The 111,529-nt window shown below is 63.9% G+C and carries 108 protein-coding genes, 4 tRNA genes and 1 pseudogene (2 of these 113 cut by a window edge); 61 read left to right on the plus strand and 52 right to left on the minus strand.

From position 1 onward, the window contains the following. Positions 1–551, minus strand: the beginning of a protein-coding gene (gene mutL, locus NSO95_RS08165) for a DNA mismatch repair endonuclease MutL (RefSeq protein ID WP_257595698.1). The gene continues 1,243 nt to the left of window position 1, outside the view; only the first 551 of its 1,794 coding nucleotides appear in the window; the start codon lies at positions 549–551; its stop codon lies beyond the left edge, outside the window. 191 nt (positions 552–742) lie between these two features. Here mutL and NSO95_RS08170 point away from each other — a divergent pair, with 191 nt between their 5' ends. From NSO95_RS08170 to rodA, 5 genes are read left to right on the plus strand one after another with little or no spacing between them, the layout of a single operon-like run. Then, positions 743–1,786, plus strand: coding sequence for a rod shape-determining protein (locus NSO95_RS08170; RefSeq protein ID WP_257595699.1), 1,044 nt, complete (start codon positions 743–745; stop codon positions 1,784–1,786). 19 nt (positions 1,787–1,805) lie between these two features. Next, entirely contained in the window at positions 1,806–2,702 is an 897-nt protein-coding gene (mreC, locus tag NSO95_RS08175) for a rod shape-determining protein MreC (protein ID WP_257595700.1), read from the plus strand. Beyond that, complete coding sequence (mreD, locus tag NSO95_RS08180) at positions 2,702–3,256, plus strand: rod shape-determining protein MreD (RefSeq protein ID WP_257595701.1); 555 nt, start codon at positions 2,702–2,704, stop codon at positions 3,254–3,256. The genes mreC and mreD overlap by 1 nt, the downstream gene beginning before the upstream one ends. Then, the gene (mrdA, locus tag NSO95_RS08185; protein WP_257595702.1) at positions 3,256–5,310 is read left to right on the plus strand and encodes a penicillin-binding protein 2; all 2,055 of its coding nucleotides are present in this window, start codon (positions 3,256–3,258) and stop codon (positions 5,308–5,310) included. The genes mreD and mrdA overlap by 1 nt, the downstream gene beginning before the upstream one ends. Beyond that, positions 5,307–6,419: a rod shape-determining protein RodA gene (gene rodA, locus NSO95_RS08190; RefSeq protein ID WP_257595703.1), complete on the plus strand. Its 1,113-nt coding sequence runs from the start codon at positions 5,307–5,309 to the stop codon at positions 6,417–6,419. Before mrdA ends, rodA begins: the two co-directional genes overlap by 4 nt. A 2-nt stretch (positions 6,420–6,421) precedes the next feature. Here rodA and NSO95_RS08195 read toward each other — a convergent pair whose 3' ends face one another. Together NSO95_RS08195 and NSO95_RS08200 are read right to left on the minus strand one after the other, a co-directional pair. Further along, positions 6,422–7,141, minus strand: a complete 720-nt coding sequence (locus tag NSO95_RS08195; protein WP_257595704.1) for a helix-turn-helix transcriptional regulator — start codon at positions 7,139–7,141, stop codon at positions 6,422–6,424. A gap of 228 nt (positions 7,142–7,369) precedes the next feature. Beyond that, positions 7,370–7,606 carry a hypothetical protein gene (locus tag NSO95_RS08200; protein ID WP_257595705.1) on the minus strand — a complete coding sequence of 79 codons (237 nt, stop codon included), beginning with the start codon at positions 7,604–7,606 and terminating at the stop codon, positions 7,370–7,372. 133 nt (positions 7,607–7,739) lie between these two features. Here NSO95_RS08200 and NSO95_RS08205 point away from each other — a divergent pair. The 3 genes from NSO95_RS08205 (at position 7,740) to NSO95_RS08215 (ending at position 9,235) form a co-directional block, all read left to right on the plus strand. Continuing rightward, a tRNA-Lys gene (locus NSO95_RS08205) sits at positions 7,740–7,815 on the plus strand. Positions 7,816–7,892: 77 nt separating this feature from the next. Next, entirely contained in the window at positions 7,893–8,312 is a 420-nt protein-coding gene (ribH, locus tag NSO95_RS08210) for a 6,7-dimethyl-8-ribityllumazine synthase (protein WP_257595706.1), read from the plus strand. Beyond that, on the plus strand, positions 8,309–9,235 hold the full coding sequence (locus tag NSO95_RS08215; protein WP_257595707.1) for an aldo/keto reductase: 927 nt from the start codon (positions 8,309–8,311) through the stop codon (positions 9,233–9,235). The genes ribH and NSO95_RS08215 overlap by 4 nt, the downstream gene beginning before the upstream one ends. 154 nt (positions 9,236–9,389) lie before the next feature. On the opposite strand, the gene NSO95_RS08220 is transcribed toward NSO95_RS08215, so the two are convergent. Both NSO95_RS08220 and NSO95_RS08225 read right to left on the minus strand, forming a co-directional pair. Further along, positions 9,390–10,463 (minus strand): Rv3169 family protein, encoded by a 1,074-nt coding sequence (locus NSO95_RS08220; protein WP_257595708.1) that lies wholly within the window; start codon positions 10,461–10,463, stop codon positions 9,390–9,392. Positions 10,464–10,515: 52 nt separating this feature from the next. Continuing rightward, positions 10,516–11,577: an ecdysteroid 22-kinase family protein gene (locus NSO95_RS08225; protein ID WP_257595709.1), complete on the minus strand. Its 1,062-nt coding sequence runs from the start codon at positions 11,575–11,577 to the stop codon at positions 10,516–10,518. 50 nt (positions 11,578–11,627) lie between these two features. On the opposite strand from NSO95_RS08225, the gene NSO95_RS08230 reads away from it, so the two are divergent. Both NSO95_RS08230 and NSO95_RS08235 read left to right on the plus strand, forming a co-directional pair. Beyond that, complete coding sequence (locus tag NSO95_RS08230) at positions 11,628–11,891, plus strand: hypothetical protein (RefSeq protein ID WP_257595710.1); 264 nt, start codon at positions 11,628–11,630, stop codon at positions 11,889–11,891. A gap of 682 nt (positions 11,892–12,573) precedes the next feature. Next, the gene (locus NSO95_RS08235) at positions 12,574–12,711 is read left to right on the plus strand and encodes a winged helix DNA-binding protein (RefSeq protein ID WP_257595711.1); all 138 of its coding nucleotides are present in this window, start codon (positions 12,574–12,576) and stop codon (positions 12,709–12,711) included. 23 nt (positions 12,712–12,734) lie between these two features. On the opposite strand, the gene eno is transcribed toward NSO95_RS08235, so the two are convergent. Beyond that, the gene (eno, locus tag NSO95_RS08240; protein WP_257595712.1) at positions 12,735–14,012 is read right to left on the minus strand and encodes a phosphopyruvate hydratase; all 1,278 of its coding nucleotides are present in this window, start codon (positions 14,010–14,012) and stop codon (positions 12,735–12,737) included. Positions 14,013–14,187: 175 nt separating this feature from the next. Between eno and NSO95_RS08245 the strand changes: the two genes are divergently transcribed. From NSO95_RS08245 to NSO95_RS08265, 5 genes are all read left to right on the plus strand, one after another. Next, positions 14,188–14,718 carry a hypothetical protein gene (locus NSO95_RS08245; protein ID WP_257595713.1) on the plus strand — a complete coding sequence of 177 codons (531 nt, stop codon included), beginning with the start codon at positions 14,188–14,190 and terminating at the stop codon, positions 14,716–14,718. A 19-nt stretch (positions 14,719–14,737) separates the two neighbouring features. Then, complete coding sequence (locus tag NSO95_RS08250; RefSeq protein WP_257595714.1) at positions 14,738–15,139, plus strand: phage holin family protein; 402 nt, start codon at positions 14,738–14,740, stop codon at positions 15,137–15,139. After that, on the plus strand, positions 15,136–15,474 hold the full coding sequence (locus tag NSO95_RS08255) for a hypothetical protein (RefSeq protein WP_257595715.1): 339 nt from the start codon (positions 15,136–15,138) through the stop codon (positions 15,472–15,474). The genes NSO95_RS08250 and NSO95_RS08255 overlap by 4 nt, the downstream gene beginning before the upstream one ends. Further along, complete coding sequence (locus tag NSO95_RS08260; RefSeq protein WP_257595716.1) at positions 15,471–15,962, plus strand: hypothetical protein; 492 nt, start codon at positions 15,471–15,473, stop codon at positions 15,960–15,962. Before NSO95_RS08255 ends, NSO95_RS08260 begins: the two co-directional genes overlap by 4 nt. A gap of 107 nt (positions 15,963–16,069) precedes the next feature. Then, the gene (locus NSO95_RS08265; protein ID WP_257595718.1) at positions 16,070–16,300 is read left to right on the plus strand and encodes a DUF4170 domain-containing protein; all 231 of its coding nucleotides are present in this window, start codon (positions 16,070–16,072) and stop codon (positions 16,298–16,300) included. Between the two features lie 75 nt (positions 16,301–16,375). Here NSO95_RS08265 and greA read toward each other — a convergent pair whose 3' ends face one another. After that, the gene (gene greA / locus NSO95_RS08270) at positions 16,376–16,843 is read right to left on the minus strand and encodes a transcription elongation factor GreA (protein ID WP_257595719.1); all 468 of its coding nucleotides are present in this window, start codon (positions 16,841–16,843) and stop codon (positions 16,376–16,378) included. 99 nt (positions 16,844–16,942) lie between these two features. Beyond that, complete coding sequence (gene carB / locus NSO95_RS08275; protein ID WP_257595720.1) at positions 16,943–20,272, minus strand: carbamoyl-phosphate synthase large subunit; 3,330 nt, start codon at positions 20,270–20,272, stop codon at positions 16,943–16,945. A gap of 58 nt (positions 20,273–20,330) precedes the next feature. Between carB and NSO95_RS08280 the strand changes: the two genes are divergently transcribed. Beyond that, complete coding sequence (locus NSO95_RS08280) at positions 20,331–20,594, plus strand: FitA-like ribbon-helix-helix domain-containing protein (RefSeq protein ID WP_257595721.1); 264 nt, start codon at positions 20,331–20,333, stop codon at positions 20,592–20,594. Further along, positions 20,591–21,004 (plus strand): PIN domain-containing protein, encoded by a 414-nt coding sequence (locus NSO95_RS08285; RefSeq protein WP_257595722.1) that lies wholly within the window; start codon positions 20,591–20,593, stop codon positions 21,002–21,004. Before NSO95_RS08280 ends, NSO95_RS08285 begins: the two co-directional genes overlap by 4 nt. Here NSO95_RS08285 and NSO95_RS15395 read toward each other — a convergent pair. Then, positions 21,000–21,104, minus strand: a pseudogene (locus tag NSO95_RS15395) (carbamoyl phosphate synthase preATP-grasp domain-containing protein); the annotation flags it as partial. The gene NSO95_RS08285 and the pseudogene NSO95_RS15395 sit on opposite strands and share 5 nt — an antisense overlap. Positions 21,105–21,517: 413 nt before the next feature. Here NSO95_RS15395 and NSO95_RS08290 point away from each other — a divergent pair. After that, entirely contained in the window at positions 21,518–21,883 is a 366-nt protein-coding gene (locus NSO95_RS08290) for an endonuclease domain-containing protein (RefSeq protein WP_257595723.1), read from the plus strand. 133 nt (positions 21,884–22,016) lie between these two features. On the opposite strand, the gene NSO95_RS08295 is transcribed toward NSO95_RS08290, so the two are convergent. Together NSO95_RS08295 and carA are read right to left on the minus strand one after the other, a co-directional pair. Then, positions 22,017–22,478, minus strand: coding sequence for a hypothetical protein (locus NSO95_RS08295; RefSeq protein WP_257595724.1), 462 nt, complete (start codon positions 22,476–22,478; stop codon positions 22,017–22,019). Next, positions 22,475–23,656: a glutamine-hydrolyzing carbamoyl-phosphate synthase small subunit gene (gene carA, locus NSO95_RS08300; RefSeq protein WP_257595725.1), complete on the minus strand. Its 1,182-nt coding sequence runs from the start codon at positions 23,654–23,656 to the stop codon at positions 22,475–22,477. Before carA ends, NSO95_RS08295 begins: the two co-directional genes overlap by 4 nt. Before the next feature lie 147 nt (positions 23,657–23,803). On the opposite strand from carA, the gene NSO95_RS08305 reads away from it, so the two are divergent. The 4 genes from NSO95_RS08305 to rpoD are packed head-to-tail and all read left to right on the plus strand — an operon-like array spanning position 23,804 to position 28,663. Next, complete coding sequence (locus NSO95_RS08305; RefSeq protein WP_257595726.1) at positions 23,804–24,256, plus strand: GatB/YqeY domain-containing protein; 453 nt, start codon at positions 23,804–23,806, stop codon at positions 24,254–24,256. A gap of 46 nt (positions 24,257–24,302) precedes the next feature. Continuing rightward, the gene (locus NSO95_RS08310) at positions 24,303–24,758 is read left to right on the plus strand and encodes an endonuclease domain-containing protein (protein ID WP_366519000.1); all 456 of its coding nucleotides are present in this window, start codon (positions 24,303–24,305) and stop codon (positions 24,756–24,758) included. Beyond that, complete coding sequence (gene dnaG, locus NSO95_RS08315; RefSeq protein ID WP_257595727.1) at positions 24,752–26,635, plus strand: DNA primase; 1,884 nt, start codon at positions 24,752–24,754, stop codon at positions 26,633–26,635. The genes NSO95_RS08310 and dnaG overlap by 7 nt, the downstream gene beginning before the upstream one ends. A gap of 9 nt (positions 26,636–26,644) precedes the next feature. After that, complete coding sequence (rpoD, locus tag NSO95_RS08320) at positions 26,645–28,663, plus strand: RNA polymerase sigma factor RpoD (RefSeq protein ID WP_257595729.1); 2,019 nt, start codon at positions 26,645–26,647, stop codon at positions 28,661–28,663. A gap of 540 nt (positions 28,664–29,203) precedes the next feature. On the opposite strand, the gene NSO95_RS08325 is transcribed toward rpoD, so the two are convergent. After that, on the minus strand, positions 29,204–30,886 hold the full coding sequence (locus NSO95_RS08325) for a M20/M25/M40 family metallo-hydrolase (RefSeq protein ID WP_257595730.1): 1,683 nt from the start codon (positions 30,884–30,886) through the stop codon (positions 29,204–29,206). A gap of 155 nt (positions 30,887–31,041) precedes the next feature. Here NSO95_RS08325 and rpiB point away from each other — a divergent pair, with 155 nt between their 5' ends. The 5 genes from rpiB to NSO95_RS08350 all read left to right on the plus strand — a co-directional run bounded on the left by rpiB (position 31,042) and on the right by NSO95_RS08350 (position 34,881). After that, positions 31,042–31,479, plus strand: coding sequence for a ribose 5-phosphate isomerase B (gene rpiB, locus NSO95_RS08330; RefSeq protein ID WP_257595731.1), 438 nt, complete (start codon positions 31,042–31,044; stop codon positions 31,477–31,479). Positions 31,480–31,487: 8 nt separating this feature from the next. Continuing rightward, on the plus strand, positions 31,488–32,798 hold the full coding sequence (gene glyA / locus NSO95_RS08335) for a serine hydroxymethyltransferase (protein ID WP_257595732.1): 1,311 nt from the start codon (positions 31,488–31,490) through the stop codon (positions 32,796–32,798). Between the two features lie 9 nt (positions 32,799–32,807). Beyond that, entirely contained in the window at positions 32,808–33,272 is a 465-nt protein-coding gene (gene nrdR, locus NSO95_RS08340; RefSeq protein ID WP_257595733.1) for a transcriptional regulator NrdR, read from the plus strand. Then, positions 33,272–34,561, plus strand: a complete 1,290-nt coding sequence (locus NSO95_RS08345; protein ID WP_257595734.1) for a TrmJ/YjtD family RNA methyltransferase — start codon at positions 33,272–33,274, stop codon at positions 34,559–34,561. The genes nrdR and NSO95_RS08345 overlap by 1 nt, the downstream gene beginning before the upstream one ends. A 71-nt stretch (positions 34,562–34,632) precedes the next feature. After that, positions 34,633–34,881 (plus strand): hypothetical protein, encoded by a 249-nt coding sequence (locus tag NSO95_RS08350; protein ID WP_257595735.1) that lies wholly within the window; start codon positions 34,633–34,635, stop codon positions 34,879–34,881. A 9-nt stretch (positions 34,882–34,890) separates the two neighbouring features. Here the strand turns inward: NSO95_RS08350 and NSO95_RS08355 are convergent, their stop codons facing one another. Further along, on the minus strand, positions 34,891–35,202 hold the full coding sequence (locus tag NSO95_RS08355; protein ID WP_257595736.1) for a chorismate mutase: 312 nt from the start codon (positions 35,200–35,202) through the stop codon (positions 34,891–34,893). A gap of 223 nt (positions 35,203–35,425) precedes the next feature. Between NSO95_RS08355 and rpsD the strand changes: the two genes are divergently transcribed. After that, positions 35,426–36,040 carry a 30S ribosomal protein S4 gene (gene rpsD / locus NSO95_RS08360; RefSeq protein WP_257595737.1) on the plus strand — a complete coding sequence of 205 codons (615 nt, stop codon included), beginning with the start codon at positions 35,426–35,428 and terminating at the stop codon, positions 36,038–36,040. A 274-nt stretch (positions 36,041–36,314) separates the two neighbouring features. Here rpsD and tgt read toward each other — a convergent pair whose 3' ends face one another. From tgt to NSO95_RS08400, 8 genes are all read right to left on the minus strand, one after another. After that, positions 36,315–37,442 (minus strand): tRNA guanosine(34) transglycosylase Tgt, encoded by a 1,128-nt coding sequence (tgt, locus tag NSO95_RS08365; RefSeq protein ID WP_257595738.1) that lies wholly within the window; start codon positions 37,440–37,442, stop codon positions 36,315–36,317. A 150-nt stretch (positions 37,443–37,592) separates the two neighbouring features. Beyond that, positions 37,593–38,360, minus strand: coding sequence for an ABC transporter permease (locus NSO95_RS08370; protein ID WP_257595739.1), 768 nt, complete (start codon positions 38,358–38,360; stop codon positions 37,593–37,595). Further along, positions 38,357–39,304, minus strand: coding sequence for an ABC transporter ATP-binding protein (locus tag NSO95_RS08375; protein ID WP_257595740.1), 948 nt, complete (start codon positions 39,302–39,304; stop codon positions 38,357–38,359). Before NSO95_RS08375 ends, NSO95_RS08370 begins: the two co-directional genes overlap by 4 nt. A 60-nt stretch (positions 39,305–39,364) precedes the next feature. Beyond that, positions 39,365–40,402 (minus strand): tRNA preQ1(34) S-adenosylmethionine ribosyltransferase-isomerase QueA, encoded by a 1,038-nt coding sequence (queA, locus tag NSO95_RS08380; RefSeq protein ID WP_257595741.1) that lies wholly within the window; start codon positions 40,400–40,402, stop codon positions 39,365–39,367. Between the two features lie 179 nt (positions 40,403–40,581). Then, positions 40,582–41,265, minus strand: coding sequence for a peptidylprolyl isomerase (locus NSO95_RS08385; RefSeq protein WP_257595742.1), 684 nt, complete (start codon positions 41,263–41,265; stop codon positions 40,582–40,584). A gap of 101 nt (positions 41,266–41,366) precedes the next feature. Continuing rightward, complete coding sequence (gene coaD, locus NSO95_RS08390; RefSeq protein ID WP_257595743.1) at positions 41,367–41,879, minus strand: pantetheine-phosphate adenylyltransferase; 513 nt, start codon at positions 41,877–41,879, stop codon at positions 41,367–41,369. Beyond that, the gene (locus NSO95_RS08395; protein ID WP_257595744.1) at positions 41,879–42,787 is read right to left on the minus strand and encodes a polyprenyl synthetase family protein; all 909 of its coding nucleotides are present in this window, start codon (positions 42,785–42,787) and stop codon (positions 41,879–41,881) included. Before NSO95_RS08395 ends, coaD begins: the two co-directional genes overlap by 1 nt. A gap of 2 nt (positions 42,788–42,789) precedes the next feature. Next, complete coding sequence (locus NSO95_RS08400) at positions 42,790–43,041, minus strand: exodeoxyribonuclease VII small subunit (protein ID WP_257595745.1); 252 nt, start codon at positions 43,039–43,041, stop codon at positions 42,790–42,792. 62 nt (positions 43,042–43,103) lie between these two features. Here NSO95_RS08400 and NSO95_RS08405 point away from each other — a divergent pair, with 62 nt between their 5' ends. From NSO95_RS08405 to NSO95_RS08420, 4 genes are all read left to right on the plus strand, one after another. Continuing rightward, positions 43,104–43,505 carry a DUF2177 family protein gene (locus NSO95_RS08405; RefSeq protein WP_257595746.1) on the plus strand — a complete coding sequence of 134 codons (402 nt, stop codon included), beginning with the start codon at positions 43,104–43,106 and terminating at the stop codon, positions 43,503–43,505. Positions 43,506–43,530: 25 nt separating this feature from the next. Further along, a complete protein-coding gene (locus tag NSO95_RS08410) occupies positions 43,531–44,211 on the plus strand; it encodes a metal-dependent hydrolase (protein ID WP_257595747.1) in 681 nt (226 codons plus the stop codon). 10 nt (positions 44,212–44,221) lie between these two features. Beyond that, positions 44,222–46,411: a phosphoribosylformylglycinamidine synthase subunit PurL gene (purL, locus tag NSO95_RS08415; protein WP_257595748.1), complete on the plus strand. Its 2,190-nt coding sequence runs from the start codon at positions 44,222–44,224 to the stop codon at positions 46,409–46,411. Positions 46,412–46,606: 195 nt separating this feature from the next. Further along, the gene (locus NSO95_RS08420) at positions 46,607–47,014 is read left to right on the plus strand and encodes a DUF3052 domain-containing protein (protein ID WP_257595912.1); all 408 of its coding nucleotides are present in this window, start codon (positions 46,607–46,609) and stop codon (positions 47,012–47,014) included. Positions 47,015–47,017: 3 nt separating this feature from the next. Here the strand turns inward: NSO95_RS08420 and NSO95_RS08425 are convergent, their stop codons facing one another. Beyond that, positions 47,018–47,809, minus strand: a complete 792-nt coding sequence (locus NSO95_RS08425; protein WP_257595749.1) for a Coq4 family protein — start codon at positions 47,807–47,809, stop codon at positions 47,018–47,020. A gap of 116 nt (positions 47,810–47,925) precedes the next feature. Here NSO95_RS08425 and NSO95_RS08430 point away from each other — a divergent pair, with 116 nt between their 5' ends. Beyond that, a complete protein-coding gene (locus tag NSO95_RS08430) occupies positions 47,926–48,612 on the plus strand; it encodes a nitroreductase family protein (protein ID WP_257595750.1) in 687 nt (228 codons plus the stop codon). A gap of 115 nt (positions 48,613–48,727) precedes the next feature. Here the strand turns inward: NSO95_RS08430 and serB are convergent, their stop codons facing one another. Beyond that, entirely contained in the window at positions 48,728–49,600 is an 873-nt protein-coding gene (gene serB, locus NSO95_RS08435; RefSeq protein WP_257595751.1) for a phosphoserine phosphatase SerB, read from the minus strand. Here serB and miaA point away from each other — a divergent pair. From miaA to NSO95_RS08465, 6 genes are all read left to right on the plus strand, one after another. After that, the gene (miaA, locus tag NSO95_RS08440) at positions 49,593–50,561 is read left to right on the plus strand and encodes a tRNA (adenosine(37)-N6)-dimethylallyltransferase MiaA (RefSeq protein ID WP_257595752.1); all 969 of its coding nucleotides are present in this window, start codon (positions 49,593–49,595) and stop codon (positions 50,559–50,561) included. The genes serB and miaA overlap by 8 nt on opposite strands. A gap of 91 nt (positions 50,562–50,652) precedes the next feature. Next, positions 50,653–52,410 (plus strand): biosynthetic-type acetolactate synthase large subunit, encoded by a 1,758-nt coding sequence (ilvB, locus tag NSO95_RS08445; RefSeq protein ID WP_257595753.1) that lies wholly within the window; start codon positions 50,653–50,655, stop codon positions 52,408–52,410. Between the two features lie 112 nt (positions 52,411–52,522). Beyond that, the gene (gene ilvN / locus NSO95_RS08450) at positions 52,523–53,038 is read left to right on the plus strand and encodes an acetolactate synthase small subunit (protein ID WP_257595754.1); all 516 of its coding nucleotides are present in this window, start codon (positions 52,523–52,525) and stop codon (positions 53,036–53,038) included. 131 nt (positions 53,039–53,169) lie between these two features. Further along, the gene (ilvC, locus tag NSO95_RS08455) at positions 53,170–54,189 is read left to right on the plus strand and encodes a ketol-acid reductoisomerase (protein WP_257595755.1); all 1,020 of its coding nucleotides are present in this window, start codon (positions 53,170–53,172) and stop codon (positions 54,187–54,189) included. Between the two features lie 28 nt (positions 54,190–54,217). After that, positions 54,218–54,859, plus strand: a complete 642-nt coding sequence (locus tag NSO95_RS08460; protein WP_257595756.1) for a YceI family protein — start codon at positions 54,218–54,220, stop codon at positions 54,857–54,859. Positions 54,860–54,902: 43 nt separating this feature from the next. After that, positions 54,903–56,051: an alpha-hydroxy acid oxidase gene (locus NSO95_RS08465; RefSeq protein WP_257595757.1), complete on the plus strand. Its 1,149-nt coding sequence runs from the start codon at positions 54,903–54,905 to the stop codon at positions 56,049–56,051. A 101-nt stretch (positions 56,052–56,152) separates the two neighbouring features. On the opposite strand, the gene NSO95_RS08470 is transcribed toward NSO95_RS08465, so the two are convergent. Both NSO95_RS08470 and NSO95_RS08475 read right to left on the minus strand, forming a co-directional pair. Then, positions 56,153–57,301, minus strand: coding sequence for an epoxide hydrolase family protein (locus NSO95_RS08470; RefSeq protein WP_257595758.1), 1,149 nt, complete (start codon positions 57,299–57,301; stop codon positions 56,153–56,155). After that, the gene (locus tag NSO95_RS08475) at positions 57,298–57,729 is read right to left on the minus strand and encodes a PaaI family thioesterase (RefSeq protein ID WP_257595759.1); all 432 of its coding nucleotides are present in this window, start codon (positions 57,727–57,729) and stop codon (positions 57,298–57,300) included. Before NSO95_RS08475 ends, NSO95_RS08470 begins: the two co-directional genes overlap by 4 nt. Positions 57,730–57,896: 167 nt before the next feature. Here NSO95_RS08475 and NSO95_RS08480 point away from each other — a divergent pair, with 167 nt between their 5' ends. The 4 genes from NSO95_RS08480 (at position 57,897) to NSO95_RS08495 (ending at position 62,502) form a co-directional block, all read left to right on the plus strand. After that, on the plus strand, positions 57,897–58,313 hold the full coding sequence (locus NSO95_RS08480; RefSeq protein ID WP_257595760.1) for an I78 family peptidase inhibitor: 417 nt from the start codon (positions 57,897–57,899) through the stop codon (positions 58,311–58,313). A gap of 192 nt (positions 58,314–58,505) precedes the next feature. Further along, positions 58,506–60,185: a 2-isopropylmalate synthase gene (leuA, locus tag NSO95_RS08485; protein ID WP_257595761.1), complete on the plus strand. Its 1,680-nt coding sequence runs from the start codon at positions 58,506–58,508 to the stop codon at positions 60,183–60,185. Between the two features lie 219 nt (positions 60,186–60,404). Continuing rightward, positions 60,405–61,454: an amidohydrolase family protein gene (locus NSO95_RS08490; protein ID WP_257595762.1), complete on the plus strand. Its 1,050-nt coding sequence runs from the start codon at positions 60,405–60,407 to the stop codon at positions 61,452–61,454. Between the two features lie 76 nt (positions 61,455–61,530). After that, positions 61,531–62,502, plus strand: a complete 972-nt coding sequence (locus NSO95_RS08495; RefSeq protein WP_257595763.1) for an NAD(P)H-dependent flavin oxidoreductase — start codon at positions 61,531–61,533, stop codon at positions 62,500–62,502. 4 nt (positions 62,503–62,506) lie between these two features. On the opposite strand, the gene NSO95_RS08500 is transcribed toward NSO95_RS08495, so the two are convergent. Beyond that, positions 62,507–63,112 carry a hypothetical protein gene (locus tag NSO95_RS08500; RefSeq protein WP_257595764.1) on the minus strand — a complete coding sequence of 202 codons (606 nt, stop codon included), beginning with the start codon at positions 63,110–63,112 and terminating at the stop codon, positions 62,507–62,509. 263 nt (positions 63,113–63,375) lie between these two features. Next, positions 63,376–63,867, minus strand: a complete 492-nt coding sequence (locus tag NSO95_RS08505; RefSeq protein WP_257595765.1) for a flavodoxin family protein — start codon at positions 63,865–63,867, stop codon at positions 63,376–63,378. Positions 63,868–63,948: 81 nt separating this feature from the next. On the opposite strand from NSO95_RS08505, the gene recJ reads away from it, so the two are divergent. From recJ to phoB, 9 genes are all read left to right on the plus strand, one after another. Next, positions 63,949–65,736 carry a single-stranded-DNA-specific exonuclease RecJ gene (recJ, locus tag NSO95_RS08510; RefSeq protein WP_257595766.1) on the plus strand — a complete coding sequence of 596 codons (1,788 nt, stop codon included), beginning with the start codon at positions 63,949–63,951 and terminating at the stop codon, positions 65,734–65,736. An 81-nt stretch (positions 65,737–65,817) separates the two neighbouring features. Continuing rightward, positions 65,818–65,892, plus strand: a tRNA-Glu gene (locus NSO95_RS08515). 44 nt (positions 65,893–65,936) lie between these two features. Continuing rightward, a tRNA-Glu gene (locus NSO95_RS08520) sits at positions 65,937–66,011 on the plus strand. 70 nt (positions 66,012–66,081) lie between these two features. Then, complete coding sequence (locus NSO95_RS08525) at positions 66,082–67,275, plus strand: sensor histidine kinase (protein WP_257595767.1); 1,194 nt, start codon at positions 66,082–66,084, stop codon at positions 67,273–67,275. Positions 67,276–67,442: 167 nt separating this feature from the next. Further along, positions 67,443–68,828 carry a phosphate ABC transporter permease subunit PstC gene (gene pstC / locus NSO95_RS08530; RefSeq protein ID WP_257595768.1) on the plus strand — a complete coding sequence of 462 codons (1,386 nt, stop codon included), beginning with the start codon at positions 67,443–67,445 and terminating at the stop codon, positions 68,826–68,828. After that, positions 68,821–70,071 (plus strand): phosphate ABC transporter permease PstA, encoded by a 1,251-nt coding sequence (pstA, locus tag NSO95_RS08535; protein ID WP_257595769.1) that lies wholly within the window; start codon positions 68,821–68,823, stop codon positions 70,069–70,071. Before pstC ends, pstA begins: the two co-directional genes overlap by 8 nt. Before the next feature lie 38 nt (positions 70,072–70,109). Then, positions 70,110–70,856, plus strand: coding sequence for a phosphate ABC transporter ATP-binding protein PstB (gene pstB, locus NSO95_RS08540; protein WP_257595913.1), 747 nt, complete (start codon positions 70,110–70,112; stop codon positions 70,854–70,856). Continuing rightward, positions 70,856–71,527, plus strand: a complete 672-nt coding sequence (phoU, locus tag NSO95_RS08545) for a phosphate signaling complex protein PhoU (protein WP_257595770.1) — start codon at positions 70,856–70,858, stop codon at positions 71,525–71,527. Before pstB ends, phoU begins: the two co-directional genes overlap by 1 nt. A gap of 70 nt (positions 71,528–71,597) precedes the next feature. Next, the gene (gene phoB, locus NSO95_RS08550) at positions 71,598–72,287 is read left to right on the plus strand and encodes a phosphate regulon transcriptional regulator PhoB (protein WP_257595772.1); all 690 of its coding nucleotides are present in this window, start codon (positions 71,598–71,600) and stop codon (positions 72,285–72,287) included. Between the two features lie 3 nt (positions 72,288–72,290). Here the strand turns inward: phoB and NSO95_RS08555 are convergent, their stop codons facing one another. The 4 genes from NSO95_RS08555 to NSO95_RS08570 form a co-directional block, all read right to left on the minus strand. Continuing rightward, entirely contained in the window at positions 72,291–72,947 is a 657-nt protein-coding gene (locus tag NSO95_RS08555) for an extensin-like domain-containing protein (protein WP_257595773.1), read from the minus strand. Positions 72,948–73,024: 77 nt separating this feature from the next. Beyond that, positions 73,025–76,954, minus strand: a complete 3,930-nt coding sequence (locus tag NSO95_RS08560) for an error-prone DNA polymerase (RefSeq protein ID WP_257595774.1) — start codon at positions 76,952–76,954, stop codon at positions 73,025–73,027. Position 76,955: 1 nt separating this feature from the next. Next, positions 76,956–78,422 (minus strand): UdgX family uracil-DNA binding protein, encoded by a 1,467-nt coding sequence (locus NSO95_RS08565; protein ID WP_257595775.1) that lies wholly within the window; start codon positions 78,420–78,422, stop codon positions 76,956–76,958. A 238-nt stretch (positions 78,423–78,660) separates the two neighbouring features. After that, on the minus strand, positions 78,661–79,917 hold the full coding sequence (locus tag NSO95_RS08570) for a putative DNA modification/repair radical SAM protein (RefSeq protein ID WP_257595776.1): 1,257 nt from the start codon (positions 79,915–79,917) through the stop codon (positions 78,661–78,663). 139 nt (positions 79,918–80,056) lie between these two features. Between NSO95_RS08570 and NSO95_RS08575 the strand changes: the two genes are divergently transcribed. Next, the gene (locus tag NSO95_RS08575) at positions 80,057–80,884 is read left to right on the plus strand and encodes an alpha/beta fold hydrolase (protein ID WP_257595777.1); all 828 of its coding nucleotides are present in this window, start codon (positions 80,057–80,059) and stop codon (positions 80,882–80,884) included. Positions 80,885–80,930: 46 nt separating this feature from the next. Here NSO95_RS08575 and NSO95_RS08580 read toward each other — a convergent pair whose 3' ends face one another. Together NSO95_RS08580 and NSO95_RS08585 are read right to left on the minus strand one after the other, a co-directional pair. Continuing rightward, the gene (locus NSO95_RS08580) at positions 80,931–82,526 is read right to left on the minus strand and encodes a DNA polymerase Y family protein (protein WP_257595915.1); all 1,596 of its coding nucleotides are present in this window, start codon (positions 82,524–82,526) and stop codon (positions 80,931–80,933) included. Continuing rightward, positions 82,420–83,226, minus strand: a complete 807-nt coding sequence (locus NSO95_RS08585; RefSeq protein WP_257595778.1) for an ImuA family protein — start codon at positions 83,224–83,226, stop codon at positions 82,420–82,422. Before NSO95_RS08585 ends, NSO95_RS08580 begins: the two co-directional genes overlap by 107 nt. A 125-nt stretch (positions 83,227–83,351) precedes the next feature. Here NSO95_RS08585 and NSO95_RS08590 point away from each other — a divergent pair, with 125 nt between their 5' ends. Further along, complete coding sequence (locus NSO95_RS08590) at positions 83,352–83,834, plus strand: pyridoxamine 5'-phosphate oxidase family protein (RefSeq protein WP_257595780.1); 483 nt, start codon at positions 83,352–83,354, stop codon at positions 83,832–83,834. An 83-nt stretch (positions 83,835–83,917) separates the two neighbouring features. Here the strand turns inward: NSO95_RS08590 and NSO95_RS08595 are convergent, their stop codons facing one another. Then, the gene (locus NSO95_RS08595; protein WP_257595781.1) at positions 83,918–85,495 is read right to left on the minus strand and encodes an amino acid permease; all 1,578 of its coding nucleotides are present in this window, start codon (positions 85,493–85,495) and stop codon (positions 83,918–83,920) included. A gap of 135 nt (positions 85,496–85,630) precedes the next feature. Between NSO95_RS08595 and panB the strand changes: the two genes are divergently transcribed. Both panB and NSO95_RS08605 read left to right on the plus strand, forming a co-directional pair. After that, the gene (gene panB, locus NSO95_RS08600; protein WP_257595782.1) at positions 85,631–86,500 is read left to right on the plus strand and encodes a 3-methyl-2-oxobutanoate hydroxymethyltransferase; all 870 of its coding nucleotides are present in this window, start codon (positions 85,631–85,633) and stop codon (positions 86,498–86,500) included. A 68-nt stretch (positions 86,501–86,568) separates the two neighbouring features. Then, positions 86,569–87,612 carry a DUF475 domain-containing protein gene (locus NSO95_RS08605; protein ID WP_257595783.1) on the plus strand — a complete coding sequence of 348 codons (1,044 nt, stop codon included), beginning with the start codon at positions 86,569–86,571 and terminating at the stop codon, positions 87,610–87,612. Here NSO95_RS08605 and NSO95_RS08610 read toward each other — a convergent pair. The 7 genes from NSO95_RS08610 to NSO95_RS08640 all read right to left on the minus strand — a co-directional run bounded on the left by NSO95_RS08610 (position 87,609) and on the right by NSO95_RS08640 (position 97,138). Next, positions 87,609–88,571, minus strand: a complete 963-nt coding sequence (locus NSO95_RS08610; protein ID WP_257595784.1) for a bile acid:sodium symporter — start codon at positions 88,569–88,571, stop codon at positions 87,609–87,611. The genes NSO95_RS08605 and NSO95_RS08610 overlap by 4 nt on opposite strands. Positions 88,572–88,629: 58 nt before the next feature. Beyond that, entirely contained in the window at positions 88,630–90,411 is a 1,782-nt protein-coding gene (locus NSO95_RS08615; protein ID WP_436278027.1) for a tetratricopeptide repeat protein, read from the minus strand. Then, entirely contained in the window at positions 90,395–91,759 is a 1,365-nt protein-coding gene (prsR, locus tag NSO95_RS08620) for a PEP-CTERM-box response regulator transcription factor (protein ID WP_257595786.1), read from the minus strand. Before prsR ends, NSO95_RS08615 begins: the two co-directional genes overlap by 17 nt. Beyond that, complete coding sequence (gene prsK, locus NSO95_RS08625) at positions 91,759–93,876, minus strand: XrtA/PEP-CTERM system histidine kinase PrsK (protein ID WP_257595787.1); 2,118 nt, start codon at positions 93,874–93,876, stop codon at positions 91,759–91,761. The genes prsR and prsK overlap by 1 nt, the downstream gene beginning before the upstream one ends. Further along, the gene (locus tag NSO95_RS08630) at positions 93,876–95,261 is read right to left on the minus strand and encodes a TIGR03013 family XrtA/PEP-CTERM system glycosyltransferase (protein ID WP_257595788.1); all 1,386 of its coding nucleotides are present in this window, start codon (positions 95,259–95,261) and stop codon (positions 93,876–93,878) included. The genes prsK and NSO95_RS08630 overlap by 1 nt, the downstream gene beginning before the upstream one ends. A gap of 141 nt (positions 95,262–95,402) precedes the next feature. Then, positions 95,403–95,690 carry a hypothetical protein gene (locus NSO95_RS08635; RefSeq protein ID WP_257595789.1) on the minus strand — a complete coding sequence of 96 codons (288 nt, stop codon included), beginning with the start codon at positions 95,688–95,690 and terminating at the stop codon, positions 95,403–95,405. 68 nt (positions 95,691–95,758) lie between these two features. After that, positions 95,759–97,138 (minus strand): helix-turn-helix domain-containing protein, encoded by a 1,380-nt coding sequence (locus NSO95_RS08640; protein ID WP_257595790.1) that lies wholly within the window; start codon positions 97,136–97,138, stop codon positions 95,759–95,761. 149 nt (positions 97,139–97,287) lie between these two features. Here NSO95_RS08640 and NSO95_RS08645 point away from each other — a divergent pair, with 149 nt between their 5' ends. From NSO95_RS08645 to NSO95_RS08655, 3 genes are all read left to right on the plus strand, one after another. Further along, positions 97,288–98,886, plus strand: coding sequence for an isocitrate lyase (locus NSO95_RS08645; protein WP_257595792.1), 1,599 nt, complete (start codon positions 97,288–97,290; stop codon positions 98,884–98,886). Positions 98,887–98,924: 38 nt separating this feature from the next. Then, positions 98,925–99,095, plus strand: a complete 171-nt coding sequence (locus tag NSO95_RS08650; protein WP_257595793.1) for a hypothetical protein — start codon at positions 98,925–98,927, stop codon at positions 99,093–99,095. A 133-nt stretch (positions 99,096–99,228) separates the two neighbouring features. Continuing rightward, positions 99,229–99,720, plus strand: a complete 492-nt coding sequence (locus tag NSO95_RS08655) for a hypothetical protein (protein ID WP_257595794.1) — start codon at positions 99,229–99,231, stop codon at positions 99,718–99,720. 18 nt (positions 99,721–99,738) lie between these two features. On the opposite strand, the gene NSO95_RS08660 is transcribed toward NSO95_RS08655, so the two are convergent. The 5 genes from NSO95_RS08660 to efp all read right to left on the minus strand — a co-directional run bounded on the left by NSO95_RS08660 (position 99,739) and on the right by efp (position 104,471). Beyond that, positions 99,739–101,049 (minus strand): amidohydrolase, encoded by a 1,311-nt coding sequence (locus NSO95_RS08660; protein ID WP_257595795.1) that lies wholly within the window; start codon positions 101,047–101,049, stop codon positions 99,739–99,741. A gap of 29 nt (positions 101,050–101,078) precedes the next feature. Further along, positions 101,079–102,842, minus strand: a complete 1,764-nt coding sequence (locus tag NSO95_RS08665) for an SLC13 family permease (RefSeq protein ID WP_366519001.1) — start codon at positions 102,840–102,842, stop codon at positions 101,079–101,081. A 110-nt stretch (positions 102,843–102,952) separates the two neighbouring features. Then, positions 102,953–103,037: transfer RNA gene (locus tag NSO95_RS08670), tRNA-Leu, on the minus strand. 43 nt (positions 103,038–103,080) lie between these two features. Then, positions 103,081–103,902 (minus strand): inositol monophosphatase family protein, encoded by an 822-nt coding sequence (locus NSO95_RS08675; RefSeq protein ID WP_257595797.1) that lies wholly within the window; start codon positions 103,900–103,902, stop codon positions 103,081–103,083. Positions 103,903–103,907: 5 nt separating this feature from the next. Further along, positions 103,908–104,471: an elongation factor P gene (gene efp, locus NSO95_RS08680; protein WP_257595798.1), complete on the minus strand. Its 564-nt coding sequence runs from the start codon at positions 104,469–104,471 to the stop codon at positions 103,908–103,910. A 141-nt stretch (positions 104,472–104,612) separates the two neighbouring features. Between efp and NSO95_RS08685 the strand changes: the two genes are divergently transcribed. Next, positions 104,613–104,960: a hypothetical protein gene (locus NSO95_RS08685; protein ID WP_257595799.1), complete on the plus strand. Its 348-nt coding sequence runs from the start codon at positions 104,613–104,615 to the stop codon at positions 104,958–104,960. Here NSO95_RS08685 and thiE read toward each other — a convergent pair. Further along, positions 104,946–105,614 (minus strand): thiamine phosphate synthase, encoded by a 669-nt coding sequence (thiE, locus tag NSO95_RS08690; protein ID WP_257595800.1) that lies wholly within the window; start codon positions 105,612–105,614, stop codon positions 104,946–104,948. The genes NSO95_RS08685 and thiE overlap by 15 nt on opposite strands. Before the next feature lie 39 nt (positions 105,615–105,653). Here thiE and NSO95_RS08695 point away from each other — a divergent pair, with 39 nt between their 5' ends. After that, entirely contained in the window at positions 105,654–106,055 is a 402-nt protein-coding gene (locus NSO95_RS08695) for a hypothetical protein (protein WP_257595801.1), read from the plus strand. A 7-nt stretch (positions 106,056–106,062) separates the two neighbouring features. On the opposite strand, the gene NSO95_RS08700 is transcribed toward NSO95_RS08695, so the two are convergent. From NSO95_RS08700 to tkt, 5 genes are all read right to left on the minus strand, one after another. After that, positions 106,063–106,950, minus strand: coding sequence for a fructose bisphosphate aldolase (locus NSO95_RS08700; protein ID WP_257595802.1), 888 nt, complete (start codon positions 106,948–106,950; stop codon positions 106,063–106,065). A 133-nt stretch (positions 106,951–107,083) separates the two neighbouring features. Continuing rightward, positions 107,084–107,542, minus strand: coding sequence for a PaaI family thioesterase (locus NSO95_RS08705; RefSeq protein WP_257595803.1), 459 nt, complete (start codon positions 107,540–107,542; stop codon positions 107,084–107,086). Continuing rightward, entirely contained in the window at positions 107,539–108,738 is a 1,200-nt protein-coding gene (locus NSO95_RS08710) for a phosphoglycerate kinase (protein WP_257595804.1), read from the minus strand. The genes NSO95_RS08705 and NSO95_RS08710 overlap by 4 nt, the downstream gene beginning before the upstream one ends. A gap of 154 nt (positions 108,739–108,892) precedes the next feature. Further along, positions 108,893–109,900, minus strand: coding sequence for a type I glyceraldehyde-3-phosphate dehydrogenase (gap, locus tag NSO95_RS08715; RefSeq protein ID WP_257595805.1), 1,008 nt, complete (start codon positions 109,898–109,900; stop codon positions 108,893–108,895). A 15-nt stretch (positions 109,901–109,915) separates the two neighbouring features. Continuing rightward, positions 109,916–111,529: the 3' portion of a transketolase gene (tkt, locus tag NSO95_RS08720; protein ID WP_257595806.1), read on the minus strand. Its footprint extends 387 nt past the window's final position; 1,614 of the gene's 2,001 nt are visible here — the last part of the coding sequence; its start codon lies off the right edge, out of view — the gene reads right to left on this strand; it ends in the stop codon at positions 109,916–109,918.

A 111,529-nucleotide genomic window follows, 5' to 3' on the forward strand; every position in this document is an offset into this window, starting at 1 on the left:
ATATCGGGCCGCGCCATGGCCAGGCGGCGTACGACGTCGAGCGACGCGGCATACTCGCTGCGCGCAGTACGCAGAAACTTTCGCCGGGCGGGCACCTTGGCGAAGACCTCCTCCACCCTCACCCGCGTGCCAGGCGGAAGCGCGGCGGGCTCATCGGCCACCAGGGCACCGTGATCGACCACCTTGCGCCAGCCTTGCTCGGACCCGCGCACCCGGCTTTCGAGCGTGAAGCGCGAAACGCTGGCGATCGAAGGCAAGGCTTCGCCGCGAAAGCCGAGGGTCGATACCTGCTCTATCGCATCATCGGGGAGTTTCGATGTCGCATGGCGTTCCAGCGCGAGCGCCATGTCCTCCGCAGTCATCCCGCACCCGTCATCGGTCACTTCGAGCCGGGTCAGCCCGCCGTCCACCAGCGACACGTCTATGCGCGTCGCCCCGGCATCGATCGCGTTCTCGACCAGTTCCTTGAGCGCCGCTGCAGGGCGCTCGACTACCTCGCCCGCAGCGATGCGGTTGACGAGATTTTCGGGCAGGCGGCGGATGAGCGGCATGGCCGGAAAGCCTAGCGATGAAGCGCGAGGGATTCGAGGCCGGTGGAGAAAATTTTCCGCGAATCGGGTGATAAATTTTTGGCGTTTTTGCACGCTCGCGAGTAAGGGAGCGGCACCCCTGACAAATACGGGTCACATCTGTCGCAGCAACCTGCGGCAAAGCCCGAGAAATTAAACGGAATCAGTGACGAATGTCCTTCTTCTCGAACCTGTTCAAATTCGGCTCCAAAAATCTCGCAATTGACCTCGGGACGGCCAACACTCTGGTCTATGTTCCGGGTGAAGGCATCGTCCTCAACGAACCGTCGGTTGTGGCGATGGAAACGATCGAAGGCTTCAAGAAGGTCAAGGCTGTCGGTGACGAGGCCAAGATGATGATGGGCAAGACGCCCGACAGCATCGAAGCCATCCGCCCGCTGCGCGACGGGGTGATTGCCGACATCGAGATTGCCGAAAAGATGATCGAGTATTTCATCCGCAAGGTGAACGGCCGGAACACGATGTTCAGCTTCCCCGAGATCACCATCTGCGTCCCTTCGGGCTCGACTTCGGTTGAGCGCCGCGCGATCCGCGACGCGGCGAGCAACGCGGGTGCGAAGGCGGTGTACCTCATTCTCGAGCCGATGGCGGCTGCGATCGGGGCGGACATGCCGGTGACCGAACCTGTCGGCAGCATGGTGGTCGACATCGGCGGCGGCACGACCGAAGTCGCGGTGCTTTCGCTGCGCGGCCTCGCCTACACCACTTCGGTGCGCACCGGCGGCGACAAGATGGACGAAGCCATCGTGTCCTACGTCCGCCGACACCATAACCTGCTGATCGGCGAAGCCACTGCGGAGCGGATCAAGAAGGACTACGGTGTCGCAACCGCCCCCGAGGACGGGATCGGCGAAACGATCACGCTCAAGGGCCGCGACCTGGTCAATGGCGTGCCCAAGGAAATCACCATCAACCAGGGGCATCTGGCAGAAGCCCTCGCCGAACCGATCGGGGCGATCGTCGAAGGCGTTCGCATCGCGCTCGAGAACACCGCTCCCGAGCTCGCGGCGGACATCGTCGACCAGGGTATCGTGCTGACCGGTGGCGGGGCGCTGATCAAGGGCCTCGATGTGCACCTGCGTGAGGAAACCGGCCTGCCGGTGACCGTTGCGGAAGACCCGCTGACCTGTGTCGCTGTCGGCACCGGCCGTGCGATGGAGGATCCGATCTATCGCGGCGTGCTGATGACGGCCTGAACGGGAAAGGGGGCGGATCATGGCGCCGAATTCCGCCCGGCGCTCGAGCAGCTCTCGCCGGGCCCAATATTCCGTTTTTACCGGCTATGTACTCGCCACCATCGGCGCGGTGGTTGGCGCAGGTTTACTCGGCCTGTCGCTTATCTCCCCGGAGGCATTCAGCGGACCCCGCGAGATTGCCAATGATGTTGCAAGCCCTGCCGGGGAGGTTTCCGCCCGGGCGCGCACCAATGGCAAAGGCCTGCTCGACAGCATAAGCGGGTATTTCCGCGCCGGAAGCCAGAACGCGCAGCTCAAGAAGGAAGTCGAACTGGCCCGCATCCGCCTCGCCGAAGCGAAGGCGACCGAGGCCGAGAACGCGCGGCTGAAGGCCTTGCTGGGCCTTACCGAGGCCGAGGTGAAGCCGGTTGTGGTGACGCGGCTGATCGCCTCGACCTCCACCAGCGCGCGGCGCTTCGGCTATATCGGAGCCGGCCGGGCCGAGGGCGTGCAGGTCGGCATGCCGGTGCGCAGCGAACGCGGCGTCATTGGCCGGGTGCTTGAAGTCGGAAGTGCGACCTCGCGCGTCCTGCTGCTGACCGACAGCCAGAGCGTGCTGCCGGTCCGGCTTGCCTCCACCAAGCGGCGCGCGAGCGCCTTTGCCGAAGGGCGCGGCGACGGGCGGATCCAGATCCGGCTGATCAATCTCGGGATCAATCCCTTACGCAAGGGCGACGTACTGGTGACGAGCGGCGCCGGTGGCTACTACCGGCCCGGCACTGCGGTTGCCATCGTCAGCGAAGTCACCAGCGATGGTGCCATTGCCCGCCCGATCAGCGACCCGGCGGCGACCAACTTCGTCTCGGTCGAACCGATCTGGCAGCCCGAGGCTATCTCCGCAGCCGCGACACCGGTCGACGAAAGCATCGCCGAGTGATGGAACGCGTCAATCCGCAATCGCGCCGCGACGCCTATGGCAGCCGGATCAACCGGGCACCATCGCCGGTGCTGGTGTTTGCAGTTCCCATCGTCTCGATCCTGCTCTGCACGCTGCTACCGCTGTTTTTCATCACCAGCGCGGTGCCCTATGTGCCGCCGCTGGCATTCATGATGCTGATGGCATGGCGGATCATCCGGCCGGGCATCTTCCCTGTATGGATCGGGTTCCCGCTGGGTCTGTTCGACGACCTGTTCAGTGGGCAGCCATTCGGTAGCGCTATGCTGTTGTGGTCCCTCGCCATGATTGCCATCGATATCATCGAAGCCAGGTTTCCGTGGCGCAGCTTCGTCCAGGACTGGCTGACCGTTGCCGGTTTCACTACGCTCTATATCGTAGCGGCCGCGATCGTTTCCGGCGGCGAGCTAGGCGCACCTATGGTCATCGCGCTCTTGCCTCAGATCGTGCTCGCGATTGTGCTCTTTCCGGTGATTGCAAGATTGGTGGCCAGGCTCGACCGTCTTCGCCTGACGCGGTTCAGGGAAGTTCGCTGATGGCCCGCCGTCCCAAACGGCCCGCTCCGCCGATCAGCCAATCGATCCTCGAAGGCCGATACGAGCGCCGCAGCGTGGTGATCGGCGGCTTGGGAGCGGGCATCGGGGTGCTGCTCGCCGCGCGGATGGGCTACATCGCGATCGCCGAGAACGAGAAGTACGAAACCGAATCCGAAAGCAACCGGGTCAACCTCTCGCTGATTCCGCCGCGCAGGGGCTGGATCCTCGACCGCAACGGTGCGCCGCTCGCCTCCAACCGTGCGGATTTCCGGGTCGACATCATCCCCGAGAGGATGCCCGACGCGGACAAGACGCTCGAGCAGCTCGGCACGCTCCTGTCGCTTGATCGAGCCAAGATCCAGGATCTGAAGGACAAGGTCGCCACATCGCGCGGGTTCCAGCCGCTCGAAGTCGCGACCGGGCTCAATTACGAACAATTCGCGGCGATCAGCGTGCGGGTGCCGGAAATGCCGGGCGTCATCCCGCAGCGCGGCTTTTCGCGATTCTATCCCACCGGGCCCAGCGTTGGCCATCTGATCGGCTATGTCGGCCCGGCTTCTGCCGAGGAGTACGAGAAGGATCGCAACCCGCTGCTCGTGACCCCGGGCTACAAGATCGGCAAGGACGGTCTGGAGAAGCAGTTCGAACAGGAACTGCGCGGCACACCAGGAGCGCGGCGGGTAGAGGTCACAGCTTCGGGACGCATCGTGCGCGACCTCGACACGCGCGAGGATGTGCAAGGTCAGGCGGTCAAGCTGACGATCGATGGGCCGCTGCAGGACTATGCCGCGCGCCGCATCGGGCTCGAGTCGGGTTCGGTGGTGGTAATGGACTGCGAGACCGGCGACCTGCTGTGCATGGCATCGATGCCGAGCTTCGACCCGAACAGTTTTTCGGACGGGATCGGGCGGGTGGAATATGCCATGCTGCGCGACGACGACCGGGTGCCTTTGCGCAACAAGGTGCTCAAAGGGCTCTACCCGCCCGGCTCGACGGTCAAGCCGATGGTGTCGATGGCGCTGCTCGAAGCGGGCATAGATCCTGAGCAGACCGTCAGCTGCGGCGGCGGACTGCGGGTCGGCAACCGCGTGTTCGGCTGCTGGAACCGCGGGGGGCATGGCTCGGTCAATATGGCCAAGGCGATCTACCAGAGCTGCGACGTCTATTTCTATGCCATGGCGCAGCGGGTCGGGATGGACCCGATCGCAGCGATGGCGCGCCGCTGCGGCATGGGGCAGGAATTTCCTTTGCCGGTGGTCAGCCAGTTTTACGGCACGGTGCCCGACCCGGCGTGGAAAATGCGCAAGTACAACCAGCCATGGGCCGTGTTCGACACGGTGAACGCCACGATCGGCCAAGGCTACATGCTGTCCAACCCGTTGCAGCTGGCGGTCATGGCGGCCCGCATCGCGACCGGTCAGCAGGTCATGCCGCGACTGCTCGGCAGCGCGAAGAAGCCGATCTTCGATGCCTTTGGCTTCCCGGCAGAGCAAAAGCAGTTCATCCGCCAGGCGATGAGCGATGTGGTCAACGGCCCAGGCACCGCCGGGCGTGGCCGCCTGCCGTTCGATGACATCAAGATCGCAGGCAAGACGGGCACGGCACAGGTGGTGTCGCTCAGCATCTCGGACGGCAGGTCCGGACCATGGAAATATCGCGACCACGGCCTGTTCATTTTCTTCGCCCCGTTCGACAAACCCAAATATGCCGGCGCGGTGGTGATCGAGCATGGCGGGGGATCAGGGGCAGCCTATCCGATAGCGCGCGACGTGACGACCTTCCTGTTCGATCCGGCCAAGGGCCTCGAAGCGCTCTATGCGCTCGAAAGTCAGTGGGGTGGCACGGCGCAACAACGGCTCGCACGCAAGTACGCGCAATATGCCGCCGATGCGGGCGAACTTGCCGAAGCGGCCCCCATCCGTGAAACCGAGATCTTCGACCGTGTCGATGCGGAAGCACGGATCGAGGCGGCGAGGCCGGCTGTCCAGGCTTCCGACGCGGCGGTGAACCGATCGCGGAATGTCGACTCCGTCATCACCGGGGCAACCGAATGAACAGCCGCATCCCCGCCCCTATCGCCCGCCAGCCGTGGGAAATGCTCATTCCCCTGTTCCTGCTGGTGGTTTTCGGGGCGGTCGTGCTGTATTCGGCGGCAGGCGGGCATTTCCAGCCTTTTGCCTCTTCCCATCTGCTTCGCTTCGCCGTCTTCTTTGTCATGGCGCTGGTGATTGCCAGCCTTCCGCGCAGCACCATCGAGTGGGGTGCCTATCCGGCTTACGGAGGTGTCCTGCTCCTGCTGCTGGCCGTCGAGATTGTCGGCGCGGTCAAAGGGGGCAGCCAGCGCTGGCTCGAAGCCGGGCCGATCCGCATCCAGCCGTCTGAGCTCATGAAGCCGATGCTGGTCCTTGCGCTCGCGAAATTCTTCGCCGGTTTGCCATCAGGCATGGTGGGAAGCTGGCGATCGCTGGTCCCTCCGGGCGTGCTCATCATGCTCCCGATCATTCTCGTCCTCATGCAACCCGATCTCGGCACCTCGATGGCAATCGTGTTTGGCGGGGCGGTGGTGATGTTCCTCGCCGGCTTGCCGCTGTGGTGGTTCCTGACCGCCGGTGGAGTAGGCATCGCGGCGGCACCGCTGGTCTATTTCTTTGCCTTGCACGATTACCAGCGTGCCCGGGTCCTGACCTTTCTCGACCCCGAAAACGATCCGCTGGGTACCGGATACCATATCACCCAGTCCAAGATCGCAATCGGTTCGGGGGGCCTGTTCGGCAAGGGCTTCAACGAAGGCACGCAGAGCCACCTCAATTACCTGCCCGAAGCGCACACCGATTTCATTTTCTCGACCATGGCCGAGGAATGGGGGTTGATCGGCGGGATCTTCGTCCTCGTGATGTACGGCCTTATTCTTGGATGGGGCATGAAGGTTGCACGCAGTGCGCAGGATCGCTTCAGCTCGCTTCTTGCGGCAGGGGCGACTGCGACGATCTTCTTCTACATTGCAGTCAACCTCCTGATGGTGATGGGCATGATGCCGGCCAAGGGAATGCCCTTGCCCTGGATGAGCCATGGCGGTTCATCGATGATGACCAACATGATCTGCATCGGGATGCTGATGATGATCAATCGCTGGAACCGCCATCGGCGGGGGATCGCCAGCTAGGGTCAGGCCTCGACCAGTCCCAGCTTGATCGCTTTGACCACTGCCCCGATCCGGTCCGACGCCTTGAGTTTGAGATAGATCCGCTGGCTGTAGGTTCGCACGGTTTCCGGCGAAATCCCGAGAATCGTTCCGATATCGGTGGTCGACTTCCCGCGCGCCATCCATTGCAGCACTTCCAGTTCGCGCTCCGACAGCTGCGGCCGTTCGCGCGAGGTCTCGATCAGGACGCATATCCGCTGGTGGGCGAATTGCGACAGGCTGCGGATCTGCACGATGGCGGCATCATCTTCCTCAGTCGCCGGTCGTCCGAAATCGAAGCTGGCATAGGCATCGCGGCTGCGCGGGCCGAACAGCGGTATGCCGAAGCCATGCTCCAGTCCGAACGCTGCGAAGGCCTCGGCGAATTGGGCAACGCCCGGCCGGTCGGCGCAGTCGCGCATCGCATCGGCCCAATAGGTGATCCGCCCCAGTTCGAAGGTGCGCTGCGGAATTGGATCGAGCTTGCGCAACTCCAGATTGCCGTAAAGCCTTTCCGCCTCGGGCGGGAAGCCGTGGGTATAGACGACGGTTCGGGCCGAGATGGGCGCGTCGAACTTGGGCGACATGTGATAACTCATGCGCACGAAGCCGAGCTCGATGGCCTGATCGCGCACAAAGTCGAACACCTCGGGCAATGTGCCAAAGGTCTCGATCCTGCTTTCCAAGACGTCCAGTGCTTCCACCAAAGCTTTCCTGTCCCCCGCTTGCGGGACTTGAGGCGTCCGGGAACCGCTCTATCAGAAAAGCCAATTCGAGAACAGCGCCGCAACCGGCGCTGATTTTTTCGGTTGCCTGGAGTCCGCCCGATCCGGCGGCAAACGCGGCAAACCGCCTCGAAATCCGCAGGGGAAGACTACCACCACCGGGGCTTTGGCTTTCCGGCACATTGGAGACCGGCCATGTTGGCGCGCCTACTCAAGGGCACGCGTTCGCGACTGCGCGGCGCACCTCGAAGCTCCGGAAAGGACACCGGAGCGCAGGATATATCTAGCGAAATCATCGCCTTGCTCACAGCGTGCGAGCAGGCGGGTACGACGCTCGCCCTGCGTGACCTTCATCACCGGATCGATGCACCGCAGCCCGTGATACTGCGTGCCGTCGACGAGCTCAGGATCGAAGGACGGGTCCAATTGGAGCAGGTGCAGCATGATCCCTTGGCCTCGAAAGTAACCCTGACGGACCGGTCGAACTCATCAAGATAGGCCTTTTCATCGCGAGCGGGATCGCTATATGCAGCGCCTCCCGCCGCCTCGCGATTCGGGATTTGCCAAATTGGCAAATGGACGCTTAGCTCAGTTGGTAGAGCAGCTGACTCTTAATCAGCGGGTCGTAGGTTCGAACCCTACAGCGTCCACCACCCCCCAGGCTTCTGGCCCTCTTCCCCAAACTGCGATGATCCGCTAACCGCGCCGCAACTGTTTTGCGGAGTGTTGCATGGCGCGTTTCCTGATCGTCGAAGCCCGGTTCTACGACCACCTCAACGATATGCTGATTTCCGGTGCGCGCGGCGCGCTGGAGGCGGCGGGGCACGAGGTCGATATCCTCACGGTGCCCGGCGCGCTCGAAATTCCCGGAGCCATCGCGACCGTCGCTGAAAGCGGCCAGTACGACGGCTTCGTCGCCATCGGCGTGGTGATCCGCGGTGAGACCTACCACTTCGAGATCGTCGCCGGCGAGAGCGCGCGCGGCGTCATGGCGCTGACGATGGACGGCGTCGCGATCGGCAACGGCATCCTCACGGTGGAGAACGAGCAGCAGGCCATCGTCCGCGCCGATCCGGCGCAGGGCGACAAGGGCGGCGAAGCGGCGAAGGCGGCGCTGGCGTTGCTGGACCTGCGGGCAAAATACGCGTGAGCGAGCACAGCTATATCGCCGGAATCCCCCTCGTGCTCGGCGGGAATGTCTTCGGCTGGACAGCCAAGGGCGATGGTGCCTTCGCCGTGCTGGACGCGTTTTACGAAGCCGGTGGACGGATGATCGATACCGCCGATGTCTATTCCGCCTGGGTTCCGGGCCACGAGGGCGGCGAGTCCGAAGCCGTCATCGGCGAATGGATGGAGAGCCGCAGCGTGCGCAATGACATGCGCATCCACACCAAGACCGGGATGCTGGGCGGGGCGGAACTTTACGAACCGGCACGCGTGCTCCACTCCCTCGACGCATCGCTCGAGCGCCTGCGCAGCGACACGATCGATCTATATTATGCACACAAGGATTATCCCGAGCTGGAGATCGGTCAAATCGTCGAGGCGTTCGACGGCGCGGTGCAAAGCGGCAAGGTCATTGCGCTCGGAGCGTCGAACTTCGACGCGGCACGGCTAGGTGCAGCACTCGATGCCGCCAATGCGACCGGAGCAACACCCTTCACCGCGCTGCAGAACGAATACAACCTGGTCAATCGCGAAGCCTATGGGCCGGACCTGCAAGCGTTGGCGCAGTCGCGCGGCATCGCCATGCTGCCCTTTTTCGGTCTCGCCTCGGGCTACCTGACCGGCAAGTACCGGACCGAAGAGGATTTCGCGAAGTCCATGCGCGGCGGTCGCGCTCAGCAACTCGCTGGTGGAAAGGGGCCACAAGTGCTGGAAGTGATGGACGCAGTGGCTACCGAAACTGGTGCCAGCCTGTCCGCCATCGCGCTTGCCTGGCTGGTGCGACAGCCCGGTATCCCGGCGCCCATCGCCAGCGCGCGGACGGTCGATCAGCTTAATGAGTTGCTCGAATTCACACAGGTCGAACTGAGCGACGATCAACTCGCCCGGCTTACCGCCGCAGCTTAGGGTCAGGACCTATAAGTCGCGCAGGGATTTGACCAATTGGCCCCGTTGCAGCGTCGCAGAAGCTTGAAAATGCGCCGCATTTTCTGCGCTCCCGCTCCTCGCTACAGGGCCAATTGCTTCAAACCACGCTCTGCGCGACTAATAGGTCCTGACCCTAGGCCGGGTTCGACAGTCCTTTCAGGCCCAGCGGCGCATAGTCGCCGATGGCGAGCTGCTCGAACACGCCCATCCCTTGCTCGCCGCTGTCGCTGGTGACGCGGCACAGCATCTGTACGTGGAGATGGTCGGGGCGGACCGGATCGACGCTGGCAAGGTCGATCTCCTCGCGTTCTACCTCCAGCGTACCGTGGTCGAGCCCGTGGTTCCATTTGGGCGAGGTATATCCCAGCCCGCGCATCTGGAACCGGCCTACCGGTTCGAAGGCGAAGCTCTCGCCGCCCATCTTGAGGGTCCCACCGGCGGGCCAGCGAGTGCCGGGATCCAGTGGTGTCTCCATCTCGGGTTCGTGGAAGTCGGTGAAGGCTTCCGGCCCGTTCCCATCGGGTGCAACCACCCCGCGCGTGTTCCAGGGTGTGCCGTCGGCATGGGCGTTGAGGTGATAGAACAGGCTCCGGCTCGGCAGGTTGACCGGGGTCCATTGCCAGAAGAACTGCGGTACGGCCGAGCCGTTATTGAACTGTGGATCGCTCGCACCCACCGGCCGCACGCCCCAGCTGCGGTCCCGCGTCCCGGCGGTCCCGGCGACCAGCGCCTTGCGCTTGCCGTCGACTTCGATCCAGCCCTCGTAGTGGCCGTTCTGGGTTAGCCTTGTGTAGTCCATCACCGTGCGCGGGCCGATCCGCCAGACGAAGCGCGGTTCCTCGATCGGGAAGGCGCGGCCGGTGAAGGTGATGTCGGCAGCCAGCCCTTCCCCTTCCACGATCACACGCAGCTTGTGGAGCGGCTCGACGATCTCGATCCGCACCGGGCCGCAAGTCAAATCCATTCGCTCCATCCCCAGCTTGCGGCTGGCATGGAGACAGTGCTGGATACCGTCGCGCACGACACAGAAGTGAGCATCGGCGACGTCGAGATGGGGGTAGACCCCAAAGGCCACGGCAAAGAAATCCTCGCCATCGGGACCGTAGCCGTTGAAGAAATAGCGGTCGTAGAAATTGCGGTCGGTGCCCGAATAGGCGACCGGTTCGGGCGTCTGGTGGATAGGAAAATCATCGCCTTTTGTAAGCATCTTTACCTCCGATTGTCCTGAGCCTGTCGAAGGGCGCCCCTGGTCAGCACCATCAACTCTCTCCTTTGAGTGCGCCGAGGCTGTCGTGTGCGAGGGCCAGTGCGCAGGCACCGCGCGCCATCGACAGGAAATTGGCATCGCCGCGCCCGTTTCGTTCGACGAAGGCAGCGCTGAATACGGCCGTGGTAACCCCATGCAGCGCGCCAAGGCGGTAATCGTCCCAGATTTCGCCACGGCTGAGCTTCACGCCGCGCGCGGCCATTTCGGACAACCACAGGTCGATCAGCCGGTCCTCGTGCGCGCGGCGCAGTTCATCGCCGATCCCGCAACCGAGGAAATAGCCGACATCGGTCATCGGATTGCCGATGGTGACGGTCTGCCAGTCGAGCACGGCGATGGGCTCCGCCCCGCCCTTGATATCGAACAGCATGTTGTCGAGCCGGAAGTCGCCGTGGACGAGGCTGATCGGTGCCGGCGGATCACGTGTAAAAACCGTCGCGCTGTGCTCTGCCACCGCCTCGCACAACTGCATGAACTCGGGCTCGAGCGTGTCGGCATAGCGCTCGCGCCACACCGCCTGTGCCTGCGGATAGAGCGCGCGGATCTGGGCCGAGACTTCGGGCTTGGTCGCCAGCCATTCGGTGTCGAGAATCGCCCGGTTGTGCCAGCTCGGCGCATGAATTCCCGCTGCTTGCCGGATCGCCGCCTCGGCATCGGCAAGGTCGCAACCGGCGATCTGGTTCCCGCCGCGGCACGGACCAAGGTCCTCGAACAGCAGGATGAACTCACCGCCATCCTCGGCAAGGCCGGAATAAAGGACCTGAGGCACCCGCGCATCGAGCAGCGGGGCGATGTCACGGTAGAACGTCACCTCTTTGGCGTAGAGTCCGAAAATCGCGGCAGTAGAGCGGCTCGTATCGTTGGCGGCGGGAAACTTGCCCGCAAGGGTCGGCGCACCCAGGGCGTCTGCATAGTCGACATGAAACCGGACGCTGTCACCGACCTGACCGGTGCCGATCGGCTCCCACCGGATCGATTCCACTGCCACCCCAAGCACATCGCCCAGCCATTTCTTCGTCACACCGTCGGGGTGCGACGGAAAACCATCCCCCATCCTCTTCTCCCTTGCGGGAACATTAGGTGGGCTGACCCGCTCTAGCAATCATGAACGGACCGCTCGAATGGATCGCCGCCGTCGGCGCAATGATTGCCGCCGCGATGATTGCCTTCGATCTGGGCCGACGCGCGACAGCGTGGGGCTTCGTGCTGTTCTGTGCTGTGTCGGTGATCTGGATCGTGGCGGGCGCATTGAAGGGTGCCACACCGATCGTCGCGATGAACGCGATCCTGCTGCTGATCAATCTGTGGGGGGTGTACCAGTACTGGGTGCACCCAAAAAATCGCCGCGATGAGAAAACCGGCAACTGATCCCTGTGGACGTGGTCGACGCTCGCACTGCCTGTTCTCGCCAACCGAGAAAGTCCTGGCTCCGCCATATCTCGCGTATCGGCTAGAGAAGCCCGGCATCTCTCCATTTCGGAGCAGGTTGTCAGGCAGCAGGAAGATTATTAATAATCAGTGCCTTAGACGAAACCAGCATCTCGCCATCTTCCGGAAAAAGCAGTCTAGCGGGCGAAGTCAGTCCAAGATGGACCAGATAAGCCGCCGCCTTCCGGATGCATGGGCTAAGTATTGCTACCTATTAGCCGTGCAACAAATACGCTTGTTGAACGACGTTTGCCAGCTTTGGCCCTTCGACGCAAATAATGAACAGACCAATGATAATGTCCTCGCCGATTTTCCCACGTATGCTTTTGCTGTTTGCCGATAGCCGCTCGCCATTTGGGGCTGTCGCGCAGCGCACAGCACATATTTCGTTTCGAGCCAGTTGAAACCTCCGCAAGGCTTAAACTTGGAGGACCAGTCACCTGTATCGGCCGAAACCCACTACCGTTTGCGGCGGCGGCGCGACAGAGTGTTCGGCATGCCGGATCTGTTCGGAGAACCTGCATGGGACGTCCTGCTAGATCTGTACCTCGCGCATCTCGATCAGCGGGCGGTATCTGTTTCAAGCGCGTGCATTGCGGCATGCGTTCCCCCGACCACTGGCTTGCGCTACCTCATCCGGCTCGAGCGCAACGGCCTGCTCAGCCGCAAGCCGGACCCGACCGACAACCGCCGCGTACTCGTGTCACTGACCGCGATCGCGGTCGAGCTTGTCGAACGGACACTGGTCGGCGAAACCTGAAAATCGCACCGACCGTGAACCGGTCAGCCGAAGCAACGATCCCCCGCATAATGCGCGCTGTCGCCCAGTTCCTCCTCGATGCGGATGAGCTGGTTGTACTTGGCAAGCCGGTCCGAACGGGCGAGCGAGCCGGTCTTGATCTGGCCGCAGTTGGTGGCAACCGCGAGATCGGCGATCGTCGCATCCTCGGTCTCCCCCGAGCGGTGCGACATGACCGTGGTGTAGCCCGCCCGATGCGCGATATCGACCGCCTGCAGCGTCTCGGTCAGCGTGCCGATCTGGTTGACCTTGACCAGCAGGGAATTGGCCAGCCCCTTTTGGATACCCATCGCCAGGCGTGCCGGATTGGTCACGAACAGGTCGTCACCGACCAGTTGCACCTTGTCGCCGATCAGGTCGGTTACAGCCTTCCAGCCTTCGAAATCGTCTTCACCCATGCCGTCTTCGATCGAGACAATAGGATAGTCGGCGCATAGCGCGGCGAGGTAGTCCGCCATCTGAACCGGGCCCAGCGAAAGACCTTCGCCGCTGATCTCGTACTTGCCCTCGCGGAAGAACTCGGTCGCCGCGCAGTCGAGCGCCAGCTGGATGTCGGTTCCTGCATCGAAGCCGGCCTTGCCGATCGATTCCATGATGAAATCGAGCGCGGCCCGCGTGCTCGACAGATTGGGCGCGAAACCGCCCTCGTCCCCCACCGCCGTTGCCAGGCCCTTGTCATGCAGGCCCTTCTTGAGCGTGTGGAAGATTTCGGAACCCCAGCGCACCGCCTCGGCCAGCGTCGGCGCGCCGACCGGCATGATCATGAATTCCTGGAAGTCGATTGGATTGTCGGCATGTTCGCCGCCGTTGATGATGTTCATCATCGGCACCGGCAGGACATGCGCCGAAACGCCGCCGATGTACGAATACAGCGGCAGTCCGCGGGCATTCGCCGCCGCCTTGGCCACCGCAAGGCTGGTTCCCAGGATGGCATTCGCTCCAAGCCGAGCCTTGTTCTCCGTTCCGTCGAGCGCGATCATCGACAGGTCGATATCGCGCTGGTCCTCTGCATCGATATTGCCTAGCAACAGGTCGCGGATTTCGCCGTTCACCGCGTCGACCGCCTTGGTCACACCCTTGCCAAGATAGCGGGACTTGTCCCCGTCGCGCAGTTCTACCGCTTCATGCGCACCGGTCGATGCCCCCGACGGCACGGCCGCCCGGCCGAAGCTGCCATCATCGAGCAGCACATCGACTTCGACCGTGGGATTGCCCCGGCTATCGAGGATTTCACGCCCGTGGATATCGATGATCTGCGTCATGGCTTGCTCCGCTTGGCCAGAGTGTTGTAATGGGCTAATACAGTCCCATATGGAGTGTGGGGCGGGCTGTATGCGCCGGAACAAGGTGGCGCAAGTTGCGTTGCATCATTAACCGGATGGAATAGGTTTTCATCGCTTCCATCCCTTCGAGTTTAAGCGCAAAAAGGATATCATCATGGCTGAAGCAACCACATCGAAATCCAAAACCGCCAAGAAGACGGCAGTCAAACCCGCATCGCCCCCGGCCAACGGGTCGGCGGAGGCCAAGACCCGCTTCAACGCGGCGCTCGAGGAAGCCAAGGCCGGTGCAGCTGCGCTGAAGACCGAGGCTGCCGACCGGGCGATGGCCTATCGCGATCAGGCAAAGGGCAAATCGCAGGATTGGGCTGCCGACGCTAAGACCAAGGCTGGTGAACTCGCGGTCGAAGGCAAAACCAAGGCCAGCGACGCAATCGCCTCGCTCGGCAAGGTTGTGGCCGACAACGCGGTGACCATCGACGAGCGTTTCGGCGAGAAGTACGGCGACTACGCTCGCAAGGCATCGCGCGGCCTGCAGGAAACTTCGGCCAAGCTTGATGCAAAGGGCATCGACGAACTTGGTGAAGACGCGCGCGAATTCGTCCGCAAGAGCCCGGGTACCGCAATCGGAATTGCCGCAGTTGCCGGGTTCCTGCTGGCGAGACTGTTCGGCGGCCGTCGCGGCTGATCGAACAGGCCAGCAGGGGATGCTCGACGGAAACGCGCAAACTGCCGACGATGCAGCAGGGGAGAGGGTGAGCGAAGAAGGCGATGCTCATCGTTCCCTTGCCGAAGATTTCGAAGCGCTCTTCGATGACGGTAAGACTTACGCCGAGGCGGAGTTTGCGTATCAGAAGACCCGCGCACGTCTGGCGGGTTCGTATGCCAAGTCTGGATTGATCTACGGCATATTGGCGTTGTTCCTAATCCACATGGTTCTGATCGGTCTTACGGTCGGTGCTATACTTGTGCTCGCACCCTTGACCGGACCGCTGATCGCAACTGCTATCGTGACCGGCGTATTGCTGACCGCCGTCGTCGCCTTGGCGCTTTTGGCAAAGGCGCGCTTCGGAGATATCGGTGCCGTGTTCGGAGGGCGCGAGCGATGAGCCTCTCGCTGGAACGCCAATTCGCTCAGGATCGCGCCCTGCGCGATGCCGCATTTGCCCTCCTGAAGGCCGATGTGAGCCACCTTCGAACAGATATCAGTGCCGAGGGGCTCATGTCTCGATTTGCTGGCCGGATGAGCGAAGGCGCGATTGATGTCTACGAGGATGCGGCCGAGATCGCCGAGAATAACCGCGGTCTATTGGTGGCCTTGATCGCTGCCCTGGTGCTGTGGTTCGCGCGCGAGCCAATTCTGAGTCTGCTCGGCGAAGACGACGAAGACGACGATCACGAGACGGGGGCCCAACCGCAAGAATACGATGGAGAATTGATGTGACCGACCAAGCCAAACGAGACGAATTGCGGGCCAAGATCGAAGCCGGCGAGCAGCGCAATGCCGATCGCACGATGGGCGATTATGCACGCGATGCGAGCGAGAAGGCCACCGCCTTCGTCAAGGAGCACCCGCTGGCTGCGGTCGCCGGAGTTGCGGCGGTCGGGCTCGCGATCGGCGCCATGACACGCCCCGGTCGACGTGCCGCTCGAACCGCCGGCCGTAAGACGAGCGCATTCGCATCCTATGCTGCCGAGTTGGGTATGGCATATGCCAGCGGATTGTTCGATGCAGCAAGCGGTGCGGCCAAATCCGGCGGCGAGAAGCTGGAGGATTTCGGCGAGGATATGGCGCACAAGGCACGCAGCGCGCGGCGCACGGCTTCCCATTCCGCAGGCGATGCGGCGGACAATCTGCGTGTCATCGGGCGCAAGGCTGCGCGCCAGGCGGGTCGCACGCTCCGCGACGCGCGTTCCCGCATCGGAAAGTAGCTGCGCAGCATTGCGGCGGTTGAAAGCGGCGCGCGGGCTTGCCCGTTGCGCCGTTTTCGCTATGTGCGCGCCACATTCCTCTCCTCGACACAAGGCACGCAAATTCCATGTCCGAAACCCCGTCCGTCCAGAACCTGTTCCTCGTGATGGGAGGTCGCGTCACCGACCCCCGCTCACATCATTTCCAGGACCCGGAGAGCATCCACGTGGTCGGCGTCTTCAGCGAATATGACGATGCCGTCGAGGCATGGCGAGGCAATGCGCAGCGCACGGTCGACGATGCCGAAATGAAATACGTCGTCGTTCCGGTGCACGAGCTGCTGACCCCGGAAGCTTGACGCTCTGCGCAGGGTCAAAGCGAAAGGGCGGCCCCGCCGGACCGCCCTTCGTCAGACTTGCGCTGGGCGCGCCGGTCAGATGAACTCGATCTTCTCGATCAGGTAGAACCGGTCGCCCGAAGGCACGGTCACTTCGACTTCCTCGTCGACCTTCTTGCCGATCAACGCCTTGGCGATCGGGGAGTTGTAGGAGATCCGGCCCTTGTTCGCATCGGCCTCGGTCTGGCCGACGATCTGGTAGCGGATCGGCTTGTCATCCTCGTCGAGCAAAGTCACCGTCGCGCCGAACACGACCTTGTCGCCCGATAGCGTCGCGGGATCGATGATCTGCGCCCGGCTCACCTTGTCTTCCAACTCGGCGATCTGCGCCTCGACGTGGCCCTGGCGTTCCTTGGCCGCATGGTATTCCGCGTTTTCCGACAGGTCGCCGTGCGCACGCGCTTCCTCGATCGCGTCGACGATCTTCGGGCGTTCGGCCCGCAGCACCTTGAGGTCCGCCGTGAGCTTCTCGTAGCCCTCGGCCAGCATCGGCACCTTTTCCATAACGCTCTTCTTCTTTCTCGTTGCCCCGCCTCGCGACAATTCCTGGCCCGGCCGCTTCCACAGATGCGGCCACAAGTGCGTCCGGTTGTCGGGAGGATTTCAGTTGGAGCTATAATAGTCCTGCATCGACCGCACTTCAAGCTGGCTCGGTTCGACCGTCCGGATCGCCTCGGCCGCTGCGCGCGATGCCGCCGCCGTGGTATAATAGGGAATCTTCATTTCCAGCGCCGTGGCACGGATCGATTTCGAGTCGACCAGCGACTGCCAGCCTTCGGTGGTGTTGAACACCAGGTCGATCTCCCCGTCGATCATCCGGTCGACGATATTCGGCTGCCCCTCGGCGACCTTGTTGACTCGCTCGACCGGCAGGCCCTGTTCGGCAAGATAGCGCTGCGTACCGTCGGTGGCGATGATCTCGAAGCCCATTTCGACCAGCGTTCGCACGGCAGGCACGATTGGCGCCTTGTCGCTCTCCTTCACCGAGACGAACACCCGCCCCTTGCGCGGCAGCCGGACCCCGGCACCCAGCTGCGACTTGAGGAAGGCGGCCGGAAAATCCCGGTCGATCCCCATGACTTCGCCGGTCGAACGCATTTCCGGGGTCAGCACAGGGTCTGCGCCGGGGAAGCGATTGAACGGGAACACAGCCTCCTTCACTGCCATGTAGTCAATGTCGCGCTTGAACGGAGGGAAGTCGGTCAGCTTTTCGCCCGCCATGACCCGCGCGGCGATCTTGACCACCGGCTGACCGATGGCCTTGGCAACGAATGGCACCGTTCGGCTGGCGCGCGGATTGACCTCGATCAGGTAGACTTCCCCGCCCTTGACCGCGAACTGGACATTCATCAGCCCGACGACATCGAGCGCGCGAGCCAGGACTTCGCCCTGTCGCTCCATTTCGTCGACGATTTCGGCAGGCAGCGAATAGGGAGGTATCGTACAGGCGCTATCTCCGGAGTGGACGCCCGCTTCCTCGATATGCTGCATCACACCGGCGATGCGCACTTCCTCGCCGTCGGACACCACATCGACATCGCATTCGATCGCATCGCGCAGATACTGGTCGACCAGCACCGGGCTGTCGCCCGACACGTTGACCGCGGTCCTGATGTAATCGTCGAGTTGGGCCTCGCTGTCGACGATCTCCATCGCCCGCCCGCCGAGCACGTAGGACGGACGCAGCAGCACCGGGTAACCGATCCGCTGCGCCACCGCCGCCGCTTCGTCGCGGCTGTAGGCAATACCGTTCTCCGGCTGTTTGAGCCCGAGCTTGTTGACCAGCTTGGCGAAGCGTTCGCGGTCTTCGGCCAGGTCGATCGCGTCGGGTGAAGTGCCGAGGATCGGGATGCCCGCGTCCTCCAGCGCCTGCGCCAGCTTGAGCGGGGTCTGACCGCCGTATTGTACGATCACCCCGACCAACTCGCCATTCTGCTGCTCGACCCGCAGGATCTCGAGCACATCTTCCGCCGTAAGTGGCTCGAAATAGAGCCGGTCGGAGGTGTCGTAGTCGGTCGAGACGGTTTCCGGGTTGCAGTTGACCATGATGGTCTCGAACCCTGCCTCTTCCAGCGCGAAGCAGGCATGCACACAGCAGTAATCGAACTCGATCCCCTGCCCGATCCGGTTCGGCCCGCCGCCGAGGATGACGACCTTGCGCCGGTCGCTCGGGTTGGCCTCGCACTCGGGCTCACCGAAGCTGGGCGCTTCGTAGGTCGAATACATGTAGGGCGTGATCGCCTCGAACTCCGCGGCGCAGCTGTCGATCCGCTTGTAGACCGGGTGGACACCCAGCTTATGGCGCAATTCGCACACTTCCTTCTCGGACGTCGCCCCCGCCATCGCGCGCAGGGCATCGTGCAGCAGGCCGGAGCGCCTCGCTTGAGTCTCCGCAAGGCCGCCCGCGACCCCTACCGAGCGCACCGCCAGCGTGGCAAGCCGCTTGTCGGAGAAGCCCATCGCCTTGAGCCGGCGCAATTCCGCTGCGGTGTTGGGCAGGCCGTTCTCCCCGATAATGCGCTCTTCGGCGATGATCGCCTCGATCTGGCGCAGGAACCAGGGATCGTAGCCGGTCAGCCCGTTGATCTCGTCGACCGAGAAGCCTTCGCGCATCGCCTGTGCAACGTGGAGCAGCCGGTCGGGTGTGCGCTTGCTGAGCGCCGCGGTGATCGCATCACGGTTAGCGCCTTCCAGCTCGACCACCCGGTTGAAGCCGTCGAGCCCGGTCTCGAGCCCGCGCAGCGCCTTCTGCATCGATTCCTGGAAATTGCGCCCGATCGCCATGACCTCGCCGACCGATTTCATCGCGGTGGCAAGCTCGACCTTGGCGCCCTTGAATTTCTCGAACGCGAAACGCGGGATCTTGGTCACGACATAGTCGATGGTCGGCTCGAAACTGGCCGGGGTCGCGCCGGTGATCTCATTGGTGATCTCGTCGAGCGTGTAGCCGACCGCGAGTTTCGCCGCGACGCGGGCAATCGGGAAACCGGTCGCCTTGGACGCCAGCGCGGAGGAACGCGAGACGCGCGGGTTCATCTCGATCACGATCAGGCGGCCATCCTTCGGGTTGACCGCGAACTGGACGTTCGACCCGCCGGTCTCGACCCCGATCTCGCGCAGCACAGCGATGCTCGCGTTGCGCATGATCTGGTATTCCTTGTCGGTCAGCGTCAGCGCCGGGGCGACGGTGATGCTGTCCCCCGTGTGGACCCCCATCGGATCGACGTTCTCGATCGCGCAGATGATGATGCAGTTGTCCTTGCGGTCGCGCACCACCTCCATCTCGAACTCTTTCCACCCGAGCAGCGATTCCTCGATCAGCACCTCGGTGGTCGGCGAGGCGTCGAGCCCGGTGCGGACGATGTGCTCGAACTCGGCCTTGTTGTAGGCGATCCCGCCCCCGGTGCCGCCGAGGGTGAAGCTGGGGCGGATGATCGCCGGCAGCCCGGTGGTCTCGAGCACGGCAAAGGCCTGCTCGACTGTATTCGCCACGCCGCTGCGCGCGCTTTCCAGCCCGATCCTGTCCATCGCCTCGCGGAACCGCTGGCGGTTCTCCGCCTTGTCGATCGCATCGGCATTGGCCCCGATCATCTGGACGCCGAGCCGGTCGAGCGTGCCGTCGTTGTAGAGCGCCAGCGCGGTGTTGAGCGCGGTCTGCCCGCCCATCGTCGGCAGCACCGCGTCGGGGCGTTCATTTTCGATGATCTTGGCGACGATCTCTGGGGTGATCGGCTCGATATAGGTCGCGTCGGCGAACTCGGGATCGGTCATGATCGTCGCCGGGTTGGAGTTGACCAGGACCACCCGATAGCCCTCCTCCTTGAGCGCCTTGATCGCCTGCGTGCCGGAATAGTCGAACTCGCACGCCTGCCCGATGATGATCGGACCAGCGCCAATGACGAGGATGGAGGAGATGTCAGTGCGTTTGGGCATTTGACCGGAGTGCTTTCATTGCATACAATGATTGCATTGCAATCATCGGAGACTGGCTATGGGTAGCGTGACGATCCGCAACCTCAACGATGCCGTGAAGCGCAATGCGCGGCTTGCAGCGGCACGTAATGGTCGTTCGCTGGAGGCCGAGCTGCGGGCGTTGCTGGAGCGTTCCTATGCCGACAGCACGGATGACCGTGTGGCGCGATTGCGCGCCATGACAGGAGCGGAGGCGGTGGCCCACCTTATCAAGCTGGCCAATGGCGTGGAACTCGACATTCCACCGCGGGAGCATGAAGAGATCGAGTTTCCAGAGTTGTGATCCTGCTCGACACAAATGTCTGGAGCGTGCTGCGCCAGCCGCGTGGACAGGAAGCCGTCGCGAAATGGATCGCTGATCGGATGGGCGACGCGTGGCTCTCGGTGATCGTAATTGCGGAAATCCGGATGGGGGTAGAGAATCCACAGGCGACACAGAAGCGCGAACAGCTTGCCCAATGGCTCGACGACCTCGAGATACTCTGCGCCAACCGAATTCTCGCATTTGAAGCGCCTGCAGCCCACATCTTTGGCGAGCTGATCGCACGGCGAAAAGTTCAGAAACAGGAGACCAAGCTACTCGACATCCAGATCGCAGCGCAGGGGCTGGCCAATGACTGCCCTGTTGCGACCCGCAATGTCCGCGATTTTGAATGGACCGGAGTGAAACTGATCGACCCCTGGGAACCTTGACCGCCTGCGTGCCGGAATAGTCGAACTCGCACGCCTGCCCGATGATGATCGGGCCAGCGCCAATGACGAGGATGGAGGAGATGTCGGTGCGTTTGGGCATTGTTCGCTTTCGCGGTTCCAGGTGGGTGGGTTTACGGGCGGATCGTCGTAGCTTTCGGGACCAAATTCGGGGCCGAATGTCATTGTTGGGCGCTTGAGTCCGTTCGCTTCGACTTCGGAATTGATGCAAGCCGCCGCGGTATGTTGCTCTTCACCCGTGCCCTTGAAATCGACGATGAAAGGCGAGGTGCCCGCACTATTGCCCTTCGCCACTCGTGCGAAGGTGCTGGCACCGCATTGCTCGATTGCTCGCTGAAGAATCCCACGGTCGGCCTCGTTGGAGCACGCTGCACAGCCCAGCCCGAGGGCCGTAACGAGCACGCAATATATATCGGAGCGTTTTGGCATTCAGGCCCTTACTGTTAGCGAAAGCCCCTTCCCTTGAGGGAAGGGGTTGGGGATGGGTGTACGGCGTTGGCAGAAAAGCGACTGACCAGCCTCGCCCGCAAACTTCGCAGCGACATGACCGACGCAGAACGGCAGTTGTGGTCCAGGCTGTGCGCGAAGCAACTCGGCGTGCAGTTCACGCGCCAACACCAGATCGGAAACTTCATCGTAGACTTCGCCTGCCGCAGCTTGCGCCTCGCTATCGAATGCGATGGCGGGCAGCATTCGGACAGCCCGACCGACACCGGCCGCACCGAGGTCATCGAAGCCCACGGCTACCGGGTGATTCGCTTCTGGAACAACGACATCCTCGAAAACACTGACGGTGTCGTCGAAGCGATCCTCGAAGAAATGCGCCTCGCCCGGAATCAAGACCAAATCCCCCTCCCTTGAGGGAGGGGCTAGGGGTGGGTGTACGACGCCCGCGTTGTCGCCCTGCCCCATCACCGCCGAACCCCCATCCCCAACCCTTCCCCAAGGGGAAGGGGATTTGCGGTGGCTGAGGAGATGTCATGGCGTTTGGGCATTATATCGATTGCTCTTGCAGTCGCGCACTCTCGTGGGTGCATTCGATGATCGAAAAGGAAAAATATTCAGCGGGAGGCGAATAATTCTGACCCGAAACAATGCGGGAAAGCGCCAAGGAGGCCTTTGGATCCTCGCAATCATCCGAATAGGGTCCTGCGTCAAAGCTCTCAGGGACTAGCTTTGCCAAGCAATCGACAAATGCCCTATCACCCTCGCTATGAGCGTAGAAATACCGGTGCTCTGCGTCGAAGGTAACTGTACTAGTGGCGTCAACCCATTCCGGGGTCAGCCCGTGCTCGGTTCCGCAAGTTAACATCGCTTGCTTCACCTTTCTTGCAGCATAGTAGTCTTGCAATCGTGGGGTGATCGCGCTGACGCTGACACAAACAAACAGCATGACGATTGCTGCAGCAAGAATTTTACCGACCAATCTGGGAGTTTTGGGCGGCTCATAGCTCACCCCAACATCCCCACAAACTTCTCGAACAGATAAAAACTGTCCTGCGGTCCCGGGCTTGCCTCGGGGTGGTACTGCACCCCGAACGCCCGCTTGCCCGTAATCGCGATCCCGCAATTCGAGCCGTCGAACAGCGAGACGTGGGTCTGCTCCACGCCCTCCGGCAGGGTAACGGCATCGACCGCGAAGCCGTGGTTCATGCTGGTGATCTCGACCAGACCCGAAGTCTCGCCCCAGCCCTCGCCGACGCGCTGGACCGGATGGTTTGCGCCCCTATGCCCCTGGTGCATCTTCATCGTCTTTGCGCCCGCCGCCAGTGCGAGCATCTGGTGGCCGAGGCAGATGCCGAACAGCGGCACGTCACGTTCGAGCAGCGCCTTGATCACCGGCACCGCGTATTCCCCCGTCGCCGCCGGGTCGCCCGGGCCGTTGGAGAGAAACACGCCCGCCGGCTCCAGCGCGAGGATTTCCTCCAGGCCCGTCTTGGCCGGTACTACGGTTACCTTCGCGCCCGCCTTCACCAGATTGCGGAAGATATTGTCCTTCGCGCCATAGTCGATCGCCACGACGTGCGGCTTGTTGCTCCAGTCTGCTCGCCCATAGCCGTGACCAAGCCGCCAGTAGCCACCGCCCCAGTCCTCTTGCGCTTCACGGCTGACGCGCTGGGCTAGGTCCATGCCTTCCAGCCCGGCCCAGCCCTGTGCCCGCTGGTGCAGTTGCGCCAGATCGAAACTTCCACCGGGATCATGTGCAATCACCGCGTTGGGTGCCCCGCTCTGGCGGATCAGCCGGGTCAGCGCGCGGGTGTCGACCCCCGAGAGGCCGATCTTGCCCTGCGCCGCCATCCAGTCGGAGAACTCCTGCGTACTGCGGAAATTGCTGGCCGGCGTAATCGGCTCGCGCACCACGCAGCCGACCGCGCCCTCGACCTTGCTTTCGACATCCTCGGCATTGGCCCCGACATTGCCGATATGGGGGAAGGTGAAGGTGACGATCTGCGCCGCGTAGGAGGGATCGGTCATCACCTCCTGGTACCCGGTCATCGCGGTGTTGAAGCACACTTCGCCCACCGCACTGCCGCTCGCGCCGAAGCCGCGGCCCCAGATCGTCGTCCCGTCGGCCAGGACGAGGACTCCCGTCGCATCCTTGGGTTGCGCAGGCGTAGAGGCAGCAGAAGCCATTTTCGGCTCTCCGAGTCAGGGGTTTTCCGGCAATGTCGCTAAGTGCCGACCGCTAGGCTTGCCCTGCCCTGCCGTCAACCTATCTCCGGCGGGAAACTTGGGCTAAGCGCCCGGCACGACAAACCATCCACAGGAAAGACCGATCCCATGCTCCGCGACGACATCAAGGCCGCCACCATCACCGCCATGAAAGCGGGCGAGAAGGAACGCATCGCCGCGCTCCGCCTGATCGGTGCCAAGATCAAGGATCGCGACATCGAGCTGCGGACCTCGTCGAAGGACATGGCGGACGATCATCTGGTGATCGAAGTGCTCCAGAAAATGGCCAAGCAGCGCCGCGAATCGATCCAGATGTTCGAGGATGGCGGCCGGCAGGAGCTGGCCGACAAGGAAAAGGGCGAACTCGCCGTGATCGAGGAATTCCTGCCGCAGCAGATGAGCGAGGCGGAAACCACCGCAGCGATCGAAGCGATCAAGGCGGAACTCGGTGCAAGCTCGCTCAAGGACATGGGTCCGGTGATGGCCGCGCTCAAGGAACGCCACGGTGCGCAACTCGACATGAGCAAGGCAAGCGGAATGGTGAAGGCGGCGCTTAGCTAGGCCCCCCTCCCGCTTGCGGGAGGGGCTGGGGGAGGGAATGTAAGCAGTGCCAGCCTCAAAACCGCCGTTTGATGACAAAGGCTACTCCCGCCCGACCCGCCGTTCCCGCGATCTGCGAAGCAATGCGACCGAACCGGAACGCATCCTATGGCACCACCTGCGCAGTCGCCAGCTCGCGGATGTCCGCTTCAATCGCCAATTCCCAATTGGGCAGTTCATCTGCGATTTCGTTGCGCGCGGCCCACGTTTGGTAGTCGAACTGGACGGTGAAACCCATGCATCAGATGATGCGCGTGCATCAGATGCAAGGCGCACCGCATTCCTCAATGCACAGGGCTACACCGTGATCCGCTTTTGGAATCACGAAGTCATGGATAGTGTCGAGGGCGTGCTGCACCGCATCGAACTCACACTGGCTGACATGCCCTCCCCCAGCCCCTCCCGCAAGCGGGAGGGGAGTTTGTGGGCTCCACCCCGAGAGAAGGGTGTGAATAGGTGTTGAGCCCCCAATGGCTCGACGAATTGCGCAACCGGTTGACGCTGTCGAGCGTCATCATGCGCACGACCAAGCTCCAGCGTGCCGGGCGCGAGTGGAAGGCGTGCTGCCCGTTCCATGACGAAAAGTCGCCCAGCTTCACCGTCAGCGACGAGAAGGGGTTCTATCACTGCTTTGGATGCGGGGCGCATGGGGATGTCATTCGCTGGATGATCGACCAGCGCGGGCTGCAGTTCATGGACGCGGTGAAGGAGCTCGCGGCAGAGGCCGGGATGGAGGTCCCCGCCCCCGATCCGCGTGCGGCGAAGCGCGCCGAGCAACAGGCGGGATTGCACGATGTGATGCAGGCGGCGCAGGACTGGTTCGTGCGCACTCTGCAGTCGAATACCGGCTCGGGCGCGCGTGACTATCTCAAGACGCGCGGCTTCAACGAGCGGACGGTGGAGCGGTTCGGGTTCGGCTATGCCCCGCCCGATCGGCAGGCGATGAAAGCGGGTCTCTCGCAGTTCGAGGAGCCGTTGCTGGTCGAGGCGGGCCTGCGCATCACCGTGGATGACAAGGAGCCCTACGACCGATTCCGCTCGCGCCTTATGCTGCCGATCCACGATGCGCGAGGGCGCGTGATCGCCTTCGGCGGGCGCATTCTGGAGGCCGACAGCAAGGCGCCGAAATACCTGAACTCGCCCGACACGCCGTTGTTCGACAAAGGGCGCACGCTTTACAATCTCCACCGCGCTGGTCCGGTTTCGCGCCAGAGCGGCCGGCTGGTGGTGGTCGAAGGCTATATGGACGTCATCGCCCTCGCCGCAGCGGGGATCGAGGATGCAGTCGCCCCGCTCGGCACCGCGCTGACCGAGAACCAGATAGAGCTGCTGTGGCGGCTGGTCGAAGCGCCGATCCTGTGTTTCGACGGCGATGCGGCGGGGCAGCGCGCGGCGATGCGAGCGGTGACCCGCGCCCTCCCCCTGCTCCGCCCGGCGCATACGCTGCGGATCGTGCATATGCCCGCAGGTCTCGACCCCGACGACTTGCTCAAGCAGAAGGGTCGCGGTGCGATGGAGGCGATGCTCGATGCGCCGCACAGCCTGCTCGATACGCTGTGGCAACACGAGCGCGACGCGCAACCGCTCGAAACGCCGGAGGCCAAGGCAGGCCTGAAGGCGCGTCTGCTGGGCCATGTCGAGGCGATCCAGCACCCTGACATTGCCGCGCTCTACAAGCGCGAATTGCTGGAACGGTTCTCTGCCTTCGCCTTCCCGCGCCGCGACAATACTCGCCAGCCCGGCCGCCCATGGCAGCGCGGTCTCCCGGTCAACCCGACGCTTAGCCCTGATGCAGCGCGACGCCTCAAGCGAGCGAGCGGTGCCGGTGCGAAGATCGGCCTGTCTTCGGCAGTCGTCACCGGTCTTGCAAGCTTCCCCGACCAGATCGACCGCCACGCGGACGTACTTTCGCGCTTTGCCGCGAGTGACCGAAATCTCGCACCCGCGATAGATTTCCTCCTCGAAGCGGCGGAAACGCTTGAACGCGGCGGCGAATCGCCCATATGCATCCCCGAAGGCCTCGTTGCGCCGCCGGATGAAACCCGTTTCTCCTTCCTGCGTGAAGGTATCGATCCGCAAGCTGCCCGTGACGATCTGGCCGAAGCCGTGTCATTGCTGGTCGAACGACCTGCGCTGGAGGCTGCCCTGCTGGCAGCGACGGCGCGGTTCGAATCCGACCCCGAAGGCGCTTTTGCCGAGCAGCAGCGGTTGCTCAAGCGGAAGCTGGATTTCGAGCGGCGACTCGGGCAGATGGTGAGCGACAGGGCCGCTGCGGCGGCCCGCATGGATTCAGATCGACAGGCCGGCAAGACCACCGGAGATGTCGCAGATACGGATTGAACGGGACATATGGCCTCGAAAAACACGGCGGCGGACAAAGAAGATGCTCCGCTGATCGACCTCAACGAAGCGTCGATCAAAAAGCTGATCACCAAGGCGAAGCGCAAGGGCTACATCACCTACGACGAGCTCAACGAGGCGCTGCCGCAGGACCAGATGAATTCCGAGCAGATCGAGGACGTGATGTCTGCGATCAGTGAAATGGGTGTTAATATCGTCGAGAACGACGAGGAGGCCGAGGCCGAAGGCGAGCAGCAGGACGAAGTCGAGGAAATCGCCGACGACGAGGAAAAGGAAGTCCGCAAGGCCCCCGCCGGTCCGAAGAAGCTCGCCGTGGGCGAGCGGACCGACGATCCGGTGCGCATGTACCTGCGCGAAATGGGCGCGGTCGAACTGCTCAGCCGCGAAGGCGAAATCGCCATCGCCAAGCGGATCGAGGCCGGGCGCGACATGATGATCATGGGCCTGTGCGAAAGCCCGATCACCTTCCACGCGATCATCCACTGGTCCGAAGCGCTCAACAACGAGGAAATGCAGCTGCGCGAGATCCTCGATCTCGACGCGATGCTCTCGAAAGAGCCTCCGGTCGACAAGATGGAGGAAGGCGAGGACGACGACGACGGCGAGATTTCGGAAGAAACCGCCGGCCCGACCATCCGTGATGACGACGAGGTCGAGGAAGAGGAAGAGGCTTCCGACGAGGACGAGGACGGCGAGCAGCGTGCCGCCAAACGGCGCGAGGAAGACGACGAGGAAGACAACACCATGTCCCTCGCGCAGATGGAAGCCGCGCTCAAGCCCGAGGCGCTCGAACGCTTCGAGCGGATCACCAAGCTGTTCAAGAGTTTCGAGAAGCTGCAGGCCGAGCGGGTCGAAACCCTCGCCGCCGGCGCCGAATTCGCGAAGGCCAAGGAAAACAAGTACGAGCGGCTGCGCGAGGAACTCACCGCCGAAGTGGAGAGTGTACAGTTCCATGCGACCAAGATCGAGTTCCTGGTCGACAATCTCTACGCCTTCAATCGCCGCCTGACCGCGCTTGGCGGCCAAATGCTGCGTCTCGCCGAGCGCCACAAGGTCAAGCGCGCCGATTTCCTCGGTGCTTATATCGGCAAGGAACTGGACGAGGACTGGCTCACCAACTGGGCGAAGAAGGACAAGAAATGGGCTGCCTTCGCCGAGAAGGAAGCCGACGCGATCGAGCGTATCCGGCTGGAGATCTCGGATATCGCCAGCCAGTCGGGCATGTCGCTTCCGGAATTCCGCCGCATCGTCAACATGGTCCAGAAGGGCGAGCGCGAGGCGCGCATCGCCAAGAAGGAAATGGTCGAAGCGAACCTGCGGCTGGTGATCTCGATTGCCAAGAAGTATACCAACCGCGGCCTGCAATTCCTTGATCTCATTCAGGAAGGCAACATCGGCCTGATGAAGGCGGTCGACAAGTTCGAATACCGCCGCGGCTACAAGTTCAGCACCTATGCCACCTGGTGGATCCGGCAGGCGATCACCCGCTCGATCGCCGACCAGGCGCGCACCATCCGCATTCCGGTCCACATGATCGAGACGATCAACAAGCTGGTCCGCACCAGCCGCCAGTTCCTGCACGAACAGGGCCGCGAGCCGACCCCGGAAGAGATGGCGGAAAGACTCTCCATGCCTTTGGAAAAGGTGCGGAAAGTCATGAAAATCGCCAAGGAGCCGATCTCCCTCGAAACGCCGATCGGCGACGAGGAAGACAGCCACCTGGGCGACTTCATCGAGGACAAAAATGCGGTGATCCCGGTCGACGCCGCGATCCAGGCCAACCTCAAGGAAACCGTCACCCGCGTGCTCGCCAGCCTCACCCCGCGCGAGGAACGCGTGCTGCGCATGCGCTTCGGCATCGGGATGAACACCGACCACACGCTGGAAGAAGTCGGCCAGCAGTTCTCGGTCACCCGCGAACGCATCAGACAGATCGAAGCCAAGGCGCTGAGGAAGCTCAAGCACCCGAGCCGGTCGCGGAAGATGCGGAGTTTCCTGGATCAGTAATGCAAACAGAGGCGACGCGGCACTTCTACCTTTCAAAGGCAGCAAAGTTCGGCGTCGTTTTGGTCCTTGCGATCGGAGCCATTGTCCCATTGACGGATGTCTACGAGGTCTTCGTCACGGGATCTTACGACTTCGACGCTCGCAACGCCGGCTACCGAGGCGGGACACAGGGGATCAATTCCCTTGTCGCTTGGCCGCTCTTCATTTGGTTTTGTTGGACTCTTCGACCCCTAGTTAAGCATTTCGGTGGAAAGCCACTTTTCTCACTAACCCAGGACGGCATCGAGATACCCTCGGGTTTCATTGCCATCGCGAGATTCTGCGCATCCGAATGCGGTCGCTCCATGTCGATGCTTTGCTGATGACTGCGAATGGGTCGATGTCTTTCCATCCGAATTTTTGCGGTGGCGGACTTTCAGCGCTGAAAGCAAGATTTGGTGATCGCTTCGACCGAGGTATTTTTCAAGAATAGCCGCGAAACAGATCGCTTTTGCGCGATAGTCTGCTTATCATCGGCATGTCCTATCTTTCCAGGCAGCGCTATCCCCTCATCGACCGATAGGCTGGCACCGTTTCGGCGATGGGATCGAGGCGGACGTAGGTCGCGATGGTCAGTGCTGCGACGGTGCAGATCGCTGCGACAACAACCGCACGCTTCGCCTCGACCGGCGGCACCAGCGGCCCCAGCACGGGGATTGCGAGCGCGGCGAGCAGCACTCCGACCGAAGGCAGGTCCGGCCCGACGCCTTGCATGAACATATGCCCGAACTGGAGCAGCATGCCGAGGGCGACCGAGGCGAGGACCACGCGCAGTGCGTCGCCGCTCATACCGGGCAGATAGCGCTTCGACACGCCTATGATCCCGGCGAGCAGCAGCGGCCAGACCACGAGAAACGCCGTCGTCGGCGCGGCGATTTGCATTGCGAGGGCAATCAGCATGCCAAGGATGCTGCCCGCGCGCCCTGCCCACAGCGGCAAGGCCACGACCAACGCCGCGACGCACAGCATTAGCGCCTGCCCTTCGAGCATAGGGATCGCCGCGAGACGGTCGTAATAGCGCAGTTCGCCCGAACCGGCTCCTGACAGCAGATTGGCGAGATACAGCGCCACGCCCCCGCCGACCATCACCGCCCCGCCCGCTGCGAGCCCGCGCCACCATCCACCCGGCATATTGCCGCGCAGGCACAGCAGGTGGAGCGCGGCGGCGACGCCGAGGAGCAGCCATCCTGCCACGCTGCCGTAGTGGATCAGGAACAGCCCCAGCAGGTCGAAGAAGGTCCGGTTCGGCTGCGGAGCGGGTAACGCTTCGGCATTCGCGAGCGCGCTTGTCAGCGCAAGCGACTGATCCCCCATGTCCTGCACCGCGCCCTGATCCAGCGCATCGGGCGTTGCCTTGGGTGAATGGTATTGGCCCGGTCGGCCGATGAACGAAAGATTGTAGGCGGCGTAGTCCAGCTCCAGCGCCGGGGTTAGGTCGGTATCGTTGGGGAGCGCCTCGTAGATGAAGGTCGCCAGCGAGGAGCCGCCCGGTCGGCCTACGGCTCCGGCGTATACTTCGATCGCAGCGCCGTTGTCTGCCGAGGTCTGGAACAGCGTGGTCCGCCCGCCCCCGCCGCGCGCTTCGAGATTGATGATCGCGCCAATGCGCTGCGCCAGCGGGTTCTCGGCGAAGAAATGCCGCGCGCCGAGCAGGCCGAGCTCCTCGCCATCGGTCAGCAAGATCACGATGTCGCGCTTGGCCTGCCCGCTGGCGCGGATCGCGCGCACCGTTTCGAGGATTGCAGCGACCCCGGCGCTGTCGTCGGGCGCGCCGGGGGAGCCATAGACTGTGTCGTGATGCGCCATCAGCGCCACCGCCTCGGCCGAAGGATCGGTGCCGGGGAACACACCGATGACGTTGGTCAGGGTGAGGGCCTCGGGGCGCTCGCCGCTCCACCGTTCCATTTTTTCGAGGCCCCTTTCGGGGACGGAGGCTTCCTCGAGGGTGACTTCGCCGCCCAGCGCTTCGATCTGTCGTTCGAGATAGGCACGAACTTCCGCGTTTTCCGCGCTTCCCGTGGGATGCGGCTCGCGCGCAATGATCCGCACATGCTCCATCGCCCGCGCGGCGGAGAATTCGGTCTCATCTGCGGAAAGCGGTGCCGACGGTTGCGGGGTCGTCGCAAGGACAGCGAGCGCAAGTCCCAGTACCACGGCCAGCGCCGCAGGCATCCAATGCTTCATATAAAGCCCCTCTCTGGCCAGAGTGATGCGGGCGCGCCAGCACTTCGTCAATGCCGTCGCTGCAAATGGGGATGGACAGCCATATATGGTGGCCAGCGCGGTGCGCAGCCCCTATGGAACCGCACTCATCGATTCACTGCTTCAGGTCGCACATCATGCGTATCGCCATCGCCTCGGATCATGCCGCCATCGCGCTCAAGGCCGAGCTGCGCGAGTGGTTGATCGAGCAGGGTCACGAGGTGGCGGACCTTGGGCCGGAGACGCCCGACAGCGTCGATTACCCCGACTACGGTTACAGGCTTGCCTCGGTCGTGGCAGATGGAACGGCGGAACGCGGGATTGCGCTGTGCGGCAGCGGGATCGGGATTTCGATTTCGGTCAATCGCCACCCCGAGTTGCGCTGCGCGCTGGTTTCCGAACCGCTGTCTGCCGCCCTTGCCCGCGAACACAATGATGCGAACTGCATTGCGCTGGGTGCGCGACTAACCGGCAGCGACATGGCCAAGGCCTGCGTTACGGCTTTCCTCGAAACCGAATTCGCCGGTGGCCGCCACCAGCGCCGCGTCGACAAACTTTCCAACCCGAGCTGTTGAGATCCCTGATGAGCACCGCCGAACAGACGAACACCGACATCATGAACCGCTTCTGGCACGACGACCTCGCCACGGCCGACCCGGAGATCGCCGAGGCCTGCGCCAACGAGCTCAAGCGCCAGCAGGACAAGATCGAACTCATCGCGAGCGAAAACATCGCCTCCAAAGCGGTGCTGGAAGCCGCCGGCAGCGTGTTCACCAACAAATACGCCGAAGGCTATCCCGGCAAGCGCTACTACGGGGGCTGCGATTATGCCGACGTGGTCGAGACGCTGGCGATCGAGCGCGCCAAGCAGCTGTTCGGCTGCAACTTCGCCAATGTACAGCCCAACTCGGGTTCGCAGATGAACCAGGCGGTGTTCCTCGCTCTGCTGAACCCCGGCGACACCTTCATGGGGCTCGACCTCAATTCGGGCGGGCACCTGACCCATGGATCGCCGGTCAATATGAGCGGCAAGTGGTTCAATCCCGTCCCCTACGGCGTGCGCAAGGATGACGAGCGCATCGACATGGACGAGGTCATGGCCATCGCCCGCGAGCACAAGCCCAAGCTGATCATCGCCGGCGGCACCGCCTATTCGCGGGTGTGGGACTGGGCCGCCTTCCGCAAGGTCGCGGACGAGGTCGGCGCATATCTGATGGTCGACATGAGCCACATCTCCGGCCTGGTCGCGGGCGGCGCGCATCCCTCGCCCTTCCCGCATGCCCATGTCGTCACCACCACCACCCACAAGAGCCTGCGCGGCCCGCGTTCGGGCGTGATCCTGTGGAACGACGAGGAGCTGACCAAACCGATCAACATGGCGGTGTTCCCCGGCATGCAGGGCGGCCCGCTGTTGCATATCGTCGCCGCCAAGGCGGTCGCCTTCCGCGAGGCGCTGCGACCCGAGTTCAGGGCCTATGCCAGCAGCGTGGTCGAGAATGCCCGTGCGCTGGCCGCAAGCCTCGAGGAAAACGGCCTGCGGATCGTCTCGGGCGGGACGGACAACCATTCGATGCTGGTCGACCTCACCGCGAAGGATGTGACCGGCAAGGCGGCCGAAGCCGGGCTCGACCGCGCCTGGCTGACCTGCAACAAGAACGGCATCCCTTACGACACGCGGAGCCCGTTTGTGACCAGCGGGATCCGCCTCGGCACGCCGGCGGGCACCACGCGCGGCTTCGGCCCGGCCGAATTCCGCAAAGTCGGCAAGCTGATCGCCGAAGTGGTCGATGGCATGGCAAGCAACGGCCCCGAGGGCGATGCGCAGGTCGAGGAAAGCGTGCGCCGCCGCGTGAGCGATCTTTGCGCCGATTTCCCGGTCTATCCCGGCAGGTAGGCACACACGATGCGATGCCCCTTCTGCGCGCATGACGACAGCCAGGTAAAGGACAGCCGCCCGACCGAGGACAACGCCTCGATCCGGCGGCGGCGCCAATGCTCCAGCTGCGGTGCGCGCTTCACCACCTTCGAGCGGGTTCAGCTGCGCGAAGTCACAATCGTCAAATCGGGCGATCGGCGCGAGCCGTTCGACCGCCGCAAGCTCGAACAGTCGGTCTCGCTCGCCTGCCGCAAGCGCGATGTGGCGCAGGAACGGATCGACCAGCTCGTCTCCGGCATCCAGCGCCAGATCGAGACGACAGGCGAACCGGAGGTCGCCTCCTCGCGCATCGGCGAGCTGGTGATGGACGGGCTGCGGCAGATCGACAGCGTCGCCTACATCCGCTTCGCCAGCGTCTATCGCGACTTCAGCGAGGCGCGCGATTTCGAGGAATTCGCCAGCACGGTGCAGGAAGCGGCCACCAAGAACTGATGGCGTTCTGGACTTACATGCTGCGCTGCGCCGACGGGAGCTACTTCCTCGGGCATACCGACGAGCTGGACGACCGGATCGCGCAGCATCAATCCGGCGCGCTGGGTGGCTACACGGCGACACGACTTCCGGTCGAGCTGGTATGGTCCGACCCGTTCGAGACCCGCGAAGAGGCGTTCGATGCAGAGCGCAAGATCAAAGGCTGGTCGCGCGCGAAGAAGGAAGCGCTGGTCCGGGGCGACTGGGCAGCGATCCAGCGTCTGTCGAAGCGGGGCGTCCTTCGAGACGCTCGGACTGACGTCCTCGCTCCTCAGGATGAGCGGGCTCGAGACGCTCGGACTGACGTCCTCGCTCCTCAGGATGAGCGGGCTCGAGACGCTCGGAGCGATGTCCGCGCTCCTCGGGATGAGCGGGCCCTATCAACTCCCGCTCATCCTGAGGAGCCGAAGTCGCAGTCTGAGGCGTCTCGAAGGAAGGTTTCGGCCCATCCCCATCCCGCTCATCCTGAGGAGCCGAAGACGCAGTCTGAGGCGTCTCGAAGGACCGACCCGCCAAACGACCGAAAGCCTATTATCATCCTCGTCCGTCCCCAACTGGGCGAGAATATCGGCAAGACGGCCCGCGCCATGCTCAATTTCGGGCTCACCGAACTGCGGATCGTAAACCCGCGCGACGGGTGGCCCAACCCCGATGCCGGGCCTTCCGCCTCGGGGGCCGACATCGTGCTTGACCGGGCGCAGGTGTTCGCAACCACTGCCGACGCGGTGGCCGACTGCTCCCACATCTACGCCACAACGGTCCGCAAACGCGGCGTGACCAAACCGGTCGTCACACCCGAGCAGGCTGCGCGAGACATCGTCACCGCGCAAGGGCGCAGCGCGATCCTGTTCGGTGCCGAGCGCTCGGGGCTCGAAACCGAGGACGTCGCGCTCGCACGGGCGGTCCTTACCGTGCCGGTGAATCCGGAATTCAGCTCGCTAAACCTCGCGCAAGCGGTGATCCTGTGCGCCTACGAGTGGTCGAAGACCCAGGTGGGCTCGGGCGATCTGGTGCAACCGACGGAGGAAGACCTGCTCCCACCCGCACCGCAGGCAGAGCTTGAAGGGCTGGTTGCGCATTTCGAGCGTCTGCTCGAGCCGAAGGGATACTTTTTTCCGGAGGACCGCGCTGAGGCAAGCAGGCGAACCCTGCGCAACGTGCTGACCAAACCGGGCTGGAACCACCTCGAAGTCCGCACCTTGCGCGGCGTCCTGTCATCACTTGATCGCTCCACGCGGAGGGGGAACTAATAATCCTCGACAAGCAAGGAGCGTGCGATTAGCCACTTGATACAACCCCCTGTTTCTCCGGAGAATCTTCGATGCTCTATGCCCTTACTGCACTTCTTATGGTCGCAAATCCCGTCGAAGCGACGAGCGAGGGAAACGCGCAATCCGGAGAGGTAGAAGGACAGGGCCCACAGCTGACCGTGGAGGCCGAAAAGGCACCGGCTGCTCCCAAACTGCAGTGTCGCAACGTTCAGGAAGTCGGTTCACGCCAGAGCAAACGCGTGTGCCTGACGAAGGAGCAATGGCGCGACTTCAACCGCAATAGCACGCGCGAAGACTGAGCCGCCGGCTCAATTGCGTAGGCGATCCCACTCGTCCATCTCGTAGGCGATGGAAGTTTCGACCAGAAGTTCCCAGATTTTCGCTATCCGATCGGATGGTAATGCCCGGTTTTGTGCGTCGTGGCGTACCGCCTCGATTACTGCGGCCTTGCGTTCTTCGTCGCGCACGGCACCGCGATCCGGTTTGATGCGGGCAGCAGCGCGCATGTAACCGAACCTCCGATCCAGCAGGTCCATGATCTGCCGGTCGGTGGCGTCGACGCCGCGCCGCACATCGGCCATGTCGCGGCACTCGTCCGGTACCTTGAAGCTTTCATCCATCCGCGCGCCTTTGCCGCCTCGTCCCGTATTTGTCGAGTGCCCTTCCCCGCTTGAATCCCAGGCTGCTTGACGGGAAGCCCATTCCTGCTATTGGCGCGCCTTCGCGAATTGGCCCCGTATCCCGGTGAAGCGGTGGCCGCGCTGGAGAGAATTGCTCCTGCGGTGCGATACCGGGTTGAAGCGCCACCACAGGGGTGGCGATAGCAAATCGAAGGACACGACTATGTCGAAGCGCAAGAGCGCCAAGTACAAACTCGACCGCCGGATGGGTGAAAACATCTGGGGTCGTCCCAATTCCCCGGTCAACAAGCGTTCCTACGGCCCCGGCCAGCACGGCCAGCGCCGCAAGGGCAAGACCTCGGACTTCGGCCTCCAGCTGCGCGCCAAGCAGAAGCTCAAGGGCTACTATGGCGACGTGACCGAGAAGCAGTTCAAGGCAACCTACCAGCAGGCATCGAAGATGAAGGGCGATACGTCGCAGAACCTCATCGGCCTGCTCGAGCGCCGCCTCGACATGCTGGTCTACCGTGCCAAGTTCGCGCCGACCATCTTCGCCGCGCGCCAGATCGTCAGCCACGGCCACATCCGCGTCAACGGTGTGAAGTGCAACATCGCGAGCCGCCGGATCGACGTGGGCGACGTGATTTCGCTGGGTGACAAGGCGAAGGAAATGGCACTGGTGATCGAAGCGCAGAGCCTGCCCGAGCGCGACATTCCCGACTACGTCTCGACCGACGGCAACGACAAGGTGACCTTCACCCGCGTGCCGAAGCTCGACGAAGTGCCCTACCCGGTCACGATGGAACCGAACCTGGTCGTCGAATTCTATTCGCGCTGATCCGGTTTCGGAACGACATTCGAAGGGCGGTCCTGCGGGGCCGCCCTTTTCGATTCAATTCACCGCATTTTCAGTGGGTTGGCCGGAACTGGCGGGTGGGTGAAACATTGTTTCGCCATATGCCGAGATATCGATTCATCACGCCGCACCGCCGCGGCAAGTGGTACCCCAGTTTGCAAGAAGCCCAACGATTTGCCAGCGCGATCGGCGCCGGATTTCTCGACCCTGCAGGCAGGTTTGTATTCTATCGCGGAACGGTGCTCGAGATCGGCGACTAACCGAAGTAGTCCCGCCTAAACGCCGCTGCGAACGCCGCAAACCGCTGCTCCGCAATCGCATCGCGCATCGCCGCCATCAGTTGCTGGTAGAACGCGATGTTGTGTTCGGTCATCAACATCGCGCCAAGTATCTCGCCGGCCTTGACCAGGTGGTGCAGATAGGCGCGGCTGTAGGTGGCGCAGGTCGGACAGGTGCAGCGCGAGTCGAGCGGCTCCTGGTCCTCTGCGAAGCGCGCGTTGCGCAGGTTGAGCGGGCCGTGCCAGGTGAAGGCCTGCCCATTGCGGCCCGAACGACTGGGCAGCACGCAATCGAACATATCGACGCCGCGCATCACAGCGCCGACCAGATCGTCGGGCTTGCCGACCCCCATCAGGTAGCGCGGCCTGTCCTGCGGCAACTGGCCGGGCGCGAAATCGAGCGTGGCGAACATCGCCTCCTGCCCCTCGCCCACCGCAAGCCCGCCGATGGCATAGCCGTCGAATCCGATCTCGGTCAGCTTCCCCGCACTCTCCGCCCGCAGACCCTCGTCGAGCGCACCCTGCTGGATACCGAACAGCGCGGCACGGCTGGCATGCTCCCCGCCGCTGTCGAACGCGTCGCGGCTGCGTTTGGCCCAGCGCATCGACATCTCCATGCTCTTCGCGATCTCCTCGCGCGGTTGGTCGGCGCGCGGGCATTCGTCGAACGCCATCACGATGTCGGAGCCGAGCAGGCGCTGGATTTCCATGCTGCGCTCGGGCGTGAGCATGTGCTTCGATCCGTCGATGTGGCTGCGGAATTCGACGCCATGCTCGGTCAGCTTGCGCAGGTCGGAGAGACTCATCACCTGATAACCGCCGCTGTCGGTCAGGATCGGGCGATGCCAGTTCATGAATTTGTGCAGCCCGCCGAGCCGTGCAACTCGCTCCGCCCCGGGGCGCAACATCAGGTGGTATGTGTTGCCGAGGATGATGTCCGCGCCCGTTGCGCGCACACTCTCGGGCTTCATCGCCTTGACCGTCGCCGCCGTGCCGACCGGCATGAAAGCGGGTGTGCGAATCTCGCCGCGCTGCATGTGGATCGTGCCGGTGCGGGCCTTGCCATCGGTGGCGTGGATTTCGAAGGAGAAGCGGTCGGCGGTCATGGGCTCGCCCCATAAACGGGTTTGGGTCAGAGTCGACCACAACCGTCGTAAACCCACCCCAACCCCTCCCTTGAGGGAGGGGCAGCGAGACTTGCGAGCTTGCTCGCTAGTCGCAGCGGGGTGGGCTTGCGGCGCCGCAGCTTACGCGCGTCACGCGCGCAGGCGCCAGCCCGTCCTGAAAATGTAAGCGATGATCGCAACGCACACCGCGAGGAAACCCAGCGTCAGCCCGAGCGAGACGCCGATCGATACGTCTGACTGGCCATAGAAGGTCCAGCGCAGCCCGTTGACCAGATAGACGATCGGGTTTGCCAAAGCGATCTTGTCCCACGGGCTCGGCAGCATGTCGATCGAGTAAAAGGTACCGCCGAGGAAGGTCAGCGGGGTGAGGATCAGCATCGGGATGATCCCAAGCTTCTCGAAATTGTCTGCCCAGATGCCGAGAATGAAACCGAACAGGCTGAACGCCGATGCGACCAGCATGATGTAGAGCAGCGCCCAGAATGGATGGACGATGGTGTAGTCGACGAACAGCATCGCGGTCGTAAGGATGATCGCGGCGAGGATCAGGCTCTTGGTCGCCGCGGCCCCTACGAAGCCGACGAGAGTTTCTGCCACGCCGACAGGTGCGGATAGCAGCTCATAGATCGTGCCGGTGAAGCGCGGCATGTAGATCCCGAAGCTCGAATTCGAGGTCGTCTCCCCCAGCAGGGTGAGCATCAACAGGCCGGGGATGATGAAGGCGGCGTAGTCCACCCCGCCGAGATCGGGCATCCGCCCGCCGATCGCTGCGCCGAAGACGATGAAATAGAGCGAGGTGGTGAGCACCGGCGAGAGCACTGACTGGAACGCAGTGCGCAGGAAGCGCATCAGTTCCCGCGTGTAGATCGACCAGGCGGATCGTGCATTGAAGCTCATGCCGCGCCCTCCACTTCCTGTTCCTCGACAAGGTCGACGAAAATGTCCTCGAGAGAAGAATCGTGGATGTCGATCCCGGTGTAGTCGATCCCGGCCCGCACCAGCGCCTTGGTCAGCTCGGCCACTTCCGCCTTGCCCTTGCCGGTACCGTCCCCGCCGCGATAGCAAATCGAGGTTCCGCCGTTCTCGAGACTGACCGTCAAGGCGGCGAGCGCGGCGGGAAGCTCGGCCAGCGGCTGCGCGAGGGTGATGACCGCCTCGGTCCGGCCAAGGCGCTTCATCATCGCGGCCTTGTCGTCGACCATCAGGATGCGGCCCTTGCGGATGATGCCCACACGGTCAGCCATTTCCTCGGCTTCCTCGATGTAATGAGTGGTCAGGATGATCGTCACCCCGCGCTCGCGCATCGCCCCGATCAGCCGCCACATGTCGCGCCGCAGTTCGACATCGACCCCGGCGGTCGGCTCGTCGAGAAACAGGAGGTCGGGTTCGTGGGCCAGCGCCTTGGCGATCAGCACGCGGCGCTTCATCCCGCCCGACAGCGTCATGATCCGGTCCTTGCGCTTCTCCCACAGGCTGAGCGAGCGCAGGACCTGTTCGATATGCGCCGGGTTCGGTGCCAGGCCGAACAGCCCGCGCGAATAAGCGACCGCGCGCTCCACCGGTTCGAACATGTCGGTCGAAAGCTCCTGCGGCACCAGCCCGATCCGTGCGCGCGCCCTGCGCCAGTCGGTAGCCATATCGTGGCCGAAGGCACGCATGATTCCGGCGGTGGGGCGGACCAGGCCGCACACCGCGCCGATCAGCGTCGTCTTGCCGGCACCGTTCGGACCGAGCAGCGCGAAAATCTCGCCCTTGTTGATCGTGAGATCGACATCGTCGAGCGCTACCAGCCCGCTGGCATAGCGCTTGGTCAGGCCGGAAATCTCGAGAATGGCTGTCATTTCGCCTCCATGGCACTGCGCCGGACGGACGTATCTAGCTATTGCGTTTCCGTTTGCAACTTAGGCCGGTTCGGGAAGCAGCAAACTCGAATCGCCATAGCTGTAGAACCGGTACTCATGCTCGATCGCATGGGCATAGGCCTCGAGCATCCGTTCGCGGCCCATCAGGGCGCTGACCAGCATGAACAGCGTTGATTTGGGCAGGTGGAAATTTGTCATCAGCCCGTCAATCCCGTTGAAGCGATAGCCGGGGGTGATGAAAATCGCGGTGTCGCCTTCGAAAGGGTGAATGACGCGGTCTTCGTCGGCAGCGCTTTCGAGCAGGCGCAGGCTGGTGGTGCCTACGGCGAGAATGCGATGGCCGTCACGCCGTGCTGCATTCAGGCGCTCGGCAGTCGCGGGTTCGATCCGGCCCCACTCGGCGTGCATCGCGTGGTCCTGCGTATCGTCGGCCTTGACCGGCAGGAAGGTCCCGGCCCCGACATGGAGCGTCAGCGTCTCGCGCCGGATGCCTGCCGCATCGAGCGCGTCGAGCAGGCCCTGCGTGAAGTGCAGCGAAGCGGTCGGCGCGGCAACGGCGCCGTCTTTCTCGGCGAAGATCGTCTGATAATCCTCGCGGTCGCGCGCATCGGTCGGCCGCTTGCCCGCGATATAGGGCGGGAGCGGCATTTGCCCTGCGCGTTCGAGCAGGACCTCGACCGGTTCCTGCCCCTCGAACGCCAGCGTAAAGCTGCCATCGGCATGGCGTTCCTCGGCAATGGCGCTGACATCGTCCGCAAACTCGATCCGGTCGCCTTCGCGCAGCCGCTTGGCGTTGCGGATGAAGGCCTGCCAGCGGCGCAGGTCGATTCGCTTGTGCAGTGTCGCCCCGATCCGTGCCTCTCCGCGCCTTCCCTCGAGCTGAGCCGGGATCACCCGTGTATCGTTGAACACCAGCACATCGCCCGCGCGCAGCAATTGCGGCAGGTCGCGCACTGTCCGGTCGGCGAAGGGCTGGCTACCCTCGACCAGCAGCATCCGCGCCGAATCGCGCGGGACGGCGGGACGCAGGGCAATCCGCTCGGGCGGTAGGTCGAAATCGAACAGGTCGACGCGCATGGGGTTGGGGTCCTTCGCGCCTCAGGCCCTTCGAGACGCTCGGGCGAAGCCCTCGCTCCTCAGGGTGAGCGGAATTCTTGAATACACTCCAGCACTCCGCTCATCCTGAGGAGGGCGAAGGCTTTGCCTGAGCCCGTCTCGAAGGACAATCTGCCTCACAAGCTGAGGGCAATGCCGCTTCAATTCCCCGTCGAAGCGTTGAGCATGTCGAGGGTGATCGGTGCATCCTCATCCACCGGTGCGGCGCCCGGTGCCGGCACCGGCTTGTTGTCCGACGCGATCGAGGCCTGGAGAATCCGCGTGGGATTGGTCGGCGGCTCGCCCCGGTTGATCGCATCCACCGCGTCCATCCCGGCGATCACCCGCCCGAAATTGGTGTAGGTCTTGTCGAGCCCGAAGCGCGGCATGAAGGTGATGAAGAACTGGCTGTTGGCGCTGTCTTCCGCCGTCGCGCGCGCCATCGACACCGTTCCGCGCAGGTGCGGCATCGGGTTGAACTCCTGCTTCAGGTCGGGGAGCGGCGAGCCGCCCTGCCCGGTCCCGGTCGGATCGCCGGTTTGCGCCATGAAGCCTTCGATCACCCGGTGGAAAATGATCCCGTCGTAGAACCCCTGCCGGGTGAGCGTCTTGATCCGCTCGACATGGTTGGGTGCCCAATTCGGCATCAGGCGGATTGCCACGCGCTTGCCGTTCGACAGGTCGAGCAGCAGGATGTTCTCGCGATCCGCCGTGGCGTCGAAGTTCACTCGGTCGTAGACGCGGGGCTGTTCGGCGGGAGCGTTCTCCGCCTCCTGCGCCGCAACGGCAACCGGGGAAAGCGCCAGCGAAGCAAGCGCCGTGGCAGCGAACAGTCGTGCAATCATGGTAATTCCGTAGCCTTCAATCGTGTGCGTTGCGTCTAGCCAAGCGCGGCTTGCGACACAATGAATGTTCGCGCCGGCAATGTTCGCGCTGCGAGCGGGGATCAGTAATCGCCGAGGCGCCCGATCTTCTCGACCCGGGCGATTACATCCTCGCACACCGGCGCGCTGACGAAAGGCGAAATGTCCCCGCCGAACAGGGCGATTTCCTTGACCAGCTTGGACGCGATCGGCTGGAGCGAAACATCGGCCATCAGGAACACCGTCTCGATCGTGTGGTCGAGCTGCTGGTTCATCCCCGCCATCTGGTATTCGTACTCGAAGTCGGCCACCGCGCGGAGCCCGCGGATCAGGACATTTGCCCCCATCTTCTGGGCAAACTTGACCAGCAGCGCATTGAACCCGACGACTTCGGCGTTCGCGATACCCATCGCCACGATCTCCCGCTCGACCATCGCGAAGCGTTCTTCGGTGGTGAACATCGGGTTCTTCGACGGATTGGTGGTGACCCCGATGATCAGCCGGTCGGCCAGCTTCGCCCCGCGCCGGATGATATCCGCATGGCCCAGCGTGATCGGGTCGAAGGTGCCGGGGTAGATGCCTATGCGTTCGCTCATTACCGGTCCCTCTCGACGATGTACCGCGCCAAGGCGCGCAGCAGGTCCGCCTCGCTGCCGTGCGAGGCAAGGTGGCCGACCGCCTGCTCGACCAGCGCCCGCGCCTGTTCGCGGGCGGGTTCGACCCCCATCAAAGCGACGAAAGTCTGCTTGCCCTGCCCCTCGTCCTTGCGCAGCGCCTTGCCCGCCTTGTCGGCATCGCCCTCGACATCGAGCAGGTCGTCGGCGATCTGGAATGCGAGGCCGATATCGCGTGCGTATGCCCGCAGGTGCCCCCTGCCCTCTTGCGGCACGCGACCGAGGATCGCACCCATCTCGACCGATGCGGCCAGCAGCGCGCCGGTCTTGAGCTGTTGCAGCCGTGTGATGGTGTGGAGATCGTAATCCTCCGCGCCCGACTCCATATCCATCATCTGGCCGCCGGCCATCCCGTCCTTCCCGCTCGCGATGGCGAGCGTCGCGATCAGCTCGGAGCGGATGAAGGGATCGGCGCTGATGTCGGTGCTTGAGAGAATCTCGAAGGCGAGCGCATGGAGCGAGTCGCCCGCAAGCACCGCGGTCGCCTCGTCGAACTGCTTGTGCAGTGTCGGCTTGCCGTGGCGCAGATCGTCATCGTCCATGCACGGCAAATCGTCGTGGATCAACGAATAGACATGGATTGCCTCGATTGCGCATCCGGCGCGCACTGCCGCCTCCCGGTCCACACCATACAGGTCTGCGGTGGCGGTGAGCAGCAGCGGCCGCACACGCTTGCCGCCGCCGATCGCGGCGTAGCGCATGGCCTCGACCAGCCGGGCGCGCGAATCCGCCGGAACCGGGAGTAAGGCATCAAACGCCGCATCCACTTCGCCTTGAATGCGTTTGAGCCCGGTCTTGAGCAGCGAATCCGGAAGGCTCGTCACCCCCATGGTCAGCCGTCCGCGTCGAGCGGCACGGTGCCCTGCGCCGAGCCGTCGGGGCCCTGCACGATCTTCTCGATCCGCGCCTGCGCCGCGTCCAGCCGCTTCTGGCAATGCTGCCGCAGGGCCTCGCCCCGTTCGTAGAGATCGATCGACGCATCGAGCGGCACTTCGCCGCTCTCAAGCTGCCTGACCACCTGCTCGAGCGCGCGCAGCGCGTCTTCGAAGCTCATTGCCGAAATTTCGGGATTTGCGTCCGCCATGGTGACGAGCATTGACCGCGCGCCCCGCCTTGGTCAAGCAGCGCAGCAAGGGAGACACGCCGATGAAGTGGATTATCGCCTATGCAGCCGCCGCGATCAGCTTCGGCGTGCTCGATTCGATCTGGCTGCGGTGGGCGGCAACCAATCTCTACAAGCCGGTGATCGGCGAGATCATGACCGACAGCTTCCGCGTGGCTCCGGCCCTGGCGTTCTATGTGATCTACATCGCGGGCATGGTCTATTTCGCGATTCGCCCCGGCCTCGCCTCAGGGCAAGTGATGCAGGCGGTGCTGAACGGTGCGCTGCTGGGCGGGTTGTGTTACGCGACCTTCGACCTGACCAGCCAGGCCGTCATGAAGGTGTGGGCAACGCATGTCAGTGTCGCTGATATCGCATGGGGCGCTTTCGCAACGGCAGTTGCCAGCGGGGTCGCCTGCTGGATAACACTCAAATTCGCGTCGTAAGAGCGCATCTCGGGGGGCAAGAGGAATGTTCATAGGGCACTGGGCACCGGCATTCGCCGCCGCAGCGGTGAGCAAGGATTCGCCCAAGCTGGCGACGCTGTTCATCGGCGCACAGCTGGTCGACTGGGTCTTCATGGTGCTGGGGCTGGTCGGGCTGGAGAAGGTGCGGATCGAACCCGGCTTCACCGTGATGAGCCCGCTCGATCTCTACCATATGCCCTTCACCCACAGTCTGGTGGGGTCGCTGATCTGGGCGCTGGTGTTCGCCTTCATCGTTATGGTTGGTCGGCGCAACGCGGGTGCGGCGATTATTGCCGGAATGGTGGTCCTCTCCCACTGGGTGCTCGATTGGCTGGTTCACGCGCCCGACCTGACGATTGCCGGGGGCGAAACGAAGCTGGGTCTCGGTCTGTGGAACTACCCCTATGTGGTCATCCCGCTCGAACTGGCGTTGGTGATCGGGTCGTTCATCTACTACGTGCGGCGCACAAGGGGCCCGATGGGCCCACCATTCGTGCTGCTGTTCGTGATGCTCTGCCTGCAGGCGTTCAACTGGTTCGGGCCGGCACCTTCACCGAACCCGACGGTGTTCTTCATCATGGGTCTGGTCGCGTTCGGGATCGTCACTCTGCTGGCAAAATGGGTCGGTGATACGCGGTGGCATAAGAGCAAGGTAGGGCTGGCGGTTCCGAGTACCTATCGCTAGACGCGCGCGCATGGCAGCAAGCGCAGAATCGATCACCCCTGATGTCGTCGAACAACACGGCCTCAGCCCCGAGGAGTACGAGCGGGTGCTCCACGCGCTCGGCCGCGAGCCGAACCTGGTCGAACTCGGCATTTTCTCGGTCATGTGGTCGGAACACTGCTCCTACAAGAGCTCGCGGCTGCACCTCAAGAAGCTTCCGACCGAGGCGCCGTGGGTGATCTGCGGCCCGGGCGAGAACGCCGGGGTGATCGACATCGGTGACGGGCAGGCGGCGATCTTCAAAATGGAGAGCCACAACCACCCAAGCTACATCGAACCCTATCAGGGCGCGGCTACCGGGGTGGGCGGAATCCTGCGCGATGTGTTCACCATGGGCGCGCGCCCGGTGGCGAATGCCAATGCGCTGCGGTTCGGGCGGCCCGAGCACCCGAAAATGCAGCATCTGGTCAAGGGCGTGGTCGCGGGCATCGGCGGCTACGGCAATTGCGTCGGCGTCCCGACGGTGGCGGGGGAAACCAATTTCCACCCGGCCTATAACGGCAATATTCTGGTAAACGCGATGACCGTAGGCGTCGCCGATGCCGACAAGATATTCTACTCTGCCGCCACCGGCGTGGGCAATCCGATCGTCTATGTCGGCAGCAAGACCGGTCGCGACGGCATCCATGGCGCGACCATGGCGAGCGCCGATTTCGGTGAGGATGCCGATGCCAAGCGCCCCACGGTGCAGGTGGGGGATCCCTTCACCGAAAAGCTCCTGATCGAGGCCTGCCTCGAACTGATGGCGACCGATGCCATCGTCGCGATCCAGGATATGGGCGCGGCGGGACTGACCAGTTCCAGCGTCGAGATGGCGACCAATGGCAAGGCGGGAATCAGGCTCGACATGAACATGGTCCCATGCCGCGAAGAGGGCATGACGCCATACGAAATGATGCTGAGCGAGAGTCAGGAGCGGATGCTCATGGTGCTCAAGCCCGGTAAGGAGCCGATGGCCGAAGCGATTTTCCGCAAGTGGGAACTCGACTTTGCGGTCATCGGCGAAGTGACCGACACCCGCCACATGGTCCTCGAATGGAACGGCGAGGTCGTGTGCGATATTCCGCTGGGGCCGCTGGCGGAAGACGCGCCGCTCTATGACCGGCCCTATCTCTCGAAAGAGGAATACAAGAGCTGGGCGCAGGTCAAACCGCTGGGCGAAGTGCCGGAAAGCTCCGATATCGGTGCAGATCTGCTCAGGCTGATGGCCAGTCCCAACCTCGCCAGCAAGCGCTGGATTACCGAGCAGTATGACAGCCAGGTCGGCGCGGATACGCTCCAGACCGGCGGCGATGCGGGTGTGGTGCGGGTGCATGGCACGCAAAAAGCGCTGGCGATCACCACCGACTGCACCCCGCGCTTTGTCTATGCCGATCCCTACGAAGGCGGCAAACAGGCCATCGCCGAGGCCTACCGCAATCTCTGTGCCGTGGGCGCACGGCCGCTCGCAGTGACCAACTGCCTCAACTTCGCCAATCCGCAGCGCCCCGAGATCATGGCGCAGCTGGTCCACGCGCTCGAGGGCATGGGCGATGCCTGCCGCGCGCTCGATTTCCCCATCGTGAGCGGCAACGTCAGCCTCTACAACGAGAGCAAGGCGACCGGAGGTGGCAGCGCGATCCTGCCGACACCTGCCATTGGCGGGGTCGGCATCATCGAGGACTATACCACGATGATGACGATGGGGTTCAAGGCTGCGGGCGAGCATATCGCGGTTATCGGGCCGAACTATCCCGAACTCGGACAGTCGCAGTGGCTGCGCACGATCCACGGACGCGAGGATGGCGACCCGCCACATGTCGACCTCGCCGACGAGAAGCTCAACGGCGAGATCGTCCGCCGCCTGATCGCCGAGGGCAAGGTCACCGCCGTGCACGATATATCGGATGGCGGCCTCGCCGTCGCGCTGGCGGAAATGGCGCTCGCCAGCGGCATCGGCGCGACCATCGATGCGATGACGACCGAATTCGCATTCAACGAAAGCCAGGCGCGCTACATTGTGACCTATCGCAATAAAGGCGACCTCGACCGGGCCGAGGTGCCGTTCGCGCGTATCGGCGTAACCGGCGGCGATGCGCTGACAATTGGCAGCAGCGCGGCAAGTATCGCCTCCCTGCGCGACGCCCACGCCAGTTTCTTCCGCGACTGGATGGAGGGGTAAGCCCACTCCGTCGGCCCGCCCCGTCCGTCACCCTGAACTTGTTTCAGGGTCCATCTGGCCACCCGCTCATACGCCGCGTTTGACTGAGCCCGTCGAGAAATAGACCCTGAAACAAGTTCAGGGTGACCTATGCTTTCAGCAGCGCCTTGTAGCAGGCGCTCGACTGTCATCCTCCCATGGTGCATGGGTACCGGCATGACTTCCGCCTATTCCGGCACCCCGCTGGCCAAGAAGCTCAGCCTGCGCGACGGGCTTAGAGTATGGTTCCACGCCATGCCCGACAGCGTGCAGGAAGAGATCGGCGACTACGCGCTCGACCTGCATTTCGTCGCCGATCCCGCCGAGGGGATCGACGCCGCGCATGTCTTCGTTACCCAGCGCGCCGAACTCGAAGCGCTGCTCGCTCAGCTGCGCCGCCAGATCGCCAAGGACGGGCAAATCTGGGTCAGCTGGCCCAAGAAGGCCTCGAAAGTGCCGACCGACATCACCGAAGACACAATTCGCGAGGTCTGCCTACCGATAGGGCTGGTCGATACCAAAGTCTGTGCGGTGGACGAGACGTGGTCCGGCCTCAAACTGGTGATCCGCAAGGAACTGCGCTGAGGATTACGCCGCCAGCGCGAGACGCTCTTCGAGCAAGCCGTACTGCGGATTGAGCTCGCGAAACAGTTCCACACAGCGCCGGTAGGCACGCGGCGTGCCGAGATCGAGCCGCGCGCGAACCTCATCGATGTCATCCGGCAGCATCGCCAGCAGATCCTGGTGCGCCAGCTTTTTCGCCTCGCGACCAAGCCTGCGCCCTTCGCGGATCGCGGCATCGACCGGCTCTCGCAGACCGCTTTCCTGCTTGGTCTTGCGCGCGCCGAGCAGCGCGATGAACAACACGCCCGGGTTGTGGTTCTGCTCGTAACTGAAACCGAGCAGGCACAGCTCGCCCAAGGGATCGCGGCCATAGCCGGTCAGGACATGGAACAGGTCGTGCGTATCGCGCAGCCGCTCGACATACCATTCGTAGAGATCGTCGAAGCGCTCTTCCCTGGGTTTGAACTTGTGGCTTTCCGCCACCAGCCCGGCAGCCGTCAGGCCTTCGCGTTCCATGAAATCCACGTAATGCCGCGCGAGCGAATTGGGCGCGCAATGGGCCCAGCGGGCATGATCGTCGAGCGAGGTGACGAGGTCCTCATCGCGCTGCATCAAGTGCCGCGCCTCGTCAGTCGCCACGAACGCTTTCATCTGGCGCAGGCTCTTGCGGCCCTTCAGCGCTTCGATGATGTGGAACACCTGCTCGGTGTCTTCCTTGTCCTTCACCAGTCTGCCGAAGTGGTGCAGCGCCTTGAGCGGCCGGAACCCGGTCACCTTGCGTTCCGGATGCACCACAGGCTTTCCTGCCATCGCCATTTGACAAAACTCCGCACACCAACCGATTGCAGGCTGCAACCTACTTACAGAGTTGTCAATAACCGGTAACCGAATCGGCTTTCCTCATCCCCGCGAAAGCGCGATAGCGTGACTCCATGAAAGACCACGAAACCCTATCCTACGCGCTTCCCCAGATGAGCGACGACGAGCGTATAGCGGGGGCGGAGGCCTTTCGCGACCGGATGGCGAGCCGCCGGACCTGTCGCTACTTCACCGACGAACCGGTGCCGCGCGAAGTGATCGAAGCGGCGATCGAGGCAGCGGGCGCCGCGCCCAACGGGGCCAACCACCAGCCGTGGCATTTCTCGGTGGTTTCATCGCCGGAGAAGAAGCGCGCGATCCGCCTCGCCGCCGAAGAGGAAGAGAAGCGCTTTTACGGCGAAGACGGCGGCGCGGCGAAAGCAAGCGCGGAATGGCTAGATGCGCTCGCCCCGATCGGGACCGACGCCGAAAAGCCGTTCCTCGAGACCGCGCCCTGGCTGATCGTGGTCTTCGCCCAGCGCAAGGGCGGGATCGAGGAAGACGGCAAGAGGCAGAACTACTACGTCAATGAAAGCGTCGGGATTGCATGCGGCATGCTACTTTCGGCATTGCATGAGGCCGGGGTGGCAACGTTGACCCACACCCCAAGCCCGATGGGCTTCCTGCGCGATCTGTGCGGCCGGCCCGAACACGAAAAGCCGCTGATGATCGTCGTCGCGGGCCTCCCGGCCGCAGATGCGCGGGTCCCGGTCTATGCGACACGCAAGAAGCCGCTTTCGATGATTTCCAGCTGGCTTTAGGCTCTGGCTCTTCCCCTGTCATTCCCGCGAACGGGGGAATCCATTGCGTAACGCGGGAAGGTAGTGAAACCTGGCCCTGGAGCCCCGCCTTCGCGGGGATGACTAGGCTTCGAGATCATTCGAGTGGCGATATTTCCATCAGCCTGAGGATGGCACTCAGGTCGCTGCACTCGATCACCCCGTTGGCGGCGGATCGTGCTTTCGGCTTGGCGTGATAGGCGAAGCCGTAATCGGCCGCTTCGAGCATCGGGATATCGTTCGCCCCGTCACCCGTGGCGAGCGATACCGCCCCCTCCCCCGCGGCACCCACTTCCTCAAGCAGCACTTGCTTCTTCACCGCGCTATCAACCATTGGGCCGATCAAGCCGCCGGTGAGCTTACCGCCATGGACCGCGAGCCGGTTGCCGACCACGCGCTCGAAGCCCAGCCATTCGGCCACCGGATCGGCGAAATGATGGAAGCCGCCGGTCACCAGCACGGTCTTGCATCCGGCGGCGTTCAGAGATCGGACCAGTTGCTCGGCACCCGCCATCGGCCTGATCCTTTCGGCGAGACAGGTGGCGATGGTGCTTTCGTCCAGCTCGGCAAGCAGGCCCACCCGTTCCCGCAGCGCGCTTTCGAAGTCCAGCTCGCCTTGCATCGCGCGCTCGGTGATCGCGGCAACATGGTCCTTCAATCCGGCGAAATCGGCCAGCTCGTCGATGCATTCCTGCCCGATCATGGTCGAATCCATGTCCGACACGAACACCTGCGGAATGACGATCTCGCGCGTGCTGACGAGCAGGTCGCACGGCGCGAAGACGTCGTCGATAATCGCGCGAAGCCGCGACGGATCGCCTTCGGGCAGCGCGAACTGCAAGACGTCGTCGCAAAAATCGAGCATCTGCACCTTGGCGAGCTTCATCCCCGCCGCCTCGATCGCCGCAACTGACCGGTCGACGCGCGTTTCAAGTCCCGCCGGGTCTGCTATCAGCCGCGCGATGAGCACTGCGGGATCTCCTGGAAAGCCATTCGGTCATGGCGGCAAGCCGCCGCTCGCGCTCATCGCAGGGCCGACCGCGAGCGGCAAGAGCGATCTGGCGGTGCGGCTGGCAAAGGCGCTGGTCGCGCGCGGGCAACCGGCGGAGATCGTCAACGCCGACAGCGCGCAGGTCTATGCCGACCTGCAGGTGCTGAGCGCGCGGCCAAGCGAAGAGGAGATGGCGGGTATCCCGCATCACCTGTTCGGCGCATGGGACGGCGCAATCTCGTGCTCCGCCGCTGACTGGGCGAACGCTGCAAGGGCGGCGATTGCGCAGCTGCACGAAGCGGGCACGGTCCCGGTGCTGGTCGGCGGAACCGGCCTCTACATGCGCACTTTGCTCAATGGTATCGCACCGATACCCGCCATCGATCCCCAGGTCCGCGAGCAGGTGCGCGCCCTGCCCCAGCCCGAGGCCCGCGCCGCGCTCGAGACGGAGGACCCCGAAGCGGCAACGAAGCTGGCTCCGGCGGACACCACTCGCACTGCACGCGCGCTCGAGGTGGTCCGCTCGACCGGATTGCCGATTGCGCATTGGCAAGCGCAGACCACGGGGGGGATCGGTGGCGGGATTGCGCTGCATCCGGTCGTCATGCTGCCGGATCGTGAATGGCTTTACGAACGGTGCGACCAGCGCTTCGCCATGATGCTCGAACAAGGCGCAGTGGAGGAAGTCGAAGCGCTGCTCGCCGGAAACCTCGACCCCGCCCTGCCCGTCATGCGTGCCATCGGCGTGCGCGAGATCGCGGCATGGCTGCAAGGCAAGCTTTCGCGCGATGAAATGATCGCTGCTGGACAGCTTGCCACACGGCAATATGCCAAGCGCCAATACACCTGGTTCCGCAACCAGTCGCCCGACGACTGGCAGCATGTGGAATCCAAAAATTGTGATATAGATATCTATTTTGAAAGTTTGTTACGTTTTTAGTCCTTGACGCATAATTTTAAGTTGGTATTGCGGGGGCGTACGAAGGCCCGGCGCATGTCCCCTGCGCCGGGCTATTGTTTTGGAGGATGACGTGTCAGAGCGCAGCGGCGCAGCAATCCTGGTTGAATGCCTGGTCGAACAAGGCGTGGAATTCGTTTTCGGCTACCCCGGCGGGGCGGTGCTGCCGATCTACGACGAGCTGTTCGGCGACGCGCAGGGCCCCGGGCGGATCCGGCATATCCTCGTCCGGCACGAGGCCGGCGCTGCGCATGCAGCGGAAGGCTATGCCCGCTCGACCGGAAAGCCCGGTGTGGTCCTCGTCACCAGCGGCCCGGGCGCGACCAACGCGGTCACTGGTATCGCCGACGCGTATATGGACTCGATCCCGATGGTGGTGATCACCGGACAGGTACCGACCGCGCTGATCGGTACCGACGCGTTCCAGGAAGCAGACACGGTCGGCATCACGCGCCACTGCACCAAGCACAACTACCTCGTGAAGGATCCGGACGATCTCGCCGCGACCATCTCCGAGGCGTTCCGTATCGCCACCAGTGGCCGCCCCGGCCCGGTGCTGGTCGACATACCCAAGGATGTGCAAATCGCGGTTGCCGACCCGGACAAGGCGGGCCGGCGCGAACTCGCCTCGCACCGCTATCAGCCGCGCACCGAAGGCCGGGAGGAGAAGATCGCCCAAGCCATCGAGATGATCGCGGCTGCCGAGCGCCCGGTGTTCTACACCGGCGGCGGGGTGATCAATGCCGGGCCGGAGGCGAGCCGCCTGCTGCGCGAATTACAGCGGCTGACCGGCGCCCCGCTCACCAGCACGCTGATGGGTCTGGGTGCATTTCCGTGCGATCATCCCGACTGGCTCGGCATGCTCGGCATGCACGGCACCTTCGAAGCCAATATGGCGATGAACAAGGCCGATCTGATCATTGCCGTCGGCGCGCGGTTCGACGACCGGGTGACCGGACGGCTCGACGCCTTCGCGCCGGGCGCAAAGAAGATCCACATCGATATCGACCGCGCAAGCATCAACAAGATCGTGCCGGTCGAACTCGGCATCGTCGGCGATTGCGGAACCGTGCTGCGCCAGCTGGTCGAGGCATGGGGCGACCGCAGCCCGCGCGATATCAGCGAATGGCAGGCGCGGATAATGGGCTGGCGCGCGCGCGAAAGCCTCGCTTATCCCGAGAAGGGCGACGCGCTGATGCCGCAGAAGGCGGTCGAGCGGCTGTTCGCGCTGACCCGCGACCGCAACCCGATCATCAGCACCGAAGTCGGCCAGCACCAGATGTGGGCGGCGCAGTATTTCGGCTTCCGCGATCCCAACAAGTGGCTGACCAGCGGCGGGCTCGGCACGATGGGCTACGGCCTGCCCGCCGCGATCGGCGCGCAGCTCGGCAATCCGGACGATCTGGTGATCGACATCGCGGGCGAAGCGAGCATCCAGATGAACATCCAGGAACTCGGCACCGCGAGCCAGTATCGCCTGCCGGTCAAGGTGTTCATCCTCAACAACGAGTACATGGGCATGGTCCGCCAGTGGCAGCAGCTGACCTATGAAAGCCGCTATTCGAACAGCTATTCCGACAGCTTGCCCGATTTCGTCAAGCTGGCGGAAGCTTACGGCTGGAAGGGAATCAGGATCGAGGACGAAAGCCAGCTCGATGCGGGGATCGAAGCGATGCTGGCGCATGATGGCCCGGTGATGGTCGACTGCCTCGTTTCGAAGGAGGCCAACTGCTACCCCATGATCCCGAGCGGCGCAGCGCATACCGACATGCTGCTCTACGGCGACGAGGTCGCCGGAACGATGGACGACGAAGCGAAGGCGCTGGTGTGATGGGCAAGTATTCGCGCGTGGCCTTCGACAGGCTCATGCTGAACGGTTCTTTTTGCTTTCGCCTACCCCCGTTCGCCCTGAGCCTGTCGAAGGGCATTCACGAGGTTGCAACATGAAAATCACCAAGGCCCATGCCGAGCGTCACGTGCTCGCAGTCACTGTCGACAACGAGCCCGGCATCCTCGCCAAGATCACCGGGCTGTTCACCGCGCGCGGCTACAACATCGACAGCCTGACCGTGGCCGACATCACCGAAGATCACGCGATCAGCCGGATCACCATCGTCACCAACGGCCCGCCCGAGGTGATCGACCAGATCCACGCCCAACTTGAGCGGCTGGTGCCGGTGCACAAGGTCACCGACCTCAGTGAAGCCGGCCCGCATGTCGAGCGCGAGTTGGCGCTGGTCAAGGTCGCCGGGACGGGCGAGAAGCGGGTCGAGGCGCTGCGCCTCGCCGATATCTTCCGCGCCCGCCCGGTCGACACGACGACGGAAAGTTTCATCTTCGAAATCACCGGCCCGCCCGACAAGGTCGACAGCTTCATCGCGCTGATGCGCGAGCTCGGGTTGGTCGAGGTCGGCCGCACCGGGATCGTCGGCATGATGCGCGGGCCGGAGGGGGTCTAGGGCTACCCATAGAAATTCCACGTCACCCTGAACTTGTTTCAGGGTCCATCCCTCGTCTAGCGCGGAGCATGCTGCGGGATGGATGCTGAAAAAGGGTTCGGCATGACGGTTTCAGCAACGAAGGACGGGAAATGAAAGTTTACTACGACGCCGATGCCGATCTGAACCTCATCACCGGCAAGAAGATCGCCGTGCTCGGCTACGGCTCGCAAGGCCATGCCCATGCGCAGAACCTTCGCGACAGCGGGGTTGCCGAAGTCGCGATCGCGCTGCGCGAAGGTTCGGCCACCGCGAAGAAGGCCGAAGCCGCAGGCTTCAAGGTGCTGGGCAACAAGGAAGCGGCTGCGTGGGCCGATATCGTGATGATCCTCGCCCCCGACGAGCATCAGGCCGCGATCTGGGAGAACGATCTCAAGGGCAATATGCGCCCCGGCAGCGCGCTGGCCTTCGCCCACGGGCTCAACATTCACTTCGGCCTGATCGAAGCGCCGGAAGACATCGACGTGATCATGATCGCGCCCAAGGGCCCGGGCCACACCGTCCGCAGCGAATACCAGCGCGGCGGCGGCGTGCCGTGCCTGATCGCGGTCCACCAGGACGCGAGCGGCAACGCGCACGATGTCGCCCTCGCCTATGCCAGCGGCGTCGGCGGCGGGCGTTCGGGCATCATCGAAACCAATTTCAAGGAAGAGTGCGAAACCGACCTGTTCGGCGAGCAGGCGGTGCTGTGCGGCGGCATTACCCACCTGATCCAGGCCGGCTTCGAGACTCTGGTCGAGGCCGGCTACGCGCCCGAAATGGCCTATTTCGAGTGCCTCCACGAAACCAAGCTGATCGTCGACCTGCTGTATGAAGGCGGCATCGCCAACATGCGCTATTCGATCAGCAACACCGCCGAGTATGGCGACATCAAGACCGGTCCCCGCATCATCACCGACGAGACCAAGGCCGAGATGAAGCGCGTCCTTGCCGACATCCAGTCGGGCCGCTTCGTCAAGGACTTCGTGCTCGACAACCGCGCCGGCCAGCCCGAACTCAAGGCCAGCCGCAAGGCCGCCGCCGCCCACCCGATCGAGAAGACCGGTGCCGAACTGCGCGCGATGATGCCATGGATCAGTGCCAACAAGCTGGTCGACAAGGACAAGAACTGACCTTCTTCGCCATACCGGAGCACCCACGATGATCAGGAAAGCCTTCGCCCTAGCCCTTGCCGGAAGCACCTTGGTGGCGGTCTCGTCGATTTCCGCGCAGGAGGCCGGGGTGCCGGGCGCGGCGGACATCTCCCGCGTCACCGCCGGGCGTTATGCGATCGACGCGAACCACACGCAGGTCGGTTGGCGGGTCAGCCATTTCGGCTTCAACGACTATCTCGGCCTGTTCGGCGAGGTCACCGGCACGATGGAACTCGACCCGGCAAATGTCGAGGCGGCGAAGTTCGACATCACGATCCCGATCACCTCGGTTGCTGTGTCGAGCGCAGGGTTGAAGGATCACCTGCTGCGCGCCGGGAAGGACGGTGCGGCTCCGGATTTCTTCGGGCCCGCCCCCGCTTCGGCCCGCTTCGTCTCGACCAATGTCCGCCGCACGGGAGACACCTCCGCGCTGGTGACCGGGCAGCTGACGATGAACGGCAAGACCGGCCCGGTCGCTATCCTCGTCGATTTCACCGGGGCGGGCCTGAACCCGATGAACAAGAAGGCGACGGTGGGTTTCGAGGGAACCACGGTGATCGACCGAACCCAGTGGGGAGTCGGTTACGGGGTTCCGGCCATCGGGCGTGACGTCGAGCTCAACACCAGCGTGGCGTTCGAAAAGCAATGAGCGAGCAGGGCTGGCGGTGCCGGTCCGTGCACTTCGGCACACAATGCGGCTGAGCGACTGCCACAATATCGAGGATTTCCGGCGGTTGGCGAAGGCGCGCCTGCCATGGCCGGTGTTCGACTATATCGACGGCGCAGCAGATGACGAGCGGACCAAGGCGCGCAACACTGCCGCCTTCGGCGATGCTGATCTGGTGCCCGACGTGCTCGCGGGCGTCGCGGAAATCGACACCGGTTGCACCATCATGGGCCGCAAGAGCGCGCTACCGCTGGTGCTCAGCCCGACAGCGGTGCAGAGGGCCTTCCACCATCAGGGCGAGACCGCCGTAGCGAAGGCGGCGGAAAAGTTCGGGCTGTGGTTCGGCATCTCCAGCCTCGCCACCCGCAGCATCGAGGAGATCGCCGCGCTGACCAGCGGGCCGAAGCTATTCCAGCTCTATGTCCACAAGGACAAGGGGCTCAACCGGTCTATGATTGAACGCTGCCAGGCGGCGAAGTTCGATGCGCTGGCGCTGACGGTGGACACGATCGTTTCGGGCAAGCGCGAGCGGTGCCTGCGATCCGGCTTCACCACCCCGCCCCGCTTCTCGCCCAGCGCGGTGTGGAGCTACGCCACCCGCCCGCGCTGGACGCTCGATTACCTGCTGCGGGAAAGATTCCGCCTGCCCAATCTCGACACCCATGTCAGCGAAGGCAGCGGCAAGGCCGTGAGCATTGCCGAGTATTTCAACACCATGCTCGACACCTCGATGGATTGGGACACAGCCGCGCGGATCCGGCAGGACTGGGGCGGCACCTTCTGCCTCAAGGGCGTGATGAGCGCCGCCGATGCGCGCCGCGCGGTCGCAATCGGGGCGGATGCGATCATGATCTCGAACCACGGCGGGCGGCAACTCGATGGCAGCCGCGCGCCGTTCGACCAGCTGCGCGAGATCGTCGACGCGGTCGGCGGCGAGATCGAGATCATCTGCGACGGCGGAGTCCGGCGCGGGACGCATGTGCTCAAGAGCCTGTGCGCAGGCGCAACGGCGGCGAGCGGGGGCAGGCTGTATCTTTATGCGCTGGCCGCAGCGGGGCAGGAAGGCGTGGAACGCGCGATCGGCATCTTGAAGGACGAAATCGAGCGCGGAATGCGGCTGATGGGGGTGACAAGGGTCGACCAGCTCACCTCCAACCGTCTGCGCTGGCGCTAGCTCTCTCTATCTACAGACCCCGTCATGCTGAACTCGTTTCAGCATCCATCTCGCCAACCACTCTGCGCTGAGCAATTGGAGAAATGGACCCTGAAACAAGTTCAGGGTGACGAATGAGGTGAGGTCTGGAGAACCTTTCCAAAACACGCCCGCAGCTCGCCTGCAAACAGCTCCGGCTGCTCCCACGCGGCGAAGTGGCCGCCTTTGGGCATGTCGTTCCAGTAGACGAGGTTGGTGTAGCGCCGCTCGGCCCATTTGCGCGGGGCGGGGATGATTTCCTTGGGGAAGGCGCTGGCCCCCGCCGGGATGGACACCTCGCCCTCGCCGAATTTGGCGAGACTTTCCCAATAGAGCCGCGCCGCCGAGGCACCCGTCGCAGGCAGCCAGTAGAGCATGACGTTGTCAAGGATCGCGTCCTTGCTCAGCGCATCAAATGGTGATCCGGCATTGTCGGTCCAGGCATGCATCTTCTCGAAGATCCAGCCCGCGAGGCCGACCGGGGAATCGACCAGCCCGTAGCCTACCGTCTGCGGGCGGGTGCTCTGCTGCTTCGAATAGCCCGAGTCCCACTCCTGATAATACTGCAGCGCCTGTAGCGCTTTGACCTCCTCCGGCGACGGATTGGCGAGATCATCCGGCCCCGGCCGCCCGATCGGCATGTTGACGTGGATGCCCAGACAACCTTCAGGGGCCTGTGCGCCGATGACGGTCGTGACGGCCGAGCCCCAGTCGCCGCCCTGCGCGACCCAGCGCGTGTAACTGAGGCGGCGCATCAGTTCGGCCCAGGCGGTCGCGATCTTTTCAACGCCCCATCCGGTCTGCGCAGGTTTGCCCGAAAAGCCGAAGCCGGGCAGCGAAGGGATGACGAGGTGGAACGCCTGCTCACCATCTCCCGGTTCGGTCAGAAGCGGGATAACCTCGAAGAACTCGCGCACCGATCCCGGCCAGCCATGGGTGAGGACCAGCGGCAAGGCGTCATCCCGCGACGAGCGGACATGGAGGAAGTGGATGTCCAGCCCGTCGATCTCGGTCTCGAACTGGCCGAAGGCGTTGAGCCGCGCCTCGCAGGCGCGCCAGTCGTAGCCATTGCGCCAATAGGCAACCAGGTCCTGCAGCGCGGCCAGCGGCGTGCCCTGCGACCAGTCGCCGACCGGCTCGGCCTCGGGCCAGCGGGCGTCGTCGATCTTGCGATGAAGGCGCTCGATTTCCGCCTGCGGGATGTCGAGCACGAAGGGCCGGATCGCGCTCATCCGCGTGCGTCCTTGGAGGCCTGCTCTACCCTGTTCCGGTCCATCAGCATGATCGTGCTCGTCCCCTTCGCCAACACGTTGCCCTGCGCATCCATCAGATGCCCCTCGTAGAAGCCGGTCCGCCGCCCGTTGCGTTCCGCCCAGCCCTCAGCGATCACCAGGCCGGGCCGGACGGGCGCGAAAAAGCTGACCTTGAGTTCCAATGACATCGGCACCACCTGCGGCCCGTTGAGCGCGATCGAGGCATGCGCCATCGCGGCGTCGATCCAGCCGGTGACGAAGCCGCCCTGCACCACCCCGCCCGAATGGCACTGCTCGGGCTTCGCCTCATATTCGAGCGTCGCCCTGCCCTGCGGGTCCATCGTGACGACGCGGACCAGACCCATGGTGCGGTAGAGTGCGTCGAAGGCATCGTTCGGTTCGGACATCGGGCCTCGCTTCGATTGGAAGTCGGACCCAGCGATGCCCCGCCCGGAAGCACAAGGCAAGCACCCGCGCATCGGGCCCTGCCCCGGTGCGTCACGCTTGTGTCATGAAGTTGAAACGCTGGTCGCGTTGGAGCGCGCCAGCTTCAACTGTCACGATGGTCCGCCCCATGCGCAAACTCCTCGCCCTCACCGCTCCCGCGCTCCTGCTCGCCGCCTGCGGCCAGACCGCCGAAGAGGCCGACACGGCGGAGGATTTTGCCGCACGCGTCAATGGCACCGCTCCGCAGGGTGCGGTTCCGGAGGGGAACCTGCCCGGCAAGCCCAAGCCGCCCAAGCCAAGCCCGACATGGGCCGATGCCGCGCTGACGCCCGACATGGCCAATTGCGGTGCGGACAAGGTCGCGCCCTTCCTCGGTCAGCCGGACAATGCGCAGACCCGCAAGGCAATCGTCGAGGCACTCGGCGGCGCGGCGAACCTCCGTTTCGTCACACCGGGCAACGAGGTCGAGCCCGATGCCCGGTCGAAACGGCTCAATGTGATGATCGATATCACCGGAACCATCCGCACCGCGCGCTGCGGCTAGCGACATTCCGGGCAATTGCGCCTTGCGTTCGGCGCAAGAATCGGCAATGCCACCGGCCATGTCACGTAACGAACTGCTTGTTCTACGACTTACACGCCCCTGGGCGTGACATGACGCGTGCCCCCTCGGCGCGCGATGCGCACAGGGGATAACCGCCGTACCAGCAGCTTCCTTCGTTTCGAGACCCATCCCATGACCATGCTCCGCGATCCTTCGATCAAGTATCGCCCCTTCCCCCAAGTGCCGTTGCCGGATCGCCAATGGCCCAGCCGCACGATTACCGCCCCGCCACGCTGGCTCAGCACCGATCTGCGCGACGGCAACCAGTCGATCATCGACCCGATGGATGCGGTGAAGAAGAACCGCTTCTTCGACCTTCTGGTCGAGATCGGCGTGAAGGAGATCGAAGTCGGCTTCCCCAGCGCGGGCGCGACCGAATTCGACTTCATCGCCGGGCTCGTGCGCTCGGGCCGCGTTCCCGACGATGTGACGGTGCAAGTGCTGACCCAGAGCCGCGAGGACCTGATCCGCACCAGCTTCGAAAGTCTCGAAGGCGCGAAGCGGGCGATCGTCCATCTCTACAACGCGGTCAGCCCGGCGTGGCGCGACATCGTGTTCCGCATGAGCAAGGACGAGGTGCGCGCCATCGCGGTCGCCGGCGCGAAACTGATGCGCGACGAAGCGGCAAAGCGCCCCGAGACGGAGTGGCAATTTCAGTATTCGCCCGAAACCTTCTCGACCGCCGAGCTCGATTTCAGCGTTTCGGTGTGCGAGGCGGTGATGGAGGTGCTCCAGCCGACGCCAGAACACCCCATCATCCTCAACCTGCCCGCCACGGTCGAGGCGGCAACGCCCAATATCTACGCCGACCAGATCGAGTATTTCTGCCGCAACCTGCCGGGCCGCGAGAGCGCAGTGATCAGCTTGCACACCCATAACGATCGCGGGACCGGCGTGGCGGCAGCGGAACTCGGGCTGATGGCGGGGGCCGACCGGGTCGAAGGCTGCCTGTTCGGCAATGGCGAGCGGACCGGCAATTGCTGCCTCGTGACGATGGCGCTCAACCTCTACACGCAAGGGGTCGATCCCGGCCTCGATTTCTCCGATCTCGACCGGGTGATCGAGACGGTCGAATTCTGCAACCAGATCCCGGTCCACCAGCGCCATCCCTATGGCGGCGAACTGGTCTACACCGCCTTTTCCGGCAGCCACCAGGACGCGATCAAGAAGGGCTTCGAAGCCCACGCGCGGCAGAACGACGATCTCTGGCGCGTTCCCTACCTGCCGATCGACCCGGCGGACCTCGGTCGCAGCTACGAGGCGGTGATCCGGGTCAATTCGCAGAGCGGCAAAGGCGGTTTCGCCTGGGTGCTGGAGCAGGATCAGGGGCTCAAGCTGCCGAAAAAGATGCAGGCCGACTTCAGCCCGCATGTCCAGCGTGTGGCCGACGAACTGGGTCGCGAACTCAATGCGGCGGACATCTGGGAGACGTTCAGACAAGCCTATCACGTCCAGACGCACCCCAAGCATTTGCAGCTGGTCGATTACGAGGAAAGCCGCGCAGCCGACGGCACCCGCATCTTCACCGGCAAGATCGCGGTCGACGGGGTCGAGCAGAGCGTCAGCGGGCGCGGCAACGGGCTGATCTCCTCGGTGATCGGCACCTTGCGGGAGGCCTTCGGGGTCGAGATCGAAGTCGCCGACTACACCGAACACGCACTCGGCACCGGCACCGACGCCCGCGCCGCCGCCTATCTCGAATGCCGCGACGCGAACGGGCGGACGATCTGGGGCTGCGGCATCGACGAAGACGTCGCGACTGCGAGTGTCAGGGCAGTGCTGAGCGCGGCGAATTCGGCGGTTGCGCGATAGAGCAACTTATCCGTTTCCTACAGCCGTCGCCTTGGGCATGATGCGGCGTTGCGGAGAGACGATGCAGGTGCGCGGCGCAGCGCAGGCTTGGAAGGTGACACATATGCGCGGCCCGGATCGATTATCCGCTTGATACAATAACGCAAATTTACCCATCTGCGCATGAACGAACATTGGCTTCGGTGCAACTTTGAGGCCGGAAAGCGGGAGAGAAAAAGCATGACCACAACGCCTGAACCGATTCTCGAACCCGATCTGCCGATCATCGACCCGCACCATCATTTGTGGGACCTGCGGGCGATGCTGCCGATGCTGCAGGAACCGCATCATGACTTCATCGCGGCGCTGGTCGATGCGGCATATTACACCTTCGATGCGCTGCACGCCGATACCCAGTCGGGCCACAATGTCATCGGCACCTGCTTCATGGAGTGCGGCGCGTTCTACAACCCGGCCTATGGCGAGGCGAAGAAGGTGGTCGGCGAGGTCGAATTCGTCGACGGGGTCGCGGCGCAGGGGGCGAGCGGGCTCTATGGCAACTACCGGCCGTGTCATGCGATCATCGGCCATGCCGACCTGACCCTGGGCGGCGGCGCGCGGCCGGTGCTCGAAGCGCTGATGGCGGCGAGCGGGCGGTTCAGGGGGATCCGGCACCAGGGTGCGTGGGACGCCGACCCGGCGGTGCTCGGCGCGCCGTTCCATGCCCCTGCGGAGCTTTATCGCGATGCGACCTTCCGCGAAGGCTTCCGGCATGTCGGAGAGCTGGGGCTGACTTTCGACGCGTGGATTCTCGAACCGCAGATCGGCGATGTGACCGATCTCGCCCGTGCCTTCCCCGACCAGCCCATCGTGCTCGACCATTGCGGCACCCCGCTCAACATCGCGAGCTATCGCGGGACGCTCCATGCGAACTTCGATCGCTGGCGGCGCAGCATTCACGACCTCGCGGAATGCGAAAACGTCTCGGTCAAGCTCGGCGGGCTGGCGATGGCGTTCTGTGGCCTGCCCGAGGACGGACCTGCCAAGGGCCATGGATCGGAGCATCTCGCCGCGCTGTGGCGGCCCTATATCGAGACCTGCATCGAGGCCTTCGGGCCAAGCCGTGCGATGTTCGAAAGCAACTATCCGGTCGACCGCTGGGGTGCGAGCTATCCGGTGCTGTGGAACGCTTTCAAGCGGATCACGCAGCATCACTCGGCAGACGAAAAGGCGGCGCTCTATTCCGGAAATGCCGCACGGTTCTACGGTATCGAGGATCTCCTTCCGTAACGTCAGTCTCGACAGCGCCCGCAACGCTGCATAGGCACTGATCGAGTTTCGGATTGCCACGGAGTTTGCCCGCCTTATGCCGACCACCCTGCCCGCTCCGTTCGACCGCCTGCGCCTGCCGATCATCGGCTCGCCGCTGTTCATCATCTCGGGGCCGGACCTCGTCATCGCGCAGTGCAAGGCAGGGATCATCGGATCGTTTCCGGCATTGAACGCGCGGCCCTCGGGCGTCCTCGACGAATGGCTCCACCGGATCACCGAGGAACTGGCGGCGCACAACCGCGACAATCCCGACCGCCCTGCGGCACCCTATGCGGTCAACCAGATCGTCCACAAGTCGAACGACCGGCTGGAGGAAGACATGGAGGTCTGCGCCAAGTGGCAGGTGCCAATGGTCATCACCTCGCTCGGCGCGCGCGAGGACATTTTCAGCGCCGTCAGCGGATGGGGCGGGATCACGCTGCACGATGTGATCAACGACCGGTTTGCGCGCAAGGCGATCGAAAAGGGCGCGACCGGGCTAATCCCCGTGGCCGCCGGCGCCGGCGGCCATGCCGGCGTGCAGTCACCCTTCGCGCTGATGCAGGAAATCCGCAGCTGGTTCGACGGGCTGGTCGCGCTGTCAGGTTCGATCGCGCATGGCCGATCGGTACTGGCAGCGCAGGCAATGGGAGCGGACTTCGCCTATATCGGATCGCCCTGGATCGCGACGGTCGAGGCCAATGCCGACCAGGCCTACAAGGACGAGATCGTCGCCAGCAACGCGGCGGATATCGTCTATTCCAACCTCTTCACCGGGGTGCACGGGAACTACCTGCGCGGATCGATCGTCAAGGCCGGGCTTGACCCCGAGAACCTGCCGGTGAGCGACCCGAGCAAGATGAACTTCGGCAGCGGCGGCAACACCAAGGCCAAAGCGTGGAAGGATATCTGGGGCTCTGGCCAGGGCGTGGGCATGGTCAAGGCGGTAGATACCGTGGCCGACCGGGTCGCGCGGCTGGAGGAGGAATACCGCGCTGCAAAGGAGGAGCTTGCCGCCAAGTCGTAGCAGGTCACCCTCGCCGGGCGCGGACGAAGCGGCCATTCGCGGACGGCTCGAGCCGGATCTGGCCGCCATCGGGCGCGGTCACGGCCTCGACTTTCTCCAGCCGCCCTGCAAGTGCGAGGTGGCCGGCAAGGATCGCTGCGACCGGTACCGCCTCCTCGGCATTCCACGGCAGCGGCGGTTCGAGACGCAACTCCTGACCGGTAAAATGCGCGAGGCCGGTGCTCTGGATCGCGCCGTCGAGCGATCGGTTGAATGCAATCAGGCTCAGCGTCGGAAAGGCGCTGCGGTCGACCCATTGGCGAATGCTTGCGCGAAAGACTTCGGCCCCGACGGCCAGCATCGCCGGGGGCCAGACGAAGGCGCGGCACTGAGGCAGCGCCGCCCCAAGAATCTGCCCGCATTCCATCCAGCCGCGCACGATCGGCAGCACCGAGTGCCCCGCCGCGACATGCGGCCCGAGCCTGAGCACGACCGATTCGTGATCCGCCAGCCCATCCTCATGACCGCAACCGAGCATGGATCGCCAGATCGGCGGCTTCGCCGCTGGCCCGTCCGCCAACCCCATCAGGTCAAAGGTCAAAGAACCCGACTGCAATTCGACACCGGCCATCCCGCTCGCATCCAGAGCCGGAAGCGGAAAGCAGACCCGGGGCGTGGCATGCTCGCACAAGGCTGCCTCCAACGCCGCATGCGTCGGCCTTTCCCCGGGCGCGTACAGCAGATGGAGGCCGACCGGCTCCTGCGATGTCAGATCATCTGCACGGTTGGCGATGGCCGCGCACTCCTTCCCTCGTCCTCGTGGTACACTTGGCGCGAATCGCTGCGCAGGTCGAGTCCCGGAAAAAGCAATGATCCGAACCGGATGCACTTGCCCTAAAAGATACCCATCCGGATGCCTTCAGCAAGGCCGGCACCGAGTTCCCGTGCAGCGTGCAGCTGCTCGCGGTTCAAGATCTTGGGCGCGAGGATGGCCTCCGGTGTCTGCGCCTCGGTATTGACGATCAGCGGGTCGGCCACCCGCCGCAATCGCCAGCCTTTCGCGATCCGATCGATCTGCCTCTGCGCACCCTCACCGTCCGAACCGGCCGCGATCGCGGTGGCATAGGGCCGTCCTACGATCCGGCCCAGCACCGGATAGTAGCAGCGGTCGAACATCTCCTTCATCTCGCCGGAGATGCTGGCGAGGTTTTCGGGGCAGACGAACAGATAGCCTGGCGCGCTTAGCATGTCGCCGGGCTCGACATCGGCCGCACGTGCGAGGCGGGCCGTCTCCCCTGCCCCTTCAACCGCTGCGGTAGCAAGCGCTTCACTGGCCCCTGTCCGGCTATGCCAAACGATCAAAAGTCTGCCTTGTGCAGTGCTCATAGCTCACAGGTCCGCTGCCAGATGTCGATTGTCAATCGCTGCGGCCTTTCAGTGGACCATCCGGCGGTGTACTAACCTGCGATGGCATCGCGCACCCAATCCCCGGTCTTTGGAATCACCCACTCGCTTTCCGGCAAGGCATGGCACTGGCGCGGCGGCAACATGGACCTTGGCGATGGACCGGCGGACGGCCTCGACGACATCGTCACCCAGCTGCTGCTGGCGCGCGGGGTTGCGCGGGACGATCTCGATCGCCAGCGAAACCCGACCTTGCGTGGCTTCCTGCCCGACCCTTCGCTGTTCCGCGATATGGACCATGCAGCCGAGCGGATTGCACAGGCTGTCCTCTCCGGCGAGAAGATGACGATCTACGGCGACTACGACGTGGACGGCGCGACCAGCGCAGCACTGCTTGTTCGACTGCTGCGCATGCTCGGAACGCAAGCCCACTATTACATCCCCGACCGCCTGCTCGAAGGCTACGGGCCGAGCGGGGAAGCCCTAGTCCGTCTGGCCGATCAGGGATCGACGCTGATCGTGACCGTCGATTGCGGCGCGATGGCGTTCGAGGCGCTCCAGATGGCGCATGACGCGGGCGTGGACGTGATCGTAGTCGATCACCACAAGTGCGCCGCCGAGCTTCCCAGGGCGGCCGCGCTGGTCAATCCGAACCGGCTCGACGAGGCGGACGAAGCTGCGGCGCACGGCCATCTGGCTGCGGTCGGGGTTGCGTTCCTGCTCGGCGTGGCACTGATCCGGACCCTGCGCGAGCGGAAATATTTCGACACCCGGCAGGAACCGGAGTTGCGTTCGCTGCTCGACCTCGTCGCGCTTGGCACCGTAGCGGATGTCGCGCAATTGCACGGGCTGAACCGGGCTTTCGTGGCACAGGGCCTGAAGGTGATGGCGAAGCGCGACAACATCGGCATGGCGGCACTCATCGATGCAAGCCGGTTGAAGCGCGCCCCGGTCTGCAGCGACCTCGGCTTCGCGCTCGGTCCGCGCATCAATGCAGGCGGGCGCGTGGGCGAATCGACGCTGGGCGTGCGATTGCTGACCACCGAGGACCCCGAAGAAGCGCGGCAGATCGCCGCTCAACTCTCTACGCTCAATGAAGAACGTCGCGCGATCGAGGCAGCGGTGCAGGAGGCCGCCGAAGAGCAGATCACCCAGCAGCACAACCGCTCTGTCGCAGTGCTCTCGGGTACGGGTTGGCACCCCGGCGTGATCGGGATCGTCGCCGGGCGCATCAAGGAGAAAACTGGAAAGCCTTCGCTGGTGATCGCGCTCGACGCGGAAACGGGTCAAGGCAAGGGTTCGGGCCGCTCTATCGCTGGGGTCGACCTCGGCGCTGCAATCATCGCCGCGCGCGAGGCTGGCATGTTGGTCGCGGGCGGAGGGCACGCGATGGCGGCAGGCCTCACGATCGATGTTGATCGCCTCGATGAATTTTCCGATTGGCTCGAAGACAGATTGGCGAAGGCGGTATCGAGCGCTCGCGGCCTGCAGGCGCTCAAACTCGACCTTGCGGTGGCGCCGCGCGGCCTTTCGCCGCAACTGGTCGAGACGCTTGAGCTGGCGGGTCCCTACGGGGTTGGCTGGCCGGGCCCGAAAATTGCCGTGGGGCCGGTCCGTCTGATCAAGTGCGATATCGTCGGGACCGATCATCTGCGCCTGGTCGTCAGCGGAGATGACGGCGGTTCGCTGAAGGCGATCGCTTTCAGGTCCGCCGAGACCGATTGGGGGCAGGCATTGCTGCACGGCGCGCGGGGCCGGAAGCTATGGCTCGCAGGCCGGGCAAAGATCGACGACTGGGGCGCAAGACCGGCCGCCGAATTGCATCTCGAGGATGCGGCCTGGGCGGACTGATCCGAAAAGCCGCGACGAGGCTTGACGCGGGCAGCCTGCGCCCCTAATTGCGCCGCCACGCCACCGACCCGGCAACGGGATGGCCCCTTCGTCTAGCGGTTAGGACGCGGCCCTTTCACGGCTGAAACACGGGTTCGATTCCCGTAGGGGTCACCATCGGTGGCGTTGCCGTTTCCGCTGCCCACGCGCGCGCGACAGATGGCCCCTTCGTCTAGCGGTTAGGACGCGGCCCTTTCACGGCTGAAACACGGGTTCGATTCCCGTAGGGGTCACCACTTCCACCTGTCGAAAAAGTTTGGCCGCAGCGGTAGAACGCTGCCCAATCGGTGGCTAAGGACATGCCCGATGCAAAAGCGCGGTGCCTTCCCCTGGGCCGGGTCGATCCTGGCAGTCGCTACCTGCGTGACCATTTACTGGACGACCGGTCAGTTCATGCTCTCCGCTGCGGCGTTGATCGTCTGGCTCTGCACCCTGTGGCTGGCATATTGGACTCCGCCCGAAATCCAGCGGGTGACCGAAGTGGAAGCTTATGATGTCCAGCGGGTCTCGCGGCTGATCGAAAATTCCGGCGCGCCCATCTTGGTCACCAGCCGTAACCGGATCATCGTCGCCAACCAGATGGCCCGCAAGGTGCTCGGTGCCCATGTTATCGAGCAGGATGCCCGCGTCGCCTTTCGCCAGCCCGAAGCGATCGCCCTGATCGATCAGCGCGCGACCGGGCGGGCGCGGATCCGCGGGGTCGCCCGGCGGCGCGATGTATGGCTGTTCAATCGCCAGCAGCTGGACGACGATCTCGCGGTAATCGAACTGATCAACCAGACCGCAGAGGAAGACATCAGCCGCGCGCATACGGATTTCGTCGCGAATGCCAGTCACGAACTGCGCACCCCGCTCGCTTCGATCATCGGGTATGTCGAGACCCTGCTTGAAGGTGAGCCTCCTGCAACGCCGGAGATCCGGCAGAAATTCCTCGGCACCATCCTGAATGAGGCGAACAGGCTGCAGGGCCTGGTCAGCGACCTGATGTCGCTCTCGCGTATCGAGGCCGAAAAGCATGACCGGCCTCAGGAAATCGTTCTCCTCAAACCGTTGATCGAAAAGGCGTCGATGGATGCCGCGGGGCTGGAGCGGCAGCCCCGGCTCGACTTTCAACTGGATGCCGATCCCACGGTATCGGGCGATCCGCGGCAGCTGGAACAACTGGTCCGCAATCTGGTCGACAACGCATTGAAATACGGCGATCCCGCCAAGCCTGTCACGATCGCGCTGAGCACGACCGACAATCAGGAAGCCAAGCTGGCGGTAATCGATCGAGGCGATGGGATCGCGAAGGAACACCTGCCGCATCTCACCCGCCGCTTTTACCGGACCGATCCAGGGAGGAGCCGGGCGTCGGGCGGCACAGGCCTCGGGCTAGCCATCGTCAAGCACATCGTGGAGCGCCACGCAGGGCGGCTCGACATCACCAGCCAGCAGGGTCAGGGAAGCACCTTCACCGTTCGCATCCCGCTCAACGAGGTTTCGCCCGAGAACGTGTAATATTTGCGTCACAAAACTTCCACAGGGGACTTCTAGGTGGCTATGGCCCTTCCCAAGATTCGCCTGCAACAGCGATCCAACCCAATTCGGACAGACCGACCTTGCAACAGACGGCAATCATGACTGCACCAGCGCCCGGCGCTTGCGGCTACGGCGCGGAGGCCTGATTGTCGGGTCCGATCCTGTTCCTTCTTGCACTGGGGCTGGGGCTGGCGGGCTGGATCGCCGGTCGCGCGCGCGCATGGGCGTTTCGCAAATCGGTCCCGGATGGGCGGCTCGCATCGTTGCCGAACTATCATGCGTGGTACGTCGCCTTGTGGATTGCCGTTCCGGTTGCGCTGTTCGCCGTAGTATGGTCCGCCACTGCACCTTCGCTCATCCTGCAGTCGGTACTTTCGACGCCCGAAGCTTCGCAGCTGCCGGCATTCGGGTTCCAGCGCGACAATATCCTACGCGAGGCGCAAGCCGTGGCCTCCGGGGCAGCCCCTGCCGTATTCAATGAAGCCGCAAAACCGCTGATCGAGCCGTTCCGTGAGGCAATGGCACGGTACAATCTGATGGGTTTTGCCGCTGCGCTGGTGATCGCATTCCTTGCCGGTGCTTTTGCCTATCTCCGGCTCAAGCCCGATTTCGCTGCCCGCACGCGCGTCGAACGGGCGGTGATGTTCGCCCTGCTTCTGGCCTCGCTCGTCGCCATTCTAACCACGCTGGGCATCGTCGCCAGCCTGGTGTTCGAGACCGTGCGGTTCTTCGGAATGGTCAACCCGATCGACTTCCTGTTCGGGACGCAGTGGAATCCGGACCCGATGAGCGGCGCGGATAATCCCGATGCATCGCGCTATGGGGCCATCCCGCTGTTCTGGGGCACCATCTTCATCGGCGCGATCATTGCCATGATCGTCGCGATCCCGCTGGGGTTGATGAGCGCGATCTACCTCACCCAATATGCCGATCCGCGGCTTCGCAAGTGGCTGAAGCCCGCGCTCGAGATCCTCGCAGGTGTACCGACCGTGGTCTACGGCTATTTCGCCGCGCTGACCGTCGCCCCGATGATCCGCGATCTCGCGCAATCGGTCGGGATCGAAGGGGCGTCGAGCGAAAGCGCGCTCGCTGCGGGGATCGTCATGGGGGTGATGATCATCCCGTTCGTTTCATCGATGGCAGACGATTCGATCGCCGCAGTGCCCTCGGCGATGCGCGACGGAAGCCTGGCGATGGGCGCTACACGGTCGGAAACGATCAAGCGCGTGCTCATCCCCGCGGCCCTTCCGGGCATCGTGGCCGGCATCATGCTCGCCATCAGCCGCGCGATCGGCGAAACGATGATCGTGGTGATGGCCGCCTCAACCGCCGCCAATCTCTCGGCCAACCCGTTTGATTCGATGACCACGGTAACCGTGCAGATCGTCGCCATGCTGACCGGCGAGGCAAGCACCGAGCACCACACCACACTGAGCGCCTTCGCCCTCGGCTTCGTGCTGTTCCTCGTCACCCTCGCGCTCAACTTCATCGCACTGCGTGTCGTGAGGAGGTTCCGCGAAGCCTATGAGTGAGCGTACGCCCCCTACCCGCACACCGGCTTTCGAGGCGCGTCTGCGCAAGCGCTACGCGTCCGAGCGGCGGTTCAAGCTGCTCGGCCTTGGCGCTATCCTGTTCTCGGTCGGGGTCTTGGCGATCCTCCTTGTCAACATGGCATCGAACGGCATCGGCGGCTTTCAGCGGACCGAACTCGCGGTGCCGATCGACCTCGCCCAGAGCGGAATCGCTGCCGATCCGCTTGCCATGGCGCAGCCGGGGGCGATCCAGAGCCTCGAAGCCCAAGGGCTGCCCGAAGTCGTCGCCATGAGTGCCGAACAGGCGCTCGGTCCGAAGGGCGCAGAGGAACTCAATGCGAGCGCCTGGCGCGAAGTGGCGGAGGCGCTGGTCGACGATCCGTCGCTCGCCACCCGGTCAGAAACGTTCTGGCTTCCGGCAACCCGCGGGCTTGCTGCGGCGCACGTGGGCGGAGGCTCACCAGAGTTGCAATCCGTCGCCCAGGAACTCGCGGCCTCGGGCAAGATCGAGCGCAATTTCGATGGGGGGTTCCTGACCCGCTCAGATGCAACCGATCCGCAGGCCGTCGGCATTTGGGGCGCGCTCAAGGGGTCGATGCTGACAATGATCGTCACCCTGCTGCTGGCCTTTCCGATCGGGGTGATGACCGCGCTCTACCTCGAAGAATACGCGCCGCGGAACCGCTGGACCGATGCAATCGAACTGTCGATCAACAACCTTGCGGCGGTCCCCTCGATCATCTTCGGTCTGCTGGGCCTTGCCGTTTTCCTGTTCCTGTTCCCCAGCCTGCGTTCCGCTCCGATCATCGGCGGCATGACGCTCGCCCTGATGACCATGCCGGTGATCGTCATCTCCGGGCGCAATGCAATCAAGGCGGTGCCGCCATCGATCCGCGATGGCGCGCTGGCGATCGGCGCATCGCCGATTCAGGTCGTGTTCCACCACGTCCTCCCGCTGGCCCTGCCCGGCATCCTGACCGGGACCATCATCGGCATGGCGCGCGCTTTGGGTGAAACCGCGCCGCTGCTGATGATCGGCATGCGCGCCTTCGTCGCCACGCCGCCCGATGGATTCACTTCGCCTGCCACGGTCCTGCCGATGCAGATTTTCCTGTGGTCGGACGAAATCGATCGCGGCTTCGTCGAACGGACATCTGCCGCTATCATCGTGCTTCTGCTGTTCCTCCTCGCGATGAACGGCCTCGCCATCTACCTGCGCAACAAGTTCGAGAAAACCTGGTGACCCGAGTCCACGACAACCTTGAACCGGCCGAAGCCAAGATGGCGGCGAACCACGTGTCCGTTTTTTACGGCGACAAGGCGGCGATCGACGACGTCTCGATCGAGATCCCCAACGAATATGTCACCGCCTTCATCGGCCCCTCGGGTTGCGGCAAATCGACCTTCCTGCGCTCGCTCAACCGGATGAACGACACCATCCCCTCGGCCCGGGTCGAAGGCGAGATTACCCTCGACGGGGAAGATATCTACAAATCCGGAATGGATGTCGTGCAACTGCGCGCGCGGGTCGGCATGGTGTTCCAGAAGCCGAACCCGTTTCCCAAGTCGATCTACGAAAACATCGCCTACGGCCCCAAGATCCACGGTCTGGCAAGCGGCAAGGCGGAACTCGACGAGATCGTCGAGCAATCGCTCCGCCGTGCGGGGCTGTGGGAAGAAGTGAAGGATCGGCTCGAAGACAGCGGTACGGCCCTTTCGGGCGGGCAGCAGCAACGCCTGTGCATCGCGCGCGCGATCGCGGTCGATCCCGAGGTGATCCTGATGGACGAGCCCTGCTCCGCGCTCGATCCGATCGCCACTGCAAAGATCGAGGAACTGATCGACGAGATCAGCGGACGCTATGCGATCGTGATCGTCACCCACTCGATGCAGCAAGCCGCACGCGTTTCGCAGCGGACGGCCTTCTTCCACCTCGGAAAGATCGTGGAATATGGTCGCACTTCTGACATATTCACGACCCCGCTCGAGCAGCGGACCCAGGATTACATTACAGGACGGTACGGTTGATGTCGGAACATACAGTCAAAGCCTTCGACGAGGACATCACCCGGCTGCGCGGCCTGATCGCGGAGATGGGCGGCTTGGCCGAACTGTCGATCCAGGAGGCGCTCGACGCGATGATCCGCGGTGACGACGAGCTGGCCGAGGGCGTTATCCTGCGCGACAAGAAGATCGACGCGATCGAGGCCGAGGTCGACAAGCTGGCCGTCCGCATCATCGCATTGCGTGCGCCGATGGCGGACGATCTGCGCGAAGTTATCGCCGCGCTCAAGATCGCCGGGGTGGTCGAGCGGATCGGCGACTATTCGAAAAACATCGCCAAGCGCGTCGGCAAGATCGAGGGTCGTGGCACTTTCGAGCCGCTCACCCTGCTTCCCGCGATGGGCGAGATCGCGGCCGAGATGGTGCATGATGTGCTGACCGCCTACGCCGCGCGCGATCCCGTCCTGGCGAGGGAGGTGATCGCCACCGATGAGAAGGTCGATGCGTTCTACAACAGCATTTTCCGCAACGTCGTCAGCTATATGGTCGAGAATCCGAAACTGATTTCGAGCGCGGCGCAGCTGCTGTTCGTGGCCCGTAACATTGAGCGCATCGGCGACCATGCCACCAACGTAGCCGAAATGGTGCATTTCGCCGCTACGGGTTATTACCCTCCCGACGAAGACTCGGCGTGACATTTTCTTGTCGTGAAGCCGTAACAATACTGGTGCGGTAAGGGGTCGAACGAATCGAGGCCCGCACGTCATGCCCAATGCCAAACTCCTGCTTGTCGAAGACGATCCGGCACTGTCGGAATTGCTCGAATTTCGCTTCGCCAACGAGGGCTACGACGTTCGTGTGACTGCGGATGGCGACGAAGCGCTGGTCCTCGCGGCGGAGGATGTCCCCGATCTAATCATCCTAGACTGGATGATCGAAGGCACCAGCGGCATCGAGGTGTGCCGCCGCCTACGCCGCGCGAAGGAAACCGCGCATGTGCCGATTATCATGCTCACCGCGCGCGAGGCGGAGGATGACCGTATCCGCGGGCTCGAAACCGGGGCCGACGATTACCTGACCAAGCCGTTCAGCCCGCGCGAACTGCTCGCGCGCGTCGCCGCTGTGATGCGGCGTATCCGCCCTGCTCTCGCCGGCGAATCGATCGAGGTCGGCGATATCCGGCTCGACCCGGTGGCGCATAAGGTCGAACGGCGCGGTCGTACGCTCCAGCTCGGCCCGACCGAGTACCGCCTGCTCAAGTTCTTCATGGAGAGCCCCGGCCGGGTGTTCAGCCGCAACCAGCTGCTCGACGGAGTATGGGGCACCGGCAGCGATATCGAACTGCGCACCGTCGATGTCCATATCCGCCGCCTGCGCAAGGCGATCGAGATGGACGGCGCGAAGGATCCGATCCGCACCGTGCGTTCGGCCGGCTACGCGCTCGAGAATGCCTGAAATCTAGCGGCAGACCCCGCCGATCCCGCGCTGCTCCTGATCGAGGTGCAGGTGGTCGGCATGCGCGGCGTTGTAGTCGGGCGACAGGACGGTGCCGAAGCTCTCGCAGGCGCTATCCCGCACCTGTTGGAGGAAACGCGCCTTTTCTGCATCGCCCACCCAATCGCCCAGCACACCGATGCGGGTTCCGTCGGCAAGGACGAAGGCCGAAATGTCGATCGCATTGCCCGTGGCGTGCTGGCTCCACGGCCCGTCGTCGCGGCCATAGAGGCGGCGGCAGCTATAGGCACCGAAATGTTCGATACTCTCGACGGGTTGGGCGAAGATTTTCTCCGCCGCGGGCTGCACGCCGTTTTGCAACCACAGCTCGAACGCAGCGGCTACGGCGCAGGTCGTGGGCGGTTGCGCGGGGGCTAGCGGAGACTGCGCCAGCACGGTGCGATCGGTCCGACCGCATGCGCCTTCGCCTGCAGGATCGAGCACTGTAAAGGCGATCTCGCTCCGTTCCAGCACCGCCCGACATTGCACCGGATTATCGCGCAAGTCAGCGATCTTGCCTGACGTCGCCCATCCAGGCGGGTCGCGCAAATCGAGCGGAGCCCAGGGGTTGTGGCCGGGGTTGTCGCGCAGCCAAGCTTGCGCTGCGAGACCCAGCCCCATTATCGCCAATAGAGCAAGGGCCGCCCGGTCCCGGCGCATCGGTCCGATACCGCGCGCAATGGTCCAGCGGCCGTCGCTCAATGGAAGTCCCGCGATTTCGGGATGATCCGCACGTCGCGCGGATGGCCCTGGTGATAGCCGCATTCGCGATTGCCCGGCGGCGGCTCCTGCCATGGCTCGACCGGTCGGTAAGGATCGTCGCTGCCCTCGCGCAGATCGTCGCGCGGATTGGTCTTGCCCGAGGGTAGCGGCGAATTGACATGATCCGCCCGGGCCAGCGGCGCGTCGAGCATATCCTCCGACAGGCGGTAGAGTTCGTGGCTCGCATCGGTCATGTGCTGGGCGATGACGTGGATCACCTCGTCGTCGTACTCGACCCTTCCGCGAACCTCCATCAGGCGTGAACCCATCACCACACGACGTTGTTTTTCCTTGAGATCGGGCCAGACCACGAGGTTGATCACCCCGGTCTCATCCTCCAGCGTGATGAAGCACACGCCCTTGGCGCTGCCGGGCCGCTGGCGGATCAGCACCACCCCGGCCACCTGCACCGTCGAGCGGAACTTGCGATCCCGCAGGTCGCAGGCGCGCACGAATCCGCGCTCGGCCAGCGCCGGGCGCAGGAACGCCATCGGATGCGCCTTCAGGCTGAGCCGGGTGGTCTGGTAATCGGTGACAACCTCTTCGCTGAGCGGCATGGCTGGGAGCATGGTGGGCTTACGCTCGGCCCCCTCTTCGCGTTCCTGCGCGGCGCGGAACAGCGGCAGGTCGGGCGCGGAAACGAGGCTGCGCGCATCCCACAGGGCTTGACGGCGCGACAGCCCCAGGGAGCCGAAACAGTCTGCGCTGGCGAGCCGTTCGACATGCGCAGGCCCGATGCCCGCACGATCTCGCAGCGTCATGACGTCATCGAAAAATCCCTGATTTTCGCGGCTTTCTATCAACCGGGCGGCAACATGTTCGGGCAAGCCATCGACCTGCCGCAGGCCGAGCCGTAGGGCAATGTGCTTGTCCTGCCGCCCTTTGTCATATTCACGCGGAGACGCGGAGACGCGGAGGGAAGAAGATGGGGCGCTCGCAAAGGCGCAAAGGCGCGAAGAAGGCATGCATGCGGCGAAGCCGCCTACCCATTCGGTAGATGCTTCAATCCGTGCTGTTGCCGCTTCGCGGCAGAATTCCTTTGCGCCTTTGCGCCTTTGCGAGCGTGAAAATCTCCGCGTCTCCGCGTCTCCACGTGAATCCACAACTTCCAGCGTGCAATCCCACTGCGAATGATTGACATCGACCGGCAGCACCGTGACCCCATGCTCGCGCGCATCACGCACGATCTGCGCCGGGGCATAGAAGCCCATCGGCTGCGAATTGAGCAGCGCACAGCCGAACGCCGCCGGGAAATGGCATTTGAGCCAGCTGCTGACGTAGACGAGATGCGCGAAGCTCGCCGCGTGGCTTTCGGGGAAGCCGTATTCGCCGAACCCCCGGATCTGGTTGAAGCAGCGCTGCGCAAACTCGCGGTCGTAGCCGCGGTCGACCATCCGTTCGACCATCATGTCCTGCAGTTCGTCGACCATCCCGCGGCTGCGGAAGGTCGCCATCGCCTTGCGCAGCCGGTTCGCCTCGAGGCTGGAGAACTTCGCCGCATCGAGCGCGATCTTCATCGCCTGTTCCTGGAAGATCGGCACGCCCAGGGTGCGCTCGAGAATGCTGCTGAGCTCGTCGGGCGGGCCGTGTTCCGGGCTTGGTGCCGGGATGATAACTTTCTCCGCCCCGCGGCGGCGCTTGAGATAAGGATGGACCATGTCGCCCTGGATCGGACCGGGGCGGACAATCGCGACCTGGATCACAAGATCGTAGAATTCCCGCGGCCGGAGCCTCGGGAGCATGTTCATCTGCGCGCGGCTCTCGACCTGGAATACGCCGAGCGAATCTCCCTTGCGCAGCATGGCGTAAGTCTCCGGGTCCTCGCGCGGGACACTGGCCAGCTCGAGCCGCCTTTCGTGATGAATTTCAAGCAGATCGAGGCATTTCCTGATGCAGGTCAGCATGCCGAGCGCAAGCACATCGACCTTGAGGATGCCCAGCGCCTCGATATCGTCCTTGTCCCATTCGATGAAGCTGCGATCGGCCATCGCCCCGTTGCCGATCGGCACGGTTTCGGTCAGCGCGCCTTCGGTGAGGATGAAACCACCGACATGCTGCGACAGATGGCGCGGCATTCCAATCATTTGCTCGGTCAGCTTGAGAACCCGGCGCAGGTGCGGATCGGTCACGTCCATGCCGGTTTCGGCGACATGCGCCTCGCCGATCTCGCGCCCCCACCCGCCCCACACCGTCTTGGCGAGCGCGCTGGTCACATCCTCGCTCAGCCCCATCGCCTTGCCGACCTCGCGGATTGCCATGCGCGGGCGGTAATGGATCACCGTGGCGCACAGCCCGGCGCGGTGGCGGCCGTATTTGCGATAGAGGTACTGGATCACCTCTTCGCGCCGTTCGTGCTCGAAATCGACGTCGATATCGGGCGGCTCCTTGCGTTCCTCCGAGATGAAGCGGTCGAACAGCAGCGCGTGCTTGGCCGGATCGACGCTGGTGATGCCGAGGCAATAGCAGACCGCCGAATTGGCCGCGCTCCCCCTCCCCTGGCACAGGATCGGCGGATCCTGCCCGCGCGCGAAATCGACGATATCCTTGATGGTGAGGAAATAGCGCGCGAGATCGAGCTTGGCGATCAGCGCGAGCTCGCGCACCAGCGTCGCCTGCACGCTTTCCGGCACGCCCGAGGGATAGCGCCCCTGCGCGCCTTCGAAAGTAGACTTTTCAAGGAATTGCTGCGGCGTCATGCCGTCGGGGTAGATTTCCTCGGGGTATTCGTAGCGCAGTTCCTCGAGATCGAAGTCGCAACCATCGGCGACTGCGCGCGCCGCCGCGATGGCATGGGGCCAGCGTTCGAACAGGCGGCACATCGTCTCGGGCGATTTGAGGTAACGCTCGCCATTGCCGTGCAGCAGGTGCCCTGCCTTCGCCACGGTTGTCTTGTGGCGGATCGCGGTCATGACATCCTGCAGCGGGCGGCGCTGGGGCGTGTGGTAGTGGACATCGTTGGTGGCGAGCAGCGAGAGGCCGTTGGCCTTCGCCAGTGCGTCGAGCCGGTCGATCCGGGCGATATCGTCCCCGCTGTGGAGATAGCTCGCGGCCAGATGGCGCAGCGTGGGAAGCTGCGCTGTGAGATGGAGGAGGATTTCCGGAAACTTCGCCGTCAGGCTGGTTGTTTCACGCGGAGACGCGGAGACGCGGAGATTTTCACGCTCGCAAAGGCGCAAAGGCGCAAAGGAATTCTGCCGCGAAGCGGCAACAGCACGGATTGAAGCATCTACCGAATGGGTAGGCGGCTTCGCCGCATGCATGCCTTCTTCGCGCCTTTGCGCCTTTGCGAGCGCCCCATCTTCTTCACTCCGCGTCTCCGCGTCTCCGCGTGAAGCCTTCAGTGGAAACGGCACAACATTGCTCGGCACCGCGATGGTGAACCGCTGTTCCAGATCGCGCGGCGGTAGCAGGATCAGCTGCACATCCTCGGCATGGTCGGCCAGCATCGCCAGCGAGATGTCGCATGTGCCCTTCTCTTGCCATTCGCCGTCGAGCGTCTGCATCCGCCCGGCCGAGATCAGGCGGCACAGGCACCCGTAGGCCGCGCGGTTCTTCGGATAGGCGAGGAAGGCCAGGCCCTCGACTGTCTCTATTCTGCAGCCGATAAGCGGTTTCAATTTCAGCGTTTTCGCCTCGGTATGAAGACGCACGACCCCGGCCATGGTGTTGGCATCGGCGATCCCGATCGAGTCATAGCCGAGCGCCCGCGCGGTCATCGCCAGATCGACCGCATCGCTCGCCCCGCGCAGGAAGCTGAAGCAGCTGACCACCCCCAGCTCGACGAAAGGCGCGCGCGGAGGGGGATCGATCAGATCGGGATCGAGTTCGATCCGGCGTTTGTCTGGCGTAAGCGGGGCTTCGGGCATCTCACGCCGCCAGTTCCCGCATCCGGCTGCGGACCGCAGCAAGATCGCGCGCGAAGAGTTCCGCCTGTTGCTCTGCCGCATCGCCGTCGAGCCGCAGCAGGTAGGAAGGGTGCGCGGTGATCCACAGCTCGCTGCCATCCTCCAGCGTGGTCGGCGTGCCGCGCGCCTTCGAAATACTCACCGTCTTGCCGAGCAGGCCGCGCGCCGCGCTCGCGCCCAGGGCGAGCACCAGCTTCGGCTGCACCAGCCTGCGTTCGCTCTCGAGCCACCAGCGGCAGGTGTCGATTTCCTTCGCGGTCGGCGACTGGTGCAATCGCCGCTTGCCGCCCTGAACGATCCTGGGGACGAATTTGAAGTGCTTGACCGCATTGGTCAGATAGGCCGCACTGCGGTCGATCCCCGCGCGCGCGAGGTGCCGATCGAGCAGCTGCCCGGCCGGGCCGACGAACGGCCGCCCCTCGACATCCTCCTGGTCGCCCGGCTGCTCGCCGACGATCATCAGCCCCGCATCGCGTGGCCCTTCGCCCATCACCGCGCGGGTGCACAGCTCGCCGATCGGGCACAGGCGGCATTGCGCGATCCCGCTCTCCACCTGGTCGAGCGTTTCGGGGGGCGGCAAGGTCTCGCGGCTGCCGGTCGCGACCATCTGCGATTCGCGCCTCTGCGCGCCCGCGACCAGTTCGGGGATCAGCGCCGCCTCGGGCATGTTGGCCCAGTATTTCTTCGGCATTTCCTTCAGCATCGCGCCGACCTTGAGCCGCGCAGGATTGAAGATCGAGGCATAGTATTTGCGCCACAGATCCTCGGCCGGATCGCCGCTCGGCGCGTCGGACCGTTCGGCCGGCGGGCCTTCGGACAGCACTTTCGTATCCCAGTGCAGGCAGCCCCGGGGCGTCAGGATCGACCATTTCATATTGGCGAAGCGGCGGATGAAGAAGCCTGCGTTGGCGCGCACGATATGATGGTCGGGCTCGAACCATGCGACATAGTGCTCGCCCGCTTCCTCCTCGTCGCTTTCGACCAGGCGGAAACGGACGAAGGCGTGCATCTTGTGGCTATCGCGCCGCACGTTCTTGTCGAGCTCCTCCGCCCGGCGCACGTCGGGATCGCTCTTGTCCTCCATCAGCCGCGGGTTGGCCTGCAACCGCCACAGCAGGCGGTAGAGCAGCGCGAACCGCTCGGGATCGGAATGGAGCGCGGCGTTCTTCGCCACCGCGAGGAAGCGGCGGCTGGCCCGCACCGGCACCGTATCGCGCGGCGGAAGCGGCAGACGCTGTGCTCCGCGGGAGGGGCCGTCCTGCGCGAACAGGTCCGACGTGCCGCCGGGTTCGATCCACGCCACCCGGTCGGGCGGAACGTCGCACTGCACCAGCTGGCGCGCGCGTTCGCGCCAGAAGTCGAAATCGTCCGGCTCGGGCAGATGCACCGCGTAATAGGCACCGAGCGTGACGTTCTGCATGGCGGTCATACGCTGCTCTGGGAGAAGGGTTCACGCGGAGACGCGGAGATGCGGAGTTTTTTGCGCTCGCAAAGGCGCAAAGGCGCAAAGAAGTTCGACCGCAAAGCGGCCATATCTCCTCTCGAAACTTCACCAGAATGAGGAAGCGGCTTCGCCGTATGCGTGCATTCTTCGCGCCTTTGCGCCTTTGCGAGCGAAACCCCTCTTTTCCTCCGCGTCTCCGCGTCTCCGCGCGATCCCCACCCGCTCATGCCGCGAACAGCTCCAGCTGTTCCTGTTTCGGTGCAAGCAGGCGGCGCAGGTCCGCGCGGTCGGTCAGCAGGGTCGGACGCCAGTCGGTGGTGCAGATGAACGGGCGGACCTTGGCGATCGACTGGGTCAGCCGCGCGACGTCGTCCAGCCGCAGCGAATGATGACGTCGTGCCGCAATGATCCGGTTTACCGCCGTGACGCCAAGCCCCGGCACGCGCAGCAATTGTTCGCGGCTGGCGCGGTTGACGTCGAGCGGGAAGCTGTCGCGGAACTTGAGCGCCCAGGCGAGCTTGGGATCGATGTCGAGCGGCAGCATGCCGTCATCCCCCGCCGCCTGCATGACTTCGCCCGGCTGGTAGCCGTAAAACCGCATCAGCCAGTCCGACTGGTAGAGCCGGTGCTCGCGAATCAGCGGCGGGCGCTTCAATGGCAATACCGCGCTGGCATCGGGGATCGGCGAGAAGGCGGAGTAATAGACCCGCCGCAGCCGGAAGCCGTCATACAGCCGGCTCGCCTTGCCGACGATATCGGCGTCGCTCGCCCCGTCCGCGCCGACGATCATCTGGGTCGACTGACCCGCCGGGGCGAAGCGCGGGGCGTGGCGGAACCGCTTCTTCGCATCCTTCGCCTCGACGATGTCGGCCTTGGTCTTCGCCATCGCGCCTTCGATCTGGCGCGCGCTCTTGTCGGGCGCGAGGCGGGTCAGCCCGCTGTCGGTCGGCAGCTCGACATTGATCGAGACCCGGTCGGCATAGAGCCCCGCCTGATAGACCAGTTCCGGGTCCGCCTCGGGGATGGTCTTGAGATGGATATAGCCGCGGAAATCGTATTCCTCGCGCAGGATGCGCGCGGTCTCTACCAGCTGCTCCATCGTGTGGTTCGAGCTCTTGACGATGCCCGAGGAGAGGAACAGCCCCTCGATATAGTTGCGGCGGTAGAAGGCGATGGTGAGATCGGCCACCTCCTGCGGGCTGAACCGGGCACGGCGCACGTTCGAGCTCTTGCGGTTGATGCAGTAATGGCAGTCGAACACGCAGTGGTTGGTCAGCAGGATCTTGAGCAGGCTGATGCACCGCCCGTCGGGCGCATAGGCATGGCAGATGCCCATCCCCTCGGTCGAGCCGATGCCGCCCCTGCCCTTTGGTCCACCCAGCGAGTTCTTCTTCGCCGTGCCGGACGATGCGCAGGAGGCATCGTATTTCGCCGCATCGGCCAGGATGCCGAGCTTCTCTATCGTCGATAACTGACCCATTTGTTCTTTATATGTTCCTGCTGCTGATTCCGCCAGCTTTTTCGCGCGCAGACACCGCTCTCGCACGAGTGGCAGCGATTGACGGAACGCTCGCGCGTCACCCGCATTCCAAAGGGACAAACAAGATCCAGGAGACACCATGCCCAATTTCATGACCCGCGACGGCACTTCCATACGCTACAAGGAACTGGGCGAAGGCCGACCCGTCATCCTGATTCACGGATGGCCGCTTTCCGGCGACAGCTGGGACGCAGTCATGATGGCTCTGGCCGACAATGACATGCGTGCCGTCGCCTACGACCGCCGCGGTTTCGGGCGCAGCGACCATGCCCCGTCCGGTTATGATTACGATACCTTCAGCGACGATCTGGCAGACCTGATTGGCTATCTCGAGCTGACCGACAACATCGGCGTGGCCGGCTTCTCCATGGGGGGCGGCGAGATCGCTCGCTATATGAGCCGTCATGGCGGAAAGGGAGTGACCGCTGCGGCGCTGATCAGTTCGGTGGTGCCCTACATGCTAAAGACGGACGACAATCCGGATGGCGTGCCGCAAGAGACCTTCGACACGATGACGAAAGGTATGAAAGACGATTTTCGCGCCTTCTTCACCGGCTTCTTCGAGGATTTTTACGGTGTCGGCGGACCGGGCACCCAAGTCTCCGAGGAGGAGCGTCACTGGGCATGGCTGACCGCGATGAAGAGCTCGCAATACGCAACACTGCAATCGGCAGCCGCCTTTGCATCTACCGACTTCCGACCGGACTTGCCGCATTTCAAAGTTCCGACGCTGGTGGTCCATGGCACGAACGACCAGACCGTGCCGATCGACGCTACGGGTCGCGCCGTGGCCGAGCAGGTCGAAGGCGCTACTTTGATCGAATACGAGGACGAGCCGCACGCCGTTTTCGCAACGGTCACGGATCGGCTGGCTGACGATCTGGTAGATTTCTTCTCCAACAACTGATGGTTCGGAAGCACAAGGCGCGCTTCAACGAGGCGCGCCTTGTCCGTCAAGCGCACAGCCCCTGCAGGAACCATTCGGGCAGGCCGCCGCGCCCGTCGCCGATCAGGCCGTGGCGGTAGATCCAGTAGCGCCGCCCCTCCCCGTCCTCGATCCGGTAATAGTCGCGCAGGCGGACGGTCGATTTCTCGCGCCACCATTCGGGCGCGATGCGCTCCGGCCCTTCGACCCGCGCCACATCATGCACCTGGCCGCGCCAGCGGAAGCGCTGCGGATAGCCGTCGGGGGTGGCGTAGAGCACCGTGATCGGTTCGGCCCGGTCGAGCAGCTTGAGCGGACGGGCGTGAAAGCGAAGCTCTTCCTGGCTTGCGGGTTCGGGGGCCATGACCGGCTGCCAGCGTTGTGCGCGCTCGGGTATGTGGCTGGCGAAGGGCATCGGGCGCGATATCGCTCTCGCCCCGAGCCGCACCGACAGCCGGTCGACCAGGGCCGAAAGCGAGGTGCCATGCCGCTCCGCCGCCGCCTCGACATCGGCCTGTTCCAGCGCCAGCGGCTCGGCCCAGCTGGCGCGCAGGCGCACCGTCTCGATCCCGAAACCGGCGTCGATACCGTCGAGCTTGGCGGCGAACAGGCGGCAGATATGCGCCGGATCGCGGGTCGCGGCAGAGAGTTCGAGCGCGCGCACGGCAACCTCCCCGTCGACCCGCCACAGGCCGAGTTCGAGCCGCCGCGCGCCCTTCGCCTGCGCTTCGAGCTCGCGCGCCATATCCTCCGCCAGATCGGCCAGCACCTGATCGAGCAGTTCGCGATGCCGGATCGGTTCGAGCAGGCGGCGCTGCACCAGCGGTGCCTGTTGCGGGACGACCGGAACCAGCGGCTCGGGCACCCGGCCGAGCAACTGATCCATCCGGATCAGCGGGTTGGCGGCGGGCGAACGGCGATTGCGGAAACGGCGGTGGAGCGCGTCGCGCCCGACCGTCCCCAGTTCGCCCAGGCGCTTGAGGCCGAGTCGGCGCAGCACCGTCAGCACATCGTCGTCGAGCCGCAATGCCGCGACCGGCAGGCCGGACAGGCGCATCTCCGCATCGTCATCCGGGGCGAGGATCGCCCGCTCCGGCCCGAAGTGCGACAGCGCCCAGGCCGCACCCGCCGTCGGGGCGATCGCGAGCCGCACCGTCAGGTCGCGCGCGGCAAAGGCCGCCTGCATGTCCGTCAGCAGCCTCTCCTCTCCGCCGAACAGATGGGCGACCGCGCTGACATCGACCAGCACCCCGTCGGGCGGGTCGAGCGCGCTCCACGGCCCCCAGCGCTGCGCCCACAGCGCGGTCTTCTCGAGGAAATCGAGATCGCCTGCCGGATCCGATGGGGCGACCCTGATCGCGGGGCACAGCGTGCGCGCATCGGCCAGCATCATGCCCCGCTGCGCCCCTGCGGAGAGACCGGCATCGTTCGCCGCCTCGATTCGCGGGCCGTGGGCGGTCTCGACGATCAGCGCGGTCGGCTCGGCATCGCCCCCCTCGCCGCGCGCGCAGCCTGCGCTAGCCCGCCAGCGATCGACCGCCAGCCGCGAAAGCCAGGCCGACAGGATGCGGCGCGGCTGAGCGGTCGACCGGGCGGCTGGCGAGGCGGTCGGCGGTGAGGACATCTCCGTCATCGCTTATGGTCCATTTTCCGGGAGGATGGCTGCGGGCGCGGAACAGTTCGGCCTGCCAGCGCGGTGCACCGGGGGCCTGCGTGTTCCATTGCGGCGGGCGCGAAGGCGCAGGGCGAACCTCCCACCGCATCCGCGCGGAGGAGAGATCGCGCGCGGCATCGAGCCTTACCAGCCACAGCGGGACCCCGTGCTTCTCCGCCGTCAGGCTGAGCCGGCGCGAGGCGGTGAAATCGAGCGCCTTGGGATTGCCCGCCAGTTCGCCGATCACGCAGGCCACCTCGCGGCAGCGCAGCCCTTCCTCCAGCGCAAACAGCAGGTCCTGCGGCTTCTCCGCCAGCACATGGACCAGCCGGTGCTGCACCGCCTGCGGCAGACCGGGCCGATAGGGCCGCCCGCCGAGCCGCGCCGCCGCCCGGTCCTGCACCCACAATATCGCGCGGCGGTCTTCCGCCTCGGCCACCTCCCCCGCCGCCTGCGAGCGCAATTCGTCGAGCGCTAGCGACAGCGCCAGCGCGGACCCGACGGCATCGCGCCCGCTGGAGAAGACCTCGCTGTGCCGTGCGAACCGCCCCTGCGCGGCCAAACCGGGCTTCCAGCCCTTGCTGCGCACGGCGGACAGCGCCGCCACATCGGCAGCCGCCACGGGCGCAGTGGGATAGGAAGAGGTTGGAGGCATGGCGGAACGACTCATATGTTCCGCTTATGTTCTATATTTCGTCAGGTTGCAATTCATCGCGCTGCGCTTTGTCCCGGCGCAGATGCCGGAACAGTCCTCATCGTGGGAGGTTGCAGAAGTACAACCCAAGGAGACCCCAAATGACCCATCACGCCACCCCCAACGAACTGAAGCAGACATTCTGGCGCTCGCTGGCGGATTCGCCGTTCCTGTTCCTTCAACTCGACGGACGCTCGGACACTTCGGTGCCGATGTCCGCCCAGCTCGACAAGGATGCCAACAGCGCGATCTGGTTCTTCACCCAGAAGAACAGCAGCTTCGCCCAGCTCGGCGCCGTGACTGCAAGCTTCGCCGACAAGGGCCACGACCTCTTCGCCCGGTTCACCGGCACGCTTTCGGTCGAGACGAGCCAGGAGCGGTTCGAGCAGCTGTGGAACAACTTCGTCGCCGCGTGGTACGATGGCGGCAAGGAGGATCCCGACATCCTGTTCCTGCGCATGGACCTCGGCGATGCCGAAATCTGGAGCGGCGACCTGGGCCTGCTCACCACCGCCAAGATGGCGTTGGGAATGACTGTCCACGACGAGGCGGAAAAACAGCACGCCGACGCCGTCCCGCTCTGACCGAACTTAGGAATAAAACCGACGTGCAACGAAAAAGGGCCGCCCCATCGGGCGGCCCTTTCATCTTCGACTGATGCTTGTCGTCAGTTCTTCGGTTCGTCGATCGGCAGCATGGTTTCATGCCCTGCGACGTCATCGACCACTTCGACGATGCCGCGCCCGAGGTGGCTGCGACCCCGCCCATAGGCGAAGTAGAACACCGCCCCGATCGCCGTCCACACCGGCAAGACGATCATCGCGTCGAACGGCAGGTTGAAGAACAGGAACAGGCAACCGGCAATCGTCAGCGGGCCGACGATGATCAGGCCGGGCACCCGGAACGGACGCTCGCGGTTCGGCTCCCTGCTGCGCAGCAGCATGACCGCGATCGCCACCATGAAGAACGCATACAGCGTCCCGGCATTGGCGATATCCGCCAGGGCACCGACCGGAAGGAAAGCGGCCGCAATAGCCACGACAACGCCGGTGATCGCCGTAACGATATAGGGCGTCTTCCACTTCGGGTGCACCGCAGCCAGCTTCTCCGGCAGCAGGCCGTCGCGCGCCATCACGAAGAAGATGCGGGTCTGGCCGAACAGCAGGATCAGAATGACCGACGGCAGCGCCAGGAACGCTGCAATGCCGAGCATGTTGCCCACGCCGGAGAACCCGATCTGGCGCAGCACATGGGCCAGCGCCTCATTCGAACACACCAGCTGTCCGGCGTATTCGGGCATGGCGCACTGGCGTGCGAGCTCTTCCGAACCGGCGGGGAACGGAATGCCGTTCGGCCCCATGATCGGCTGCCCACCGATGGTGCCCACAGCACCCGCAGCGACGAGGATGTAGAAAATGGTGCAGATCAACAGCGAGCCGACTAGGCCGATCGGCACGTTGCGTTGCGGGTTCTTGGTCTCTTCCGCCGCAGTGGAAACGGCGTCGAAGCCGACATAGGCGAAGAAAATCGTCGCCGCCGCGCCGACCGCACCGATGCCGCTGCCGAAACCGCCGAAGATCCCGGCAGGAAGGAACGGATTGAACTTGTCCGGATCGAAGTATGCACTGGTCAAAGTGAGGCCGATGAAGGCGGTAAGAGCGGTAATCTTGATCGCTACCAGCACGGCATTGACCCGGGCGCTTTCGGTCGTGCCAATCATCAGCAACCAGGTAACCAGCAGCGCAATCACCAGCGCGGGGAGATTGATCAGCCCGCCCTCGGCCCCGCCTAACGCCAGCGGCCCGGCACTGAGCCAGGCAGGCAGACTGAAACCGAAAAATTCGTTCAATATCGTCCCGGTAAAATACCCCGACCATCCGACCGACACGGCTGAAGCCGCGATCGCGTATTCCAGCACCAGCGCCCAGCCGACCGTCCAAGCGAGAAACTCGCCCATCGTAGCATAACTATAGGTGTAGGCAGAGCCCGCGACCGGGATCATGGCAGCGATTTCGGCATAGCACAGCGCGGCGACGATGCAGACCGCGCCGGCGATGACGAAGGCCAGCATCAGACCCGGCCCGGCCTTTTGCGCGCCGGCCGAAGTCAAAACGAAAATGCCGGTACCGATGATGCAGCCGATGCCGAACAAGGTCAGCTGCACCGCACCGAGCGAGCGGTGCAGCGACTTCTTCTGCGCCGTCGCCAGAATGGCGTCCAGCGGCTTGATCCTGTCAAGGAACATCAAGATTTCCCTCTCTTGTTCGCACGGGCCCCAACCCGTGCGTCGAATGGCGTTGCACGCTAACGCAAGCCCACGCCAATACAAGGCAGAAACTCGGGGTTTCCCCGTTTACTGCCAGCGTCTAGACCCTCGCCCATGTCCACTACCTTCCAGCTCGACACGTCGACCAGCCGCGCGAATCCCACCCCCGCTCCGATGAAGCGGCTGACGGTACCGATGATCCGCCGCCGCAAGGTCGACGGGGTCACGGCAGAACCGCTGGTCATGCTGACCGCCTATACCGCACGCCAGGCGCAGTTGCTCGATGCGCATTGCGACATCCTGCTTGTGGGGGATTCGCTGGGCCAGGTGATCTACGGGCTGCCGTCCACTATTCCCGTCACCTTGCGGATGATGGCCGATCATGCAGCGGCAGTCGTGCGCGGGAGTTACCATTCGGTCGTGGTCGTCGATATGCCCTTCGGCAGCTACGAAGCCTCGAAAGAGCAGGCATTCGAAAGCGCGAGCCTCCTGCTCAAGGAAAGCGGCGCGGCGGCGGTGAAGCTCGAAGGGGGCGAAGCGATGGCCGAGACGGTCGCATTCCTCAACCGGCGCGGCATTCCCGTGATGGGGCATGTCGGGCTGACCCCGCAAGCGGTCAACGTGCTGGGTGGCTATGCCGCCCGAGGTCGCAGCGGTGCGGAGGCCGACAAGATCGTGTCCGATGCCAAGGCGCTCGACGAAGCGGGTGCCTTCGCCATCGTGATCGAAGGGGTGGTCGAGCCGATCGCCATTGCCGCGACCGAAAGCGTCGCATGTCCCACCATCGGCATTGGGGCCTCCGCGAGATGCGACGGGCAGGTTCTTGTGACCGAAGACATGCTCGGCATGTTCGACCGGGTGCCGCGCTTCGTGAAGAAATACGAGGACATCGCGGCGGTGATCGAAAACACGGTCAAGCGCTATGCCGCGGAGGTTCGGGATCGGTCTTTCCCGGGCGAAGAGCAGACTTACCAGCCCAAGTGACCGATCAGCCGCTTGCCGATTGCGCACTATCGCTTTAGCGGCGTGCGCCTGAACAAGCGGACCCTACCATGACCACCATCACCCGATTCTACGGCTTTTCGATCATTTTCACCGTCATCTGCCTCGCGCTCGGCGCGTGGTACGGGTGGGAAAGTACGCAGACCGTCGGCGGTACGCTCGCGATGCTGTGGATCATCGTGGTGCTCTCGGTGCTCGAGATTTCGCTCAGCTTCGACAATGCGGTGGTCAACGCCTCGGTGCTGAAGGAGATGGACGAGGTGTGGCAGCGCCGCTTCCTGACCTGGGGCATTGCTTTCGCGGTGTTCGGCATGCGGATCGTCTTTCCGTTGGCGATCGTCGCCATAGCGGCCGGGCTCGGGCCGATCGAGACCATCAATCTGTCGCTCAACGATCCCAAGGAATACGAGCGCATCGTCAGTTCAGCCCATGTCGGGATCGCGGGCTTCGGCGGGGCCTTCCTCGCGATGGTGGGCCTCAAGTTCTTCTTCGATCAGGAGAAGGACATTCACTGGATTTCGGTGATCGAACGCTATCTCGCCCGATTCGCTGCCTTGCCCGCCGCCGAGATCGCGATCCTGCTGCTGATCCTGTGGGGTGTGTCATCTCTGCTTACCCCCGACGAGGCGCTCACTTTTCTCGTTGCTGGCATCCTCGGCCTCGTCACCTTCATCGCGGTCGAGGGCATCAGCACGATCCTCGAAATGCGCGAGGAAGCCGCACGCCTGCAAGGCGCGGTCGTGCGCAGCGGCCTCGGCGGGTTCCTCTACCTCAACATCCTCGATGCTTCGTTCAGCTTCGACGGCGTTATCGGGGCCTTTGCGCTGTCGAACAACATGGTGGTGATCGCCCTCGGCTTGTCGATCGGCGCGATGTTTGTCCGCTCGATGACGATCCATCTGGTGCGTCAGGGCACCCTCGCCCAGTACCGGTTCCTCGAGCACGGCGCGTTCTGGGCGATCATCGCCTTGGGCGCGATCATGCTCGTCTCGGCCAAGTTCCATATCCCCGAGACGATCACTGGCCTGATTGGCGCGGTGCTGATCGGCTTCTCGCTGTGGTGGTCGGTCCGCTACAACCGTAACGCCAGCTAGCCGCTATCGGCCGCGAGACGCAAAGAGACCGGAGCCGCGATGACCAGCTGTAACAGGTGGTATAGCAGCAGCGGCGCGATAACGAACCCGGCAGCCTCCGGCGGGATCAGCAACGCCGCCAGCGGCGCACCAATGGCGATGCTCTTTTGCGATCCGGCAAACAGGAAGGCGATTCGATCCGCCGTCGGAAGACGGAGCAAGCCACTTGCCAGCCAGCTTCCCCAATGCCCGAAGGCAAGGAACAGCGCGGTAAATCCGCCCAGCCCGGCCCATGATCCGGGTGAAATCTTACTGCCGATACCCTGTTCAACCGCCCCCGAGCTTGCGACATAGACGGCCAATGCGATCACCACGCGATCGAGCCATACAAGGCGGCTGCGTTGCCGGTCGATCCAGCCTCGGGTCCAGTCCTGGACGGCCATCCCGATCACCAGGGGCAGAACCAACAGCAGGGCGATCCGCATTATCGTATCGGAGCCGACATCCGGCACCGCCCCACCCCCGAGCATGGCAAACAGCGGCGCGGTGATAAACACGCCCGCAACATTGAGCAGAGCCGCACCAATCACTGCGAGGGCGGCATTCCCGTTGGCGAGCAGCGTGTAGGATGTCGCCGACTGCACGGTCGACGGCAGGGTACCAAGATAGAGGAACCCCAGCGATATCAGCGGCGGCACGATTCCGTAGGAGAGCTTCGCAATGGCCAGGCCTGCCAGGGCCATCACTCCGAAAACCCAGAGGAATAGCGGGAGGAAATAGCCCAGCCGTGCGAATCCCTGCAAAATCTGCTGTCGTTCGATCCGCAGCCCGTTGACAAGGAAAAGCAGGAATATGCCACCGCTCGATACCAGCCGGGACAGCTCAAGCCATTCGTCCACGGCCGGGAAAAGCGCCGCGAGCGCGATGGCGAGTATGAGCAAGCGCACCATAGGATCGAACAAGGCAGCGACGCGAGCCATCCGCCGTGCATTGCCTCTCCGACGGGTCGATGTCGAGAGACGGGATGCGAACCCCGATTCAGTTTTGCTCCAGAATGCGCACTTTGGCTTCGGCTAAGGCGACGAGATCATCATCGTAGCCCGCCGCGCGATAGGCCTGCGCGAGGATGCTGGCGCTGGCAGGGTGCATCGGTTGCAGATCGTGAGCGATCTCGGCAAGCCGAACTGCCAGATCGGTTTCCCCGCTTTCAAGTGCGGCCTTCGCCCTCACCGCGAGCACTTGCGGATCACGCGCCGCGCCGAATGCGATGACAAGGTCGCAGTATTCTGCTGCCGCCCGCCAGTCGCCCATGCGCGCATGGTGCATCGCCAGAAGCGTCATGGCTTCGACGTTCCCCGGCTCGCCTTGCGCGAACCCAGCGAGGAGCACCACCGCATCGCGCTGTTTGCCTTGACCCGACAGCACCGACGCCAGCTTGAACGTCAGAGGCCAGGGGCGGCGAATCTGCAATGCTTGGAGATAGGCTTTTTCAGCCGCAGCCAACCGTTTTGCCGAAGTTTCGGTATCTCCAACCAGCACCAGGGCGTCGCCTGATCCGGGGAACCGACGGGCAAAGCTACGCGCAGCCTCGGTTGCGGCCTCGCTGCGACCGGCGGTCAAAGCCGCGCGGGTAAGGGCTGGCACCCCCGTGCCACCTTCGTCGGCGCGCATTCGCGCGGTTTCCAGTGTCGTTGCGCTGCGTATGACCGAAAACTCCGGACGGTTTTGCCTTGCTGCCAGATCCAGCAGTGGCCCTGCCCGTTCGCGATCGCCGAGCGCCTCGAGCGAGCGCGCCATCAGCGTTTGCAGATAAGGCGAAGCCGAAGCGCGCGCGGCATCGGCCTGGAAGCGATAGGCCAGCTCCTTGTCATTCCGGCCCAGCACCAGTGCCCGCGCCAGCAACGGGACGACGCGACGATTGTCCGGCTGAAGCGTCGCGAGCCGGTCGAGCATCTGGGCCGCGCTCGAGTAGTTGCCGCGTTCCATGTCGATCAGCGCCAGTAGCAACATTGCCCCGGGCACCTCGCTCTCGACCTGCCCGCTGCGCTGGAGCAGCGTCAGCGCCAGATCGTAATTCCCGGCCCGCGCCGCAAGTACTGCCTGCAAATAGTAAGCCCGTCGGTTGGCAGGATCGACGGTGCTCAAGTGCCTGACAGCGGCAAGCATATCCCGTGCCCGGCCCAGTTCGCCCAGCGTGGCCGCATAGTCGCCCAGCAAAGCAGGATCGTTGGGCGCGACATCGAGGGCGCGCTCGAACCACGGCAACGCGGCGAGCGAGCCATCCACGTCGCGCACCAGCTGTGCGCGAAAGCGGAGCGCCAGCGGGTTCTCCGGGCCGAGTTCAACGGCGCGCTCTGCCGCCTGGATCGCTTGAGCCTGCTCACCGCCGCGATAGCGCAGCCTTCCGATGTCGACCCACAATTCCGGCGCTTCGCCGCCCGCAGCAAGCGCCCGGTCGAACGCCTGGCCAGCAGCAGGGAGGTTGCCCGATTCCATCTCGAGCCGGCCGAGCATATGGTTTCCATGGGCGCGCGTCCGAGGCGAAAAGTCCTGCTTGCCGAGCCACTCGCGGGCTTCGGCGAAGCGCCCTTGCGCCAGATTGGCCTCGCCGAGATATGCAGCTACGTCGCGCGGGTCCGTGCCCGTTTCGATCATCGCGCGCAATTGCACCTCCGCGGAGATACCGTCGCCGCGCGCTAGCGCAGATCGCACACTGTCGAGCGGACCCTGCACAGGCGCGGACTCACCGCACCCGAACAGCGCCAATGCGCACAGTCCGGCGAGCAACCACCGGAAGCGGAGTTCAGGCCTGAAGGTCATACTGTTTCAGCAGATCATACAAGGTGGGCCGGCTGATCCCCAGCAACTTGGCCGATTGCGATATGTTGCCGTCACTGCGCGCGAGCGCATGGCGGATCACCTTACGATCGACCTGTTCGCGCGCGCTCTTGAGGTTGAGCGCTGCGTCGCCCTCGCCCTTGCCCGTGTCGAGATCAAGATCGACCACACCGATCATCTTGCCCTCGGCCATTATGACCGCGCGTTTGATTCGGTTCTCGAGCTCGCGCACATTGCCGTGCCATGGCCAGCTGTCGATTGCGGCCAGCGCATCGGGGGCAAGGCCCTTCACCTGGGGATTCATTTCGGCCGAGAACCGGTTGAGGAAATGCTTCGCCAGCAAGGTCGCATCGCCCGGACGCTCCGCAAGGCTCGGGATCTTCACCACAATCTCGGCGAGACGGTAGAACAGGTCCTCACGGAAGCGATGATCCGCGATCATCGCCTCGAGATCCTGATGCGTGGCGCAAACAATCCGCGTATCCACCGCAATCGCCTTGCGCCCGCCGATGCGCTCGATTGTCCGCTCTTGCAGGAACCGCAGCAGTTTGACTTGAAGCGACAGCGGGATGTCGCCGACTTCATCGAGGAAGAGGGTACCACCGTGAGCCAGTTCGATCTTGCCCTCGCTGGTCCTCACGGCTCCGGTGAAGGCTCCCTTTTCGTGTCCGAACAATTCGCTCTCGAGCAGGTTTTCCGGGATCGCCGCGCAGTTGATCGCGACGAAGGCTCCATCGCGTCGGTCGCTCGCGTCGTGGAGTCCGCGGGCGAGCAATTCCTTGCCCGTTCCACTGGCACCGAGAAGCATCACCGAGACCTTGGTATTGGCAACCCGTTCGATCGTCCGGGCGACCTTGAGCATTTCTGGTGCGGTGGTGATGAGGCCGCGAATGGCCGTCTGGTCAGCCGCCACCCGATTGGCCAGCCGCCGGTTTTCGGCTTCGATCTGGTGCAGATTGAACGCCCGCCTGACGATCAGCCCGAGCGTATCGATATCAACCGGCTTCTGGTAGAAATCATACGCCCCGTGTTGGATCGCCCGCAGCGCACTGTCGCGCGCGCCGTGACCGGACGCGACGATGACCTTGGTATCCGGCTTTAGGCTCATGATCTCGCCGAGTACCGCAAAGCCCTCGGTCGTGCCGTCCGGGTCAGGCGGCAGGCCGAGATCCAGCGTCACCACGGCCGGCTCCTCCGATCGCACGGCAGCGATCGCCGATGCGCGATCTCCGACAATCGTCACGTCGAAGTCCTCATAGGCCCATTTGAGCTGGGCCTGCAGGCCCTCGTCGTCCTCGACGATAAGGAGTTTGGGTTTGCTCTCTGCCATTATGCCACCTTCGCGGGACTGGTTGCGATTTCCGGTGTCTCGCTTTCGTGTTCGGGGACGGGGAAGGTAATGGAGAAGCGCGTGCCAAGACCTTCGCGCGAATCCACGTCGAGGTTGCCTCCCATCGCCCGGACGAGCTCGCGGGCTTCGAAAGCACCGATCCCGAAGCCATTCGCCTTGGACGATACGAACGGCGTGAACAGCCCGTTGCGGATGAACTCCGGACTCATTCCCTGCCCGGAATCGACCAGTTCGATCCGCGCGATCTTCGCGTCGGCCGTGACATTGAGATAGACCGGGCTGTCCGCCGCACTTGCGTCGACGGAATTCTGCACCAGGTGGACCAGCGCCTGTTCCAGATTTTCCGCATCGGCCAGGACCGTGGCCGCATCCCGGTTGATGACCGCGACGTTGTGCACGCCGGCGAAGCGGGCAGCCGTCCGATCTGCGATCTCGGCGAGTTGGACATGCGCCCGCTGGTCCGACCCGCTGGCTCCATAGCGATTGAGCCGGGCGATCAGCGTGTTGAGCTTCTCCGCACTCTTGCGGAGCGTCACCAGCATGTCTGCCCTGAAGGCGGGGTTGTCGGCGTGCCGTTCGGCGTTGCGCGACAGGAGCGATAGCTGGCTCGCAAGATTCTTCACGTCGTGCATCACGAACGCGATCCGGCGGTTGAACTCGTCGAACCGTGCCGCATCCATCAGCGTCTGCTGTACCGACTGCTCGGCCAGATAACTTGCCAGCTGTTGCCCGACCACGCGCAACAGGTCGAAGTCTTCCCAGTCGAGGCTGCGTGGCTCCGGCGGTCGGGCCAGCACGATGATGCCGGTCAAACGGTCGAAATGCAGCAGCGGGACGATCGCCCATGCCTTGCTGTGTTCCAGCAGCCATTGCGGAACGAACGTCATCTCGCCGTGCTGGTCCCTGCCCGCCCGAACGTCATCGGCGTCGATGATGAAGGTGCGGTCTTCGAGCAGCTTCGTCAGGCCGCCCGGGATGGAGCCGGCGGGCACCTCGATTTCCTTCCACCGCCAGCGGGCCGCCAGTTCGAGCGCGCCCCGGTCGTCGCGAAGGAACAACAGGCCGCTCGGGCTGTCGGTGATGTCCGCCATCGCCTTGATCGCGCGCTCCTGCAGCGACTGGTCGGCATCGTCGCTCCGACCGATTGTCTGGGTGAAGCGCAACCATTCGGACCGGTAATCGTAGCGGTGCTGGAACAGGTGCTTTACAGCGGTAACCCGCAGCCACCCGCGCAGCCGCGGCGATGGCAGCCACAGAATCGCGACGACGCTTGCAGCAAAGGTGAAACCCACCTGCGCCAGTCGGCCGACATTGCCGCCCAGCAGGGTCAGCGACTGCGCGATCCCGATCATCAGAACGAGGTAGGCGCCGATGACTAGGAGGGAGAGAGTCTGGAATGCAACCGTACGCGAAGGGCGCAGCCGCATGGAGGCTGCGCCACTGGTCGCGCCGATTGCCAGCGGGACCGCCGCGAGGGCAACCACCAGCCCGCGCATGGCGAGCAATTCATACGGATAGGTCTGACCGAGATAGGCGACCGTGTAGACGTTGAGGTCGAACGCCCACAGCGCAGCCAGCGCCGCCGTGGTCCACCGCAAGACCTGCCGCACCGGCTGGGCGGCACCGACATAGAGATTGTGCAGCAGGACCAGCGAGCCGACCGCGACGAGCACGCGGAACATCGCCATCACTTGCAACACGAGAAGCTGGAGGTCCGCCGTCAGCGCATAACTCGCCGCAATAGCGAGGAGTGCAAGTTGCAGCAATTCCACGAAGCATAGAGCATAGACGACGGGCCGGATCGGCTTCATGCTCTGGTGCCGACCGTCATTGGCGAACAGGCGGAAGATCAGGTAGATCCACGTCAGGTTGCGTCCGGTTTCGACTGCCGCAGTCAGGCTGGCCGTCGGGCCCAGGGCAGCGTGCACGACGCACCAGCCCGCAGTGGCCGCCAAGGCGCCCAGCAACGGTGCCCGGTCGACCCTTTCGCGATCGCCGCGTTTGAAGACCCACACGATCGCGACACCGCACACCGCTGCGCCCGCAAGGTGCATCGCAAAGGACAGCAGAAGCCAGATATCAGGGACGTTTTCCATCACCGCGCACCATCCGGCCACAGCACGACGCGCAGGGTCTGGAGCAGGATCAGCAGGTCGAGAAAAGGGGTGTAGTTCTTAGCGTAATAGAGATCGTATTCCAGCTTGTGGCGCGAATCCTCGATGCTTGCGCCATAGGGATAGTTGATCTGTGCCCAGCCGGTGATGCCCGGTTTCACCATGTGGCGCTCGGCATAATAGGGCAGGTGCTCCTCGAGATCGGCGACGAACTTGGGGACTTCCGGACGGGGGCCGACAAAGCTCATTTCCCCCTTCAGCACCGACCAGGTCTGCGGCAGTTCGTCGATCCGCACCTTGCGGATAAAGCGGCCGAGACGGGTGATGCGGGGGTCGTCCTTTTCCGCCCATTTCGCCCCGTCCTTTTCCGCATCGGTGCGCATGGACCGAAGCTTCAGGACATCGAACGGCTGGCCATAGAGACCGACCCGTTGCTGGCGGAAGAATGCAGGCCCCTTGCTGTCGAGCTTCACCAGGATCGCGAACAGGGCAATCACCGGGGCCGTTAGGGTCAGGAGCAGGCCACTGGCGATAACGTCGAACAAGCGCTTGGCCGCGCTCGAAACCATCCGCCCCGAAGAGAACCCGTCGGAGAAGATCAACCAGCTCGGATTGACCGAATCGAGATCGACGCGCCCGGTCTCGCGCTCCATAAAGCTGCTGAAATCGTTGACATGGACGCCCATGGTCTTGATCCGCAACAGGTCCTTGAGCGGCAGCGCATTGCGCCGCTCTTCCAGCGCTAGCACGACTTCGCTGGCGGACAGATTGTCGACGAAGCGCCCAAGGTCGTGGATCGCATCGCGCGAAATCGCCTCCTCCACTTCGCGCGCCACCTCGCTCATCGCGACATAGGATACGATCGCAAAACCCGAGCCAGGGCGTTCCGCGAGGTCCTTGAGGCGCTTGGCACGCAGGCCTGCGCCAAGCACGACTACACGTCGGCGAAAGGCCGAGCTGCCGATAAAAGCTCCGATCAAGGTTCTGGCGAAGATCAGTATCGCGACGGTCAGGACCATCGCGTAAACCAGGGTGGAGCGCCAGAATGTCGCTCCGGGGATCAGGAAATCGATGACCGAAACGGCAATGATGCCAAGGCTCACCGCAACCAGAAGGCGGGCGCAAGCGAAGCGAAGCGAACGCAGCGCATCACTGCCGTACACGCCCACTGCAATCATTGCGGTCCATACGATGAGAGCAAAGCCGATGAGCGGAACCCACCGTTCCGAGATCACGCCGGGATCCATCCCGATTTGCGAGGCGCGCAGCTGCCACGCCCCCTCGCCCGCCACGAACAGCAAGGCGAAGTCGACCAGACCGAGCAGAACCACTGCATGCGGGATATAGTGTTTGAACAGGCGGATCATCTGGTTCCGGTCCGGAAAATTCCCATCACTCGAGGGACCGGCTTACGGATCAGGTGTGAAATGTCGGTAAATTTTACAACGAACCCCCGGGGCCGCTCGGCACCGGGGGTTCGCTTGTGACGGGTTTGCCTTTGCCGGCGATCAGTTGTTGGTCACATCGTCGGCAACATCCTGCGCGGCATCGCCGACCTTTTCAGCGGCGTTGCCCACATCATTGGCCGCATCGGCGATGGCGGTGTCCTTCGCCATTTCGGCCCCGCCAAGCTGGTTGAATACCAGCAGTCCGCCGACCACTGCGATCAGCAGGACCACAAGGAATATCCACTTTCCACCTCCACCGCCGCGGCGCTCGCCATCGGTGTAGACGGTGGTGCGGGTATGGGTGCTGCCATCGGGCGTTTCGGTAATCGTGGTGCGTTCTTCGGTCATATGCCTTCTCCCTGCGTGATGCAGACCACAACCCGCGCAATGGGCGATCGGTTCCGATCCCGATCTTATCAGCTTGAAAAATCGAAAGGAGTGACCCCGCGCATCGCCCGGTCGAAGCGCAGCAGCGCCCCCTTCGGAGGGAGCGACCTCTGGCGACAGTCACCACGAAAGCAGCGGGCGCAACCCAGCCCGATCGGCTGAGCATCCTCCGTCCTGAGCGACAGGCTGCGCGCCTGGGCCAGATTTGACGCCAGTTTGGCTTCGATCCCGAGGATGATCGCGAAGCGCGCATCGCCGGTCGTGCCGCTACCGTCTACCGCGCGCGCAATTGTCAGCCAGTGGCCGATTCCGCTCGAGCGGCTTTCGACCTCGACCGCCTGAACGCAGATCGTGCCGGATCGCTCGAAAGCCTGGTGCACGATCCAGAGGGGACAGCTGGTCTCGCCTTCGAGCAGGAGCGTCCCGCTGGCACCCGCGAGCCGCTTTGAAAACTGCCCCGCACGGTCCACCCGCGCCATGAAAAAGGGCAGCCCGCGCTGCCCCACACGCTGGAGCGTGGTGAGACGGTGGGCGAGCTGTTCGAAGCTCGCACCGAACCGGCGTTGCAGGACCGGGAGGTCGTAACCGGTTGCCTCGCAGGCGCGCAGGAACCGGCCATAGGGAAGCAGGAGCGCTGCGGCGAAGTAACTGAACAGATGCCGCTCGAACAGCTTGCGCGCGGCTTCTGCAGCCAGCCTCGAACCCTGAACGATATCGAAAACCGGCTGTTGCTGTTCCAATTGGGCGATCTGCATCGCTATCTGGAAGTTTCGCGACGCCGGCGAGAGCATTTCTGACAGCTGCAACTGTCTTGCATGGAGGTCGAGACGCCGCACCGCATCGGGCATCACATCGCGGGGCAACACCCGAATGGTGAGCTGGTGCCGCTCGCGCAGCCGTTCCGCCAATGCAGCGCCAAGGTCGCTATTCGACAGGCGCAGTTCGTCGGCAAGGATCTCGGCCCTGTCGTCGAGCTCGGCGAAGTGGTTGCGCCAACGCTCGATCTCGATCCTGGTCAGGTCCAGAGGGTCTTCTTCGCCGACAACCGCGGCTCCCGCTGTGTCGTAGAGGCGAGCGAAGGCCGCTGCGATCTGCGGTGCCGAGGCGAGCAGTTCCACGGCTTCGTCGCGGTCGATGCCGAGATCGCTGAAGCGTTCGTCGTTGAGGCGTCTGACCAGTCCGTCGATCCCGCCGATCGATGCGTCCTCGCGCAAGGTTGCCAGATCGAAATCGAATGCATCGACGACCTGCACCATCACCCGCGCCGAGAGCGGGCGTTGGTTGCGCTCGATGAGATTGAGGTAACTGGGCGAGATCGACAGCCTAGTGGCCATGGCAGCCTGGGTCAGTCCCTCCCGCTTGCGCAAACGGCGCATGGCCGGACCTGCGAACACTCCGCTCTCTGCCATCAAGTAACTTTCTTTACACCATTACACGATCATTTGCCCGAATGGTGCGAGTTAGACAAGAATTTTTGTAACTTTCTCTATGCTTCGGCAGCTTCAGGGCCGAAGAAGGCGGCAACAAGCAACTTCCTCCCCGAATCAGGAGAACCATCATGAGCTACCAGAGCCAAATCACCGATCTGGACAAGACGATCACCGGACAGGGTGCGCCGTGGGCTGCGATCGACGCCGAGTCGGCTGCGCGGATGCGGATCCAGAACCGCTTCCCCACCGGGCTCGACATTGCGCGCTACACCGCAAAGATCATGCGCGAGGATATGGCGGCATACGACGCAGACCCCGCGAATTACACCCAGTCACTCGGTTGCTGGCACGGGTTCATCGCGCAGCAGAAGATGATCAGCATCAAGAAGCATTTCGGCAACACGAAGCGCCGGTACCTTTACCTGTCGGGCTGGATGGTCGCTGCGCTGCGGAGCGAGTTCGGGCCGCTGCCCGACCAGTCGATGCACGAGAAGACCAGTGTCCCCGCGCTGATCGGCGAGCTCTACACCTTTCTCAAGCAGGCGGATGCCCGCGAGCTCGGCGGCTTGTTCCGTGACATGGATGCGGCGCGCGAGCGCGGCGACCAGGTCGAGGCCAAGCGGATCGAGGTCATGATCGAGAACCACGAGACCCACGTGGTGCCGATCATCGCCGATATCGACGCCGGCTTCGGCAATGCGGAGGCGACGTACCTCCTCGCCAAGAAGATGATCGAAGCCGGGGCTTGCGCGCTCCAGATCGAGAACCAGGTTTCCGACGAGAAGCAATGCGGCCACCAGGACGGCAAGGTCACCGTTCCGCACGAGGAGTTCCTGCAGAAGATCCGCGCGATCCGCTACGCATTCCTCGAGCTGGGTGTCGACGACGGCATCATCGTCGCACGCACCGACAGCCTCGGCGCGGGCCTGACCAAGTCGATCGCCTACACCACGCAGGAAGGCGATCTGGGGGACCAGTACAACAGCTATCTCGATTGCGAGGAAGTCGATCCGGCGGACATCAGGAACGGCGACGTCTTCCTCAGCCGCGAAGGCAAGCTGCTGCGCCCCAAGCGCCTGCCGAGCAACCTCTACCAGTTCCGTTCGGGAACCGGGGAAGATCGCTGCGTGCTCGACTGCATCACCTCGCTCCAGCACGGCGCGGACCTGCTGTGGATCGAAACCGAAAAGCCGCATATCGGCCAGATCGGCGGCATGGTCGACCGCATCCGCGAAGTCATTCCGAACGCCAAGCTGGTCTACAACAACAGCCCCAGCTTCAACTGGACGCTGAGCTTCCGCCAGCAGGTCTTCGATGCGTGGGAAGCTGAAGGCAAGGACGTTTCGGCTTACGACCGCGCCAAGCTGATGAGCGTGGACTACGATGGCACAGAGTTGGCCGACGAAGCTGATGAGCGCATCCGCACCTTCCAGCGCGACGCTGCGGCCAAGGCCGGCATCTTCCACCACCTGATCACCCTGCCGACCTATCACACGGCAGCGCTCAGCACCGACAACCTCGCCAAGAGGTATTTCGGAGAAGAAGGCATGCTCGGCTACGTCAAGAACGTCCAGCGGGAAGAGATCCGCCAGGGGATCGCCTGCGTGAAGCACCAGAACATGGCCGGCTCCGACATCGGCGACGACCACAAGGAGTACTTCGCCGGTGAAGCCGCATTGAAGGCGGGCGGCAAAGAGAATACGATGAACCAGTTCGAGGCTGCGTAGGTCGCATCCTCTCTCTCGGACCCGAAAGGAGGCCCAAGATGACTACTGAAACGACCAGCCGCGAACCCGGCCGCGCCCGCGCGCTGCTCTCGACCGCAGACTTCAAGCTGCTGCGGCGTGCGCTGGAAAGCCACGCCAAGGCAACCGAGGACCGCGAGGAACTGGCCAAGATCAACGCGCTGCACCACCGGCTCGGCACCTACAGCTGATCCCGTAAATTAGTTCTCCTGGGGAGGAGAAACCGGCCGTCGGAGCACCCTGTGTTCCGGCGGCCGACACGTAAATGCGTCTTTAACCATAGGCGCGATCCCGTGGTTAACGAGCCGGTCGTAAAGCCGCAGGATGGCGCGACGGTCAACCAAACAGAAGTCGATCGATCTCAAGATGTATCGCCACTTCGCGATCGTTACGGTCGCGATTACCGTTGCCATGGCAGTCTTCGCCGACGGAGAAAGCCGCAAGGCGATTGCGGAAACCGCCGCACAGGCCGCAGAACAGGCTCAAGGCCCCGAGCTGTCGGGCATCAAGCTTCACGAACCCAAGCAGTCGGAACATTCGGCAAATTACGCCGACCCTTCATCCGGCACCAGCTATGCGAGTGGCCTCTCGACAAGCTCAGCATTGCGCACGACCGGGACGCCATCGTGGGTTGAAAAGCTGAAACATTTCGGCCTGACGCTGGCTCAGTTCCAGGCCTTGTCGAAGGAAGAGCAGGCAGCCCTGCTCAAGGTCCTCAACGGCCCGAAGCCGCCGATCGACGAGGACGCAGCGATCCGCCGCGCCTCCGCTGCTTCGCTCGAGGCAGCGGGCGGCGGCGAAGGCGCGGATATGTAGCCGCAGCTGGCTACAGATCTACGGCTTCATCAAATCTAGGGTTGCACTGGCCATCGCTTCGGCCGCCGTTGCGATGACCTTCTCAGCGTCGGGTGCCCAGAACGGGCTGTGAAGCGAAGGCAGGCTGCCCTCCCCGCGTTCGGCTGCGTCAAACTGATCCTGCGGAACACCGCCGACCCAGAAAATGAGCGATTCGACGTTATCCGGATCGGCGCGGTAGAATTGGCCGAAGTCCTCTCCGCCCATGACCGAAGGCACTTGCTGAACCCGTTCTGCGCCGAAGCGCGTCTTGAGCCGGCCCATCACCTCCTCGGTGAACTCGGGCGTGTTGTAGGTCGAGGGCGTATAGGGATCGGCCACGGTGACCGTCGGCATCCGGTCCTCCGGCATTCCGGCAGCAATCGCTTCGCCCCGCGCTATCCGGGCGATCCCGTCGAGCAGCAGCTTGCGCGATTCGTCCGAATAGGACCGCACGGTCAGCTGCAGCCGCGCCTCGTCGGAGATGATGTTGTGCTTCGCCCCGGCGTGGAAGCTGCCGACGGTCACCACTGCCGGATCGAGCGGACTGCTCTCGCGGCTGACGAGGGTCTGGAGCTTCATCACGATCGCACTGGCGAGCACGATCGGGTCCTTGGTGGTATGGGGGTAGGCACCGTGCCCACCGATGCCCGGCACGACGACATCCACGCTATCGACATTGGCCAGCGCATAGCCGGGCGAATAGCCGATCATGCCTGCCGGAAACTGCGCCGCGTCGTGGAAACCGAGCACGTAGTCGGGCTTGGGAAAGCGGGTGAACAGCCCGTCTTCCAGCATCGCAAGCGCGCCCTCGCCGATTTCCTCTGCCGGTTGCCCGATCAGCACCAGCGTGCCCGACCATTGATCCTTCCGCTCGACCAGCATCTTCGCGGTGGCGACCAGCCCGGTCATATGGGTGTCGTGCCCGCAGGCATGCATCACCCCGGTCTCGACGCCCGACGCCGGGGTCGACACGCGCTTCGAGGCATAGGGCAGCCCGGTCTGCTCGATCACCGGGAGACCGTCCATGTCTGCCCGCAACATGACCACCGGTCCGGCCCCGTTCTTCATGACGGCGACGACGCCGGTCTTGCCGACGCCTTCGGTAACCTCGAAGCCGAGCGCCTTGAACCGCGCCGCCAGCTTGGCCGCGGTCTCGACTTCCATGAAGCTGAGTTCGGGGTTGGCGTGCAGGTCCCGGTAAAGCTCCATCAGGCCGGGCATTTCCTTCGCGATATCCTCACGCAATTCGTCGGCCACAGCAGGCGTCGAAAGGGCGAAGGCGCAGACAGCTGCAGCGGCGAATTTCATCAACATAGTATCCCCTCGAATGGTCGGCTTCACATACCGTAGGTCATCACCAGCAGGAACGACAAGGTCGTGACCATCAGTATGACCAGCGGCACACCGGTGCGGATGTAGTCTTTGAACTCGTAACTGCCTTCGGCCATGATCAGCATGTTGGTCTGATAGGCGATCGGCGTGGCATAGCACAGGTTGCAGCCGAACAGCACCGCGAGCACCAGAGGTTCGGGTGGCAGGCCCAGTTTGGCCGCGATACTGAACGCGATCGGGGTGCCGACGGTGGCAGCGGTCGCGTTGGACGCGAAATTGGTCAGCAGGGTCACGAACAGCATGATGGCCGCAAGCACAGCAGCCGGAGAGAGGTAAGCCAGACCGACCGCCATGAGCGAGCCGAGCCAGTCGGCCGCGCCGCTGTCACCCACGATGCGCCCGATCGCGATACTCGCGGCGACCAGCACGATAACCTTGGCCGAAAGCGCGCGCCCCACGCGGTCGAACTTCACGCAGCCGGTCACGAACATCAGGATCGCACCCGCCAGCGCGGAAATCGCGATCGGAAGCAGGCCGATCGAAGCCGTGAACACCGAGCCGAACATGATCGCAGCAGCAAGGACCGCTTTCGACCGGCGCGGCAGTTCGCGGGCACCGTCGAGCGTGAGCAGGCTGTCGTTGCGCGCGAACTGTTGAAGATCGTCCGGTAGCCCCATGACCAGCAGGACATCGCCTTCCACCATCCGCAGATCGCCGCTTTCGCCGTGTTGTTCCTGCCCGCCGACCAGGCGGGCCGGCCGATGGATGCCGAGCACCGCGACACCGTAGAGGTCGGCGATGCCGGAAGTTGGCAAGGTGCGGCCGACCAGCCGGGAATCGGGTGTAACGGTCATCTCGACCACCACGATATCCTGAGCTTTTGTTTGCGAGCTGCGTTTGATCCGGTCGAGCACCCAGCTGGGTGCGATATCGCTGCGCAGGGTGCGCATCGCCTCTTCGAGCCCCTCGTGCGTCCCCGAGATGTGCGGTCGCTGCTGCGGGGCGAAAACCCCTTCGTTCTGATCGTGGAATATGATGTCATCCGGCAGGCCAGGCCCGACTTCCGCCAGTTCGCGACCGACCAGCGCGCTATCGTCTCCGATCCGCAAACGCGTGTGGAAGCGGCGGAGTACCACATCGCTTGCGACCCGGTTGTCACCCAGCAGGCGAGGCATCACCAGCCACAGGTAAGGCAAGGCCACCAGCCCGGCGACAAGCACGATCGGGGTAAAGTCGAACACGCCGATGGGCCGCATCCCCAGGTCTCTCGCGATCGAAACGACGAGGATATTGGTCGAGGTCCCGATCGTCGTGGCCATACCACCGATCAGCACGGCGGCGTTGAGCGGGATGAGCGTTTTGGAGGCCGGCATTGCGCCGCGATGCGCCAGGGCGACGAAGATCGGCAGCAGCAGGACCAAGACCGGCGTATCGTTGACACCCATCGACAAGGTGAAGGCAAGCAGCAGCGAGACCAGCAGGCCGGCCTGCAGATTCCACTTAAAAACCCGCTCGAGCAGCCGCGCGGCGGGCTCGAGCGCGCCGGTCACCACCAGCCCCCGGCCCATGATCATAAGCGCACAGATCGTGATCAGCGCGTAGTGACCGAAGCCCGAGAATGCCAGCGCCAGACCATCGGTCGGCCCCGTTTCGGGCAGCGGGAAGAAGTAGAGCCCCACAGCAATCACCGCGATCGTCAGCAATGAGACGATCTCCACCGGCATCCGCCCGCGCGCAAAGGCGACGAACATCGCAACGGTGACGATCATGGCCGCTAGGGCGTGAGGTGAGGGTATCCCTGGCATGCTCGCGAAGGTGACTCCCAGAGCCGGTGACCAAGTTCAAGCGAATTCAGCCAGATTCCGCAAGTGAGGGAGAGTGGTGCCCCTGGCCCGACTCGAACGGGCACTCCGTAAGGAACTCGATTTTGAGTCGAGCGCGTCTACCAATTCCACCACAGGGGCACTGCGATGCGAGCGCGGCTGTTAGCCGCGCACAGCCGCAGCATCAAGCCTTCAGCGCACCGACCAGCAGCTTGTGCAGTTTCGAATGGAGCGTATCGTTGGCCGCCAGCACCTGCTCGGCAAGGATCGGCTGCGAACGGCCGCGATAGTCGGTCACGAAACCGCCAGCTTCGCGCACCAGCAGGCACCCGGCCGCTGTGTCCCACGGGTTGAGCCCGCTTTCCCAGAAGCCATCGAATCGCCCGGCGGCGACCCAGGCGAGATCGAGCGAGGCGGCACCGAACCGGCGGATACCGGCGATTTCCGGCCCGATTTCGCGGTAGATCCGTGTCCACTCCTCGAAATTGCCGACACCCTGGAACGGCATGCCGGTCGCGATCAGCGAATCCGAAAGGCGGCTGCGCGAGGACACCCGCAGGCGGCCATCCTGCAGCCATGCACCGCGAGTCTTTTCCGCCCAGAAGGTCTCGTCGGTGATCGGTTGATACACCACCCCGGCGGTCACCTCGCCCCAGCCGCCCCCGCCCAGCTTGGGCTCCTGCACAGCGATACTGATCGCGAAATGCGGGATGCCGTGGAGGAAGTTGCTGGTCCCGTCGAGCGGATCGATGATCCACCGCGGCTTGTCCGGATCGCCTTCGATGATGCCCGCTTCCTCGAGCACAAAGCCCCAGTCGGGTCGCGCGGCAAGCAGCTCGTCATACAGTATGCGTTCGGCGCGCATATCGGCCTTGGACACGAAATCGGCCGGCCCCTTGCGGCTGACCTGCAAATGCTCGATTTCGCCGAAATCGCGGCGCAGGCGCCCGCCCGCCTTGCGCGCGGCACGCTCCATTACCCGGATAAGACCCGACAGGGCTGCCATGGCTATCAGCTCGCCTTGCCGACGTAGGTACGCTCGTAAACGTCGACCACGATCCGCGTGCCGCTTTCGATATGCGGCGGCACCATCACGCGCACGCCATTATCGAGCACCGCAGGCTTGTAGCTGGAAGAGGCCGTCTGGCCCTTCACCACCGCATCCGCCTCGACGATTGTCGCCTCGACCTGTTCGGGGAGCGCGACCGAGATCGGCTTTTCTTCCCACAGCTCGAGCGTCACTTCCATGCCATCCTGCAGAAAGGCCTTGGCATCGCCGAGCAGATCCGAGGGCAGATTGATCTGCTCGAACGTGTCGTTGTCCATGAACACCAGGCTGTCGCCATCTTCGTAGAGGTACTGGTATTCCTTCTGGTCGAGCCGGACGCGCTCAATCGTGTCGGCGCTGCGGAAGCGGACGTTGGTCTTGCGGCCATCCTGCAGGTTCTTCATCTCGACCTGCATATAGGCCCCGCCCTTGCCCGGCTGGGTATGCTGGATCTTGGCGACTTTCCAGATGCCGCCTTCATACTCGAGAATATTGCCCGGACGAATGTCCACGCCGCTGATTTTCATGGGAATTGGCCTTTTCATGGAGCGGAAGCGATGAAATCGCCCGCCGATCTGCGGCGCGCCTTTAGCCCACCCATCCCGAACGGGCAAGGCGGGTGGCACCAAACGGCCTGCGTCGCTATATGTGCGCACATGAGTTACCGCGTGACGGCATTTTTGATCGCCATAGGTCTCGGCACCGGCGCGAGTGCAGCGATGGGCCCGCTGGCTACGCTGCCTCATGGCGAGTATGTCTGTTCCCTCCCGGGTGATGCAGGCGGTAGCGCCTGGGAAGTCCTTCCGGGAAAGGGCTTCACCATCGAGAACGCCAGCACCTATCGGACCGAGGCCGGCGCGGGTGTCTACCTGATGACAGGAAACCGGGTCGTCTTCACGCGCGGGCCGATGAAGGGCATGCAGTTCGACCGGATCGGCAACAGCACATTGCAGTGGATCGACGAAGCGGGGAAGCCCGGCCGGGTCCGCTGCACGCGCGGATCAGGCGCGGGCTGAGGCCAGCGCTGCCGCAAACGACCTGATCGACGCCGCCTCATCGCCGTTCCACACTGCGCCCGAGACGGCGAGAAAATCGGCACCCGCCTTCACCAGAGGGCCGCAGTTGTCGGGCGTGATCCCTCCGATCGCCACGCAAGGTATCTCGAACAGCTTGCTCCACCACTCGAGCAGCTCCGGCTCGGGCCTGTGCTCGCTCTGCTTGGTCATGCTCGGGAAGAAGGCCCCGAAGGCAACATAATCTGCCCCCTCTTCGCCAGCGGTCATCGCGAGGTGTCTCGAAGCGTGGCAGGTCACGCCGATTTGTGCGTCGCGCCCGAGGGCTTCGCGGGCCTCCTTGGGTGAACCATCCTTCTGGCCCAGGTGAACGCCGTCGGCACCTAGCCGCTTGGCCAGCGCGATGCTGTCGTTGACGATGAAAGCGACATCGCGTTCGGCGCAGATCGTCTGCAAGGGCTCGGCGAGGCGTGCGGCCTCGTGTTGGTCGATGTCCTTCACGCGAAACTGGAACGCGGTCGCAAGGCCCGCCCCCGCATCGAGCGCGCGGGCGAGCCGTTCGGGGAAAGCACCGCCGACTTCGAGCGGCGAGATCAGGTAGAGCTGGCAGTCAGTCATCGCGTGGGCCGTAAACCGCGCGGAGGGATTCGTCGACATTCACGATTGCGAAAGCGCCGGTCGCGTTAGACCCGCTGCATGATCAGGATGCTCCCTCTCCTCGCTTGCGCCCTCGCGCCGCTCACACTTTCGGCCTGCGCGATCATTCCCGATGGCCAGCTCGCCGGGGCTACGCCCGCCGCCGAAGGGGCTGCCGTCGGTCTCTCGCAGCCCGTTCGCGTGGGCGACCTCACCGTCACGCCGATGAAGGTAGTCGAGGACAGCCGCTGCCCGATCAATGCGCGCTGCGTATGGGCTGGGCGGCTGGTGGTCGAAACCCGGATCGACGGGGCGGGCTGGCGCGATACGGCTGATATCACGCTGGGCGAAACCTTCGGGACGCACGACCGGGTCATCGCGCTGACTTCGGGCGAGCCGGGCAAGACCACGCAGTCCGAGATCCAGCCCGGCGACTACCGCTTTACCTACGAAATGCGCTGAACCCGAATCAAGCGACCGAAGCCGCAGCGATCTGGTCGATCGCCGCACCCAGCGTGCCGTCGAATTCCTCGTCGCTCTGCCGGTGGCGAAGGTCCTGCAACAACCCGCGGCTGAAGCTCGCGATCATGCCCGGGTTCTTCGACAGTTCGGCGCAGGCTTCTTCCGTCGAGTAGCCGCCCGACAAAGCGACGACGCGGAGCACCTTGGGGTGACGCGTAAGCTCGGTATAAAGTCCCGGCTCCTTGGGGATCGACAGCTTGAGCATGACCTGCTGGCCTTCGGGCAGCGCGCCTAACCCTTCGTGGATCGCCTCGAGCATGACCTTTTCGCCTTCGGCGCGGTCTGCGGCGGTGATATCGTATTCGGGCTCAAGGATCGGCATCAGCCCGCTGGCGATGATCCGCACACCCTCGGCAAACTGCTGGTGCACCACCGCCTTGATGCCCACAGGATTGTTGGCCTTGATCACCGAGCGCATCTTGGTGCCGAACACGCCGAGCGACTTCGCGCGGGCGCACAGGTCTTCGAGGCCGGGGTTGGGCTTCATCAGCTGCGCGCCGTCGCGTTCGTCCTCTAGACCCTTGTCGACCTTGAGGAACGGCACGATGCCGCGTTCCGCCAGCCGCGCGGGCACCGGCTTCCCGCCGCTGGTGCCGTCCATCGTCTTTTCGAACAGGATCGCGCCGATGACCTTGCCGTTGCCGAAGCACGGGCTTTCGATGATCCGCTGGCGCATGGCGTGGATCAGGCCGAACATCTCGTCCTCGGTGTTCCACGCACCCTCTTCGATTCCGTAGCCCTTGAGCGCCTTGGGAGTCGAACCGCCCGACTGGTCAAGTGCGGCAATAAAGCCCTCTCCGGCGGCGATCCGGGCGGTCATCTCTTCGAAGGTCATGCGGAGGTCCTGTGCTGGATTTTCGTCCTGTGCATACCTATGCACGAGCGGGCCATTAGCGAGCGATCCGGTGCGGTGCAACGCCCGGTAGGGCGAATTTGTCGGACGATCGTTGGGAGCCTTTTCAGGAGACCTACCTACGCCCGCTCACCTTGCGGATGATGCCGTTGAACCGCAGCACCGGCTGTCCGTCGGCGGTGATCAGACCCTCGACGAAGATCGTCTTTCCGCCTGCCCGGACGACCCGGCCGCGGGCTTCCATGAACTGACCGACGCGCGCCGGGTCGAGAAAATCCGATGTCATGCTCAAGGTGACGCCATGGCTGTCAGCCAATTCGCGCCCAGCGATGGTGAACAAGGCAGAGTCGGCAAAGGTCATCAGACAACCGCCATGCATGAAGCCTGCGCCGTTCATATGGCGCGGCTCGGCGCGGAAGGCGCTGACGTAGCCGCCGTCTTCCTCGATCCGCTCGTAGAACGGGCCGGAACGCTGCTCGAAGGCGTCGCTGCTCCAGGTCGACCACCCGGCCCACTCGCCTTCAGTGACTGCGACCAGGCCACCCGTAGCTCCAACGGCTTCGTTCTCGCTCATCGCGCGAGCGCCGCCACGCCGGGCAGCTCCTTGCCTTCCATCCATTCGAGGAAGGCACCACCGGCAGTTGAAATATAGGAGAAATCGCCCGCGACCCCCGCATGGTTGAGCGCGGCGACGGTATCGCCCCCGCCCGCAACCGAAGTGAGCGACCCGTCCTGCGTAAGCGCAGCAGCGGTGCGTGCGAGGGCAACCGTCGCACTGTCGAAGGGTTCGAGCTCGAACGCCCCCAACGGCCCGTTCCACACCAGCGTGCGGCAGGTCTTGAGCACATCGCCCAGCGCCTCGACCGCCTGCGGGCCGATGTCGAGGATCATCTCGTCCGCCGCCACCTCGTGGACGTTGCAGGTGCGCACGCTCGGCGGATTGGCGGCAAATTCCTTCGCCACCGTGACGTCATAGGGCAGATGCACCGTGCAGCCGGCGTGATCGGCCTGGTCCATGATGCGGTTGGCGACATCGGTCAGCTCGTGTTCGCACAGGCTCTTGCCGACATCGACTCCGCGCGCGGCGAGGAAGGTATTGGCCATCCCCCCGCCGATGATCAGGTGCTGGACACGGCCGACGAGGTTTTCGAGCACCGCCAGCTTGCTCGACACCTTGGCCCCGCCAACCACCGCTGCGACCGGCGGCTGCGGATTGCCGAGCGCCGCGTCGAGCGCCTTCAGCTCGGCTTCCATCGACCGCCCGGCATAGGCCGGCAGGATATGGGCGAGGCCTTCGGTCGTCGCGTGTGCGCGGTGGGCGGCAGAGAAGGCATCGTTGACGTAGATATCGGCGTTGGCCGCGATCGCCTTGGCGAAGTCGGGATCGTTGGCTTCCTCGCCCGGCCAGAAGCGGACGTTGTCGAGCAGTCCGATATCGCCGTTGCGCAGGATGCCGATCGATTGTTCGACCACCGGGCCGCTCAATTCGGGGATGAACATGATCTCGCGGTCGATCACGCGCTCGACATCGCCCTGCACCATGCTGGTGCTCATGGTCGAATAGCGCTGCCCCTTGGGGCGGCCGAAATGCGCCAGCAGCAGCACCTTGGCACCCTTGTCCGCCAGTTCGAGGATGGTCGGCTTCGCCGCCTCGACCCGGGTCACGTCACTCGCGCGGCCTTCCTGCATCGGCAGGTTGAGATCGACGCGCACAAGCACGACCTTGCCGGTAATGTCGCCGAGATCATCGAGGGTCTTGAACGTGGTCATAGTGGCCTCAGCATTTTTGCGGCAGCCTTCGTATCAAGCCCGTCACCCTGAACTCGTTTCAGGGTCCATCTCACCCCATCGACCGCCGGTACAGGAGGCACGATGGATGCTGAAACGAGTTCAGCATGACGGGGCTGGCAAATTTAGGTCAAATCTACATAAGTCCGGCCACCACGCCCGAAGTATCGATCATCCGGTTCGAGAAACCCCACTCGTTGTCGTACCAGCTGACCACACGGGCGAGCTTGCCTTCGAGCACTGCGGTCTCGAGGCTGTCGACGGTCGAGCTTGCCGGGTGGTGGTTGAAGTCGCTCGAGACCAGCGGCTGGGTGGTGTAATCGAGCACGCCCTTCATCGGGCCGTCCGCCGCCGCCTTGAGCGCGGCGTTGAGTTCTTCCGCCGTTGTATCGCGGCCGGGCACGAAGGTCAGGTCGACCAGGCTGACGTTGGGCGTCGGCACCCGGACCGAGGAGCCGTCGAGCTTGCCTTTCAGTTCGGGTAGCACCAGCCCGACCGCGCGCGCAGCGCCGGTGGTGGTCGGGATCATGTTCTGCGCCCCGCCGCGCGCCCGCCGCAGGTCCTTGTGGATCTGGTCGAGCATGCGCTGGTCGTTGGTGTAACTGTGGATCGTGGTCATGAAGCCGCGTTCGATCCCCACCGTATCGTTGAGCACCTTCGCCACCGGGGCGAGGCAGTTGGTGGTGCAGCTCGCGTTCGAGATGATGTCGTCGTCGGCGGTCAGCGTGTCGTGGTTGACGCCGTAGACGATGGTCTTGGAAACACCGGTTGCAGGCGCCGAGATGACGACGCGCTTCGCGCCGGCCGAAAGATGCGGGCGGGCCGATTCGTCCGACTGGAAGAAACCGGTGCATTCCATCACGATGTCGATGCCCATTTCGCCATGCGGCAGCTTGCCCGGATCGCGCTCGCTGGTGACATGGATGCGCTTGCCATTGACGACGAGGTCGCTGCCGTCGACCTCGACCGTGCCGGGGAAGCGGCCATGGGTCGAATCGAATCCGAACAGCAGCGCGTTCGACTGGGTGTCCGCCAGGTCGTTGATGCTGACCAGTTCGAGATCGTGATCGTCACGCTCGAGCAAGGCGCGCGCCACGAGGCGGCCGATACGTCCGAAACCGTTGATTGCAACCTTGGTCGCCATGTTCAATGCTCCTGCTTAGGAATTGAGTTTGTTCAGGATTTGCGGAACAATTGCGTCCGCAGTGAAGCCGAATTTCTCGAATAGCTGTTCCGCCGGTGCCGAGGCACCGAACCGGTCGAGCCCGATGTTGATGCCGTGGGTACCGGTGTAGCGCTCCCAGCCGAGGGTGACACCCGCTTCTAGCGAGATTTTCAGCACATCGGCAGGGAATAGGTCTGCACGGTAGTCAGCGCTTTGCCCGTCGAGCAGTTCGGCGCACGGCATGGAAACGACATCGGCACCAATTCCCTGCGCTTCGAGCGCCTCGGCTACCTCGACAGCGAGCGCGACTTCGGAGCCGGTCGCAACCAGCACCGCCTTGCGATCGGCGGTGGCGGCACGCAAGCGATAGGCCCCCATCGCACTGCGATTCGACGACGCCGACCAGTCCGCATCGCCCTCGCCCCGCAACTGCGGCAGGTTCTGCCGGCTCAGCGCCAGCACCGAGGGCGTTTCCGGCGTCTGCAGCGCCAACGCCCAGCATTCCGCGGTCTCGATCGTATCGCACGGGCGATAGACGTTGAGATTGGGGATAAGGCGCAGGCTCATCACCTGCTCGACTGGCTGGTGGGTCGGTCCGTCCTCGCCCAGCCCGATGCTGTCGTGGGTCATGACGTAGACCACGCCGATTTCCTGCAGCGCCGAGAGACGGATCGCATTGCGGCAGTAGTCGCTGAAGATCAGGAAGGTGCCGCCATAGGGAACGACGCCGCCATGCAGCATCATGCCGTTCATCGCCGCCGCCATGCCGAATTCGCGGATGCCGTAGTAGAGGTAGCGGCCAGCGTAATCGTCCGCGCTGAACGGCGATGTGCTCGGCGTCTTGGTGTTGTTCGAGCCCGTCAAATCGGCCGAGCCGCCGACAAGTTGCGGAAGCTTTTCGGTCAACGGGCCGAGCGCCATTTCGGAAGCCTTGCGGGTCGCGACCGTCTTCGGCTCTGCGACCAGCGCTGCGATATGCGCCTCGATCGCGGGCGCGGCGAGGTCGGCCACGCTCGCCATCCGGTTCTCGAACGCTGCGCGGGTTTCGCTGTCCGCTTCGAGCCGCTCGCTCCATGCCGCATGCTCGGCCGCTCCGCGCTCGCCGGTCGAACGCCAGTCGGCGAGGATCTCGGCGGGGACGACGAAAGGCTCATGGCTCCAGCCCAGCTCCGCGCGGGCGGCGGCGATCTCGTCCGCGCCCAGCGGTGCGCCATGGGTGGCGGACGTGCCCTGCTTGTTCGGCGCGCCCTTGCCGATGATCGTCTTGCAGGCGACCAGCGACGGGCGGGGATCGGCCATCGCTTCCTCGATCGCGCGCGCAATATCCGCGTGGTCGTGGCCGTCGCAGGCGACCGTGTGCCAGCCCGCCGCACGGTGGCGCGCCGCGACATCCTCGCTGGTCGAAAGATCGGCGCTGCCGTCGATGGTGATGTTGTTGTCGTCCCACAGCACGATCAGCTGGCCGAGCTTGAGATGACCGGCGAGGCCCACCGCCTCGTGGTTGATGCCTTCCATCAGGCAGCCGTCGCCTGCGATCACCCAGGTGCGGTGGTTGACCAGATCGTCCCCGAAATGCGCGTTGAGCTGTCGCTCGGCAATTGCCATGCC

This window comes from Parerythrobacter lacustris (assembly GCF_024626475.1).
GTDB lineage: Bacteria > Pseudomonadota > Alphaproteobacteria > Sphingomonadales > Sphingomonadaceae > Parerythrobacter_A > Parerythrobacter_A lacustris.

Excerpts from the sequence above, each read along its gene's own strand:
- NSO95_RS08170 (WP_257595699.1), top strand. The coding sequence starts at position 743 with ATGTCCTTCTTCTCGAACCTGTTCAAATTCGGCTCCAAAAATCTCGCA.
- mreC (WP_257595700.1), top strand. The coding sequence starts at position 1,806 with ATGGCGCCGAATTCCGCCCGGCGCTCGAGCAGCTCTCGCCGGGCCCAA.
- mreD (WP_257595701.1), top strand. The coding sequence starts at position 2,702 with ATGGAACGCGTCAATCCGCAATCGCGCCGCGACGCCTATGGCAGCCGG.
- mrdA (WP_257595702.1), top strand. The coding sequence starts at position 3,256 with ATGGCCCGCCGTCCCAAACGGCCCGCTCCGCCGATCAGCCAATCGATC.
- rodA (WP_257595703.1), top strand. The coding sequence starts at position 5,307 with ATGAACAGCCGCATCCCCGCCCCTATCGCCCGCCAGCCGTGGGAAATG.
- NSO95_RS08200 (WP_257595705.1), bottom strand. The coding sequence starts at position 7,606 with ATGCTGCACCTGCTCCAATTGGACCCGTCCTTCGATCCTGAGCTCGTC.
- ribH (WP_257595706.1), top strand. The coding sequence starts at position 7,893 with ATGGCGCGTTTCCTGATCGTCGAAGCCCGGTTCTACGACCACCTCAAC.
- NSO95_RS08220 (WP_257595708.1), bottom strand. The coding sequence starts at position 10,463 with ATGCTTACAAAAGGCGATGATTTTCCTATCCACCAGACGCCCGAACCG.
- NSO95_RS08225 (WP_257595709.1), bottom strand. The coding sequence starts at position 11,577 with ATGGGGGATGGTTTTCCGTCGCACCCCGACGGTGTGACGAAGAAATGG.
- NSO95_RS08230 (WP_257595710.1), top strand. The coding sequence starts at position 11,628 with ATGAACGGACCGCTCGAATGGATCGCCGCCGTCGGCGCAATGATTGCC.
- eno (WP_257595712.1), bottom strand. The coding sequence starts at position 14,012 with ATGACGCAGATCATCGATATCCACGGGCGTGAAATCCTCGATAGCCGG.
- NSO95_RS08245 (WP_257595713.1), top strand. The coding sequence starts at position 14,188 with ATGGCTGAAGCAACCACATCGAAATCCAAAACCGCCAAGAAGACGGCA.
- NSO95_RS08250 (WP_257595714.1), top strand. The coding sequence starts at position 14,738 with ATGCTCGACGGAAACGCGCAAACTGCCGACGATGCAGCAGGGGAGAGG.
- NSO95_RS08255 (WP_257595715.1), top strand. The coding sequence starts at position 15,136 with ATGAGCCTCTCGCTGGAACGCCAATTCGCTCAGGATCGCGCCCTGCGC.
- NSO95_RS08265 (WP_257595718.1), top strand. The coding sequence starts at position 16,070 with ATGTCCGAAACCCCGTCCGTCCAGAACCTGTTCCTCGTGATGGGAGGT.
- greA (WP_257595719.1), bottom strand. The coding sequence starts at position 16,843 with ATGGAAAAGGTGCCGATGCTGGCCGAGGGCTACGAGAAGCTCACGGCG.
- carB (WP_257595720.1), bottom strand. The coding sequence starts at position 20,272 with ATGCCCAAACGCACTGACATCTCCTCCATCCTCGTCATTGGCGCTGGT.
- NSO95_RS08280 (WP_257595721.1), top strand. The coding sequence starts at position 20,331 with ATGGGTAGCGTGACGATCCGCAACCTCAACGATGCCGTGAAGCGCAAT.
- carA (WP_257595725.1), bottom strand. The coding sequence starts at position 23,656 with ATGGCTTCTGCTGCCTCTACGCCTGCGCAACCCAAGGATGCGACGGGA.
- NSO95_RS08305 (WP_257595726.1), top strand. The coding sequence starts at position 23,804 with ATGCTCCGCGACGACATCAAGGCCGCCACCATCACCGCCATGAAAGCG.
- rpoD (WP_257595729.1), top strand. The coding sequence starts at position 26,645 with ATGGCCTCGAAAAACACGGCGGCGGACAAAGAAGATGCTCCGCTGATC.
- NSO95_RS08325 (WP_257595730.1), bottom strand. The coding sequence starts at position 30,886 with ATGAAGCATTGGATGCCTGCGGCGCTGGCCGTGGTACTGGGACTTGCG.
- rpiB (WP_257595731.1), top strand. The coding sequence starts at position 31,042 with ATGCGTATCGCCATCGCCTCGGATCATGCCGCCATCGCGCTCAAGGCC.
- glyA (WP_257595732.1), top strand. The coding sequence starts at position 31,488 with ATGAGCACCGCCGAACAGACGAACACCGACATCATGAACCGCTTCTGG.
- nrdR (WP_257595733.1), top strand. The coding sequence starts at position 32,808 with ATGCGATGCCCCTTCTGCGCGCATGACGACAGCCAGGTAAAGGACAGC.
- NSO95_RS08345 (WP_257595734.1), top strand. The coding sequence starts at position 33,272 with ATGGCGTTCTGGACTTACATGCTGCGCTGCGCCGACGGGAGCTACTTC.
- NSO95_RS08350 (WP_257595735.1), top strand. The coding sequence starts at position 34,633 with ATGCTCTATGCCCTTACTGCACTTCTTATGGTCGCAAATCCCGTCGAA.
- NSO95_RS08355 (WP_257595736.1), bottom strand. The coding sequence starts at position 35,202 with ATGGATGAAAGCTTCAAGGTACCGGACGAGTGCCGCGACATGGCCGAT.
- rpsD (WP_257595737.1), top strand. The coding sequence starts at position 35,426 with ATGTCGAAGCGCAAGAGCGCCAAGTACAAACTCGACCGCCGGATGGGT.
- tgt (WP_257595738.1), bottom strand. The coding sequence starts at position 37,442 with ATGACCGCCGACCGCTTCTCCTTCGAAATCCACGCCACCGATGGCAAG.
- NSO95_RS08370 (WP_257595739.1), bottom strand. The coding sequence starts at position 38,360 with ATGAGCTTCAATGCACGATCCGCCTGGTCGATCTACACGCGGGAACTG.
- NSO95_RS08375 (WP_257595740.1), bottom strand. The coding sequence starts at position 39,304 with ATGACAGCCATTCTCGAGATTTCCGGCCTGACCAAGCGCTATGCCAGC.
- queA (WP_257595741.1), bottom strand. The coding sequence starts at position 40,402 with ATGCGCGTCGACCTGTTCGATTTCGACCTACCGCCCGAGCGGATTGCC.
- NSO95_RS08385 (WP_257595742.1), bottom strand. The coding sequence starts at position 41,265 with ATGATTGCACGACTGTTCGCTGCCACGGCGCTTGCTTCGCTGGCGCTT.
- coaD (WP_257595743.1), bottom strand. The coding sequence starts at position 41,879 with ATGAGCGAACGCATAGGCATCTACCCCGGCACCTTCGACCCGATCACG.
- NSO95_RS08395 (WP_257595744.1), bottom strand. The coding sequence starts at position 42,787 with ATGGGGGTGACGAGCCTTCCGGATTCGCTGCTCAAGACCGGGCTCAAA.
- NSO95_RS08400 (WP_257595745.1), bottom strand. The coding sequence starts at position 43,041 with ATGGCGGACGCAAATCCCGAAATTTCGGCAATGAGCTTCGAAGACGCG.
- NSO95_RS08405 (WP_257595746.1), top strand. The coding sequence starts at position 43,104 with ATGAAGTGGATTATCGCCTATGCAGCCGCCGCGATCAGCTTCGGCGTG.
- NSO95_RS08410 (WP_257595747.1), top strand. The coding sequence starts at position 43,531 with ATGTTCATAGGGCACTGGGCACCGGCATTCGCCGCCGCAGCGGTGAGC.
- purL (WP_257595748.1), top strand. The coding sequence starts at position 44,222 with ATGGCAGCAAGCGCAGAATCGATCACCCCTGATGTCGTCGAACAACAC.
- NSO95_RS08420 (WP_257595912.1), top strand. The coding sequence starts at position 46,607 with ATGACTTCCGCCTATTCCGGCACCCCGCTGGCCAAGAAGCTCAGCCTG.
- NSO95_RS08425 (WP_257595749.1), bottom strand. The coding sequence starts at position 47,809 with ATGGCGATGGCAGGAAAGCCTGTGGTGCATCCGGAACGCAAGGTGACC.
- NSO95_RS08430 (WP_257595750.1), top strand. The coding sequence starts at position 47,926 with ATGAAAGACCACGAAACCCTATCCTACGCGCTTCCCCAGATGAGCGAC.
- miaA (WP_257595752.1), top strand. The coding sequence starts at position 49,593 with ATGAGCACTGCGGGATCTCCTGGAAAGCCATTCGGTCATGGCGGCAAG.
- ilvN (WP_257595754.1), top strand. The coding sequence starts at position 52,523 with ATGAAAATCACCAAGGCCCATGCCGAGCGTCACGTGCTCGCAGTCACT.
- ilvC (WP_257595755.1), top strand. The coding sequence starts at position 53,170 with ATGAAAGTTTACTACGACGCCGATGCCGATCTGAACCTCATCACCGGC.
- NSO95_RS08460 (WP_257595756.1), top strand. The coding sequence starts at position 54,218 with ATGATCAGGAAAGCCTTCGCCCTAGCCCTTGCCGGAAGCACCTTGGTG.
- NSO95_RS08465 (WP_257595757.1), top strand. The coding sequence starts at position 54,903 with ATGCGGCTGAGCGACTGCCACAATATCGAGGATTTCCGGCGGTTGGCG.
- NSO95_RS08470 (WP_257595758.1), bottom strand. The coding sequence starts at position 57,301 with ATGAGCGCGATCCGGCCCTTCGTGCTCGACATCCCGCAGGCGGAAATC.
- NSO95_RS08475 (WP_257595759.1), bottom strand. The coding sequence starts at position 57,729 with ATGTCCGAACCGAACGATGCCTTCGACGCACTCTACCGCACCATGGGT.
- NSO95_RS08480 (WP_257595760.1), top strand. The coding sequence starts at position 57,897 with ATGCGCAAACTCCTCGCCCTCACCGCTCCCGCGCTCCTGCTCGCCGCC.
- leuA (WP_257595761.1), top strand. The coding sequence starts at position 58,506 with ATGACCATGCTCCGCGATCCTTCGATCAAGTATCGCCCCTTCCCCCAA.
- NSO95_RS08490 (WP_257595762.1), top strand. The coding sequence starts at position 60,405 with ATGACCACAACGCCTGAACCGATTCTCGAACCCGATCTGCCGATCATC.
- NSO95_RS08495 (WP_257595763.1), top strand. The coding sequence starts at position 61,531 with ATGCCGACCACCCTGCCCGCTCCGTTCGACCGCCTGCGCCTGCCGATC.
- NSO95_RS08500 (WP_257595764.1), bottom strand. The coding sequence starts at position 63,112 with ATGGCCGGTGTCGAATTGCAGTCGGGTTCTTTGACCTTTGACCTGATG.
- NSO95_RS08505 (WP_257595765.1), bottom strand. The coding sequence starts at position 63,867 with ATGAGCACTGCACAAGGCAGACTTTTGATCGTTTGGCATAGCCGGACA.
- recJ (WP_257595766.1), top strand. The coding sequence starts at position 63,949 with ATGGCATCGCGCACCCAATCCCCGGTCTTTGGAATCACCCACTCGCTT.
- NSO95_RS08525 (WP_257595767.1), top strand. The coding sequence starts at position 66,082 with ATGCAAAAGCGCGGTGCCTTCCCCTGGGCCGGGTCGATCCTGGCAGTC.
- pstA (WP_257595769.1), top strand. The coding sequence starts at position 68,821 with ATGAGTGAGCGTACGCCCCCTACCCGCACACCGGCTTTCGAGGCGCGT.
- pstB (WP_257595913.1), top strand. The coding sequence starts at position 70,110 with ATGGCGGCGAACCACGTGTCCGTTTTTTACGGCGACAAGGCGGCGATC.
- phoU (WP_257595770.1), top strand. The coding sequence starts at position 70,856 with ATGTCGGAACATACAGTCAAAGCCTTCGACGAGGACATCACCCGGCTG.
- phoB (WP_257595772.1), top strand. The coding sequence starts at position 71,598 with ATGCCCAATGCCAAACTCCTGCTTGTCGAAGACGATCCGGCACTGTCG.
- NSO95_RS08555 (WP_257595773.1), bottom strand. The coding sequence starts at position 72,947 with ATGGGGCTGGGTCTCGCAGCGCAAGCTTGGCTGCGCGACAACCCCGGC.
- NSO95_RS08560 (WP_257595774.1), bottom strand. The coding sequence starts at position 76,954 with ATGCCCGAAGCCCCGCTTACGCCAGACAAACGCCGGATCGAACTCGAT.
- NSO95_RS08565 (WP_257595775.1), bottom strand. The coding sequence starts at position 78,422 with ATGACCGCCATGCAGAACGTCACGCTCGGTGCCTATTACGCGGTGCAT.
- NSO95_RS08570 (WP_257595776.1), bottom strand. The coding sequence starts at position 79,917 with ATGGGTCAGTTATCGACGATAGAGAAGCTCGGCATCCTGGCCGATGCG.
- NSO95_RS08575 (WP_257595777.1), top strand. The coding sequence starts at position 80,057 with ATGCCCAATTTCATGACCCGCGACGGCACTTCCATACGCTACAAGGAA.
- NSO95_RS08580 (WP_257595915.1), bottom strand. The coding sequence starts at position 82,526 with ATGTCCTCACCGCCGACCGCCTCGCCAGCCGCCCGGTCGACCGCTCAG.
- NSO95_RS08585 (WP_257595778.1), bottom strand. The coding sequence starts at position 83,226 with ATGAGTCGTTCCGCCATGCCTCCAACCTCTTCCTATCCCACTGCGCCC.
- NSO95_RS08590 (WP_257595780.1), top strand. The coding sequence starts at position 83,352 with ATGACCCATCACGCCACCCCCAACGAACTGAAGCAGACATTCTGGCGC.
- NSO95_RS08595 (WP_257595781.1), bottom strand. The coding sequence starts at position 85,495 with ATGTTCCTTGACAGGATCAAGCCGCTGGACGCCATTCTGGCGACGGCG.
- panB (WP_257595782.1), top strand. The coding sequence starts at position 85,631 with ATGTCCACTACCTTCCAGCTCGACACGTCGACCAGCCGCGCGAATCCC.
- NSO95_RS08605 (WP_257595783.1), top strand. The coding sequence starts at position 86,569 with ATGACCACCATCACCCGATTCTACGGCTTTTCGATCATTTTCACCGTC.
- NSO95_RS08610 (WP_257595784.1), bottom strand. The coding sequence starts at position 88,571 with ATGGCTCGCGTCGCTGCCTTGTTCGATCCTATGGTGCGCTTGCTCATA.
- NSO95_RS08615 (WP_436278027.1), bottom strand. The coding sequence starts at position 90,411 with ATGACCTTCAGGCCTGAACTCCGCTTCCGGTGGTTGCTCGCCGGACTG.
- prsR (WP_257595786.1), bottom strand. The coding sequence starts at position 91,759 with ATGGCAGAGAGCAAACCCAAACTCCTTATCGTCGAGGACGACGAGGGC.
- prsK (WP_257595787.1), bottom strand. The coding sequence starts at position 93,876 with ATGGAAAACGTCCCTGATATCTGGCTTCTGCTGTCCTTTGCGATGCAC.
- NSO95_RS08630 (WP_257595788.1), bottom strand. The coding sequence starts at position 95,261 with ATGATCCGCCTGTTCAAACACTATATCCCGCATGCAGTGGTTCTGCTC.
- NSO95_RS08635 (WP_257595789.1), bottom strand. The coding sequence starts at position 95,690 with ATGACCGAAGAACGCACCACGATTACCGAAACGCCCGATGGCAGCACC.
- NSO95_RS08640 (WP_257595790.1), bottom strand. The coding sequence starts at position 97,138 with ATGGCAGAGAGCGGAGTGTTCGCAGGTCCGGCCATGCGCCGTTTGCGC.
- NSO95_RS08645 (WP_257595792.1), top strand. The coding sequence starts at position 97,288 with ATGAGCTACCAGAGCCAAATCACCGATCTGGACAAGACGATCACCGGA.
- NSO95_RS08650 (WP_257595793.1), top strand. The coding sequence starts at position 98,925 with ATGACTACTGAAACGACCAGCCGCGAACCCGGCCGCGCCCGCGCGCTG.
- NSO95_RS08655 (WP_257595794.1), top strand. The coding sequence starts at position 99,229 with ATGGCGCGACGGTCAACCAAACAGAAGTCGATCGATCTCAAGATGTAT.
- NSO95_RS08660 (WP_257595795.1), bottom strand. The coding sequence starts at position 101,049 with ATGAAATTCGCCGCTGCAGCTGTCTGCGCCTTCGCCCTTTCGACGCCT.
- NSO95_RS08665 (WP_366519001.1), bottom strand. The coding sequence starts at position 102,842 with ATGATCGTCACCGTTGCGATGTTCGTCGCCTTTGCGCGCGGGCGGATG.
- NSO95_RS08675 (WP_257595797.1), bottom strand. The coding sequence starts at position 103,902 with ATGGCAGCCCTGTCGGGTCTTATCCGGGTAATGGAGCGTGCCGCGCGC.
- efp (WP_257595798.1), bottom strand. The coding sequence starts at position 104,471 with ATGAAAATCAGCGGCGTGGACATTCGTCCGGGCAATATTCTCGAGTAT.
- thiE (WP_257595800.1), bottom strand. The coding sequence starts at position 105,614 with ATGTCGACGAATCCCTCCGCGCGGTTTACGGCCCACGCGATGACTGAC.
- NSO95_RS08695 (WP_257595801.1), top strand. The coding sequence starts at position 105,654 with ATGATCAGGATGCTCCCTCTCCTCGCTTGCGCCCTCGCGCCGCTCACA.
- NSO95_RS08700 (WP_257595802.1), bottom strand. The coding sequence starts at position 106,950 with ATGACCTTCGAAGAGATGACCGCCCGGATCGCCGCCGGAGAGGGCTTT.
- NSO95_RS08705 (WP_257595803.1), bottom strand. The coding sequence starts at position 107,542 with ATGAGCGAGAACGAAGCCGTTGGAGCTACGGGTGGCCTGGTCGCAGTC.
- NSO95_RS08710 (WP_257595804.1), bottom strand. The coding sequence starts at position 108,738 with ATGACCACGTTCAAGACCCTCGATGATCTCGGCGACATTACCGGCAAG.
- gap (WP_257595805.1), bottom strand. The coding sequence starts at position 109,900 with ATGGCGACCAAGGTTGCAATCAACGGTTTCGGACGTATCGGCCGCCTC.